The following is a 115,343-nucleotide window of genomic DNA, read 5'->3' as shown; positions in this document are numbered from 1 at the left end:
AGGAGCATGATGCCCAGCATAAATATAATCATCTCCGGCACCTCTGCCAGCCCCACCATGTACTTGCTCAGGAACACGGTCGCGAAACAGAGTACCCCTACCAGTCCAGGCAGCCCGACGCCCGGCGATTTCATCTCCATCCACATGGCCACAAGCCCCACGCCCAGTAGTACGGGGGCGATACTGTCCAGAAAGCGCACCATGTCCTCAGACCAGTTGACCTCAAGGCCTTCCGCCTGCTCCGGCTTTATGCCGTACTGCTCAAACAGATCGTCGCGGTTTTTTACTATAAATTTTGCGAAGCCGTAGTCCTTGGCCTCGATGGAATGCATGGTGAGCAGTTTGCCCTTCTCTATGATGAGTTTCTTGGATTTTATCTGCTTCGTTTCCTCTTCGGTCATCTCCTTTAGTTCTCTGGTGGTGACGAACCGGCCTTCGGGCGCATCTTCGGTGATTATACGGTAGACTTCCAGTTCGCTGGTTACCATGGCCTCGGCCAGCTTGACGGGGTAGCCGTTCTTCTCGGCGAACTTGCGGAATTTTGTCCGCAGGACGGTCTGAATCTTTTCGCCCACGGTCTTGTAACCGCCCTCGGCCGAGGGGATAATCGGTTCACAATCGCCCAGTTCGGCGTGGGGTCCCATCACTATTTCGTTGCAGGAGACGGCTATGAGGGCGCCGGCGGAGATGGCCTTCTTGGGTATATAGGCCACGGTCTTTGTCTCCTCCGGGATGTCCGCGATATGCTCGGATATCTCAAAGGCGGGTTCGAGCCGCCCGCCGTACGTGTCTATCTCGAATATTATGAGCGATGGGTTTTCTTCCAGGGCGATTTTTGTCCGCCTCTCGACGGAGCTGTAGAGACCCCCGTCAATCATGCCCTCAAGGGCGATTACGAAAACCTTTGCCTCCCGTGGAGCCTCCTCCTGCGCGGTTATGAAGTGCGAACACAGCAAGAGGGATGTTAGTAAGAACGATAGTAGACAGGCCGGATTTTTTCTCATAAGTGCTGTATATTCTTCGCCCTATATTTAAAGCCTTTCCTTTAAAAGTATTCTAATCTTGTTATTTTCTGAGGGCAAGATTTTTATTTATTTATAGGTTATATGATTGTATAACCCATAGCGTCAGGGTGTGTTCAGACGCACCCTGCGTACAAATCGTGTGCTGTAGGGGCAGGTCTTGCGCCTGCCCTGTAGCTGCCCCATTTATGGGGCTTTTTTGCCTTCGGCTCGATGAATCGAGCAGCTACAATATAAACCCGTGCGGACAGCCACAGGGGCTGTCCTCAAGGGAGGGTGGCATTCACCCCCACCTGGCCTCCCCCCTCAAGGGGGAGGGAATTTTTTACGGAAGGTAGACAACGAAGCCGTGCCAAAGGCAGATTCGCCTCTGGCGCATTTTACTTCGTTGACAGAGCAGTAAATCAACGACCGTAAAGGTTGTTGTGTGCCGTCTACCGGGAAAGACAGACTACGACATGGATTTGCCGGTGAGGCGGGTGTAGGCCTCTAAATATTTCTCGGTGGTCTTTTTCACTATCTCATCAGGAAGGGGCGGCGCGGGCGGGGTCTTGTCCCAGTCGGTGGATTCCAAAAAATCCCTGACGTACTGCTTGTCAAACGAGGGCTGGGGGCGGCCCGGGCTGTAGCCCTCAAGGGGCCAGAACCGGGACGAGTCGGGGGTGAACACCTCGTCTATCAGTATGAGTCTGTCGTTCAAAAATCCCCATTCGAACTTGGCGTCGGCGAGGATTATTCCCCGCTCAAGCGCGTACTCGCTGCCCGCAACGAATATTTCCATGCTCTTGTCAATGGCCTCACGTGTTACATCGATGCCCACTATGTCTTCCATCCGGGAGACGGGTATATTCTCGTCGTGGCCGGTCTCGGCCTTGGTGGCGGGGGTAAAGATGGGTTCTGACAGTTTTTCTGATTCTCTGAGTCCGGCGGGGAGTTCTATGTCCTGGATGCGTCCCGTCTCCCGGTATTCCTTGAGGCCGGAGCCGGCGAGATACCCCCTGACCACGCACTCAACGGGCAGGGGTTGTGTTTTTTCGACCAGCATGCTCCTGCCCTCGAGGACGTCGCTCACCGTTCGCCCCAGGACATCGCCGAAGAGTTCAAGTCCCCGGCCCATCTCTTTAATGTCGGAGGTGATGAAATGGGACGGTGTTATGTGCGCGAGTTTATTGAACCAGAACTCGGAGAGGGCCGTCAGCACCCGTCCTTTATAAGGGATGCCGGTGGGGATTACCACGTCGAAGACTGAGACCCTGTCGGTGGCAATGAAGAGCAGGTTGCCGTTGAGTTCGTACACGTCTCTGACCTTTCCCTTTTTGAAGAGGGTCAGGCCGGGAAGAGACGTCTCCAGGATGACGGTGTCATCTCTTTTCACTTGCGGTGTGTTTTGAGGCGAGTCCGTTCAAAGGAATATGCGGGGCAAGCTTATCGCAGACCCTTTGCACGCCCCTCAGGTTGGGCTTCAGTGAAAGTGCCAGATTCAGATGCATCACGGCGGAATAATAATCCCCCAGCTTCAGGTAACATTCGGCCATCTTCTTGTACATATGGGCGGACTCGCTCCTGTCGAGCTTCAGCTCCAGCGCCTTTTCGTAGTAGGCGATTGCCTCTTTCGAACCGGCGCGCCTGGCCAGACGCCGGCAGTATATCTTCTGGATACGGTCTTTGAGTTCGTCAATCAGATACGTCCTCTTCGTTCCCCGTTCCAGGCGCAGGTATGCGTCCTCATAGAACTCAAGGGCCTCGGCGTACCTCTTCTGTTTCTCACACTCTTCGCCAAGGAGAAATGTGCAGTCTACGAAGTCCTTGAAGGAGTAATAAGACAGGGGGTCGGAGTTATCCTCTTCCTTCTTCAGGTGCGCATAGTTCTCAAGCGCCTGTTTCCCCCTGCCGTCCAGGAGGTCAATAAGGATGGTCCTCGCCTGAAAATTGGCGGTGTTCTGCCATTTTTCCAGTACCCTGCCGTTGCCGTTGTCCTTCTGAAAACCATACATCTTGTCATAATGGCTTCGGCGGGACTCATCGCCAAGCATCTTGTAGGCCTGAATCACCTGCTTGACCTTTGCTTCCGCCCAGGGTTTGTTGCCGTTCTTGTCGGGATGGTATTCCTTGACCAGCTTCCTGAACGAGCGTTTTATTTCTTCGGTACAGGCCCCTTCGGCTACCTGTAGAACCTCGTAGTAATTTACCAATGGAAAACCTTTAAGCATGGTACCGGATTGCAGATAACAGGATGCCAGCTTTCAACGGGAGGTACCATTACCCATATTGACGGTGCAGGATCCAGCCGCATTCAAAGGCTTCCTGAGAACAGGTTTGTCCTTGAGGCGGCGGGCAGGAACCTGATTTACTGACTCCTCCGTGTCTTCTTAGTTTTTATCAGTTTTTTTAATTAAGTCAAGTTCTATATATGTGTCTGGAAATATGTGACTGGAACCCTGAGCCCTTAACTGTCTTGCCAAAAGGGCAGGAAGCAGGTACAATGCGCCTTCCAAAATTTTGCCTGTAGCCTGTAGAGTGTATTTGAGAAAGGACTAAAATTGTGCCTACACACCTTGAGAAATGGGTTGAAGATATCGCCGGACTTACCAAACCGGATAAAATTTACTGGTGCAACGGTTCGGAGGAAGAGGCTCACAGGCTCATTGAGATAGGGATAAAAGAAGAGAAGCTTGGGGGACGTCAGGTATTTTATGAACTGAACCCGGAGACGTATCCAAACTGTTATTTGCATCGCAGTCATCCCACCGACGTAGCACGTACCGAACACCTGACCTTTGTCTGTCACAAAGACAAAGAGGCCGCAGGCCCGAACAATAACTGGATGGCGCCCGAAGAGGCGAAGGCCCGCCTTACCGAATTATCCAGAGGCTGTATGCAGGGAAGGACTATGTATGTTATACCCTACACAATGGGGCACCCCGACTCACCTTACGCAAAGGCTTGCGTTCAGCTTACTGACAGTTGCTACGTAGCCGTAAATATGAGAATAATGGCCCGGGTGGGAAGCCTTGCAGTGGAGAAGATTGGAAACAATCAGGACTTTGCAAAGGGGCTCCATTCTGTGGGAGACCTCGACCCTGACAGGCGGTTTATTATGCATTTCCCCGAGGATAATCTAATCTGGAGCTTTGGCTCCGGTTACGGAGGAAACGCCCTGCTGGGGAAGAAGTGTTTTGCCTTGAGAATGGCCTCCTGCCTGGCCTTGAAAGAAGGATGGCTGGCCGAACATATGCTGATTATCGGCATCGAGGACCCCCAGGGTAATGTTACCTATGTTACCGCCGCAATGCCTTCAGCCTGCGGGAAGACCAACATGGCCATGCTGGAGTCCACACTCCCCGGCTACAAGATATGGACCGTGGGGGATGACATTTCCTGGTTAAATGTCGGTCATGACGGCAGGCTCTACGCCATCAACCCTGAGGCTGGCTTCTTCGGGGTGGTGCCGGGAACCTCCATGAAGAGCAACCCCAACATGATGAGGACACTAAAGGCGAATAAATTCTATCCCACCCTTTATACAAATACCGCCCTGAACGCGGATACAAACGAACCCTGGTGGGAAGGGATGGATGGTCCCGTGCCGGAGAATCTATTGGATTGGCAGGGTAAACCCTGGGATAGTTCAAAGGGGACAACTGCCGCACACCCCAATTGCAGGTTTACCGTATCTATATATAACTGCCCCACAGTCTCGCCGGAGCTGGATAACCCCATGGGCGTTCCCATCTCGGCGATAATCCTGGGAGGAAGAAGGTCGCAGCTTATACCCCTGGTGACAGAGAGCTTTAACTGGCAACACGGTGTATTTGCGGGCGCCAGAACGGGTTCTGAGACTACCGCCGCCGCCGCTCATCAAATAGGTGTGGTAAGAAGAGATCCCATGGCCATGCTTCCCTTTTGTGGTTATCACATGGGCGATTACTTCAGGCATTGGCTTGACATGGGGAAAAAGCTGGCCTCTCCCCCGAAGATATTTTCAGTTAACTGGTTCAGGGTGGACGAGGAAGGGGAGTTCATCTGGCCCGGATTCGGGGAGAACGTCCGCGTATTAAAGTGGATACTGGACAGGGTGAATAACCGTGTTGAAGCTGAAGAAACACCTTTGGGATATGTCCCGCATTTAAGGGATTTAGACCTGGAAGGATTAGATATTCCCAAAGGAAGACTTGAAAAATTATTCGAGATTCACCCGCAGGACTGGCAGCAGGAGCTGGAAGATATAGAAAAGTTCTTACTTCAGTTTGGCGACCGCCTGCCCCGGGAAATCTTGCAAGAGCTTAATGCTATGAAGGTAAAACTTGGGGCGACTTCTGTTAAAGCAGAACATAGCTCATAATACACCGGGGAGTCTCGAGATATGGGCCCGGGAGAGGACAAGAGGGTGTATTCAGGAGGAGTGAGGGGGCCGGGGTTCTATGAGAAGGCCCTTAGTCTTCTTGAGCTTATCAAATTTCCCCACACAATATTTTCCGTACCCTTTGCGGTGATGAGCGCGTTTCTTGCGGCCGGGGGCATGCCTGCGCTGAAGCCGCTCCTGCTTATACTTGGGGCCCTGGTGATGGCAAGGAGCTGCGCCATGGGCTTTAACAGGCTGGCGGACTTTCGCTACGACGCCACAAACCCAAGGACCAGGAAATGGACCGTCCTGCAGACGGAGCTGGGACGTTCGACGCTCTGGGTGTTTACGCTGGCCTGCGTGCTGGGGTTCGTGGTATTTGCGGCGTCGCTTAACAGGCTTACGCTGTATCTCTCTCCGGTCGCCCTGGCTGTAGTTCTGTTGTATTCATATACAAAGAGGCTTAGCAGTTTCTCTCACTTTATCCTGGGCCTTGCCCTGGCACTGGCCCCGCTTGGGGCCTGGGTCGCGATACGTGCCAGCTTTGACGTCGCCCCGTGCCTGTTGGCCGCGGCCGTGCTGCTCTGGACGGCGGGTTTCGATATAATCTACTCCTGCCAGGACGTCGAGCATGACATACGGATGGGGCTGCATTCCATACCCAAGACGCTGGGCATAAAAAACGCTCTGAGAGTTTCCCTGTTGCTTCACGTCATTATGGTGGCGTTGTTACTGTTGCTTACAAGATATACCACGCTGGGCAGCGTCTACCTGCTGGGTGTATGCGTTACTGCGGTACTGCTCTTCTACGAGCACTCCCTTGTGAAACCGGACGATCTCTCCAGAGTCGACGTGGCCTTCTTCACGGTAAATGGATTTATCAGCCTCGCACTGATGGTCTTCACCCTGATAGACATATTTGTTTCTTAAAAGGTGTACCTGCCAGCGCGATAATTCTGCGGTGGGGGGTGTGCCGGGCGTATTTTTGAGGATTGAAGAGACGCGAGGCCTACCAACGCTCTTACCTCTTCATAAAGCCGCCGAAGAGCCCGAAGAAGAGGGTTAACAGTATGCTGAGAAGTACACAGGTGCCGAACGGGAAGTACAGCTTGAAATTCTTCTTCTCCAATAAGATGTCTCCCGGGAGCCTGCCGACGAGAGGGATCTTGTCTCCTATGAAGAGCGAGAGTCCCATTAGCAGGAAGAAGAGTCCGGTAAATACGAACAGTTTGGCAAGGTTGTTGGGTCCCATTACGGCTTAATGATTCTGAGTTTTTGGGCAGGCCGTTCTGTTTGCATTCTTTGCGCTGTGTCCCGGTCAAGGGTGGGTGGGGCGGCAATCTTCTTTTCCACGGAAAAGCCTTCACCGAGGTAACACTCTATGGCCATGGGGTCACTGACGATATCGGCGGTAGAGCCCTTTGTTATCACCACGCCCTGGTTGAGGATGTAGGAGTAGTCCGTAATTGACAGGGCTTCCCTTACGTTGTGGTCGGTGATGAGGATACCGATATTTTTGTTCTTGAGGCCGAGCACCATTGCCTGTAATTCGGCTACGGCGATGGGGTCAATCCCCGAGAAAGGTTCGTCGAGCATGATAAGCGCCGGGTCTCCGGCCAGGCAACGGGCAATCTCCAGGCGCCTCTTCTCACCGCCGGATAAGGTGAAGGCCTTTTTCTTCGCGAGGTGCGGGAGACCAAAGTCTATCAGAAGCCGCTCGGCCCTGCTGCGTCTGTCTGCGCGAGAGAACTTCCTGGCCTCAAGAACGGCCAGGATGTTTTCCACAACCGTCAGTCTTTGAAATACAGACGTTTCCTGACACAGGTATCCAAGTCCCATCCGGGCACGCCGGTATATGGCGAGTTTTGTTATGTCTGTACCTTTAAAGAATACCCTGCCTCTGTCGGGGCGGGTTATGCCTATTATGCTGTTGAAGGCGGTGCTTTTGCCGGCGCCGTTGTGGCCCAGAAGACCCACAATCTGGCCGCTGCTGACTGTGATGTCAAGAGAGTTCAAGACCACCCTCTTACCGTATATCTTTGTAAGTCCCAGAGTATCTAGCAGTTTCACCTGATCGCCCCAATGCCGCTCAGCGGCCAGAAGATAAAGAACGCCTTGCCCACAATGTCGGTCTCATGGAAAAACTTCCATACCCTGCTGTCCTTGCTGTTCATGCTGTTATCACCTAGGACAAAATACTCGTTCCCACCAATTCTAAGTGGCGCGGAGATGGCCCAGCGGCCCGCTGTCAGGTTGGAGCTGTAATATATGTCCCTAAATATCTCAATTTCCTCAAACCTGCAGGCAACGTCTTTGCCGCCTATCTTTATCCCGCTCCGAGAAAGCTGTTTTCCGTAACCAGGGTCATCTGAATTGTCATCATAAGACAACACTTGTTTCCCGTCAAGCATAAGCCGCAGAGTGCCGTCTACATGGTAAAAGTCTACTTCGTGTCTATGCCCCGGAATCAGATATGCGTCGGTCTGTGCCAGTGTCTCCTGAGAACGTTTCAGGGTGCATTTCTCCCCCAACAAACCCTGGACGGGTATGCAGGCCTGAAAGACGTCCTGGTCTCTTTCTAAAACAAGACATATGTTGCCGGAGCCCTTTTGAACGGTCAGGGACATCTTCAGTCTCAGGTCCCCCACTACGTTTGCGCCGGTCAAATTGTTGTACGCGTAGGAGTCGAGAAGCCTTCTGGCAAAGGAGGCAAAGGAGGTCTTACCCCCCGCCTGTGAAAGGTCGAGGAACAGACTTTTCTTGTCATTTTCCCAATACTCAACGTCAAAGTTCCAGGATGGGGCGACTACTTCCTTTGGAGGGTACGTGCTGTCGTATACCGGCACCCAGAGGTCTTCCTGTGTCTTTTTGGGTTTTGTCGCGACCTTGCCGTTTATGAATATGTCGCCACCCTTTATTTGGATTTCTTCACCAGACAGTCCCACGAGACGTTTAATGTAGTTTTTCCGCTTGTATTTAAGCCTGGTCGAACCACATTTCTCGCACTTCATCCCCTCAGCCGATATCTTGTCAAACATAACATAACCGCAGTCCTTACACCTGACGTCCACAAGCGGGTACTTGAAGACTATTACATCCCATCTCTCGGGCTCATGGAAATTATAGGTAAGCTTGCTTACAAATATCCTGTTCCCGCCGCGGGATTTATTTTTGTACACACTGGTCTGAAAGAGGCAGTTGGGGCATGTTGCCTTTGAACTGTGGTGGTCTCTTGTGAAATTCCATCCGCAATTCGGGCATTCGACGTGTTTATGTACCCCTACGAGGGTCGGGGCCATTGACCCGGTCGGTATCTTAAAGGCCTCCATTATAAAATAGCGTATGCCCAGGGCGATGATGATTGAAATGGCGATCCACTGGACGTTCTCCCTTATTATATGGAAGCGGGATTTTTCTTGTTGCTCCTCGTCGGCCGCCCTGAACCAGTTCAGGACCCTTGAGACCATACCGGTTTTGTCCTTATTCATTGTTGGTTGCCATTACTGAGAGAAAAGCCTCCTGGGGTATCTCCACACTGCCAATATTTTTCATGCGTTTCTTGCCGGCCTTTTGTTTCTCCAGCAATTTTCTCTTTCTGGTGACGTCACCACCGTAGCATTTGGCGGTTACGTTCTTCCTCAGGGGCGTAATGGTCTCGCGTGCTATTACCCTCGAACCGACAGCCGCCTGAATCGCCACCTCAAACATGTGCCGGGGAATCTCCTTCCTCAGTTTCTTTACAAACTTTTTTCCCCTGCTGTGCGCCTCGCCCCTGTGTACGACGGAGGACAGGGCGTCGACTTTCCTGCCGCCTACAAGTATGTCCAGCTTCACGAGGTCTGCGGGTTTGTAGCCTGTGAAGGTGTAGTCGAGTGTCCCGTAACCTCTGGTGGCGGATTTCAATCTGTCGTGGAGATCAAATATCATCTCCACCAGGGGAAGCTCATAACTGAGCATCACGCGCTTCTGGCTGAGATATTCCGTCTTCTTATATTTCCCGTGTCGTTCTTTGGCCAGTTGCATAACCGCACCCATAAATTCTACGGGGAATATGATATTGATGTTTACAATCGGCTCGCGGAATTCCGCTATCTCTGTTGTGGGTGGCACTTTCTCCGGATTGTCTATAGTAAGCACATCGCCGTTTCTGGTAAGGATCTCGTAGGTTACACTGGGGGCGGTCTGTATGAGATTGACGTTACTTTCCCTCTCCAGCCTCTCCTGGACTATCTCCATATGGAGGAGCCCCAAAAACCCGCAGCGGAAACCGAAGCCCAGGGCAAGCGATTGCTCCGGTTCAAAGGTAAAGGAAGAGTCGTTAAGGGCCAGTTTCTCCAGCGCAGCCCTCAGGGGCACAAGGTCTGTATCCATCGTGGGGTACAGGCCGCAGTACACCATAGGAAGGGGCTTCTTGTAGCCGGGCAGGGGCTTGTGGGCCCTTTCCCTGGAATTCGTTATCGTGTCGCCAACCTCCACGTCCTGTATGGTCTTTATGTTCGCTACGAAATAGCCGACCTCCCCCGTCCCGAGTTTGTCGGTGGCGGTCATGCCGGGCTTAAATATACCGACCTCGGCGACCTCAAACGTCCGGTCCTTTTTCATCATGTAGACCTTGTCGCCGGGGGTCAGAGAGCCGTCAAAGATGCGGACGTAAACAATGACCCCGCGGTACCCGTCATATACTGAATCGAATATGAGCGCGCGCAGAGGCCCGGCGCTATCGCCCTTGGGCGGTGGTACCCGTTCGATAATGGCCTCTAAGATGTCCTCCACCCCTGACCCTGTCTTTGCGCTGACACGAATTACCTCTTCGGGCAAGATGTCCAGCGTGTGCTCCATCTCCTCAATTACCTCTTCCGGCCTTGCCTGCTGCAGGTCTGTCTTGTTTACGGCGGGTATTATCTTAAGGTTGTGGTCCCGCGCCAGAAAGGTGTTGGCAACCGTCTGGGCCTCAACGCCCTGGGAAGCGTCTACCAGCAGAAGCGCACCCTCGCAGGCGGCGAGACTCCGGCTTACCTCGTAACTGAAGTCCACGTGCCCCGGTGTGTCGATAAGATTTAACACGTACTCCCTGCCGTCTCTCATGTGCGTAAGCGTGACGGTGCTGGCCTTTATGGTTATGCCCCTCTCGCGCTCAAGGTCCATATTGTCAAGGACCTGTTCCCTTAGCTCCCTGGAGCTCAAGGTCTGGGTGTACTCAAGCAGCCTGTCGGCCAGGGTGCTCTTGCCGTGGTCTATGTGGGCGATTATGCAAAAATTCCGTATCTGTTTTGTGTCCATAATATTATGTTAAGAGCAGGGGTGGGGTTACCCCGCCCATGCAATTAAGCGCAACAAGAATTTGGGGTACTACACGACAATAAAACGCCATTATAATTGTCCCAAGATACTGACTTATAAAACATTATACGCTAACACAAACACGGGTTGAAGTCAAATTGAGTTGGCTGAAGCAGGGACACGTTGTCCGCCTTAGGTTGGAAATTCGCCATTTTTGGGGCGGGCGGATGCCCCTATAATGTTGCAGGGTGGGTGTGCATATCCTGTCAGGATGAAGAGGGCATTGTGTCCAGCAACCTCAACAATCTTTCCCCGAATTTCTTGAGTGCGCGGGTGCGGTGGCTCATCTGGTTCTTTATCTCCGGTCCCAGTTCGGCGAAGGTCTTGCCGCATTCAGGAACGTAGAAGACCGGGTCGTAGCCGAACCCGTGACTGCCCCTGGGCCCTTCGGCTATTATTCCGGCGCATTCCCCCTCTACTACGAAGATGAGACCCTCCGGCCTGGCGAGCGCAATAGTGCAGTGAAATCTTGCGGTGCGCCGGGCTGTTGGTACGCCCTCAAGGGCGTTAAGGAGTTTTATGTTGTTGTCCTCATACGTGGTGTTTTTGCCTCCATACCGGGCGGAAAATACGCCCGGTTCGCCGCCCAGGGCATCCACCTCAAGCCCTGAGTCATCGGCCATAGTACAGTAACCTGTTGCCTTTGCCCACTCCACGGCCTTTTTGACGGCATTCTCGCTGAAGGTATGGCCGTCTTCGATAATTTCAGGCAGTTGGGCGAGTTTCTCAGGGCTGATGAGTTCTACGGGCAGGTCACGGAGGATTTCACGAACCTCCTTGAGTTTATGCGGGTTGGTTGTGCCTATGAGTATCTGGCGCACGATATTAATAGCCGATTCTTCGTCAAGCCCTTTTGTCGAGACGTAACCAGGAGATGAGATTTCTACGGCTAGATTCTTCTAGGGAGTCGAAGTTGTTTCTATACCGCCCAATGCCTCTTTCTGCAGTCCGGTCAGTTCCGCGATACCCTTCCTGGCCACTGCAAGCATCTCGGTCAGCTGGCCGTCGCTGTACGTGTGCTCCTCCCCGGTACCCTGTATCTCAATGAATTTCCCGTTACCGGTCATGACGATGTTCATGTCCACCTGTGCGGCGACGTCTTCGCGGTAGTCCATATCCAGCAGCACCTCGTTGTTTACAAGTCCAGTGCTCACCGCAGCGACGGTGTCTTTCAGGGGTAGTTGGCGAATTAATTCCCTTTTTTTCATTTTATTAAGGGCGTCTACGAGGGCCACGTATGCGCCGGTTATGGCGGCGGTGCGGGTCCCCCCGTCGGCCTGAATGACGTCGCAGTCGATCCATATAGTCCTTTCGCCGAGTTTTGTCATATCGGCCACCGCCCTCATGCACCTGCCGATAAGGCGTTGTATCTCCTGTGTGCGCCCGTTAATACGGCCCCGGCTTACTTCCCTGGTGGTGCGGGTACTGGTGGAGCCCGGAAGGAGTGAGTACTCCGCCGTTATCCAGCCATGCCCGCTGCCCAGGCGGTGACGGGGAACCCCGTCCTCTACACTGGCGGTACAGATTACCCTTGTGTCTCCCATCTCTATCAGCACAGAACCTGCGGCATACTTCGTGTAGCCCCTGTGTATAACCACAGGTCTGAGTTCGTCCGGTTTTCTGCCGTTTGCTCTCATGTCATTTCCTGTCTGGAAGAAGTAGTAGTTTTAGTATCGCCTTCTGCACGTGCAGGCGATTTTCCGCCTGGTCGTACACGATGGAATTGGGGCCGTCCAATACCTCGCTCGTTATCTCTTCGCCGCGGTGGGCGGGAAGGCAGTGCATAACCAGCGCATCCCCCTTTGCCAGCGCCACCAGTGCGGCGTCAACACGGTAATTCCTAAAATCCCTTCGCCTCTTTTCCGCCTCCGCCTCCTGCCCCATGCTCACCCAGGAATCCGTATAGAGGACGTCGGCATCCCGGGCCACTTCCTTCGGGTCATTGCTGAGCGTCAGGGAGTTTCCCTCTGCCAGCGTTTTCAGCGTGTCGAGAAATCCCCTGTCCAGTTCGTACCCCTTTGGAGAGGCGACGCGGAAGGCAACGCCCAACCGTGCGCAAAGGAGCGCGAGGGAGCGGGCCACGTTGTTGCCGTCGCCGACAAATGAGACCTTCACGTCCTTAAGTGTCCCGCGCTTTTCCATAATCGTATACAGGTCCGTCAGCGCCTGGCAGGGATGGGCGTAGTCGGAGAGGGCGTTGATTACCGGTACGGTGGAGTCCTTCGCCATCTCCAGCACGGTCTTGTGGGCAAAGGTTCTGACGGCTATTGCGTCCACGTACCTTGAAAGGGTCGTGGCGACGTCCTTGACCGATTCGCGGTGACCCAGGTCTATATCCTGATGGCTCAGATAGGTAACCCCTCCTCCTAACTGCCTCATGGCTACGTCAAAAGACACCCGCGTCCTGAGCGAACTCTTCTCGAACACCAGCGCCAGGGTCCTCCCATCAAGGGGTTTCGTCCCGTCCCCCCTGGCCGGCGAAGACTTCATCTCCCCGGTCATGTTGAAGATCTTGTCTATGTCATCAAGAGATAAGTCTGCTACAGTAAGGAGATGTTCAGGTGGCATATCTGTCCGTACTCTTTCGTAAACATTTACTTACATTCTTCGAGCACGCCCTCCAGGATGTCTATCCCGGTGTCTACGTGCTTCTTCTTCACGTTAAGCGGTGGCATAAACCGGATAACGTTTTCGTGTGTGCAGTTAAGGAGGAGGCCACTCTCCATACACTTCTTTACTATAGTCGCGCCCTCGTTATGCAGCTCAATACCTATCATAAGGCCAATACCCCTCACCTCTTTTATAATGCCGGGGAACTTTTCTGCAAGGGAATTCAGTCTCTCCATGGAATAGCTTCCCATCTCCGAGGCGTTCTCCAACAGCCCTTCCATTTGGATGGTCTCAAAGACGGCTATGCCGGCGGCGCAGGCAAGCGGGTTGCCACCGAAGGTGGAGGCATGACTGCCGGGGACCATACTCTCGGCAAGGCCGGCCCTCGCCTCCATCGCGCCAATGGCCGTACCGTTTCCCAGAGACTTGGCCAGCGTCATAATGTCGGGTGTTATCCCATAGTGGTGATAGGCGAAGTATTTACCCGTCCGCCCCATGCCGCACTGGACCTCGTCCAGGATGAGGAGCAGCCTCAGCTCGTCGCAGAGGCGCCTGAGACCTTTTAGATAATCCTGTGATGCGATGTTTATCCCGCCTTCCCCCTGTATAGTCTCCAGCATTACCGCGCAGGTCTTGTCGTCAGCGGCCTCTTTCACCGCGTCGAGGTCGTTAAACGGTACGAAGGTAAAACCCTCAAGCATCGGCGAAAAGCCCTTATGATACTTTGGTTGCGCGGTTGCAGAGAGCGCCCCCATGGTACGCCCGTGGAAGGAGTCGTGCATGGTGATTATCTTATACTTTTCCAGGGGGCTGTAATGTATCCTGGCCAGCTTGATGGCGGCCTCGTTGGCCTCGGCGCCGCTGTTACAGAAGAAGCACAGACCGCCGAAGGAGTTGTTTGATATGAGTTTGGCCAGCCCGCCCTGGGCCTCTGTGTAAAATATATTCGGGGCATGGACCAGGAGCTTTGCCTGCCTGCTGACGGCATTTGACACCCTGGGATGACAGTGTCCCAGGTTGCTTACTGCCCAACCGGAAAACAGATCCAGATACCTCTTACCGTCACTATCCCAGAGGTGTACGCCCTTGCCCCGGGTCAGCACCACCGGGTTCCGGATGTAGTTCGGCATGACGTACCTTTTGAAGCTTTCTATTGTGCTGTTAGTGTCAACTTTCATTGGCCTTACCTTAAATCATGTCGCGGCTGAGTGCGGTATTATCGCACACCAAAAAAGCACAATCAAGTATAACCTCTTTCGAAGTGATTTTTCTCAAGGTGACATAGTGCGCTGCCGCAGCCCTTGTCATGGGCTCGATATATTATTATAATTGCTTTTGAGTTCGGAAGATGTTATTAAATTGTTGGAAAATTCTACGTACGTTTTGTACTAGTCGTTCCGAGGGGTTGAATCCGCCTGAGACGGAAAGCCACACCAAAGGTGTGATGTTAAAAGATACAAGATGAAACTAACCTGTGTTGTACTCTTGGCGCTTTTCCTTACCGGATGCACAGGCATGTCGGAGGAATGGGGTGTTGGTTTTGTGAAGGGGGTGAGGAGCCTTCCCGCACGCGATTTCACCGCTGGGGAAAAGAAAGAGGCGATGGCGGCAAAGGAACGTTTTGAAAAACCGTTCATCGAGGAGCTGCGGAGGCAGCTGGCCGAGAACGATCTATTGGGCCTGAAGGGCTGGCTGGTCTTCTTCGATTTCTTCTCCGACGGCACTATCAAGACGGCCAACGTCTGGGTCTACACCTACTGGGGAAGCGAACAGAGGTATAACGTCTACAGCGTCCCGATGGAATCGTTTACGGACGAGACCCAGCTGCCAACAATAGTGGAAGAGTCCACACAGGAAGTTACAAGCCTTCTCCTGGAGAAGGCTGCCTTCATGTACCAGCAATCGGTAGATTAGTAGATGCACCCCCTAGAAGGAACTATACATTACACTGCTGAAGGCGCCCTGCGGCATCATGGCCCTGAACCCGTTAACCGTCTCTGCCAGGTTGGCCATCATATTTTTTAGGTCTTCGTGAAGGTCTTCGCTCCTGACCAGCTTACCCAGGGTACCCTCGCCTCTGACCATCTTGCCTAGGATGATGTTGGCATTTCCTACAGCCTCGTTGAGGTCATTAAAGAGTTCCTCGTCTGCGATTAGCTTGCCCATGGTGCCCTCACCCTTGGCCATCTTGGCCATGATTACGTTTGCGTTAGTTACCGCCTCGTTGAGGTCGTCAAAGAACTTGTCGTCCACCAGGAGTTTGCCAATAGTTCCTTCTCCACGGGCCATCCTTTCCATAATCTCGTTGGCGTTTGTTACCGTGCCCTTGAGATCGTCGAATATCTCATCGTCGGCAAATAGTTTTCCTATTGTACCCTCCCCGCGCTCCAGTCTTGCCAGGATTGTCTGAGCGCTCTTGAGGGTATCGGTGAGGATGTCAAGACTGCCCATTGCCAGGTCGAGCTTCACCAGCATGTCACTGAATCCGGGGACGTTAGCACTCTCCATCACACTGCCGGGGGGGAGCGGGGGTCTATTGGGCGGTACCAGGCTTATGTCTATGTAACTCTTGCCGAACAGGAAATCGGGGACGATTACCGCGACAGAACCCTTTCTGATTGGAATATTTCTGCCAACGGCCATCGTTACCAGTATCTTACCGGCTTCAATGTCTACACGCTTGACCTCCCCGATGTCCATCCCGGAGAGGGTTACCCTTGAGCCCCTCTTCAGGCCCTTGGAACTCTGAAAATAGGCCTTGTAATCGTTGTGCTTTTTGAAAAAACGTCCTACCTGCTCTACCCTGAAGGTTATGAGCCCAAGTATGACCATACCGATGATGAAAAATATACCAACCTTTTTTGCCTGTGCCGGTGACGCCATAACGACACACCTCCCTGTATCAAGGGTTTTCCTTAGCCCCTTGCCTCTTAAACCTGCTTGTAAATTGTTCGACCACCGGGTTTGTGCTGTGCAAGAACTCCTCAGGTGAACCCTCTTCCACTATCTTACCATCATATATCATAACAATACGATCTGACAACTTAAAAGCGGAATCCATGTCATGGGTTACTATGACAGTCGTCTTCTTTAATTTGCTCTTCAAGTCGTCTATCAGTGTGTCTATGCGTTCGGCCATCACCGGGTCAAGGCCCGTGGTCGGTTCGTCGAACAGGAGTATTTCAGGGTCCATCGCCAGTGCCCTGGCTACCCCCACTCTCTTCTTCATTCCGCCGCTCAATTCCCCGGGGAGCTGTGAGTCCTTGCCCTCAAGCCCCACGAGGGCGAGCTTCTCCCTCACAATCCCAGCTATATGTTTCTTGCTGAACCTGCGCTGTTCGGTGAGGCCAAGACCAACGTTCTCAGCCACCGTAAGAGAGTTCAAGAGCGCCGAACCCTGAAAGACCATTGCAAATTTCCGCTGAATAGCCTCAAGATGCTTACCAGTCTTGCCCGTGAGCTCCTCGCCGTAGATATATATATTGCCCGAAGCGGGCCTGGCCAGACCGATTATATGTTTTAGGAGTACGCTTTTGCCCGCACCGCTGCCGCCTACTATGACAGTCGATGTTCCGTCGTAAATCTTGAGGTCGAGGCCCCTGAGGACATGATTACCTCTGAACCATTTGTGTAGCTGGCGCACCTCAATTGCCGTCTCTCCTTCGACCTCTTTTATCTCTGAATTTATTGCAGTAACCATAGCCTGGTAACAAAATAATTGGATATGTAAACGCTTACAAAGGAAAAAACCACTGAGTTGGTCGTGGCAAGACCCACCTCGCCGGGTCCGCCTACCGTGGCGAGCCCGCGCTGACAGCTTACTATCGCAATAATGACGCCAAAGACCGCCCCCTTTACCATCCCTTGAGCAATATCCCCAAAGGTCAGCCACTCCTCTAGGTTCTCAATGTATATGAAGAACGGTACGCCGAAATATGCCTTTGCCACGGCGGCCCCGCCTATCATTCCCACCAGGTCCACGTAGACGACCAGCAACGGCAACATGATGACGCAGGCGAGGAGCCTGGGCATAACCAGATAGCGCACGGGATTGATGCCAAGTGTCTTCATGGCATCAATCTCTTCAGAGACGCTCATTGTGGCTAGCTCGGCGGTAATGGCGGCGCCTATCCTCCCAATGACCAGTATAGCCGTCAGGACCGGACCCAGTTCTCGTGCCATAGATATAGCCACAACCGCGCCGATACTTTTTTCCTGGCCATACGTCTGTAGCGCGACGCCCATCTGCAGGGCGAGTACGAACCCGATAAATAACGCCGTCAGGCTCGCAATGGGCAGCGTGTCCGCACCTACCTTGCCCATCTGGGCGAGAACCTTGTCCAGGTTCTTAAACACCGCCCGGCACCACAGTATGGATGCGGCCAGCAACTGGCACATCTCGCCCACGGATTGCGCGAAATTCAGAAACCCGTTACCAATGACTATGAAGAACCTGCCGAATTTCGTCCGACCCGCGTTGCTCATAGCACTATTTGTGTGCCTATCCCCTTGTCCGTAAATATCTCTAGTAGAAGTGAGTGGGGTATCCTGCCGTCAATTATGTGGGCCTTCTTCACCCCATGTTCAATCGCCCTGAGGCACGCCCATGACTTGGGCAGCATGCCGCCCGCGATTACCCCGCTCGCGACAAGCGACATTACCTCAGCCTTCGACAGGCTGGATACCGTGGTATCATCACAAGAAGGGTCCGTCATAATACCGTGCGTGTCTGAGAGAAACACCAGCTTCTCGGCCTTCAAGGAACCGGCCATGAAGGACGCCACATTGTCAGCATTTACATTTAACAGGCCGTCCCGGCCCCGCGCAACCGGCGCTATTACAGGTATCTTACCAGCATTGCATGCCTTACGAAACGCCTTTTCTTCTATCGACAAGAGTTCCCCCACACGGCCCAGGTCTATCTTTTTACCACCCTCGTCCGTTGCCATATATTGTTCAGCCTTCAGCGGGGGACGCCCATTCCTCCACAGATTGACTCCCTCGTCCCCCAGACCCTTAAGCTCGTCCAGTATACCCTTATTAACGTCGTTTATCAGGATGTCTACCACTATATCAAGTGTCTCCTGGTCGGTAACGCGGTGTCCCTGAACAAACTTGGGTTTTTTGCCCCTCTTTGCCATTTCCTCGGTAATGTGGGGCCCGCCTCCGTGGACGAGTATGGGCCTCATGCCCACCGTCTTCATGAAGATGACGTCCTCAAGAAGCCCGCGCAGTTCACCCCCCGCGGCCAGGGCGCTGCCGCCCAGCTTTATTACAATCAGTTTGTCCCTGAAGGCCTTAATGTACGGCAGGGCCTCTATGAGTGTGTCCGCCTTGCGGATAGCCTCTTCCACCAGTCCCCTCACAATAAAATTGTCTACGAAATATAGCACCTCTGACCTTATGCGTCAATTGCTTTACAGCAGGATATTTACGTAAAAGGGCTTATTGACTGAGGCCCGTACCAGGACTATAATATCTCAAGAATTTTAGGTTTTACGGTTCGTGTCTAATGGGAGGGTATTTAAGAAATGAAGTTCTCAAAAAGGGGATGTCTTCTCGCAGTATCTGCAATCTGCGCGCTTTCTTTTATTTTGACCTGCCAGACCTCCGTGCAGGGTACCTACAGCCGGAACATATTCATGACGGGAAATGCCCCGACTATCCCCGTGCCGGACGAGACTTACAACCCGGAGATGGCGACGATAAAGGTGGAAGAGAAACTTGTGTACGAGGTGGCCGTACCGAAGGAAATGCTCGAAAAGGGCGAACTGACACCGGAGGACCTGGAATTGATACCGGTAGAGGACAAGTCCAAGATAGTCTTCCACCAGGTAGAATGCCATTACTACAGGCCCGTCGTCCAGAGACAGACCAAGACCACCGACTACATGGTCTGTAACCGCACGCGGAAGGGCACCGAGTACTGGCTTACCGACAAGACCCGGTTTGTCGAGTGGGAGGATTGGTCGGACTGGGTCACACTGTCGAAAAAGGGCGTGGCAAAGAAGGACTAGACTGCTTCGGCCCTGAAATCCCTGCGCAAATGTCATTACTGAGGGACTTGAACGATCGAAGTCACGCCAGAGGCGGATTCGCCTTCTCCGCAGGTCTAAAGACCTGCGGCACCCCCGAAAATCTAACATTATTATAGATTCTTCGCTCAAGAAACTCAGAATGACACCTACACAACGATGTAGCGGCAGAGCTTGCTCGGCAAAAATTTGTTATTAGGTCAAGTGAACCGTGTAATCGTTTCCTATCATTCGGGTACGTTTTTGGCGCCTTCATACCGTAGATATTTTTTCTGCCCCGGGGTAAGGCCCGTTACACCCTTAAAGTCCGCTTCTCCAACACCGACGAAGGCCAGGTTTGCGCCTTCCAGATTGGCGCCTTGCAGATTGGCATTATCCAGAGTGGCACTGGCAAGGTCAACTCCCTTAAGGTTGGCTCCTTCCAGGTTGGCGCCCAGAAGGTATGCACCTGTCAGGTCGGCATTAACCATTTTAGCGCCGGCAAGGTTGGCCCGCCTCAAGAGACTCATCTTCATGTCAGCCCCACTCAGGTCGGCACCCTGAAGGTTTGATTCAACAAGTTTGGCGCGTCTCAGGTTGGCGCCTTGCAGTTCCAACCCCGCCAGGTTAACACCATGCAGGTCGCACCCCTGGCATTTCTTTGTTTCTAACAAGGCCTCTTTGTTTCTGTCTGTCTCAATACCATAGGCCGTGCGAGACTCCATACCCGGAAACGCAGGGCTAAATCCAATCAAGACGGTAAAGACGATGGCAAACAATGGTTTTCTGATATAGTCCATTTTAAACACCTTTCTTCCCCTCTAATTGTATGGAGGATGGTTTACTTCAAACCTTTACCCGCTTCCACCTTCCCCGGCGGTAGAGTATGCAAACCGCTATGGCGCGTAGTATCCAGTCAAGCGCCGCCCCGAACCATATGCCCGGCAGTCCCCAGCCAAGGACTATCCCGAAGAGATACGCTGTGGGCACGTGGATGAATAGCGTCCCGATAATGGTGATCAACATCGGGCTCATCGTATCTCCCGCTCCCCTCAGCCCGCCGGCGTATACCATGTAGATGGCGAGCGCCGGCTGCTCTATCGCCGCAATCATAACACAGATTACGGTCAGCTGTAACACGCTCGGTTCAGGTGAAAATATGCGTGCCAGGGGTTCCGGAATGAGCAGGAACAAGACGCCGAACGAGCACATCACTATGAGGGCGTAGATGCAGCTCCGCCTCATGCTCAGCCGGGCGAGGTCTTCGTTTTTGGCCCCCAGACTGTGCCCGACCAGCGTGGCCGTAGAAACGGCCAGCGCGTAACCGGGCATAAACGAGAAGGCCTCTATCCTGATGGCTATCTGATGCGCCGCCAGGGACGTTGTGCCCAACGTAGCCACTATCTTTAAAAAGACCAGGTAGCCCACCTGGGTAAGAAAGGCATCAATGGCCGCGGGCGTCGATATCCTGACTATTCTCTTTATGATGTCCGGGTCTGGAGAAAGGACATTGCGCAGTTTTACCGTAATCAGCCCCCTGCCGCCGGAGATGATGACCGCGACCATAATGGCACCTGCTACATAAGAAATGGCGGTGCCCCAGGCGGCGCCTGCCACCTCCAACCTGGGGAATATCCATATGCCGAATATGAGCAGCCAGTTAAATAGGATGTTCAGACAGTTCATCACCAGCGTAATCAGCATGGGCGTTCGCGTGTCTCCCGCGCCCCTAAAGGCGGCATGACCGGCCAGCATTATGAGTCTGAAGGGGAGAAAACATATGACTATCTTGAAGTAGAGGGCGCCAAGCAAGGCCACATCCGGTTCTGCGCTCATCATGTAGAGAATGTTTACGGCGGAGAAATAGAGCAGGGGGAAGGCCAGGAGGCCTAAGACTAGTCCCAATAACAATGACTGGGTCGCCACTCGCTCTGCGGTAGGCTTGTCCTTGGCCCCGGAGTATCTGGCCACAAGGCTTACCGTGCCGGCAGAACTTGAGGCAAACACCATGGTCAGTACAAAACTCAGCGCCCCCGCCATCCCCACTGCGGCAATTGCCTCTGTCCCCAGCCTGCCGACCATGATGATATCCACAATGAATACCATCAGGTGCAGTATGTTCTCGGCAGCAGCGGGAATGGCCAGGCGGGCTATGTTTTTATTGAGGTTTTTTTCTGTGGGTTCCAGGATATGCATGAGAAGTTGCTATTATATGCTATCCCTTTGTGCTGTCAATATTAAGAGCGTAAGGCATAACCTGGTCCACCAGTCAATTTCTCGTTGACAACTGTTACTACAATAGATAGAATCCCTACACACGGGTTATTTTTCTCTTGAGGAGTTCTAGGGGAGTATCGGTGTGTACATAGGCATCGACCTGGTGGAAGTTGGAAGAATTAAAGACCTTTTTACCCGTTACGAATCCTTTATTGACCGCATATACACCCCCAGGGAGGTAGAGTACAGCCTCTCTAAGAGGAATAAGTTTGAACACCTGGCCGCCAGGTTTGCCGTAAAAGAGGCGGTGGTAAAGGCCCTGGGTACGGGGATGAAGTGGACAGATATTGAGTTGCTCAATGATTCCTCGGGACGTCCTTACCTTAAACTTTATGGGAGGGCGAAGGAACTCGCCGAGGAAAAGGGTGTCGGCTCATGGGACGTATCAATAACCCACACAAAAGACCACGCCATAGGGCAGGTATTATTGGTGACTGGCGCGTATTGATGGGAGTGTCACCCGGTGTGTAAGGTTCTTACCAGAGGGCACAATCCAGCGTAGAGTTTATACGTAAGAGAATACCGGGAAAAAGAAACATAATGATAAGCAAAAGAAAACTTGTGCTTATAAATCCCCATCCGATAGGAAACGTCGGTGAGGAGAACGTCTCTGTGTTGGCCCAGATGCCTGTAAACCTGGGCTACCTGGTATCTCTGACCCCGGATAGCTGGGAGGTTGACGTAATAGACGAAACCGAGGAGAGCGCCGTAGACGAAAACGGCAACCTGTGTTTCCCGGGAGCGGATCTGGTGGGGATAACGTCCGTCAGTTATCAGGCCCCGCGTGCCTATCAGATCGCCGCTGCCTGCCGGAAGAGGGAAATCCCGGTAATAATGGGCGGTGTGCATGCGACTATTTATCCCAATGAGGTGGCCGAGCACGTAGATTGTGTCGTACAGAGAGAGGCCGTTTCCATCTGGGACAAGCTGCTGTCGGATTTTGAACAGGGACGTCTTCAGAAATTTTACGAAGGCGGCCTTACACCGCTGGAAAATCTGAAGTTAGTTTACCCCGACAGGGAATTTCTGAAGAAGAAATATAAATACCGTTACTCCGGAATAACCACATCTGCCGGGTGCCCCTTCAGTTGTGAGTTTTGCTCCGTCCCTCAATCCCAGGGCCGCAAATACCGTGAGAGGCCCGTAGAGGACGTGCTTGACGAGATGGAGGCTATTCAGGGCCAGTTCCGGGGGCTGGTGCTCACCGACGAGAATTTTTACGGCCATAGTAAAAAATCAAACGACAGGGTCAGGAATCTCTTTAAAGAGATGGTGGAAAGGGGCATCTACCAGAACTGGTTCGGTTTTACGTCACTTAATATATTCAGGGACGACGAGACCCTGGATTACATGGTCAGGAGTGGTTGTGTGGGGGTGCTAATAGGGATAGAGTCACTGAATAAAGAAGCCCTGGAATCGATGAACAAACACGTCAACCTGAGGATAACCATAGATAAATATTATGAAGCCATTAAGAACATTCGCAAACACGGCATAGCCGTCTGGGGTACCGTGATATTTGGCAATGATGCCGACACTATAGACACCTTTGACGAGGTATCGGAATTTGTGCTGGGTTCCAACCTTGACATAATGACATGCGGCATACTTTGCCCGTTTATCAATACCCCCCTTTACAAACGTCTGGAGGGTGGTAACAGGCTTTTCCGTACGAACTTCCCCGAGGATTGGGTATATTACACGTCTCACCACCTTGTCCACATCCTTAACAATCTCTCCATTCAGGAGCTTACCGAGGGGTTACAGCGCCTGCAGCAGCGGCTATGGTCCACCGAGTCCATCAGGGCGAGATTCCAAAACTCGAGGCAGGCCTTGAACAATAACAACTCCGCCATGTTTGCCCTCAAGGTCAACTGGGACTGGCGGGAAGTCATCGCACATTTCATAGAAAACCTGCAAAAATTGGAGGCCTCCGGGAAGTACCAGGAGGCCCTGGGCCGGATAGGGAAGAAGGAAAGATTTAACGAATCCTCCAGCCTGATAACCACGAAGGTCTTTTAGAAGAGATATCCATATCATGCCCAGAGTAGTTGTGACAGGCCTCGGCTTGGTAACGGCCATTGGTTCGGACAGAAAAAAATCCTGGGAAGCAATGCTTAATGGCCGGGATGGTGTCTCGGAAATTACCACCTTTGACACCTCCAGATACAAGGTTCACCGTGCCTGTGAGTTAAAAAGTCTGAACTCCAACGGTACCCCACCATCCAAGAACGGATATACTGTTTACGATTGTCTTTACGTAGCTACCAGGGAGGCGCTTCAAGATAGCGGCATATTTGACTACAAGGGCCTGGAAATAGATAAAGTCGGTATGTCCATAGGAACGCTTGCCGGAGAACTCTCCGCCTTTGAGCATAAGCTAAGGGACAACCCCCGTGACAAGGCCTCCGGGTTTAGTCTGGACGTGGTCCTGCGTTATCCCCCGGCGACCTTATCGACTCAGCTGGCAGAAGATTTTCACGTAGAAGGTCCCAATATCATTCTGATTAACGCCTGCTCCTCCGGAAACCATGCCCTGTGCTGGGCCTTTGACATGCTGCAGGAAGGAAAGGTTAACGCAATGGTAGTCGGCGGAAGCGACATAGTACCGCAAACTGAATTTACGCACTTCCACAACCTGAAGGCCCTGGCGCCGGAGAAATGCCAGCCGTTTGATAAAAACAGACAGGGTCTGGTCGTGGGGGCCGGCGCGGGGATGCTGATACTTGAGACTCTGGAGCATGCAACAAAACGCGGCGCGAACACATATGCTGAAGTAAAGGGCTACGGTCTCAGCAGCGACGGTTTTCACATGACCGCTCCCCATCCTAAAGGGGAAGGCGCTATCAGGGCAATGGAGGCGGCACTGGGATGCGCCAAGCTTTCGTATGAGGACGTAGATTATATAAGCGCGCACGGCACAGGCACGCCGCTGAATGACAAAATGGAAACCCTTGCAGTCAAGACGGTCTTTAAAGAGAGAACCCCGCAGATTCCATGCAGCTCGGTAAAGTCAATGATCGGCCACACCATGGGAGCGGCAAGCGCCATTGAGTCTGCCGTGTGCTGCCTGGCCATAAAGTTTGGAGAACTCCCCCCGACGATAAACTACGAGACAAAGGACCCGGAATGCGACCTGGATTGCGTGCCTAATGAGGCAAGAAACAAAGAGGTTAGATTCGCCTTGAATAACTCGTTTGCCTTTGGCGGTAATAATGCCAGCGTTGTTTTTGGTAGGGTATGAAGAAAAGGACCGTAATAACTGGCATCGGTATAATCTCTCCGCTGGGGTTTGGGCATGAGGAATTCTGGAAGAATCTTGCCGGAGGCCATTCCGGTATCGCCCCGATCACGTCCCTTGACGTCTCCGGGTATCCTTGTAAACTGGCTGCGGAAGTAAAGGGCCTGAATCCCTCTGAATATCTCGGTGACAAGGGCCTTAAATATCTGACAAAGGGTACCAAATTTCTTGCGTCTGCAACGAAACTTGCCCTCGAAGACGCTAAACTCTTCCAGAACGGCAATCACTGTCCTGATGACACGGGCGTTGTAATAGGTTCAGCCCTCGGCAATTACCCACAGACAACGGATTATACGTATGAGATCCTTAAACGCGGGCCTGAAAAGCTCCTTCCCATGGACAGCTATGACGTGGCACTGAATTCCTCTACAAACTTTGCTTCAGTATTTTTTAAACTCACCGGTCCTTCAAGGACAATTACCTCAGGATTCACGTCCAGCGCCGACGCTATCGGCGACGCCTTTAGCTTGATACAGACAAACAGGGTGGATGTGCTCATTGCCGGCGGGGTGGAACAAATCTCGCTCGACAGTTACATCATCTTTCTTATGCAAAAACTTCTGGCTGGTTCGCAGGACTCTGAACCAGAGATAAGCGCCCCGTTTGATAAGCGCAGGAACGGCTTCATCCTCGGTGAGGGCAGTTACGTGTTTGTCATAGAGGACATGGAATATGCACGCAGGCGGGGAGCCCGCGTATATGCGGAGCTCACCGGTCACGGACTAGCTTACATGGGAGCCAGGAGGTTCAGCCTGGAAGAAAAGACAGAGAGAGTGAAAAATACCATGGAGCAGGCTCTTGAACAGGCCGGACAATCAAAGGATTCCTTGGGGCTTATCTGCGCAAACGGTAATTCTTCAAAGCAGACGGACCTCATAGAGGCCAGGGCCGTTAAAGCGCTGCTGGGAGACGGCTTGAGAGACGTACCGGTAAGTTCTATAAAGTCTCAGACCGGTGAGTGTTACGGCGCATCAGGGGCGATGCAAATGGCCTTTTGCCTGCTGGCCATGGAAAAATCGACCATCCCTCCGATGAGGAACTACAAGGTGCCGGACCCTGAGTGCGAGCTGAATTTCGTACTGGGGGACGAGCTTAAACAGGACATAAAGGTGGCAATAGTCAACTCTCTCGACCTGAATGGAAACTGCACCAGCCTCGTAGTGGAAAAAAGTGATATGTAATTTCATTTTCAATGGTTATAATATCGCGCGGCAGGGCCTTTTGCCCTGCTTCTTTATTTTTTGTGCTCCACACTTGAGACATGGTCAGCCTGTTTAACACAATAAATATAGGCCCGTTGCAGCTGGAAAACCGTCTCGTGATGACGGCAATGGACCTTGGCTTCACTACCGGCGGCTTTGTCAATGACCGTTTTGTTGATTTCTATACGGAGAGGGCCGACGGAGGTGTGGGGCTCATCGTTGTCGGCGGGTGCTATCCGGAACAGAACGGCAAGGCGTGGAAGAGCATCCTCGGGCTGGACGACGACCGCTACATCCCCTCACTCGCCAGATTCACCGGGGCTATGCACCGTCACGGCACAAAGGCCGCTGCCCAGATACTCCATGGCGGGCGTTATGCCTCAAGCCTGTTCTCAAAGATGCAGCCCGTATCGGCATCGAGCGTGCCCTCACGACTGGCCAGAGACACGTCCAGGGCCTTAAGCATCCCGGAGATAAAACAGGTAATACAAAACTACGCCCTGGCCGCAAAAAGGGCCAAAGACGCGGGCTTCGATGCCGTAGAGATTCACGGCGGCATGGGATACCTCATCAACCAGTTCCTCTCACCAATAAGCAATAAAAGAAACGACGAGTACGGCGGCAGCCCGGAGAAAAGGCTGCGCTTTGCCGTTGAAACCATAGAGGCCGTCAAAGAGACCGCTGGGGAGGATTTTCCCGTAATCTTTAGACTCTCCGGGGATGAGCTGATGGAGGGCGGTCTGAAGATTAAGGACAATATACAAATCGCCCAGAGACTTGCCGGACTCGGCGTGGACGCCTTCCACGTGTCGCCGGGGTGGCACGAAAGCAAGGTACCCGTAATGCTGATGGTAATCCCCAGAACCGCTTACGTGGTTCTGGCAACCTCCATCAAAGAAAACGTGGACATACCCGTAATAGCGGCTGTCAGGATAAATGACCTTACCGTTGCGGAAGAGCTGCTCAGGGACGGGCAGACAGACCTGGTATCCATCGGCAGACCGCTCATAGCGGACCCAGAGCTGCCCAATAAATATAAGGAAGGCAGGCTTGAGGACATAAGGACGTGTATAGCATGCAACCAGGGCTGCTTTGATGAACTCTTGAACATGAGGGCCGTCACCTGCCTGTACAATCCCAGGGCAGGGAGGGAAAAAGAATATACCATAACACCGGCGGCAAAGAAGAGGAAGATCCTTGTTGTAGGGGGCGGTCCCGGAGGAATGGAGGCGGCCCGGGTGGCCGCGCTGAGAGGCCATGACGTAACACTGTATGAGAAAGAAAAAATCCTTGGGGGTCAGTTGCACTATGCCTACAAGCCCCCTGGCCGCGAGGAGTTTGTAAACGTTATAAAATATCTGGAAAGACAGATAAAGAAGGAAAAGGTGAAGGTCGTCCTGGGCGTTGAGGCAAACCCGGATATAATCAAGAAGGAAAAACCGAACGTGCTGATACTGTCAACTGGTTCAACGCCGTCCATCCCGCCGATTCCGGGGATAAACGGGAATAACATCGTGCTGGCGAAGGACGTACTGGACGGGAGGGTGCCGGTTGGCCGTGAGGTTGTTATAATAGGCGGCGGGACGGTAGGCAGTGAGACGGCCCTCTACGTGGCCAAGCTGGGCAGTATGAAACCGGATGTGGCGATGTTCTTGCTAAAGAATGATATAATAGACCTGCCGACCGCATTGGAAAAATCCTCAAGGGGCCACAGGAACGTCACCATTCTCGAGATGAAGAGGAGAGTCGCCGGCGGTTTCGGGATATCCACACGCTGGGTGATGGAAAGGGAGATGGAGGGCGCAGGCATAAAGGCCGTCACGACCGTAAAGGTAAAGGAAGTCAAAGAGGAGCCAGAGAGCGGCGTGTTGTATGAAAAGGACGGCCGGGAGACTTTTATACCCGCGGAAACGGTGATAATTGCTACCGGGTACATATCCGACGACTCGCTCCATAAACACCTTAACGGTCTCGTGCCTGAGATATATACTATCGGCGACTGCGTGCAGGTAAGGACCGCGATGGAGGCGATCCATGAAGGCTTTAAGATAGGACTTACTGTATAATTTGCCAGGGCAAAATTTTTGCCCCAATGAATCCGCGGGAAGCGGATTGTCGCTTGTTTCATTATAAAACGTGGAGAAGGTAACATGTCATTAAAAGGGAAGACGGCTATTGTCACGGGTGGTACCAGGGGTATCGGGAGGGCGATAGCCCTTGAGCTTGCCGGAAACGGCGCGGACGTGGCCTTCAGCTACGCGAAGAACGTGGAGAAGGCGAAGGAGCTTGAGGGCGAGATAAGCAAGCTGGGCGTAAAGGCGTTTTCCGTGCAGAGCGACGTCGCGGACTTTGCCCGGTCAAAAGAGATGATTAGCAATGCCATAAAGGAACTCGGAAAGGTAGACATCCTGGTAAACAACGCCGGTATAACCAGGGACAAGATATTGATGATGATGTCGGAAGAGGACTGGAGGGCCGTGATAGATACCAACCTGAACGGCGTGTTCAACTGCACCAAGGCCGCCGTGTTGCCCATGATGAAGCAGCGGAGCGGCTCGATAATAAACATAAGCTCCGTCAGCGGGCTTGTCGGCATGGCGGGACAGACCAACTATTCCTCCTCAAAGGCCGGGATAGTTGGTTTTACCAAGGCCCTGGCCAAGGAGGTGGCAAGGCGCGGGGTGCGGGTAAACGCGGTGGCGCCGGGTTTCATTAAGACGGATATGGTTAAAGCGATAGAGCAGAAATACCTGGACGAGATGTTGAAGCTGGTGCCTCTGGGCCGCGTCGGCGAGACCGAAGAGGTGGCCCGCGTGGTGGCTTTCCTGGCCTCGGACGAGGCCAGTTATATCACGGGTCAAGTAATTACCGTAGACGGCGGCATGGCCATGTAACACTGTCGGGGCCGATGCCGGATAATGCGAAGGGACAGTCCTCGACGCAGGTTCTAAATACGCCATATTTGTGGCGGGCGGCGGGTTCTGTCTCTACAACGTCCATTAAATGCGAGGTGAACTCCCATGCTATTTCTAGTAAAGGTAGAGATAGAAAAGATTAACCAGATGCCGGTCAGGGATTTCTTTCAACTCTTGATAAAGGAATGGGAGTTCTACGAGAGGATGAAGAAGAGGGGGAAAGTCCTGGCAGGCGGCAAACTGGCCGGGCGCCGCGGCGCGGCGGCCATCTTTGACGCGGACGACCACGCGGAGATAGAGGCGATTGTGACAAAGCTGCCGCTGTTCCCCCTGTTTACAAAGATAGAGATAATACCGCTTGTAAACCAGGAACAGGCCCTGCAAGACGCCCGCAGGATGTATCAACTGGTAAAAGACCTCGATACGATGATATTCCCAACGGGAGAATAACCTTCACCGTCCGGCCGCGCTGGCAGACATGAAGGTAATACGTTTTTGAAAGGAGAGCACCGTGAAGACCCCAAGGATTCTTTTTATGGCCGCGGTTCTGTTCTGTGTCGCCGCGTTCCCCCAGACCCTGGCTGCCCAGCAGGGAGCCGGCGCGAAGCCAAATGCCGACCTCGGCAGCTTTGTTACCGAGATACTGAAAGTAGAGATACTGGGTGACGTTACACAGCTTGCCATGTGGATGCCGTTCGATTTCTACGTGGAGGCAAGTCTTACCGATACCCGTCAGCCAAGGGACGTCATAGAACAGGACATGGGGTTCCTTAAGCCGTACATCACCATGGTCATCCAGAGCAGCATCATGCAGCCCGACGGCTCCTCTATGTATGCGGGTGAAAGCGAAGTCCGGAAAAGAGCGGTGCTGCTGGCGCCGGACGGCTCTAAAATCCGGCCCGTAGACGACCCGCCCCCCATGGTTGCGGCGACCGTTGCGGCAATGAAGACTATACTGGCCTCGGAGGGCGACGCCGGCGGCGCCAACATGCACGTCCTGATATTCCCGAACAAGGATAAAAAGGGCGAGCCTGTAATTGACACACACAAGAAATCCAAGCTGACCCTGGTGCTTAATGCCGACGGCCCGTACGAGAAGGCGGTCTTCACGTGGCACACCCCGTTCGACGCGATGGTGAATGCCCCTCCATGTGCGAAGTGTGGGGAGGAGGTCTCCGCCACGTGGACATTCTGCGCCTGGTGCGGCGCTCCCCTGCCCAAATAGTTTGTAGGGGCAGGCCTTATGGCTGCCCTCCACGTTATAATTCACTGTAGGGTCGGGGTCACCCCGCCCCCTACCTAATCTATGGGTGCCGCAGGGCTTTAGCCCTGCGGCTTTCAACTGTAGTTGCCCCATTTATGGGGCCATATACAATCGATGTAGCGTTGGAGCTTGCTCCAACGTAGAACGTGGCAGCGAGCTACCACGCTACATAAAAAGATTTTTCAGGCGTAATGTAACGTAGTTGGTAAACAACGGCCTTCTCGCCCAACAACATGGCGAGTCTTCGATATGGTCGTTGATCAACGAGGTAAACCTCGTTGTCTACCACGCCACGAGTTGTCATTCTGAGCCGAAGCCCTGAGCGTAGCGAAGGGGCAGCGAAGAATCTCGTACGCATAATTGTTGAGGAATAGATAAAACAAAGGGGCGCGGCATTGCCGTGCCCCTACATTATTTGTTGGTCTGATAATATGCAGCGATACTACGCGGGGATGGAGATGGTCTTTTCCTGCGTGGTGTAGGTGTCTTTATAATAATCGCCGGATTCCTGGAGTTCGTGCAGGTTGTCCAAAACCTGCAAAAAGACTTGGTCCCAGTCCTGACCCACCCTGAGGGCGAACATGGAGTTGCGGGGGTTGCCGGTCTCCTGTATGGTTGTCCTGAACCTCTTGCGGACGTTGTCACCCGCGTATACGTGGTCGTAGACGTACTGCATGCCGTCCACGAAATCGTCCAGGGTCATGTCAACGAACCTGTGGACCATATGGGCGGTCTCGTAATATACCCAGTCCTCCGGCAGATTTCTCCGGAAGAGCCGTTTCTCTGAATCGAGCCTGTAGAAGAGCGGCGTCTTGGGGAACGGGCAGTCAAGGCCGTAGGTCAGTATGTCCACCTTGCTGTCGTGTACGAAATCCACCATCTTCTTGAACGAATCCTTGCCATCGCCGTCGGCGCCGAATACCACCGAGGCCCAGACGAGGAGACCCGCATCATGTATCTTCCTTATACATTCTTTATAATTAGTGGTCCCAAGTCTCAAATTCACCCGCTTACCCATTTTCTTCAACACCTCTTCGTTGGTGCTTTCTATGCCGACGAGAAAACCGAAGTTGCCGGACTTTGCCATCAGGTCGAGGGCCTCGGCGTCATGAGAGATGTTGAGGGCGGTAAAGCCGAGCCAGTCCTTCTTCAGGCCCCTGTCAATCATGCCCTGGAAGAGGTGTTTGGCGCGCCGCGCGGAGGCGTCGCTGTGGCCGTAGAAGTTGTCCTCAGCAAACATCAGCCCCTTATAGTCCGTAGCCGCCATCTCGTCGAGCACGTCTTCGTACGGTCTCTCCCGGAACTTCTGGCCCTGGAAGGTGGGCACGCTGCAGAAATCGCAGCGGTTGGGACAGCCTTTAGTAGTTATTATAGAAGAGAACTTGTAGCCGTACTTTTTCTTCAGAAGTTCTCTATCGGGATATATATTTTTGAGTACTGAGAGGTTGGGGAGTCCGCCGTCGTAGCGTCTCTGCAACTTTCCGTTCTCAAAGTCCTTTATCACCTGCGGCCAGACGTTCTCCGCCTCTCCGGTTACGACCGTGTCCACGTACTGCAGGGTCTCTTCCGCACACACGGAGGCGTGGATGCCGCCCATTATTGTGGTACAGCCGTGTTTCTTGGCGGCCCGGGCTATCTGGTATGCCCTGGGAGCCTGATAGGTGAGCGCGGTAAGCGCGACTATATCCGGCGGGTCAAAGGTTATGTCCTCTCCATTCTCATCCATTGCAAGCTCGAGGTTTTCGTCAACTACATCGAACTCCCAATCGTCGCCCGGCGTGAGGGCGGCGATGTAGGCCAGATTCAGGGGCATCTGGACTATCACGCTTATGCTCTCCTCACCGTGACGGCCTGGAGGATGAGGGTTTACCAGCATTATCTTCTTCATAACCTTTATCTCCCGTTTCTCAATATCATGTTTGCCACGCGCCAACCCGAGGACACAACGGCGCAGACGCCTGGTCCCGGGTTTGTCCAATGTCCGGCCAGATATAAACCCCCTACCGGTGTTTTATTGCCAAGCCTGTCCGGTCCGGACTGCTCAAGCGTGACGGCCCACCCGTACGCGGCCCCCTTTGAGTTGAGCGTGTACCGCCAGAGGGTCTTTGGTGTGGCCGCCTCCACTACCTCGATGTGCCTGTTAAGGTTTGGCACAAGATCTTCAAGGTAACTTATTGTACACCTGGTCAACCTATCTTTCAAGCCCTTCCAGTCCTCAATCTGGTCGTACTTTTCATCCAGCGTGGCTACTACGGTTATCTCCTGCCGGAGTTTTGTGGCCAGGGATTTGTCCACGTTTGTCGGGGCCGATATATACTTCCACTGGTCGTCAGGGCTGTGATAAAAGCCTCTTTTGAATCTACTCAGGTCAACCTCAGGGTCAAGGCCGAGATACAGGAGGAAATATGAAGGGCTTTCTCTCATCCCTCTCATTCTTTCAAGATAGACGGGGTCAACCTCTTCCTTTATCAGTTCAAAAAACGTCTGTCCCGCGTCAATATTTGAGACGATATGCTCCGCCCCAATCTCCCTGTCACCCCCGTCCAGCTTTACCCCGGCCACACGGTTGCCCTTGAGTAGTATCTCTTCCACCTTTGAAGACAGGAGCAGGTCTCCGCCTGAGTCTCTTATGCATCGTGCGAAGGCGTCTGCAAAGTTTTGAGTGCCGCCCTTGGGATAGAAGGCGCCGTCTCTGAGATAGTTTACCAGCATCTGGCACATGCCGACGCTTGAAAGCTCGCGCGCGGGCGTGCCAAGATACCCCCACTGCCCCGCCAGCGCGGTCTTCAGCTCCGTGTCATCGAAGAAGTCGTCCAGCATGGCCTGATAAGTACGCCCCCTGTACTTTTCGAGTGTCGGGCTCTTCTCAGATTCGTTTATTATCGCCCGGTAGAGTTTTATGAATTCACTGAAGAACCTGGACACGTTTTCCTTCTCGGCCGGGTATCTCTGTTGCAGGGAGGACTTGTAGGTCTCGATGTCCGCCGGTATGTCTATGGAGAACGAGGGGAAGGTGAGGGTGTCCATGGGGTCGAGCCTGTAGAATTCCATATCTATCCCTAATTCCTTCAGGCACCTGCCCACTATACTGTACTTACTGCAACCCCCGATGTGGTGAACGGCGGAATCAAAGATGAACCCGCCCCGTTTAAACGACGTGCAGTAGCCGCCGGGGATGTTGTGCTGTTCTACTACCAGTGTGTTCTTTCCGCTTTTGGCGAGGAAGGCGCCCGCGACGAGCCCCCCGATACCCGCACCGATTACGATAACGTCGTATTTACTCCGGAGTTCACTCTTTTTTATAGAAAGGCCGTTGTCCGCCATTTCTAGGAGTATTTGGACATTACCAGGGCAGAGCAGTTGCCCGTATAGGAGAACGATTCCACGAGCACGTTGTCTATCTGTGCCTGCCTCTTTTTGTTTGGCACGTAGTCCAGGTCGCAGCCGGGGTCTGACTCTTTGTAATTGATTGTAGGAGGGATAATTCCCGTGTTGATTGACATGACGGACGCCACGCATTGCATCGCCCCTGATGCATCCAGGCAATCTCCGGTCATGGACTTTATCGCGCTTACGGGTATATTCTTTGCGAGGTCGCCGAAGGATTCCTTTATAACGACGGTCTCCATCCGGTCACCGTTTACGCTTGAATTGGCGTTGGCGTATATCAGGCAAATATCTTCCGGCTTGAGTCCGGCGCTGGCGAGCGCCAGGGAATTGGCCCTCATACCGCCGCCCATGTCTCCGCTATTGTCCCAGCCGGGGTTAAAGCTGGTGCCATAGCCCTTAATCTCGGCGTATATCTTCGCATTTCTTGCCTGCGCATTCTCCAGACATTCAAGCAGCAGCATGGCCACACCCTCGCCCAAAACTATGCCGTTGCGTCTCTTATCGAAAGGAGCACAAATCTCATTGCCGCCGGTATTCTTGCTCCCCGACAGCACACCGGCCTTGCTGGAAGAGTGGAATATTTCCCGCGTAAGTCCGTGCGCACCGCCAGTCAGCACGGCCTTTACCCTGCCGAGCCTGAGGAAGTCGGATGCGCACATAATAGCGTCCACGCCGCTGGATTCACCCGTGGATATGGTGGAATTAAGCCCCTTGGCCTGACAGAATATTGAGGCACGGCTGGCGGGAGCGTTTAAGACCGTGTTGGGGAAGGCCATCGGGTTGACGTAATTAGGCCCCTCGTTAAGAGAGTCCATGTCAAAATTGCTTATGCTGTCGATACTTCCAAAGGTCGAACCGAGGACGATGCCCATGTCGTCCTCTTCATATACGCCTTTGACGGCGGCATCCTCGACGCAGAGACTTGAGGCTGCGGTTACCAGCAGCGACGTCCTGTCAAAGTGCCGGATACCCTTCTTGCCCAGGAACTTGCTGGGGTCGAAGTCCGGTATTTCGCCGGCATTCTTGGAACTGCACCCGTCCACTTCAAAAAGGGTTACGGGTCTTATGCCGGAGACACCGTTCTGCAGGTTTTCCCAGAAGCTGTCCTTGCCCACGCCGAGCGGGCTTATAATGCTTATACCTGTAACTACTACTCTTTCTTCCATCTGTCTGTTTGTCTCAAAGCGGTCAAAGACGAAAAAACGGTTGGATGAGAATTATTATAACTCAACCTTCCTGTTGGTGATTTAATTAAGAAACTTCTTGACCACCAGGCAACTGTTATTACCACCAAAGGCGTACGCGGTATTAAGGGCGATGTCTACGCGGCGCTCTCTTGAAACGTTGGGTACATAGTCCAGGTCGCATTCAGGGTCCTTCGTCTCGTAGTTTATGGTTGGCGGGACTTTATCCTCTTTGACTATCAGCGCACAAGCAATCGTCTCTATTGCACTTGCGGCGCCCATAGTGTGACCCATCATGGATTTTATAGAACTCACCATGAGGTTCCCGGCATGTTCACCGAAGACCTTTTTTATGGAAATGGTTTCAGCTTTATCGTTTGCGACAGTACCCGTGCCGTGGGCGCTTATGTACTGCACGTCCTCAGGGTTAATCCGTGCGTCTTGAAGGGCCTTTTTAACGCAAGAGATTACGCCGAGGCCCTCAGGATGGGGAATGGTGATGTGGTAGCCATCGCAACTCAGACCGTAGCCTATAATCTCCGCATAAATGTCGGCCCCCCTTGCCCGCGCACCGTCGAGCGACTCCAGCAGCAGCATACCCGCGCCCTCTCCAATCAACATCCCTTTGCGGTTCTTGTCGAAGGGACGACATACGTCCGGTGCCACCGCGGCCAGGCGGCTGAAACCCGTAAAAGCGACCTTTGAAAACGGGTCGGAACCGCCAGCAAACATAAAATCCACCCTCCCCATCTTTATGAGGTCACAGGCATAACCGATTGCATAATTGCCCGCCGCGCATGCGGTAGGTATTATGGTGTTGGGGCCTTTAAACCCGAATGCCCGGGCTATGTTGGCGGGTATATTATTGCACGGGTGCAGCAGAAAGAGCTGCCTGTCTATCTGGCTCTCTTCCTTTTCGTGTCTGAGGTGGTCTATTCTTTCGAGTATTTGTATCTCACCGCCGGTCGTCCCGACAGAGACACCTATCCTCTCGGGGTCTACCTCGTCCAGTTTCAGTCCTGAATCCTCAAGCGCCAGCTTGGTGGCTGCCACTGCAAGCTGAGACCCCCTCCCTGTTTTCCCGACCGAGCCGTTATCCGTATAGTCGTGATAGTCAAAGTCCTTCACCTCACAGCCCTTGTGGACCTTATGCTGGGACGTGTCAAAGCACGTAACATCGCTAACACCGGATTTGCCCGAAACTACCGCATCCCAAAACGCGCCATCCTTGGTTGAACCGATAGGAGTTATCGCACCTATACCGGTGATAACTATACGCGTGTTCATGCTACTCCCGACCTTTACCAAGTGAAGTTTTATCGGCCGTCGCGAAGGTCAAAGTGGTCTTGGCGACTGTGTTTTCCCCGACCCTTGCGATGCCACTCACAATGGCGGCATTAGAGATAACCTTTTCTATGTCTATCTCCAGGTATAGTTGATCCCCGGGGAAGACAGGCTTTACAAAGGTTACTTTTGCGGAGGCCAGCAGGAAGACCGCGTCCGGGCTGTCGTCCTGCTTGAAGCTTTTTTTGAAGAGTATTATGGATGCCTGGGCCAGGGCTTCCAAGGTAAGGACGCCGGGCATTATGGCGTATTCCGGAAAGTGTCCGACGAAGAAAGGTTCGTTCGCAGAAACATTTTTGAGGCAGACGATTCTCTTCCCCTCCTCTAATTCAACAACTTTATCTATGAATAGGAAGGGATACCTTTGCGGGACGAGCTTCTTTACCTCCTCGAAATCCATGGTCTTGTAGGCCCCTCTGGCCAAGCCTCTTGGGCCTAAGCTTCCTGCAGCCTTCCGCTCTCGGCCAGCACATCTTTGGTCATGTTAATGGTAGCGGTCAAAGATGTTATATCTACCAACTTTTCTTCTGGTATTTGAATCTTGAACTTCTTTTCAATAAGCGCTAATATCTCCAGGGCTAAAAGGGAGTCTATCTCTAGTTCCTTAAAGAAATTGGCGTCTCTCTTGTTCCAAATCTCGTCCCTCTCTAGCTCCGTTACTTCCGCAACAATGGACGTCACTTCCTTTTCAATCTCTTCTACGTTCAAAACTCCCCTCCTTATAGTGCTATGTAAGATGCCAAATCGGACAAAGCGACAGACAATGATAAAATAAGCCCCAGCCCCTTTAAGAAACTAACATATACCACAGCCTCAACGGCATTGTCAATAGCAATCTTAAAGGCGTCCTGAACGCTTAAATCGCAGAAGAATCTTCGTTTTATTGTCGTGTGAGCGCGGTTCTCCCGTAAATCTAAAGTTCTTGACAAAATCCTTACACCCTGTAAAATTGCGGTTTCTGCCCTGTTTATGGAGAAACCACCGTGCCGCCTGTAACCAAGAACTTGAACACCAGCAGGTCTGATGCGGCCTTCAGTGAGGCTTCAAAGCACATACCCGGCGGTGTCAACAGCCCCGTAAGGGCCTTTGGGCCTGTCGGGGGCCACCCGGTTTTCATACAATCCGGTTCAGGGTCCCATATAAAAGACATAGACGGCAATGAATACATAGACTATGTGTGCTCCTGGGGACCTCTAATCCTTGGCCATGCCGACCCGCAGGTAACAAAAGAGGTTAATGACGCCGTGAAAAGAGGCTCAAGCTTTGGGGCACCTACGGAGTTGGAGACCCGGCTGGCAGAACTCATAAAGGAATTAGTGCCGTCCATTGATAAAGTAAGGATGGTAAACTCCGGTACAGAGGCCACGATGAGTGCCGTCCGGCTTGCCAGGGGGTTTACCGGGCGCGATTTGGTCATAAAATTTGAAGGCTGTTACCACGGTCATGTCGACGGCCTGTTAATCAAAGCAGGGTCCGGGGCGACCACGTTAGGGGTGCCTACAAGTCCTGGCATACCCAAGGGTTATACTGATAGCACGGCCATTCTCCCTTTTAACGACAGCGAGACGGTTGGTGAATTCTGCAGGGAACGCGGCAAAGAGGTCGCATGTATAATCCTGGAACCGGTGGCTGGAAACATGGGCGTTGTACCTCCCAGGCCCGGTTATCTGGAGAAGTTGCGCGAGATTACAAACCGGCACGGTATCGTCTTGATATTTGATGAGGTTATGACGGGTTTTCGCGTATCGGCGGGCGGCGCGCAGGAGCTCTTTGGCGTAAAACCGGACCTTACTACGTTAGGGAAGATAATAGGTGGCGGCCTGCCGGTGGGTGCCTATGGCGGCAGGGCGGACATAATGGACCAGATAGCCCCGCTTGGCCCCGTTTACCAGGCCGGAACCCTGTCTGGAAATCCGGTGGCCATGAGCGCCGGTATAGCCACCCTGAAAAGACTAAAGGATAAAGGCGGGTATATATATAAGCAGCTTGAAGAGAAATCACAAAAGCTGGCGGACGGGCTTGAGAAATCAGCACGTGATGCAGGGGTCAAGACGTATCATACAAGGGTGGGTTCCATGCTGTGTGTCTTTTTTACGGACACTGCAGATGGCGTTTATGATTACAAGACGGCAACGAGTTCCGACACAAAGCGTTACGCCAGCTACTTTAACGGGATGCTGGAAAGGGGCGTATATCTGGCACCTTCCCAGTTTGAGGCCGCTTTTGTATCTGCCGCCCACAGCGATTCGGACATAGAGGCCACAATCGAGGCAGGCCGCCAGGCAATGAAGGGTTTATGACGGGGTTTGTGACATGGAATCTGAAGTAAACGAGGGCGAACTGGAAAAAGCTTCTCAGAGGCTTAGTGCGATATGTTTTAAGGCAGAGAGGATGCTGAACGTCACGATAGATGGGTTCGTACATCACAGCGAGGTAAAGCTAAAGCGCGCTGAAGAGCTTGGAGATGAGATAAACAAGGATGCAAAGGAACTAACAGATTTTCTGGTCGGAATTTCTGGTGAAGCCAAAGAGGGAAAAGAGCAACTAAAGGAACTTGTTGCAGCGGCAGGTCAGCTCCAACTGGTCGGAGAGGGCTTGAAGGGCATGCTGCCTCTCGTTAGAAATAAGATAAAGGAGGATATCCTCTTCACCAACAAGGCGGTCCTGGAACTAAAATATCTCTTTGAGAATACCCGTAAGGTCCTCACCAATGCAGGGGATGCACTTCTGACCGGGAATCCCGTCATTGTAAAGTGCGTGATGGAAGAAGGGCTGCGCCTTAATGAGCTTGGCGATGAGTACGCTATAGAACACGAAGACAGGATCATATCCGGGGTGTGCATACCCAAGGCATCTCCATTATACTTGAACATTATTGATTGTTTATCAAGGGTTAACCGACACACAGTAAGGGCTATCATCGCGTTTTCCTCCACGAAGGACTGAGACCGGGAGCCTCATATGTGAGGATCAAGCCGAAGAGAACTAATGAGGAGAAGAAGAAATTTCGCTTTTAAATCGCTAGTCATTGTGATAGGATTTTCCGCTTATGCCTGAAAACGGCAAAGACTCGGTTCGCCTCTTTAGCAGGACGGCCGGTCTAGGTTTCTTTATGGTAGGTTCAGTTGTAGGCGGTTACCTGGTAGGAAGCTTTTTAGATTCTTATCTAGGCACTTCTCCGTATCTGTTGATGGTATTTCTCCTGCTGGGGATTGTGGGCGGTTTTTTAGAGTTCTACAGGACAATAAAGAAATTGGTGTCTGAGAAGAAGAGATGAAAGAATTCCATCTGGACGAAGGTTTTCCCAGGAGAGTCTTTAACACATCTTTGGTGCTAGCGGTGGTAATGGTCTTGTGCTCTACCTCCCTGCAGTCCTTTCCCTTGACACTCAGTCTGGCCCTGGGGTCGGGTATGAGTGTTGTTCTAGGTGGCATTCTTTGGTGGACAATACTTCGCCTGTCTTCAAGAGACAGAGAGGGGGCCAAACGTTTCTTCCTATGGGTAAGCATCCTCAAATACATTTCTCTGGTAGGGGTTTTTTATCTTATCTTCAACTACTTACCGATCGTTCCTGAGGCCTTTCTGGCGGGAATTGGCCTGGTGCCGATGGTGATTGTTTTGAAGCTGGCAGGAATGGTTCTTGTAAGCTATCTAAAAGGGTCTGTCAGAGTAGACCATAAAGATTTAGGAGGAGGAGGATACAGGCGTGGCACACAAGGCTGAAGGGGGGGGGGTTGTAGAATTACCGACCTTCCTGGACCTTCTGGGTCTGGACATGGACCAGACACTCCTGGGCCTCACTCTCCACCAGTGGATGCCTGTGGTAATGTCCGGGGTGGCAATCACCTTTCTGGTGGTTTTCTGCTACCGGGTTACAAGTAATCTCAAGAAAATACCCGGGTCGCAACAAGCCCTGCTTGAGCTGACAGTGGAAGGCCTGGACGACTTTGTCAGGGACCAGATGGGTAAGGCCGGCGGGCCTTTTGTGGCCTTTATAGGGACGTTATTCATCTACATCTGGGTGATGAATCTTATGGGCCAGATTCCCCTGTTTCACTCCCCCACCGCCGACTATAACACTACCCTGGCATTAACCATGATAGTCTTTCTTCTTACCCATTATTACGGGCTTAAGCATAAAGGGCCGATAGGCTATTGTAAACATTTTCTGGGAGAGCCCAGGTGGCTGGCCCCCATGCTGCTTCCTATCCACCTGGTGCAGGAGTTTGTTGCCCGGCCGCTGACCCTTTCCCTTCGTCTTTTTGGGAATTTAACGGGAGAGCATACCATCCTGGCCATTGGCATAGGGTTTTCCCCTTTTATTTTTGGTTACATCCCTATCCCGTTGCAAATCCCGGCTTCACTTCTGGACCTTCTGTTGGCTACACTCCAGGCAGGTATCTTTGCGGTGCTGGCCTGTTTCTATATAGCGGGTGCTATGGGCGCCCTGGAAGAGCATTAAAAAAAAGGAGAGATTTGGGATGATATATTATGCAGGATTAGTGCTTGCTATTGCTTTAGTGGCTGTAGCGGCAGGTGGTTGCGGCGCGGGCATGGGTCTCACAGTGGCAGGAGCCCTGAATGCCATGGCCAGACAGCCGGAATTGATGAGCCGCTTCCAGTTAACGATGTTTATAGGTCTGGCCTTTATCGAGTCTCTTACCATATATTCCCTGGTAATCTCTTTCATCTTCTTAGGAAAACTACCTGCGCCCGATGTTCTCCTTGAGTTAGTCAAACAGGGTACGAGGTAGAAGGAGGACAACCTTGCTGGAATTCTTTCGGGCCTTACACGTTGATTTTAAATTAGTTATAGTACAGGCCGTCGGTTTCTTGATCGTCCTCTATCTCCTCAAGAGGTACCTCTTTAATAAGCTCCTTGCCTTTATAGAGGCCAGGAAGAAGGAGGTTCAGGATACCTACGACAAGTCGGAGCAACACAATAAAGAGGCCGCAAACCTGAAGGCGGAATATGAGCGGAAGGTAACCGAGGCCGAAGAAGAGGCCGAGAAGAAGCTCACGGCTGCCGTAAAAGAGGCCAAGGCCCTGAGTGCGGAAATAGTCGAGAGGAGCCACCGGGAGGCCGAGGCGATAAAACTAAAGGCTGACGAGACGCTTGCGCTGGAGAGAAAAAAGGCGACCGCGGAAATTCGTAACCAGGTGGTAAACCTTTCTATGCTTGCCACCCAAAAGCTTGTAAAGGAGAGTGTAGGCAAGGACAAGGCCGAACAATTGGTTGATGAGTTTATAGGAGAGGTGGAGGGCCTTAAGTGATAGACAAGACACTCGCCACCGGATATCTTCAGGCACTTTTTGAGCTTGCCAAATCAAAGGGCCAGCTCCAGGAGGCCGCAAATAACCTGGAAACCGTCTCCAGGCTTTTCAGGGAAAATGCCGACCTGAAGAAGATCTTACTCCACCCTTCTGTTACAAGGGACGAGAAGGCGAGGCTCGTCAAAAGTGTCTTTGCTCCATACATAAGCCCCCTGGTCAGAAACTTCTTGCTGTTAATCGTGTCGAAGAGGCGGGAGAGTATATTGAGTGACCTGCTCGAAGAGTACCAGGCGGTGGCCGATCTGGTAGGCGGCAGGAGCAGGGCCGTCATAAGAACCGCCATACCTCTAACAGAGGAGAAACATGCCCGGCTTAAGAAGGCCCTTGAGGACATGGCACAGAAGGAAGTTGAGATAGAGACACAGGTGGCCCCCGAAATACTTGGCGGAGTAGTCGTTAGAATCGGCAACAGGGTGATTGACGGGAGTGTAGCCTCCCGTCTTAAGAATTTGAGAAGGAGACTGGTAGAGGTGGGTATTAGCTGACTTGAGCGGCCCACACCCATTTCTTATACGAAATATTGGTATTCTCTAAGGATAGGAGTGTTTTTCCATGGCGTTAAAACCTGACGAAGTAGCCTCAATACTTAAGAAGGAGATAGAGGGATACGAAGAGAAGCTGCAGATGGAGACCGTAGGCACGGTGCTCCAGGTGGGTGATGGGGTAGCGAGGATTTATGGTCTCGACGACTGTATGGCAGGCGAACTGTTGGAATTCTCTGAGGGGTTATATGGCGTTGCGCTCAACCTGGAAGAGGATAACGTGGGGGCGATACTCCTGGGTTCGGACGAGAACGTAAAGGAAGGAGACGTGGTAAAGACGACGGGCAAGATAGTGCAGGTGCCCGTTGGTGAAGCGCTTCTGGGAAGGGCCGTGAACGCCCTGGGCCAGCCCATAGACGGTAAAGGCGCCATCGCCGCCGACAAATTCATGCCAGTCGAGGCCCGCGCGCCAAGCGTGGTAGAGAGAATGCCGGTAAAGGAACCACTGCAGACCGGTATAAAGCCCATCGACGCGATGATTCCCATCGGCAGGGGACAGAGGGAACTGATAATAGGCGACCGGCAGACCGGAAAGACCGCCATCCTGGTGGACACCATAATCAATCAGAAAGACACGGACGTCTACTGTATATATGTCGCCATCGGCCAGAAGATGTCCACTGTCCTTGACATAATGAAGACCCTCGAAGAATACGGCGCGATGGAATACACCACCATTGTGGTGGCCTCGGCCAGTGATCCCGCGCCGCTTCTGTATATCGCGCCCTACGCGGGATGCGCCATGGGAGAGTTTTTCAGGGACAAGGGCCAGCACGCCCTTATAATGTACGATGACCTGTACAAACACGCCCTTGCATACCGTGAGGTGTCGCTTCTTCTCAGGCGCCCGCCGGGCCGCGAGGCCTTCCCCGGCGATGTGTTCAATATCCATTCACGTCTGCTCGAGCGTGCCGCCAAGCTGAATGAGGAACTCGGCGGTGGCTCGCTGACAGCGCTGCCCGTGGTAGAGACTCAGGGTGGCGACTATTCCGCATACATCCCGACAAACGTAATCTCCATAACCGACGGACAGATATACCTCGAAAGCGACCTTTTCTATTCCGGCGTCCGCCCGGCCATCAGCGTAGGGCTTTCGGTGTCCCGGGTGGGAGGCAACGCGCAGACTCCCGCCATGAAAAAGGTGGCCGGTATGCTCAGGCTGACGATGGCCCAGTACCGGGAACTGGCGGCCTTCGCACAGTTCGGCTCCGATCTCGACAAGTCCACACAGGACCAGCTCGAAAAAGGAAAGCGCCTGGTGGAGATTCTTAAACAGCCGCAGTACGAGCCGGTGCCAGTAGAGAAACAGGTAATGATTATATTTGCCGGTGTAAACGGTTATCTGAGTGATATCGACGTGGAAAAGATAAAGGAATTTGAAGGCAAATTCCACAAGTTCATGTCTGAAAAATACCCTGCCGTGGAAGAAGAAATAAAAGAAAAGAAGAAGATTAGCGGTGACCTTGCCCACAGGCTCACGAAGGCCATCGAGGAAATTAAGACCGAATTTACGGGAGGTAAATAGACGGTGCAGGGAACGCGCGAAATAAAACAGCGTATACGCGGCGTTACCAACATCCAGCAGATAACCCGCGCCATGGAAATGGTGGCCGCAAGCCGTTTGAGAAAGGCCGAGGCCCGCGTCGTTGCCTCAAGACCGTACAATGACAAGATGGTGGCTCTTATAAACTACCTCGCCGCTACATCTGTCGGAAGGTCGCACCACCTGCTGAAACCCAGAGACGTCAAGACAATAAAGGTTCTTCTTGTAACGTCTGACAAGGGATTATGCGGGGCCTATAACACTAATATCATCCAGCATGCCGTGAGGTTTTCGAGGCAGAACCGGGATAAAGACGTGAGGCTTGTGCTTATCGGTAAAAAGGGCCAGAACTTCTTCCGTAGAAGACAGTATAATATAGAAAAGAACATCCCTGGCAACGTGGAAAAGATAAGTGAAGAGCAGATAAGTGAACTTGCCGGGCAGTTTATTGAAGAGTACGAAGCAGGCAAGTGCGACCAGATTCAGATATTTTTCACCAAATTCGTAACAATAATGCGCGGGCGGCCTACTTCGCTGCAATTGCTCCCAGTGGAGACAGTGGCTTCGGAAGAGACAATAAAGGTCGCATCGACTACCGACTACATCTTCGAACCGTTGCCCGAGGAAATTCTCTCAAAACTTTTCCCGAAATACGTGGAGTCCATTCTCCGCTGTGCGATATTTGAATCGCTGGCGTCGGAGTTTGGGGCCAGGAGAGTGGCGATGATTTCCGCCTCAGAGAACGCCGAAGAGATGATAGACGAGCTTTCACGCTCTTACAATAGGGCGCGTCAGGAGGCCATTACCAGGGAGCTTCTTGAGATAGTTTCGGGTTCAGAGGCCCTTGCACACAGATAAAATACAATTTGAAATGGGCGCGAGAGAATTGCGCCGAAACGACTTAGAGGCAGTAAACGGCACCAAAGCCTTCAATAGAGCCATTTGTTAGAACAGGAGGTTAGAAAAGTTGAGTAATAAAGGAACTATTGAACAGATTATCGGCCCCGTGGTTGATATAAGATTCACGCCGAAAAACCTTCCGGCTATACATGACGCCGTTAAGATTAAAAATGCGGAGAAAGGTATAGACCTGACCCTGGAGGTAGCGCAGCACGTGGGCAATGACACGGTAAGGTGTGTTTCACTGGCCACCACCGACGGGCTCGTAAGGGGAATGGAGGCGGACGATACGGGGGGCCCCATAAGTGTGCCGGTAGGCAAGGAAACACTTGGCAGGTTATTCAACCTCCTGGGGGAGCCCATAGATAACGCCGGCGAGGTAAAAGCCAAGAAGAAACTCCCTATACATCGTGAACCGCCCCCTTTTGACGACAGGGAGACGACAACCAACCTCTTCGAGACGGGGCTTAAAGTTGTAGACCTGCTGGCACCTTTCGCCAAAGGCGGAAAGGTCGGTATGTTTGGTGGCGCGGGGGTGGGCAAGACGGTGCTCATCATGGAACTCATCAGGAACATCGCCACGGAGCACGGCGGAGTCTCCACCTTTGCCGGCGTGGGCGAGAGGACCAGGGAAGGAAACGATCTCTGGCTTGAGATGAAGGAATCGGGTGTGATAGAGAAGACCTGCCTTGTATTCGGCCAGATGAACGAACCACCGGGCGCGCGTCTGAGGGTTGCGCTGACGGCTCTCACGATGGCCGAGTATTTCAGGGACGCGGAGGGACAGGACGTGCTTCTATTTATCGACAACATCTTTCGTTTCGTGCAGGCCGGTTCGGAGGTTTCGGCCCTGCTCGGCCGTATGCCCTCCGCGGTGGGTTATCAGCCAACCCTGGCCTCGGAGATGGGAGACCTGCAGGAGAGAATCACCTCGACCAAGAAGGGCTCCATAACCTCTATGCAGGCTATCTACGTGCCTGCGGACGATTTTACCGACCCGGCGCCCGTAGCCACGTTCCCCCACCTGGACTCAACGATATGGCTCTCGCGGCAGATTGCCGAACTTGGGATTTATCCCGCGGTAGACCCGCTGCGTTCTACTTCAAGGATACTTGACCCGAAGATCTTGGGCGAAGAGCATTACTTTGTGGCAAGAGAGGTACAGAGAATCCTGCAGAGGAATAAAGAGCTCCAGGACTTTATAGCCATCCTGGGTATGGAGGAGCTTACCGAGGAGGATAAGTTGCTGGTCAACAGGGCCCGGAGGGTGCAGAAATTCCTCTCGCAACCGTTCTTCGTCGCAGAGCAATTCACCGGGATGAAGGGCAAGTACGTGCCCTTACAAGACACCATCAGAAGTTTCAAAGAAGTAGTAGAAGGAAAGCACGACGACCTCCCCGAACAGGCCTTCTACATGGTGGGGACCATAGAGGACGTTGTGGAAAATGCTAAAGGTATGGCCGTGGAGGAGACGGCATGACGGGCGAGAACACTTTCAGGCTGGACGTGATTTCACCGACCGGAATACAGTATGAGGGCGACGTTGTGAGCGTGGTAGCCGAGGGGGTGGAAGGCTCTATGGGAATACTGCACGACCATGCCCCGTTGCTTACCTGGCTTAACCAGGGCAAGTTCAAGATAAAAGAGCCCGGAGATAAGACAGTCGAACTTGAACTTGAAGGCGGGTTTATGGAGGTCCGCAACAACAACGTAGTGGTGCTTACGGAAACTAAATCAAAAACCTGAAGACTAACCCACCAGTATGGCCCACGATTTAAACCACGATGTTTTGCCATTCTCCTGTTGGCAAAGATAAATCTTCTTGTGTAGCGTCCGATTCTCGCTGAAGGCTGAAAGTCTGCCAGAGGTGGACCACGCTACATTTTTTTCTCTCCGGCCTGCTTCCGGCGTGCTGCCAGTTTCTCCTCTGCCTCGGGGATTCTCATGTAGAGCGGCTCAAGCTTGTACGGGTCGATAGTCTTCCCTCCTTCATCAAAAATCCTTTTACCCAGGCGGGCGACTATGCGTGCCCTTGCCACGCCCATTTCATCGCTGCCAAAGGTTATCCCGTCCGCAGTGAAGAGTTCTTTATATTTAACCGTGCCGTCTCCAAACAGCAGGGCGGGGCGGGGTAATATATCCATCAGTTCCTGCGGTTCAATGACCCTCGGCCCGGATGACGGTTGCCATAAATCTCGTGTACGTCTATAGATGCACGCGTACACCCGCTCTCTCCTTGCGTCCAGCACCGGACAGGCCGTCACCGCTTCCGGCGGGGCATTTTCTGCGAGTACATCCAGTGTAGGAACGGCCACCAGCGGCTTTCCAAGCGTATGGGCCAAAACCTTCGCGCACGTGACCCCCACCCTCAGCCCCGTATACGAACCGGGACCGTGGCTTACCGCTATCAGGTCAATTTTTTCCGGCTCAAGCGACAGCTCCCTGAACACACTTTCAAGTGAGGGAACGAGCGCCTTCCCGTGGCGCATGCCCTTCTCAAAACTCCTCTCCGCAAGCACACCCGAATCTTCACAAAGGGCCACGCTGCCGACCAACCCCGACGTCTCTATACCAAGTACCTTCATGTCTGCCGGACCAATTCCTTTTTTACAATAATGTTACCTGCCGGAATCCCCACCGCATGCTGTAAACACCGTGACTACTTTACGCTGGTCATTTTCTTACCCTTTTTATATGATATTCCAAAGTTGTGGACAAGGCCATTTTAAGACATGCACTTGTAAGCGGGGGATTAGACAAGTGATACAGTGTAAGAACTATATAGACGGACAGTTCATAGAGCCTGCGGGCAAGAAATTAGAAAAGAAAAACCCTTCCAATCTCCAGGAGGTGGTAGGGGTACTGCCTCAATCAGGTGAAGATGAGGTAAAGAACGCCGTCGAGGCCGCCAGACGCGCCTTTCCTGCCTGGAGGTCTCTTTCCCGCATCCGCAGGGGTGAATACCTTGACAGCCTGGTCCAGATACTGAAGAGAGAGAAAGAGGCCATCTCTAAGATTATCACCAGGGAGATGGGTAAGGGCATAAACGAGGCAAGGGCGGACGTCGTCGAGGCGATACATATGGTGCAGTACGTATTCGGCACGGTGCGTATGCCCTTCGGGGACGTGGTGTCCTCTGAGATAGCTGAAAAAGACGCCTTTATGAGAAGAAAGCCCAAGGGTGTGATAGGTGTAATCACTCCCTGGAACTTTCCCCTTGCGATACCCTTCTGGCTTATCGCGCCGTCTCTGGCGGAGGGGAACACGGTTGTATTCAAGCCGTCCAAGGACTCACCGTGCACGGCACAGAAAATGGCGGAATGTATCGTAGAGGCAGGACTGCCGCCGGGTGTAATAAACATAATCTATGGTAGCGGCGAGGAGTGTGGTATGCCGCTGGTGCGTCATCCAGACGTTCGTGTGCTCCTCTTTACGGGTTCTTCGGAGGTTGGACAGCGGATACGTAAGGTCTGTGCCGAGTTGCCCGATAGGATGTGTGCCTGCGAGATGGGCGGTAAGAATGCCGTCATCGTCCTGGATGATGCCGACATGGGCATCGCCGTAAATGCTTCTTTGACAAGTGCCTACAAAACTTCCGGACAGCGCTGCACGGCCGCGGGCCGCATTATCGTACACCAGAAAAGACTAAAGGAATTTGAAAAGAAGTTCGTCAAGATGTCGAAAAAAATACGTATCGGCGACCCCATGGACCCCAATGTCTTCACCGGACCCTTGATAAACGAGGGCCAGCTGGAAAAGGTATTACGCTACAACCAGCTTGCCAGGGATGAGGGCGCGGCCGTACTTCTTAACGGCGGCAGGATGACCGGGATGGAGTATGATAAAGGCTGCTTCGTCTCTCCCTTCGTATACAGGTTGAGATATAATCACAAGAGCAAGGTCCTCAGAGAAGAGGTCTTTGGCCCGCACGTGGGCATCATACCCGTAAAAGACCTGGATGAGGCGATAGAGGTTCACAACGACGTGGATTACGGTCTTTCCTGCTCGGTCATCACGGAGGATTTCAGAAAGGCCAGGGAGGTGCGCGACAGGTGTGAATATGGGCTGGGTTATGTGAACCTTCCCACCATAGGGGCGGAGGTGCACCTGCCGTTCGGCGGGGTGAAAAAGAGCGGCACCGGGATGCCCTCGGCCAGCACGCTCATTGACGTGGTCACCCACCGCACCGCCTGGACGGTGAACTACGCAAAAGAAATCAAGATGCCCCAGGGAATGGATGTGGATGTAAAATGATACCTGAGGTTTCACATGTTCGGTAAAAGCATAGGGCTGATAGGCGCGGGCAAGATGGGGACGGCGCTGCTCAAGGGCATACTCAAGGCCGGTCTTGCAAAACCGAAAAATGTCTACATCTGCGACATTGATAAAGAACGGTGCGCGGGCGCAGGGAAGGAACTGGGCGTCCGGGTCGCGAAAGACAATACCGAGGTAGTACAAAACACGTCGCTTATCATCCTGGCAATAAAGCCTACCGACATGGTGGCGGTACTAAAACAGATAAGCGATAACGTACTGCCCGATAAACACCTTGTTGTGTCCATAGCGGCCGGGGTTACCACGTCCACGCTTGAGGCAGGTCTTAAGGCGGGCGCCAGGGTGATAAGGGTGATGCCCAACGTGGCCTGCATGGTGGGCGAGGCGGCCTCGTGCTACGTGCCCGGTAAGAATGCTACGGATGAAGACCTGAAGATTACCGGCGAGATACTGGGTTCGGCCGGAAGGGCGTTCCGGCTGGATGAGAAATATCTGGACGCCGTGACCGGTCTGAGCGGCAGCGGCCCCGCCTACGCCGCCATGATTATTGAGGCCCTTGCCGACGGCGGGGTGAAGATGGGGCTGCCCAGGGATACCGCCGTACAGCTTGCCGCACAGACCCTGCTTGGCACCTCGAAGATGCTACTGGACGGCGGTTATAACACCGCACAGATAAAAGAGATAGTCATGTCTCCCGGCGGGACTACAATTGAAGGGCTCTCAGCCCTGGAGAAGGGCGGGCTCAGGGCCAGTTTAATATCGGCCGTCGAGGCCGCCACCCTCAAGTCCAGGACCCTGGGTAGAAAGTCTTCTAAGAAGTAGGGGCGACCCGACGGGTCGCCCGAACGTGGTTTTTGATAGGCGCGTCACAAACAGGCCCTCGCACATGTGTCAAGCCACACCGCCCGCTTCTGAGGGCAGTATGTCAACCTTCAGCCCTTTGATCCAGGCAACCATGCGGTCTTTGTCTTCATGCGTCAACGTATACGTGTCATTCCTCCAGATCGCACCTTTTTTATCCCTCGCAACGACTCGAACCTCAGGGGCCTCCTCACCATCCTCAACGCTCATTGTTACTATAAATTTTTTGAAGAATTTCTTTGTATCACCGACAATCCTCTTGTCGTCCGCGCCTTTTTTCAAGTTTGTAAGTGAAGCGCCGCCACCGCTTGTCTTGATCTCTCCCCTGTCCGTCGTCTCGTCAACCATGATATGGACGTCGCTTTCATATCCATTCTCATCCTTGACCTTTATGTCCAGTTCCTTGACCGTCTCTTCACCGTTGCCCATGACTTACTCTCCAATTTGTCCTGTATGTATATATACGTGCAACCGTCCCTGCCAAGAAGCACATACACTCATACACATAATATATCCATGCATATACAAACTGCGCATTTAAAAGTCAACGTGGTTTTTTTAGGGTATATCCGCGTAAGATGTTTACTGCCCCCGTAATACATGGATGAACTAAGCAGCGGTTAATAGAAACGGTGGAGGGTGCCACCCCCAAGTCCAGGACCCTCGGCCAAAAATCCGCAAAGAAATAGCCTCATGGTGTGCCCAGATGTACCCCACCAAAACTGGTTCAGCGACCGTAAAGGTCGTTGCCTATTGAAGACATCGGCACCCGCAGGTGCGCGGGGTAAGGTTAGACGGGGATTATCTTGATGGAGCAGGCGGAGTTGACGGTCATGCAGGCGCGTTCGCAGATCCCGCATCCAGTGCATTTTTCTTTGTTTATGACGGGTTTCCCGTCCTTCATCGTAATGGCCTCGTCCGGGAAGGGGCACGCTATTACGCAGGACTGGCAGAACTGCACGTTGCCTGATATACAGGTCTCCCTGTTAACCACCGCCACGCCCATTCTCACGTCCTCGCGTCTCGCGGGCATAACCAGCGCACCCTCTTTACAGGCCTTTATGCAGGGTAAATCCTCACAGAGCATGCACGGTTGTTTTCTCGGCTCTATTATGGGCGAGCCGAGCGGTAGACCGGTCTCCATGTCGTCAGCGCCCCTTATGGCATAGTGGGGACAGACCTTTATGCACTCGTCGCAAATGGTGCACAGCGATAGGAACTCCTGTTCTGCCACGGCCCCCGGCGGTCTCAGATACCCTTTCTCCGGCAAACCAGCCGACATCTCCTTTACGACCTCGCCCAGGACGTCCGCCGTCTGCGCAAGGGTCTCTCTGAAGAATTCCCTCCGCCGGACGTCCATATCCTTTCCCGCAGGGGAACCGGTGCTGTATTTAATCAAATCTTTAAGGATGTCTAACATCTTTTAGTGTGCAGCTACTAACTGTTTCCAGGGCAGGCACGGGGGCCAGCCCCTACATGATCGCAGAGTAAACTCCGCCGCTACAACCACGATTATAAACTGAATGTGTATAAAACCAGAACAAAAAAGAGGTGGCTCCTGGTCAATTCACAATCGGAAACCACCTCATTAAGACCTCTTACTTACTTCCAAAACTCCTGACCTTCGGCAGGAATTCTGTCACGTCTATGTCAATTCCCAGCATGTCCCGGACAAATGGCTTTACCGGGGCGTAGTTCTGGTTATCGGTGCCGTCCGTCATCGATTTTATCAGGTCCTCGTCGGTCTTCGAGGCCTGCCATTCGGCACTGGTGAAATCCGGCGAACCGAATTGTATACCCTGCTCTGTGGGCTTACCGTCGACACCATGACAGAGTGCACAGAGCATTCCAAAAAGCTGGTTGGGGTCTACGTCCTGTGCCCAGCACTTCGAAGTGTTAAGTGTAAATGCAATACTAAAGACCAGAAACGCTCCGAGTATCATCTTCTTCATCTCTAGGTTTATCTCCTTGCGAACGGTTCAAGCATGTTTGCATCGGCTAAAAACAAAAAGGGAAACCATTTAATGTAATTACGGTCCCCCCCCTTACTCACTGCTCCACTACTAAAGATTGACCCGAAGAATGTAAACAAACTCAGCGGCTCTGTCAAATTGATTTTACTTGCCGTGCTGGCTCAATATGTCCTCTACTTTATTGTACTCCCTGCCGTCGTAGAGGAATGCCGGCGTAGTAGTGATTCCGGAGATCTGAAGGGCAAACTCCGCCCTTCCATCAACGGTGTCAATGCAGATTTCTTTATACTCCAGACCCGCGTCCTTCAACTTCTTCTTCGCGGCGTCACAGTTCGGACATGTTTCCTGTGTAAAGACCAATAATTCTCCGGTTTGACTCATAATTGTTTAGCCCCTGTTAGCGGTTGAAGCGGCCTTCTGTTCCAATTCCTCTATCTCCCTGGCATACGGGGATATGTCCTTAAGTTTTTTCATAATGGGAGGTATGCTCTCTAGAATGTAATCGACATCGTCTTCCGTGTTATAGTGGCTCAGGCTGAACCTTATGGAGCCATGCGCGGCGGTGAAAGGTACGCCCATAGCCATCAAAACGTGAGAGGGTTCCAGTGAACCTGACGAGCAGGCCGAACCGGAAGAGGCGCAGATACCCGCCTCGTCAAGCAGTAGCAGTATCGCCTCACCTTCCACGTACTCAAAGCTGATATTGGTCGTGTTTGGGAGCCGCAGCGTCTTGTGACCGTTTAATCTGGCATTAGGAATGTTTGTAAGGAGATGTTCCTCCAGTTTGTCCCTCAGAGACTTGACGCGTCCCTGTTCTTCTTTCATATACTTCTTCGCCAGCTCACAGGCCTTGCCGAGGCCCATTATATACGGTATGTTCTCGGTGCCCGCCCTTTTGCCGTTCTCATGGTGGCCTCCTACTATTAAGGGCTTGAATTTCACGCCGCGCCTGATGTAGAGCGCGCCCACGCCCTTGGGGGCGTGGAGCTTATGGCCGGAGATTGTGAGCATGTCTATGTTGCCCTTGCTCATGTCCATTGGTAACTTGCCGACCGTCTGGATTGCGTCGGTGTGGAATACCGCCCCTTTTTCCCTGGCTATCTGAGCGGCTTCTTCCACGGGGAAGACTACCCCGGTCTCGTTATTGGCATGCATGACGGATACAATGGCCGTGTCGCCCCTTATCGCCGCCCTCAGTTCCCCGAGGTCGAGGAGTCCCTCCTGATCCACGGCAATCTCAGTGAGCTCGTAGCCATGCCGGGCAAGCTGCCTGCACTGGTGAAGGACGGCAGGGTGCTCAACACGGGTGGTAACGATGTGCCGCTTCTTGGGATGAGACTCTAGCGCCCCGCGTATCGCAGCGTTGTCACTCTCCGTACCACAACTTGTAAACGTTATCTCAGAAGGGTCGGCCCCGATGAGGTCGGCCACCTTCTCGCGGGCCTGTTCTATCTTCTTGTGAAGCTGACCACCGAAGGTGTGCATACTGGAGGGGTTACCGTAAAGCTCCGTAAAATATGGCAGCATCTCCTCCACTACTTCATCTGCTACCCGGGTAGTGGCGTTGTTGTCTACATAAACGGTCCTGCTCATCAAGTAGCCTCTTCTACTACCAGGTCTTCGGTAACGAGTTCTCTCAGCTTCGCCTCGACCGTGTGCCTTACCTTTTCCTTCGACGTGGCGTTGTGGATGCAGTTACCCTGGAAGGAAACATACACCGTGTCTCCATCTATATCCTCAAGTTCCACGTCATCGCCGCCGGACGTCAGGACGGGCCTTATTTCCTTCTCTATGGTCTCCTGAACGAGCTGCATCTTCTTGATATTGCTCATCTTCTTTACGGGTTTAGGTTCAGGCGCCACCGCCACGGCGGGACCCCTGATATCGTTTATAATCTGCTGGATGTCCGGATGGCACGACTTACAACCGCCGCCGGCCTTCGTATAATTAGTTACCTGTTCGATCGAGCCAAGATTGTTTTCCCTGATTACCCGTTCAATAACCTTGTCGGTTACGTCAAAACACTTACATATGATAGTACCCTCTTCGGAAGGTGCCTTTTCGTAGCCGCGGTAGTTCGCGATGGCGGCCTCTAACGCCTCCTGACCCATTACCGAGCAGTGCATCTTCTCGTCCGGCAGGCCGTCCAGGTAGTCCGCGATATCCTGGTTGGTGAGCTTTTCGGCCTCCTCCACCGTTTTGCCCTTTACCATCTCTGTAAGGGCGCTTGCGGCCGCAATGGCGCTCCCGCAGCCAAAGGTCTTGAACTTGGCGTCCACGATACGGTCGTTGTCCAGCTTGAGGGTGAGCCGTATGGCATCACCGCAGGCCAGATTGCCCACGTCGCCCACTGCGTCAGCATCCTGTATCTCACCCACGTTTCGCGGGTGAAAGAAATGGTCCTTCACCTTTTCTGAATAGTCCCACATTGGAAAACCTCTGGAGGAAAAAATGCTGGCTTATAAAACACTCTATCATATCCCGGAACAACCGTTATGTCAAGGAATAAGGGCGTATTGCGCGTAAACGCAGCCTGTGCGCTAATTAGAATGATATAACTCCGAAAATTAAACAAACTTTTTGCAAACGGGAGCAAATGATAGTACACTCCCCGGATAAATAAATAAACACAAATGTAACAAAGAGAGGGGCTTGTGAAGAAAAAGATTACCCCGGCGGCAATTCTGGTGACGGTTTTTGCAGCTGCCGTATGTGTCCAGGGTGCACCGGATGAAAGCCGCTTCCGACAAGGACCAACCCACGTTAATGAGGGCCGTCCACACCAGGGAGAAAAGAGGCCCGGAAGAGCACTGACCCAACATGACCTGAAGCGGTTAGACAAGATGGAAAAGCAGTGGGCCGCCCGGCTGGATATGGCCGGAAAATCGATAGCTCGCGGAGACGACCTCTCCGCGAAGAACTATATAGACAAGGCCATGGAAACGGTGGAGGATATGAAACGGGCGCTTAAGGTCAGGGGTTTCGAGCTGACAAAGGTCCCGCGACTCGCCGCCATGGAAAAGTTGACGCTGACGTATGCGAATTTAAACAAGATCTCTTCCTTGAGCAGAAATTCCACAAATACTATAATGATGAACAGAGACCGATTAGCACGGCTTACGGTCCAATCGTACGACTATCTGAAAGAGGCCGAGGCCGTATTTCGGGCTGAACGCGCCCCCGGCCTCGCCGATGCCTACATAAAACTCAGAATGGAATTAGGCGCCGCAATCAAGAAAATAGAAAAACAAACAGGCACCCGTATACTGTAATACGGTAGAAAATGGGTTTCACAAGAAATTTTCTTGCTATCGCGTTATTGCAAACCTATAATGCCCCCATCATATACTCTTACATAGCACACACTTAGAAAAAGATTCCTCTCCTCATGGTAACAGAAGGCGGTAAAGTGTCCCGCGAACCCGGTGTCTCCGGTAAGGCAATCGCCGGCGATGCGCTGGAACTCATCTTTAACACACCGATGGTCCGGTTGTGCAAGGTGGTGGAGACGGGTTCCGCGGAGGTGGTTGCGAAACTGGAAGGCGTCAACCCAACCGGGAGCGTGAAGGACAGGGTATGCCTGGGGATAGTCCAGGCCGCTGAAAGAGAGGGTAAATTAAAGAAGGGTTCAACCATAATAGAACCCACCGGCGGCAACACTGGCATATCGCTGGCCATGATAGCAGCCGTGCGCGGCTACAAGCTGATACTTGTGATGCCGGAGAACGTGCCCGGTGAGCAGAAGGCCCTGCTGAGCTTTTACGGTGCGGCACTGGAGCTAACCCCTTCATCGGAAGGGATGCCCGGCGCCATTAAGCGGGCGCAGGATATGTTGCGAACAAATTCCACAAGATTCTTTATGCCCAACCAGTTCGAAAATCCGGTAAACCCCGAAATACACAGGAAGACGACCGCCCCTGAGATACTTGAGGCCACAGGGGGTGACATCGACACGTTTGTGGCCGGCGTCGGCACGGGAGGGACTATTAGCGGCGTGGGTGAGGTGCTCAAGGCAAAGATCCCTTCCGTACAGGTGGTGGCGGTGGAGCCAAAGAGCTCTGCCGTTATATCCGGCGGCAGGCCCGGCACGCATGGCATCCACGGCCTGGGCGCGGGGTTTCTGCCGGGACTTCTCAATAAGGACATTATTGACCGGGTGGTAGCGGTCAGCGATGAAGACGCACAGGACATGACCGCCCGTCTTGCCAGGGAGGAGGGTCTTGTAGTGGGTATATCCTCCGGCGCCGCCGCCTTTGCATCCGTCGTTATCGCCCGTGAACTGGGTGGCGGGAGTGGTAAGAGGGTCGTAACCATCTTCCCTGACAGGGGCGAGAAGTATGCGAGCAGGTAGAAGATTTTCGTTCCCGCAAAAACCGGATTTTACTAGAATACACTTAGTGATATGGAAGCTCTAATATTCTCGGCATTAAGCATTGGTTTTATACACTCGCTGGCGCCCGACCACTGGCTGCCTTTTGCTTCGATAGCCAGGGCGCAGGGCTGGTCGCGCCGGAAGCTCCTTATAGTGAGCCTGCTTGCGGGCGTGGCGCACGTCGGGTCGAGTATAGTCCTTGGCGCGCTGGGGATATTTCTGGGCCTCGGCCTGTTCCACCTTGAAGGGGCCGAATCCTTCAGGGGCAACATCGCCGGCTTTCTGCTGATTGGTTTTGGGGCGGCCTATGCCCTCTGGGGACTGAAACACCTGAGGCACAACCACCTCCATATGGACAACGCAAAGACGGTAACCGTCTGGGCGCTGATAGCCATATTTATCTTCGGCCCGTGTGAACCCCTTATACCCCTCATGTTCCTTGCCGTTCAGCACGGCTGGTACGGCGTGTGGCTGACCACGGCGGCCTTTTCCCTGGTCACCGTGTTTATGATAGCCTTCCAGAGTATGCTGGCGTTTCGCGGTCTGGAACTGTTGCCGGGCAGGCACATGGAGAAGTGGTCGCACGTCATGGCCGGGGGGATAATAGCCCTGACCGGCGTCGCAGTCATGTTTATGGGTATGTGAGGCGGTTTTAACAGGTACACGAAGAGACCCTTATTTCTCTGAATCCCGAAGCTTCGAGGCAGGTATTAAACAAAATGAAAAAGATATCAAGGTTCTGGGCGTTTATATTTATAGTCACTAACATCTTTTTCTTCTTACTGGGTTTTTTCTTTGGCTCCAAGTTCAGCCACGCCGCGGAATACTTCCAGGGGTTCCGGTCTGCCCTATTGGTTATAACGTTGATTACGGTAGCAGTGGCCGGATATAAGCTGTACAAGAGATATGTTAAACAGGAGACTACTGACGAAGAGTCAAACTAGGATAAAAAAGAAATCTCGCCGTATCATCTTCTGAAAGGTGTCAGCCATATTGCTGATGCTGCTGGCAATGGAAGGCGGTATGACGGGAACCGCACTGTATCTCACCTACAAACTTAAAGGCGATGCCAACGCAATAAACTACGCGGGGCACGAGCGCTGGCGCACTTATGACCAGGCCTTTCTTATCAATCAGTATTTTGCAGAGGGCGCGGATAAGAAGGCCTCCCGTAAGCTCGTAGAACAAAGGATGAAGGAATTTGAGGAGATCCTCTATGGGCTGAGGGATGGGGACAAGGCCCTCGGACTAAAGGGGGTGAAACCTCCCAAACATAAACCCTCTCTTGCTGAGCCACTAACCCCCGAAGCAGCCGCAGATGTGTCGTAAAACCCGCCCTACCTGACCTCCGGCGAGGCTGCATTATCAGGTGAAGAAGCCATAAGCATGGCCAGGGAGCTGAGGCCCGATTTACTTGTGACGGATATTGTCATGCCGGGAAAGATAGACGGCGTAGAGGCCGCTAAAATAATCAAGGCGGAGCTGAATATCCCGGTTATATTTGTAACTGCCCACAGGGACAAAGCGTTGCGGAGGGCAAAGGAAGCGGAACCCATCGGTTATCTTTTGAAGCCGTTTAGTTTAGAGGAAGTAAGAGTTAAACTGAAGGATTTGATAAGCGGCACGGGAGGAACGGAAATTTAATAGAAAATCAACCCGGATTCGCTTTGCTTTCCCGGAATATTGAAGGTATCCATCCCGTACCTTTGAGACCTGTGGCACCCCGGCACGGATTGTCGTCCTGTACCCCCCCCCCAAATGTTAGTTGCCCGATTTATCAGGCTGTTTATAGATGCCCCATAAATGGGGCAGCTGCAAGCAGATTGTAAGGGCGATTTTTTCAGAGGTCTGAGTTCATCCTGGCGGGCCAAACAAACCGGTCGGGGTATCAGTCCGTCTCCAACTCATCCAGCAGTGCCCGGACCTTCTTCATGTCCTGCCAGCACTTGCCCTTCTCGCCCGGGTTTCTGAGCAGGTACGCCGGGTGAAACGTGGGCATCAGCTTTATGCCGTCATAATCATGGAACTGCCCCCTCAGCGTGGTTACGCCCTTTTTGGTGTCGAGCAGGTACTGGATGGCGGCATTACCCAGGGCGCAGATGACTTTTGGTCTTATCAACGCTATCTGGTGTTTGAGGTAGCTCGTTGAACAGATAGAAACCTCGTCCTGTCTCGGGGTGCGGTTGTCAGGCGGGCGGCACTTGACCATGTTGGCGATATAGACGTCCTCACGGGTGAGTTTTATGGCCTCTATTATCTTTGTCAGGAGCTGTCCGGCCCTGCCTACGAAGGGGAGACCCTGCCGGTCCTCTTCGTAGCCGGGACCCTCGCCGATGAACATGAGGGCCGCAAATACGTTGCCCGTACCGAAGACGACGTTCGTGCGGGATTCGCTCAGGCGGCACTTGATGCAGGTGGCGGCATCCTCTTCCAGTATGGCCAGGTTCCGCACCCGGTCGTCCTCTTTCTTCCCGGGAGTTACCTCCACGGCGCGGCCCTTAACCACAAAATCCGTCCCGAAACTTTTTTCAAGTTCCAGCTTCCCCCTTAATGAACTGACAATCCTGCCCAGTTCGTCCCTGTTGTTACCGGCCATGGCGTAGCATGTATTGAAGTTTTAACGGCGCAGGTTGCAGGCATTACAACCTGTGAAGACTAGGCAAGCGCTTCTTCCTCAAGTTTCTCTGGGGACTCTAAGGCCCTTATGGCGGCCTCTACCACCCGGTCCTGGACCTCCTGGATGGGCCCGTCTAGTTCACACCCCGCGGCCCTCTGGTGGCCGCCGCCTCCAAAACCATTAGCCATCTTGTTGACGTCGATGCCGTCACGAGACCGGAGACTGACCTTGACCTTGTTTCCCTCTCCCAGTTCCCTTAGCAGCACACCGACTACTACACCCTCTATGGAAGAAGGCAGGTCGGCAAAGTCCTGGGTGTCTATGGGAGGCATATGGGCCTCGCGCATCATCGCTCTCGTAAGCCACATGCAGGCGATCTTTTTGTCGCAATGGAAGCTGAGTGTCTTGACCGCCATGGACTGGAGCTGCATATAACCGTAGGTGTTCATCTTGTACAGGCGTTGTCCTATGTCTGTCGGATCCGCCCCGTGGTCTATCAGGTAGGCCCCTACCCTGAAGGTGTCCGAGGTGGTGTTGCGATGCATGAAGCGGCCTGTATCCGTTATTATTGCCACGTATAATGCCCTGGCTATCTCAGGGGTTACCTCCACGTCCATGCCGCGAAATAAATCGTAGACGATTTCCCCGGTAGAGCACTTCTCTGTATGCACAATACTTACGTCGCCAAAGTTCTCTGTGCACAGATGGTGGTCAATACAAATGATTGGTATCCCGGAGGAGACGACCTCACGTACGCCCCCGACTCTCTCTGCCGAAGACGTATCCAGCACAATGGCCAGATCAAAGCCGTATGACTTTCCCGGGGCGGAAAGGGATGTCCTGGTATCGTCATTCCAGCACCTTGCGTCAACGTCCTTGACAAGGAATTTGTATACCCTTGGTATACTGGAATCGTTCAGGATGCAGGGTTCCTTTCCCATGGCCTTCAGCGCATGGTAGAACGCCAGCTCAGACCCCAGGGCGTCACCGTCAAGGCGTATGTGCGCCGTTATCAAGGGCCTTTTGGACCTGTCTATAAGCTCTTTTAGCTTTTTTATGCCTTCCATGAGAACCTTTATTCCTGAGAATTGGGCTAGTCTCTCTTAAACATCTTTATCCGATTTTTCAGTATATAACCATCCATGTGCCTTGTCAAATCTCCTCTTGCATTTGGCCGGAGATATCGTTAATATGCGAAAAGGGCCACACCTGATGAAGCAACCCAGGTGATTTATTTATGATTCTATACGGGTTGCTCTTTTTGTTTCTACTGAACATTCAACAGATTTGACGCGGGCAAAATAAATGTTTAAGGTGCGAGAAAAAGAACAACTCAGCGAAGTTATCTACAGATTGGTTATTGAAGCGCCGCGGATCGCCAGGAAGAGGAAGGCGGGGCAGTTTGTCATGGTCAAGGTGGATGAGACCGGGGAAAGGGTCCCCCTGACCATTAATGATTCAGACTCCGAGGCGGGCACAATCACCATCGTATTCCAGACCGTGGGCTACACCACCAAACTGTTGGCGACGTTGAAGGCGGGAGACTACGTGCAGGACGTCGCCGGCCCGCTGGGCCAGCCCACCCATATCGAAAAGTTTGGAACGGTGGTATCTATAGGCGGCGGCCTGGGAACCGCCCTGGGCATGTCCATCACGAAGGCCCTCTACGAGGCGGGCAATCACGTTATAGCGATGATAAGCGCCCGGAATAAAGGCCTGCTGATGTTTGAAGACGAGATGAAGGCGATAAGTCACGAACTGGTAATCTGTACCGACGACGGCTCATGCGGTTTTCACGGTTTTCCGACACAGGCGCTGAAGAAACTCATAGACGACGGTAAGAAAATTGACCTGGTAGTGGCGGTCGGTCCGGTTCCCCTGATGGCCGCCGTAAGCGAAGTCACCAGGCCGTACGGGATAAAGACCGTGGTAAGCCTCAACCCGATAATGGTAGACGCGACCGGTATGTGCGGCGCCTGCAGGGTGACCGTAGGGGGAGTAACCAGGTTCGGTTGCGTGGAGGGGCCGGAGTTTGACGGCCATGAGGTCGATTTTAAGGAGCTTATGACAAGACTGAAGATATACGCGGACGAGGAAAAAGAGATGAACGACAGGTTTAACAGCACACATGGGGCTCAGGTGGCCCAGGAGGCGAAGAAATGATAGACGACACCACCCCTTCATGTGACGAAGAACAGAATCTTAAAAACATGCACAAACAACCCCGCACAAGCATGCCGGAGCGAGAGGCTCAGGTAAGGGCGAAGGACTGGGACGAGGTACCAACGGGCTATACGGCCGAGATGGCGAAGAGAGAGGCCCTTAGGTGTCTTCAGTGCAAGAAGCCCCTGTGTGTGCCGGGCTGTCCGGTAGGCATCGACATCCCCGCGTTCATAAAGCTTATCGCCGAGGGTGATTTCGTCGGCGCGGCCAGAAAGTTAAAGGAGACGAACAGCCTCCCTGCGGTCTGCGGGCGCGTCTGTCCACAGGAAGACCAGTGCGAAAAGGTCTGCATCGTAGCCAAGAAGTGGACGTCCGTCGGGATCGGCAACCTGGAACGCTTCGCGGCGGACGCCGAAAGGGAGCAGGGAGAGGTGGAGATACCGGAGAAACAACCACCCACCGGGTATAAGGTGGCCATCGTGGGCTCCGGCCCTGCGGGGCTTTCAGCCGCCGGGGAACTGGTCAAGATGGGCCACGAGGCAGTGGTGTTTGAGGCCCTCCATAAAGCCGGCGGGGTGCTCCTCTACGGTATCCCCGAATTCAGGCTGCCCAAGGCGATTGTGGGCGCTGAGGTGGATTATCTGAAAAAGCTGGGCATCAAGATAGAGCTGGACATCGTCATCGGGAAGTTGGAGACGGTAGACGAACTCCTGAACGATGGTTTTGATGCCGTGTTCGTGGCGGTGGGTGCGGGGCTGCCCATGTTTATGGGTATCCCCGGCGAGAACCTCTGCGGCGTGTACTCGGCTAACGAGTACCTGACCAGGGCCAATCTCATGAAGGCATATGACCCGAATTACGCCACGCCGCTGTTGAAGAGAAAGCGTATCGCAGTGGTAGGCGGGGGCAACGTGGCAATGGACTCCGCGCGAACGTCCCTGAGGATGCCGGGCACCGAGGAGGTATACATCGTGTACCGCCGCTCCAGAGACGAGATGCCGGCCCGTATAGAAGAAATTAAACACGGAGAGGAAGAGGGCATCAAGTTCATGCTTTTAACCAATCCGGTCAAGATACTGGGAGACGATAAAGGCTGGGTGAAGGCCATAGAATGTCTAAAGATGGAGCTTGGAGAGCCGGATGACTCGGGACGCAGGAGACCCGTGCCGATAAAGGGCTCAGAGTTTGTACTGGACGTTGACTGTGTGATAATGGCGCTTGGAACGCGCCCGAACCCGCTTGTTCCCATGACCACCACCGGCATGGAGGTAACGGCAAAAGGCACCATCGTGGTGAATGATGAAACCGGCGAGACCACCAAGAAAGGGGTCTTCGCGGGGGGAGACATAGTTACCGGCGCCGCCACCGTAATCCTCGCGATGGGCGCGGGCAAGGACGCGGCAAAGGCCATTGACCAGTATGTAAGGGCCAAAAAGCAGGGATAAGTACCCAGGCAGGCAGGTAGGTAAGAAATATGCGTCTCATAATAAACGGCGAGACCGAGACACATCCGGACGGCATGACGGTGCAGGAACTATTGGACTCACTGGGCATCGGTGAGCGCCCTGTAGCCGTGGAGCTGAATCGCAAGGTCCTTCCCAGCGGCAAGCTAAAGGAACAACCCTTAAAAGAAGACGACTCCCTTGAGATAGTAACGTTTGTGGGTGGAGGCTAGCAGGTAGTTTTTATATCATGGGAAAGACCCCCGCTAAAGAGGCGCAGGAAGACACGCTTCGCCTGGGAAAATACGAGTTCACCTCAAGGCTCTTTGTGGGCACGGGCAAGTATCCCTCGATGGAGGTGATGCGCGAGGCCCTGGAGGTAAGCGGCGCAGAGGTGGTCACCGTCGCGATAAGACGGCTCAAGCTTAAAGACCGTCCCAAAGAGTCACTCCTCGATTACATAGATACCAACCGGTACACGATCCTGCCCAACACGGCTGGCTGCTACAACGCAGACGAGGCCGTCCGCACGGCCCATCTGGCCAGGGAGACGGGTATCTCCGAGATGGTAAAGCTGGAAGTGCTGGCGGATGAAAGGACTCTTTTGCCTGACCCGGTCGGCACCCTGGAGGCCGCGAGGCGACTGGTCAAAGACGGTTTTACCGTGCTGGTATACACCACAGACGACCCGGTCATCGCAAAAAAACTCGAGGACGTGGGGGTCACAAGTGTGATGCCCGCCGGCGCCCCCATCGGCTCCGGCCAGGGCATATTGAATAAAAACAATATCCGCATCATCCTCGAGAACGCAAAGGTGCCCATCATAGTAGACGCTGGTGTGGGCACCGCCTCCGACGTCGCTATAGCCATGGAACTCGGATGCGAGGGTGTGCTTCTCAATACGGGCATAGCCCATGCAAAGGACCCTGTGAAGATGGCCAGGGCCATGAGGCACGCCTGCGAATCGGGCCGGCTCGCATACCTTGCCGGAAGAATCCCCAAAAAACTCTACGCAAAGGCGTCCAGCCCGGAAAAGGATTTTTAGGCATAAATTTGAATAAGTACTTCTTTACCAAGTTAAAATGTGTATCATAAGAAAGCTTTTTTTCTTAGAGTAAGCTATTAACTCATTAGCAAAGTAGATTATCGATGGAAGTAAACAAGTTATCAAATCCTGATGTCGTTATCGCAATTGTTGCCATACTGGCTTTGATACAACCCTGGATTTTTTCTCTTTGGAATCGCCGGAAAGTCGGAAAGTTAAATATATATCCTACCGGCAAGCTTTCTATGTAAAATAGATCAGCCTTACCGCTATGTTCTCGTATTTTATGATAAAGATACACAAAATATGATGCGTCCGTACCTCGAAAGAATAATTCGAAAAACTGATTCTATTTGGATAAACGCTTACGATTTAGTGTATAAAGACACTGCCACAATTGAGACTGCTTTTAAAGAACTTCGAAATACCGATGAATATAAGCAAGCTTACACGTATGTCAACGATCAAATGTTTTACTGGAAGCCGGGTGAATACCGAGTAACCCTAAGTGTTATCAGTGACAAGCCTAGGGAAAAGTTTGATAGTACTGTTGGCTTCGAAGTTTCCGATGAAGACGTTGAGCTTCTTCGACGGAACATAATAAATATGCTAGAAAACCGGCTCCGGCAAGAAGTTGGCTATCAGCCATTTTCTTATAACTTTGCATATCCGCGTTAACAACAAATGTTAGCAAAGAGAATCATACCCTGCCTCGACGTAAAGGGCGGCAGGGTCGTAAAGGGAACGAAATTCCTTAACCTCCGGGACGCCGGCGACCCCGTCGAAGTAGCGGAATTTTACGACCGGGAAGGCGCCGATGAAATAACCTTCCTCGACATAACCGCCTCACACGAGGAAAGAGACATCATCATAGACGTCGTGTCCGCGACCGCCTCTGAGGTCTTCATACCCCTGACGGTAGGTGGTGGCGTGCGCAACCTGGAAGACATCCGCAGGCTGCTCAGGGCGGGGGCGGACAAGGTTGCGATAAATACCGCGGCAGTAAAAGACCCGGAACTTATTAATCAATCGTCCCGGCGTTACGGCAGCCAGTGTATTGTGGTGGCCATAGACGCGAAGCGGGCGGGGAATGAGCGCGGCTGGGAGGTCTACGTAAACGGCGGCCGCACGCCCACAGGCGTAGGTGCGTTAGAGTGGGCCAGGGAGGTCGAGAAAAGGGGGGCGGGTGAAATCTTACTGACCAGCATGGACTGCGACGGCACAAAGGAGGGTTACGACTACGAACTCACCAGCAGCATCTCAGAGGCCGCGTCCATACCCATAATTGCCTCCGGGGGCGCAGGCAGACTGGAACACTTTTATGACGTCTTTACCATTGGTAAGGCAGACGCGGCCCTGGCCGCCTCCGTGTTCCACTACAAGGAATACTCCATTCACGATGTCAAGCGCTACCTTAAGTCAAAGGGTGTCACCATGAGGCTGTAGCGCACACTTCACCCGGATTTTGCCTTCCAGACTTTTTTTGCCGGTTTGGATTTTTTTTGGCAAAATTTACAAAAAAAGCCAAAACTTGCTTGACAACACGCGTTGTTTTGTTATAATCCGGCAAGTTTAGTTACTTAGTGAACTAAAGTTTTGGAAGGAGGTGAAGAAAGTGGCCAAAAAGAAGGCCAAAAAGAAGGCTAAAAAGAAGGTAGTAAAGAAAAAGGCTAAAAAGAAGGCCAAAAGAAAAAAGGCCAAGGGGCGTTGTAGGTAGAACGAGCTTTTTAGCGAAGGGGATTTTTTCAAAAAATCCCCTTCGCGCCATCTTTAGTGAAGAAACCAACCGGATGTGCGTGTAACCTCCCGTATTCACACACCTTACCTAAAAAACCGACGTTGTTAACCAATCTTTTTCAATCTATTTCTTTGACTCCTGGTGATATTGTGATAGAATTTAAAAGTTTAAAGACTCTATAGCTAAATGAAAGGGTCTGTATGGCCGGATATACCTCCAGCGAAAAGATTAATGAAGTACAGAGACTTACAAACATCGTGGAGGTGATTAATCGGCACGTAAACCTCAAGCGTGCCGGAAAGAATTTTACAGGCCTGTGTCCCTTTCATGCAGAGAAGACGCCAAGTTTTTCAGTTAGTCCTGAGAAACAAATATATAAATGTTTCGGTTGTGGCGAGGGTGGCACAGTTTTCACGTTTGTAATGAAGAAGGAAGGTCTTTCCTTTCCTGAGGCCCTGAGAGTATTAGCTAAAAGGGCCAGGGTTGACATACCGGAACCTGGCGGAAAAGAGGGCAAGTCCGAGGGCAGGGTTCCACTCTATGAAGTTAATCATCTTGCGGTGGAGTTCTTTCATAAATGTCTTCTGGGCGAAGAGGGAAAGCCTGCAAGGGACTATCTTCAAAACCGCGGAATAAAAGAAAGCTCCATTAAAAAGTTCCGGATAGGTTTGGCTCCCGATAGTTGGGATACACTTGTCCGACTGGCCCAGGCCAAAGACATACCTCTCTCCAGGTTACAATCCTCCGGCCTTATCATAGCCAAGTCCGGCGGTGGCGGTGTTTATGACAGGTTCCGAAACCGCTTGATGTTTCCCATTACCGACTATCTTGGCCGCGTGGTAGGGTTTGGCGGCAGGACCTTATCCGGTTCGGAACCGAAGTACGTCAACTCCCCGGAGACGAGATTGTTCAGTAAGGGCAGGTGCCTTTACGGATTATACGCGGCGAAACCCTCCATCCTTGAAAATAGAAAGGCCCTGATAATGGAGGGCTACACCGATGTAATAGTAGCCCATCAGGAAGGCATTTCTAACGCGGTGGGGGTCCTGGGCACGGCACTCACCGTAGAGCATATAAGGACGCTCCGGCAGTGGACTCCGGAGGTTGTCCTGGTTCTGGATGGCGATACTGCCGGGAGGAAATCTTCTGACAGGAGCCTGGACATACTGGCAGAAGAGGAGATTGAGGCCAGGGTAGTCCAACTGCCCGAAGGTGATGACCCCTGTGAATTTATACTGAGAGATGGGGCAGACCGGTTTAAAGAACTACTTGGTAATGCGCTTGATTTCTTCAGCTTTAAGGTGCAGATGGTAGAGGCGAAACACGACGTCTCAACGGCTTCCGGTAAACTTGCCGCGATAAGGGAGCTTCTCCACATGGTATTGAAGATCCCGAACGAGTTAAAACGGCAACTCGTTGTAAAGGACATAGCGAAGAAGATGGCGGTTGAAGAAGATATATTGAGACGTGAGTTCAGGAATTTAACACCCTATGGTATACGGAAGACCGCGGACGATGAGGCCGTTGTAACGACAGGTCCCGGTGTAGACTACCGGGCGGAGAAGGAACTTTTGGGTCTTTTGCTTTCCCACAATGAGCTGATAGAGGAGTTTGAGGCAGAAGTAGGACCAAAGGCCCTGAAGACCGAGAGCATCAGAGAGATAGCAAGCAAAGCCTTAGAGATTTACCGCAAGAACGGTCATGTAAGGGAAGTGGACCTGATTCCGTTCTTCCACGGCGATGAACCCGCAAGGGCCATTGCCGACGTTACCTTTGATGTTGAAAGAGGCGACTACCGTAACCGGTTTGATGATTGTGTCTATTACGTAAAGAGACGAGAAAGCAAAAAGAAAATCGGTGACACAAAAGAGAGAATAAAGACGTTGGATAGTGACGAGAAGATGGAAGAGGCGAAGCTTCTGAGAGAATTTCATGAAAAGACGAAGCTTGCACATCTTTCTCGAAAGAGGACACAATGACACGGCGTGATTTAATGGAAAAGCTGGGACAAAAAATAAAAACACTAGCTCAACGGGGAAAAGAAAAGGGCTATCTGACCTACGAGGAGCTTAACGATATTCTCCCCGACAACGACGTCGTCTCACCGGAAAAGATAGACGACATCCTGATAATGTTGGATGAGATAGGGATAGACCTCATCGATGAATCCGAGGTCGATGCCCGTGACGCGGCGGAGCTTGAGATTGCTGAAGGAGGACTGCCCGAGGGAGGGTATGAGGTCGTTATTCCGGAGAAGATAGACGACCCTGTAAGGATGTATCTGACCCAAATGGGCGAGATACCCCTGCTCACCAGAGACGAAGAAATAGAGCTTGCCAAGGAGATCGAGATAACCAAGAAACGCATATTCAGAAAGGTCTTCTCCTCCGATTATAACATCGAGGTCTACGTGGATGCCCTGGAGAATCTGTGTAACGGAGGTGGCCGTGCCGAAGGAATCATGAAGTTAGATTTCACCGTAGATACCGGCAGGGAAAGGATTTTCCAGAGGCTGCCGAAAGAAATAAGGGCGCTTAGGAAGACAATTGAGTTAAACACGAATGACTATAGTAAGGCGCGCTTAAAGAAAACCACAGAGACGGAAAGAGTAAACTTGCTGCGGAAGATACGGTCAAGACGTCGCAACGCCCTGGAGCGAATCGCAGGTCTTAACATAATAACAAAAAAGATACGGCCGTTAATATACCGTTTGCAGGCCATACGTAGAGAGATGAGCGCGCTCAAGGAGCAGATAAACAGGACACGGAACCGTCATACCACCAACGGCCGCCTGAGGGAGCTTAACCAATCGCTTTCCCTGTTGGAGAGGAAGGTGCTGGAGACGCCCGACAGCCTCAGCAGGAAGGTTACACGCATTGACAAGATATTCCTGGAGCATGAGACGGCCAAGAGGAAACTCTCCAGCGCAAACCTTCGTCTGGTGGTCAGCATAGCTAAGAAATACAGGAACAGGGGACTGAACTTCCTGGACCTGATTCAGGAGGGCAACACCGGGCTTATGAGGGCGGTGGATAAATATGAATACAAGCGGGGTTATAAGTTCAGCACGTATGCCACATGGTGGATACGCCAGGCCATTACACGCTCCATCGCAGACCAGGCGCGAACCATCAGGATACCCGTTCATATGATAGAGACCATGAGCAAGATCAGAAACGTGTCAAAACGGCTGTTGCAGGAAAAGGGGCGTGAACCGACCATAGAAGAGGTTGCGAATGCGGTGAGTGTCTCCGTGCCTGAGGCAAGGCGGATAATGAAGATCTCCCGCTCACAAATCTCCCTGGACCGGCCGGTGGGTGAGAGCGAGGACAGCTCGTTCGGCGATTTCATCGAGGACGAAAAGGCCGAATCCCCCGTCTCCGCGGCCACACAGGAGATGCTCAAGGAGAAGATAGAGACCGTCCTCCACACTCTCAGCTACAGGGAAAGAGAGATTATAAAACTACGCTACGGCATAGGAGACGGTTACACGTATACCCTGGAAGAAGTGGGAAAGAAGTTCAACGTTACCAGGGAAAGGGTAAGACAGATTGAGGCAAAGGCTGTCAGAAAACTACAACATCCCGTAAGGAGCAGGAAACTAGAAGGGTTCCTCGATGGCATTGGAAGTAACCAATAAAGAATCCGGACTGGACAGGCTGGAACTGCTTAAAAGGCTCCAGTCCATCGACAATAAAATCCAGGAATCAAGCAAGCGAAAAGGAATAATACAAAACCGCATTAACGAATCAAAGGCTAAGATCAAAGGGGCGAAGGCCCTCCTGGAAGAAAAGCATACCGAGTCAATGAACTTCCAGAAAGAAATAGACAAAAAGTCCCTGGACCTCAAGTGCGTAGAGGAAGAAATACAGAAGTCCAGAGAAAAGCTCCTTAAGATAAACAACAATAAGGAATACAGCGCTGTCCTCTCTGAAATAGGAGGAAGGGAAGCGGACAAGAGCCTTCTGGAGGATAAGATACTCTCCATGATGGCCGATATGGAAAACGTGACCGCCGGAGAAAAAGACCAGAAAAGAGAGAAGGAGACACTGGAAAAGGAACACGATGAACTGAAGGTGGCGGTGGAAAGCGAAATTGCCGTTTTAGACAAGAACATCGAAGAAACAAAGGCGTCGTGGCAGGAAATCGCGCAACAGATAGATAAAGAATCACTTGAGCTGTATAAGCGGTTGGTAGAAAAAGACGGTGAAGCGGTGGTAGAGGTATCAGGGCAGGCGTGCGGAGGCTGCTTTATGCAGTTGACTCCCCAGACCTACAACCTGGTCCACAGGAAACAGGAGCTGATACCGTGCCTGAACTGTGGTAAGATACTCTGCCTCCCTGAAGGCTAGCGGCCCGGGAGCAGGCGAGGTGGCCGCCCGCACGCCACGAGCAGGCGGGAGGAAAGTCCGAGCTCCACAGGGCAGGGTGGTGGGTAACGCCCACCGGGAGCAATCCCAGGGAAAGTGCCACAGAAAACATACCGCCCGTCACTTCGGTGAGGGGTAAGGGTGAAAAGGCGGGGTAAGAGCCCACCGCGGTCCTGGTGACAGGACCGGCATGGTAAACCCCACCCGGAGAAAGGCTGAATAGAGGGGGATGAAGCGGCCCGCTTCGCTATGACCCCCGGGTAAGCCGTTTGAGGCGTGCTGAAAGGCGCGTCCCAGATTAATGGTCACCCACGACAAAACTCGGCTTATTGCCCGCTCCCAGGCTGCTTTCTTATCGCTTTAAGACTCAGCAGGCAAGGCATAACAGCCCCTTTCTGTTTCCAGTCCAAGGGCAGTTATGCCACCCGGCACGCCCGGAGTTTCACCGGGTTTTCTGCCTGACTGATACAAAATCCTGTTCGGCTATAACCAGTGAGCCTTTAAAATATAACTGCTAAAAACAAGCCTAGCAACAATCCCATTAAGAACTCGGCCATCGTTACTCCCCCCTTCTACAGGTTTAGACTATTGGGTGATAAGTTTCTAGATGCCCCGAGGTGAGCTTCTCTGTTGCCGGGATTTACCGCTATCTGCAACCATAGTCAAGCATAATGAGCCTGGTGTAGAATGGGTATTTCCGGCAATCCGCCGGATGGCTACTCGGCCGGCATACGATGTAATGAGTCCAGCTGCTTAAATGCCTTGGGGTGTTCAGCATATTCCAAAAAGAATTTCTGGAGGTCCGCGGTGTTTGCTGTGAGGATAATCCTTCTTGTCCCCCCGGATTCCTTCTCTACATACACGGCATCTTCGAGGCATTGAGCAGGTTATGCAGGTATTTATAATAGCGCACGGCACAGTTTATACATAAATTTGTGCTGAAAACAAGCCCGAAAACACGTTGCGCCTTTACCGGCGGATTTCCAGGAGAAATCCCTCCACGATAAGGACTACGCCAAGACAGTAAATGCCTGCCTCGAGGGCTACAGGTACGGGGGTGAGACCACCGGAGAGGACAAGTACGGAGACAGTTAGCCACAATAACACCGCACACATAAGGCACAAAACGGGCATCATGTCTGTGTTCTTCATTATTCGGTTGTCCTTAGCGCAAGGGTGTACTATTATTCTTCTTCCGGTAGTTCCACCTTGACCGCACGGCCCTTTGGAAAGATTATCCATGACTCACCGGTCTGTTTGTTGGTCAAAATGACCCTGCCGAAGTACCCAGACGTGCCGGGATCAACAGGCACTACGGTGTAAACCCCACCATTGGTGCCAGATACATCGGGGACCTTAAGTCTCTCCGGCAGCTTGGACATCCCGTAAAAAGACAGAAGGAACTGGATTACCACGACCGCCAGAATCGCCATGAGCAACCCGGCGATAAGCCCGGTCAACCTTGAGCTTCTTATGTCATTTCCCATACATATTCCTCTCTAATCTTGTATCCCCTCTTTATCCCCGTGTCGAATAAGATACCATTCCTCACCGACTTAGAAAACAAAAAAAGACTCTATCCGCGAAAAAGGAAATGGTAGCGTGTTTTCCGCGCGACTAAAGAGGCTTGTCCGCATCCGCGGAAGCTTATATAATAGCCGTCTTCGCGGTGGGAAGTATGCGTTAAATAGAGGCTATGAGCGTCATATGAGTTTCAAGAGGTCAGGATTAGATCCGACACAGCAACAGGTTGTTACGAAGAATATCCTGTTAATTACCAGACAAATCTATGACAAGGTAAAAGGGGAACGTCCCGACGAGGACGAACATTTTTACCTGGCCACAACATGGTACCAGAAACATTTTAAAGATAAACGCCCGTACCGGCAGGGCGATCCGCTTCTGGAGGGAGAGCTTGACAGGCTGTCATGGACGGAGACCATGCAGTTCGCCATTCTCGACCCGCCGGACTCAATCAGGGTATTGAGCCTTTACATGGTGTACAAGGAATGTCCGAGAGAATACCTGAAATATGTACAGGAGTACAACAAACTGATGGAACCTGTCACGACGGCACTGGAAAACGACACATTTATGGAGGTCTACAGGGGAAAAAACCCAAGAATAGTTATGAGGTCTGAGCCGGAAGAGTAGATTATAGCCGCAACGTTCGAAACGGCCCGCCTCACATTGAGCTGTCTTCCTGTCATATTATCTTACGAGACGTTGACTGACTAAGTACTTGCCTGTGATAGTGAATGAATATATAATGCTTTAGTGCCTGTTCCACAGGAGTGCTCTAAACGGCAGGATATACGTTTATCGTATTATCGGCTCATCTTATAAAGGCCAAATACCTTGCAGGTATCGATAGAAGACCTGAGGCAAAAGATAGAGGCCCTTAAGGTCGAGGTAGGAAAGGTTATAGTCGGGCAGGAAGGGCTTATTGAGGGCATACTTGTGGCCCTTCTCTCAGAGGGGCACATCCTGCTTGAGGGCTACCCGGGCCTTGGCAAGACCATCACTGTTAAGACCCTGGCACAGGCGATAGACTCCAAATTCCACCGCATACAATTCACCCCGGACCTTATCCCTGCGGACATTATAGGCTTCGAGATGATAGAGCCTGCCACCATGAAGGCCACCATCCATAAGGGCCCTGTCTTTACCAACCTCCTGCTGGCAGACGAAATAAACCGTGCCCCGGCCAAGGTCCAGAGTGCGCTGCTGGAGGCCATGCAGGAACGGCAGGTCACCATAGGCCGCACCTCCTATGCCCTGGAAAAACTCTTCTTCGTACTGGCCACCCAGAATCCCATTGAGGTGACGGGCACGTACCTCCTCCCGGAGGCTGAAGTGGACAGGTTTATGCTGAAGTTGAGGATAGAATACCCCTCCTACACCGAGGAGAGAACCATCACGGAAAGACAGGTTACGGATAAAGAACCTGGCGTAAAGGCGGTATTCAACCCGCATGATATAATTCAGCTCAGACACCATATAACCGAGTGGTTCCCGCTTAAAGATGAATCCCCGATTGTAAGATATTCTACGAGGGTTGTAAGGGCGACAAGGCCTGAAGAGAGCACAAACGGTTTCATAAAGGGTGTGGTGCTTTATGGCGCTTCACCCAGGGCCTCTATCTCTCTGGCCAAGGCCGCGAGGACATACGCGTTTATCAAGGGCGACGACACAGTGCTACCGGAGCACGTACAGGACATGGCCTACCCCGTACTCAGACACAGGGTAATTCTGACCCACCAGGCAGAGTCCAGCGACATAGACCCTGATGAAGTCATAAGAGACATGCTTGAGACGGTGCCAAGACTTGAATAAAGATGACCCAAAGGACGAGAACTAGAAAAATCCAACTATATTTCCGCAGGCTCGCCTCAAGCCTGTTCGAGGGTCCTTTCACCGGTTCGGTTACTGGCCCGAGGGGCCTTGAACTCGACGAGATAAGGGAATATCAGCCCGGTGACAGCCTCCGCGCCATCGACTGGAAGACAACGGCAAGGACTAGGAGCCTTCACATAAGAGTCAGCCTCCCTGACCGGAGGACTTCGGTGCTGTTTCTCATTGACAAAAGTGCTTCCAGGAAATTCGGCGCAAGAGAGGTAATAAAGGAAGACGTCCTGTTCTCTGTCCTTTCCATACTGACAGAGGTGGTGGGAGAGAGCGGCAACCCTGTCGGGCTTCTCACCTTTACCGACCGTGTGGAGAGATATTTCCCTCCGAACTTAAACCAGAGACAGCTCCTCAGGCTGATGAGCGCGCTGAAGGCGGAAGAACCACACGGCACACTCACAGACCTGGATGCCGCCTTTGTCTATGTCAACAGTCTTAGCCTGGCTCCCAGTGTGGTATTCATTCTGTCTGACTTTATCGCAGAAGAGAATTATCATGCCTCTTTATCCACCCTTTCAAAGAAGCACGAGGTAATCCCCATTGTGATTAAGGACGAGCGTGAGGACGTGCTTCCCGGGGCAAGGGCCTTTCTGGCGGTGCGCGACATGGAAAGCCGGGAGTTTGGCTTCCTGGACCTCTCGCAACCTCTTACGGGAGAACGGTTTGCCAAACTGTTTATACGCCTCGGTCTGGACTACTTAGTCGTAAAGACAGGAGAAGACGAGGGAGTATGGGTGAACATGCTCGCAAACTTCTTCGAGAAAAGGGCGAGGACAAGAAGGGCGGTGAAGGGATGAAGAGGTTCATTGTCATAGTCATAACCTTCTTTATTGTATTGTGTTTATACCCGTTTTGTGTAAGTGCCCAGTATGCCCCGGAAACGACTCCCGAACCACCCTCTCCCACCGCCATGCTTGAAAAGACCGAAACAAAGCCCATAGAGATTTGGATCTTCCCGGGTACACACAGACTGGTGACCGGCAAGGCCCTGATACTCACGGTGCAGGTAATCTGGAGGTTGGGGATAAACGTCCACTTTGAGGACCTGATGGATGTTGACCTCTCGCCGTTTAAGGTAGACAACGTAACCGTCGGGGAGAGACAGATATTTGACAACGAACGAGACTTTAGGGTCATTCAGTATATCCTGTCCCTCCCGGAAGACGCAAAAGAGGGCAAGTATACGGTACCCTCCTTCGGCGTCTCGTTTGTAGACGAAGTGGCACAGATGGAGGGGCTGGCCACCTCAACTCCCATAACCGTAAAGAAGGTCCCTCTGACAATAATAGGCAAGGTCGATAAAGACGTCATCCAGATTGGGGACATAATACGTTACCACCTTACAATCCTTTATGAAAAGGATACGGAGATACTGTTAAAAAATCTACAGGAGGTCAGTTTTGAGCCATTTGTCCTCTTACACTCGTCTTTCCAGCATGAAGAGACACCACAGATAAAGAAGCTGAAGCTTGACTACTATCTATCCATCTACGAGATGGGGGGAGAGAAGAGGAAGTACGAGATACCCCCGGTCTCCGTATTCTATTATAAGCCGGATGGACTGGGCGGCGAGAAGCAAAAGGTCGTAGAAATGGAGGAAGTACAAACACAGCCTGTCCCCGTTATCATCAATAAACTCCTTAAGGTGGTGGATGTCCCGCTGGAGGGCCAAAAAGGACCGATAACCTACAGTAGGAGCGAGCTTTACTTCAGGGGCTACTTCTTGATATTCCTTGGCGTCTCCCTCTTTCTCCTCGTGCTTGTTCCGGCGGGGCTGCGCAGCATCAGGGAGAACTTCTTTCCTCCCAAAGAGGAGCCGTCTGAAACACCCGAACTGGTAGTGCAGGGGTTAAGGGCGCTCCTGTCTTCGTTCCGCTTCAGCGGAGAGAAATACCAGGACCGAAAGCATCTGGAGGGCGTGGATACGGCGCTGAGGGTCTATCTCGGGTCACTATCAAACATGCCAAGGGAAAAGGCGTTGGCGATAACCACTTCCGAAATGCTCACCAGGATACCCGCAGAGATAGCCCTGCCCTCGGAGGAGATACTCAGGGGACTGGACACGCAGATTTTTGGCGGAAGCCTGGAAAGAAAAAAGGTTGAGGAGCTAATCGGCAGGATTGAGGAGCTGCTCCAGCCTGGCGGCGAAGACAAATGAGCCTGGAAGCACCCGTATTTTTACTCTTAATACCGCTCATGTATCTACTCTTCCGGCTGTTCAGATGGCGTGGATACGTGGGATATTCAAGCCTTGGGAGGCTGCCGAAGCTCTCTCCGCTCAAGGCCTTAGCGATAAGGCTTCCACGCGCGTTGTGGTTCCTGGCCGTCACTGCGACAATTATAGCGCTCTGCCATCCGCTCTCAGACCTGCAGGAGATAGAGGTGAACACACAGGGCAGGGAGATGATAATGGCAATAGATACCTCGTTCAGCATGACGGGCAACGCCATGGAGGAGATTAAAGGGATAGTCACGGATTTTGTAGGAGAGAGGCCAAACGACCTTATCGGCATAACTATATTCGGCACAGACGCGGCGCTCGTCGTCCTGCCTACTCAGGAATACTCACTGCTTGAGAATTCCATAAAGAGAATCCATGCCTCTCAGGTGGGTTTTCAGACGGCTATCGGCGAGGGGCTTTTCACCGCCATAATCGCGCTCATTGAGGGTGACATGGGCACCAAGTTTGAGATTAAGAAGTTGAGACACAGCATTAACAGAGAGAAACTGGGAGACTACGCCCTGGAGGTTGCCAAGGAGCTGGGGACAAAGAAAAACAGGATAATCATACTCTTTACCGACGGCATATATAACGTGGGTATAAACCCCGCAAGGCCGCTCAGACTGGCCTCAAGACTTGGCATAAAGGTTTATGCCGTCGGGGTAGAACCCTCCGCAGAAACGGGCGTGGAACCGGAACTGGCGGCCCGAAGAAAATCAGACCTTAAGAAAGGTGTAATGACCACCGGAGGGACGTATTTCATGAAGAGCGGGGAAGTAATAACAGGGCCGCACTTCAACAAAGAAGATTATGTAGAGGTAGCCAAATTTTACAAGGAGATAGATTCCATTGAGAGAGACAAAATATTCCTGGAAAAGGTTACCAGCAAGAAGGATCTTTACTTCTATCCAGCACTGTTTGGACTCGTCTGCGTTCTTGGAATGGTCACCGTAGAAAATATTTGGATAACGATACCCTGAGGTGTAGATAAAATGAACAGGACAATTATCATAAAGGGGTTTATAGCTTTTCTGTCACTCTGCCTGATAACCTATGGGATGGGCGTCCGCGACCGTTGTCTACTGACGGCCAAGGCCAGAGAAGACATCACAATGAGCAGGTACAAGAGCGCCTTGGAGGACCTCGAACGGATAAGGAACTCGACACTCAACGGCGCCCTGCGTTTATTGGGCGGGGAGGATCTTGTACTCGAATACAACACCGGGGTCGTGCTGACGTTATTGGAGAAAAAAGATGAGGCTGCCGCCAGGTTCAAGAAGGCCTCCAGGACGAATAGTCCGGTTCTCAGGGCGAGGTCTCTCTACAATGAGGCCAACCTGCTTGCCGACAAACTTGATTTCGTCAACGCCGCCCAGGGCTACGTAAACGTCCTCCGGATAAACCACACGGACTTTCAGGCAAAGAAGAACCTCGAAAGGATGCGTCTGGGCGAATTGCAGTTCTCCATGATGTTCAGCCCGGACAAAGAGGAGAGGGAAGAGAGGGTTCAGGCCCTTAAACTGCTCCCCTGGGGCAACAAGTATCAATACAGCGGCAGCCCAAGACTGAGGTGGTAAATGCTGGTTTTTGACAACGATGCTTATCTATGGCCGGTAGGCGTAATCTGCTTTGCCGTCTTCTTTCTCTATCTGTATTCTTGCTGGAAAAAGAAGAGGTGGCTGAGAGAATTTGGCAGCATAGGGCTGGTCGCGGGGGAGAGCCGCGTCCCCCGGGTGTTTAGAGACGTCCTGAGGGGCCTGTCCATCGGCCTTGCGGGCGCCGCGCTGGCCCTGGTACTCTTAGGCCCTAAGTGGCTCACTACCGAGGAACAGTACGAGCAGGAGGGAATGGAGATTGTCTTTGCCCTGGACGTCTCCATAAGTATGCTGGCAGATGACGTCAAACCAAACCGGCTTCAAAGGGCGAAGACAGAGATAAGAAACCTGGTGAAAACGCTCCATAACGACAATGTCGGCCTTGTGGCGTTTGCAGGTAAGGCCTTCTCCCTTATGCCCTATCTAACCCGGGACTACGAGCACATCTTCCTCAGGTTGCTGAACCTCATAAACGAGAATTACTCAAGGGTTGTGCCTTATGGCACAAATATCGGCAACGCCCTCCTCATATCCATGGACTCCTTCAGCGACAAACCCGTCGAGAAGGTGCTGATATTGCTGACCGACGGTGAGGAGCAGATAGGTGTGAGAAGCCAGGTAGCCGAGGCGATAAGATTACTACTTGAAAAGAAGAACATTTCGCTATATATGATAGGCATAGGGGATCCCAATAGGGCGACACGCATCCCCAAAAAAGACAGGTACGGCGTTACCGTAGGTTATGAGAAAGACCAGCATGACAAGATTATTAAGACGCGCCCCAACCCGTCTTTTCTAAGCGAGATCGCTCAGCTTTCAGGCGGCAGCTACGTGCATGACGCGACGGGGGAAGAATTGGAAGACATCTTCCGCTCTGCCATAGAAAAACACAGGAAAATAGTGGGGATAAGGGAGAAAAGCATACTTGTTGACGTCTCCCAGCACTTCCTTGCTGCGGCAGTCCTGTTGCTCATCCTGGGCCTTTGTGTTTGAACAGCATTACTATACATCACAAATGGTGCATAATAATGTCAGTGAAAATGTATAAGTTCCACCTCTCAACACCCCCTGTCAGGGAAAGGCAAGGTCAATGCATAGATTCATAAAAATTCTTACCTGTTATCTCCTGTTATCCGTCCTTTCAGCCGCCCCGGCGCAATCGATCCAGCTGGAACTCAGCGAAAAGGACATAAAAGACGCCCTGGAGTACGGCAACTCGAGAAGAGAGCTCTCACATCCAGAGGTACTAGAGGTTTGGAGGGTGAATCTGGGCTACGGGGTGGGTTCTGCCACGGTTATAACCCCGTTTGGGAACCTGGCGATTCTTTCAAAGGAGATGTCCCGGAGATCTCGCGAACCCAGTGAAGGTGAGATAAAAAAGACGCTCTCCGAGAACAGGGGCAAGCTGGTCTTCGGGTGTTCTATTTACGGAGACGACGCAGAGTTTGCAGATGAGTATAAAGCAGTCCTTATGTACAAGGACAAGAAGTTGGAACCCAGCGAGAAGGAAGTCCCTGCCAGTGCGGAATACACGCGCTCTTTTCCAGACTCTCCACGTTACTGGGCCCTGTGTTTTTACAAGTTTGACATACCCGATTTAGACCCCAAGGCAAAGGTCACCTTGATTTTAAAAAACGGTGACGGCAAGAAGCTGTCGTTCCCCTTTAACCTCGCAAAACTAAGATGAGACAATTCGACAGGCTAAAGAAAGATGTTGAGGCCCACGCCGTACGCTTCTTCCTGAAGCAGTTATGCCGCTTTGGACATCTATTTGTCAAAGATAATACCAATAACGGTATGGAGTCGTTGGCATTTCTGACAGAAGAGGGTTACAAGTACTTCTACCAGACCTATAAGAATGAAGACCGGGTGGTATGGACAAGCCTCTTCGTCCCCTCAGAAATACTCTTCGGTATGGGGTTGCTCCCGTTCAGCCTTGAGGTGGGTGCTGCGCTTTCCGCATGTGGAGGCCACAGTTCAAGGGGATTGATGGAGGCAGACTCCGAAGGTGTCCCCATAGACGTATGTTCATTCCACAAGTCGGCCCTCGGCTTTGCCTACAAAGGCTATATGCCCAGACCCATTGCGCACGCGGCAACAAGCTCCATATGTGACTCTAACCTCAAGATGATAAAGATATGTGAGCCCATTACAGGAAAGAAAACCCTTGTCCTGGACGTGCCTTATGAACTCAGCAGTGAATCGGTGCGATATCTGGCAGGACAATTAAGGAACCTGGTAAAAGGGCTTGAAGAGGCATCCGGCCGCAAGATGGACCCTGAAAGGCTCCGTAAGACCATAGAAACGGCCAATACGACCCGTCAACGTATGCTGGAGGTGAATGAGGCAAGAGTCAGCCCCTTTGCACACCTGCCGGGTACAAGGGCATTGGGCTTCATGCTGCCCTCTCACATGCTCTCAGGCTCCCGGATGACGGAGGAATTCTATACAAGGCTTTCTCTGGAACTAAGGGAGAAGGTAAAGGCCGAAGAGGAACGCGGCTCAAAACCTGATAGAAAGATAAGGCTCCTGTGGCTGGAACTTAAACCTTACTTTAAGGCTGAAATACCCGCGAAGATAGACGTCAGCAGTGATACTAAGATCGCCTTTGAAGAGATAAACTACGTGTACTGGGATGCGCTGGACCCCGACAGGCCATATGAGAGCCTTGCCAGGAAACTCATCTCAAACCCCAATAACGGTCCTCTTGAACGCAGGATAAAGGTTATCAAAAAGCTGGTGAGTAAATACGACATAGACGGCGCGGTGGTATTCTCTCAGTGGGGATGCAGAAGGAATAATGCCGCGGTGCCCACAATAAAGAAACAACTCTACCGGGAGGGGGTCCCGGTGTTGAACATTGACGGGGACTGTGTAGACAACCACAACGTAATGGCGGGCCAGATTAGCACCAGGTTTGAAGGTTTTCTGGAGATGCTGAGGGTGGGAAGACATGAGCAAGCGGAAGTCCTCAAGGCCTAGGACCAGGGCCCCGGGTTACAAGGAGAAAGCCCCAAAAATTACGAAGACCAAGAAGACAAAAGCCGGTATGTTTTAGCCATAAAACCGCCACGTTCTACTCTTCCATGGATAACTTTTGTATAAGCTTCCTGAACCTTGGCTTTGCATCCTCACTGAATCCAATTTCTTTGTGCCGTACCCGGCCGTCCTTGCCCAGGATGAAGGTGACGGGTATGAATTGAAGGTCGTAGGCCTCTATTACGTTGTCCCCACACACAAATACGGGGTATCTTATCTGCTTTATGTCCACAAAAGACGCAATTACGTCCGGCTCTGCCCCCTCGACGTTAACACCTATAATCTCAAGTACACCGTTCTCACCGGCGCCGTAGAGTGTGTCCAGAAAGACCACTTCCTCTCTGGAAATGGAAGACAGGGTGCTCCAGAAACAAAGGACCACTACCTTTCCTTTGTTTTCTTTGATTACGTTCCTAAGCTCTGCGGCATTGAGCCTCCCCACGGTTGTTGTCTTATCGCCTGCAGGAAGGTAGGCCGGCGACCACGACATAAGGGCCAGCAGCAGGGTTATTGATACAAATGTCCTTCGCATGCTCATTCCACAGAGTGCATTACGTCTCTCCACAAGACGTCTCTATAAGTAAGGCTGAGCCTGGCTTTGCTGAGATGAGACAACAGGCACTACGCCGGCTCCTAACTACTTTCCTTCAACAGCTCGATAATTCTCTTTTCGATCTCTTTCTTTCTGTCACTGTAGAACCCCACATCCTGCCAGCGTATCCCTCCCTTTCTGTCAATGTAAACATGATACGGTACGGACTTCACTCCAAAGGCGTCCATAATACTCTTATCCGCCATAAAGGTGGGATATCTGATGCCCGTTATTAACACAAACTCCCGGGCGTCTTCGTAGTCTTCGTCTACGGATAGACCGATTACAAGCAGCCCCCGCCTTTTATATTTGCGGTACATCTTGCTCATAAAGGGCGCTTCTCTTAGACAGTTTGGGCAATTATGCATCCAGAACTCAAGGATTATCACCTTCCCCTTGTTGGCGTGAAGTCTGGCCTCGAGTTCGGAGAGGTCTATCCCGGGCAGCAACGGAATAAACCTGCCGTAAACGGGTCCTGTTCGAGAGGAAAACAACACGCATACCGTAACGGCCAGGATTAAAAGGGTCCTGTACAAGATGCTCCCCCTTCTTTACGTCCGGATACCCGCCACAAGATACTCTATTCCCTCAGAAGCCCCGCTACTTCCTTTTCAATCTCCTTTTTCTTCTGCTCGTTGTACCCCAACTCCCTCGCGCGTTCCTTACCGTCTCTTCCAAAGAATATATTGAAAGGAACAGCCCTCACGGAGTACGTCTCCAGTACGTCCTTGCCCGCGATAAAATTAGGGTAGTTCATACCCGTCTTTTCCATGAAGAGCTTAACCATATTTGGTGGGGCACCCATGGACATGCCTATAATCTCCAGCCCGTCTTCTTTGTACTTATCATAAAGCTCCATTAGGAAGGGAACCTCCCTCCCGCAGACGGATCAGAACGGGGACCAGAAGTTCATTAACACCACCTTACCGTCGTTTTCGGCAAGGTGCTGCTTAAGGCCCTGGAGGTCAAGCGTGCCTAATGCCCCCTCTTCTTCAGCACTGACGGACAGGGGCAGGCAGGAAAGAAAAAGAATAATAAGCGAAACTGCGGCAAACACGGTGAGAAATTTACGCATGTCTTGTCTCCCTTCATCTACGGGGCCCCCTCTGGATCGCCACTCAACCGGGGGCCCACTGGACGTAAATATACCCGTTGAAGCCCAAACACTAACAGATAAAGTTGACTGCCTGTGTTTTCTCTTCTATTCTTCTCGGCAGACTTCTACTTATTTCTCCTCGATAACGCTAATTTCTTCCAGATCAATTATGTGTGCGTTTTCAAACACCCTGCCGGTAACTTCCACTTCTTTCATGGCATACTTATCGGTGTTTATCACTTCTTCACTCTTACTGTTTTCGAGGAAAGAGTATAGCTCTCCGCTGTTTGTCGCAAGAGCGTGCTTGTGACCGTAGACCTTGCATGCGGCATTGGCCCCTTCCGTCTTTTTCAGCGTGCACCCAAGGCAGACAACCGTCCCTTGAATGGTAGTGGTCTCTTCGTCAGCAACGCTCACCCCGAGGTCAGCAGCCGATAACGCAAGCCCTACAATTAAACAGAACATAATCAACAGCTTAGCAAACATGATTTAATCCTCCTTACGGGATAACCAAAAAAACTAACACCCTTCTTGTTTAGTTATTTCCAGTACGGGAGGATTTATTTCATATTTTTTGTTATGCCGCTGCGGTAGCCTTCGCAGCGCTAAATGATATCTTACCGTTTTTACTGGTCTGCACGTCAATCACAGAGCCTTCCGGAAACTTACCCTCAAGCAGATCCACCGCAAGGGGGTTTTCAATGAGATGCTGCACGGTTCGTTTAAGCGGCCTTGCCCCGTAGACCGGGTCGAAACCCTCCTCCAACAACCTGTCCTTAACACTGTCCTGTATAGCAATCTTCAGGTTGTGTTCGGCAAGCCTCTTTTGAAGGGCCTTGAGCTGTATGTCTATGATTTTGCGTAACTCTTCTTTCGACAGAGTGTTAAATATAATTGTATCGTCTATCCTGTTCAGGAACTCCGGTCTGAAAACCTCTTTCAACGCCTCACTTATGCGTTCCCTTAGCTCTTTTTCTTTAGCCTTCCCGCTGAACTCGTGTATCCACTGTGTACCTATGTTGGACGTCATGACGATGATTGTGTTTTTGAAGTCTACGGTCCGCCCGTGTCCGTCGGTGAGCCTGCCGTCATCCAGTACTTGCAGCAACACGTTGAACACGTCCCTGTGGGCCTTCTCTATCTCATCGAACAACACTACTGAATAAGGCCGGCGCCTGACGGCCTCCGTCAGTCTGCCTCCCTCCTCGTACCCTACGTATCCCGGGGGCGCACCAATCAGCCTGGCCACGGCGTGTTGTTCCATAAACTCAGACATGTCAATCCTCACCATGGCGTTCTCGTCGTCAAAGAGGAACTCTGCCAGCGCACGGCACAACTCGGTCTTCCCCACACCTGTAGGACCGAGGAAGATAAAAGACCCCACGGGCCTGTTGGGGTCCTGGAGTCCCGCCCTGGCACGCCTTACCGCATCAGAAACGGCCCTCACGGCCACCTCCTGACCCACAACCCTTTCCTCAAGCTTGTCTTCCATCTTCAGCAATTTTTGTTTCTCGCCCTCCAGGAGCTTGGAGACGGGTATCTTCGTCCACTTTGACACCACCTCAGCCACGTCATCGGCGTCGACCTCCTCCTTCAACAGGCATTTATCCTTCTGTATTTCGGCCAGTTTTTCGTGCGTCTTTTTTATCTCCTCTTCGTACTCCCTGATGCGACCGTAGCGTATCTCGGCCACCTTTTCCAGGTCTCCCTGCCGCTGGGCGGTCTTCTCCTCCACACGCGCCTCGTCTATCTTCGCCTTCAGGTCCTGTATCTCTTTTATCGCCCCCTTCTCATTCTCCCAATGCGCCTTAAGGCCGCTGAGCTCTTCCTTCAGGTCCGCAATCTGTTTCTCTACCTGCGACTTCTTCTCTTTGGATGCATGGTCTTTTTCCTTCTTCAGGGCCTCACGTTCTATCTCCAACTGCATAATCTTACGCTCGATCTCATCAAGCTCTGTCGGCATACTGTCCAGCTCGATTCTCAGTTTGGACGCCGCCTCGTCGATGAGGTCTATGGCCTTATCGGGAAGGAAACGGTCGCTTATATAGCGGTGAGACAGGGTGCTGGCGGCCACCAGCGCCGAGTCCTTTATCCGGATGCCGTGATGCACCTCGTAGCGTTCTTTAAGGCCGCGGAGGATGGCTATCGTGTCTTCCACGGTCGGCTCGCCCACAAGAACGGGTTGAAAGCGGCGCTCAAGGGCGGCGTCCTTTTCTATATGTTTGCGGTACTCATCTAACGTAGTGGCGCCGACACAACGCAGCTCGCCCCTGGCAAGCGCGGGCTTTAAAAGGTTTGACGCGTCCATGGCTCCCTCCGCAGCCCCCGCGCCCACAACCGTGTGCAGCTCGTCTATGAAGAGTATAACACTGCCTTCCGCCTCGCTTATTTCCTTTAGCACGGCCTTGAGACGGTCCTCGAATTCTCCACGGTACTTCGTGCCGGCAATGAGGGCGCCCATATCAAGGGCCATCACACGCTTATTCTTGAGCCCGTCCGGCACGTCACCGCTGACTATACGCTGCGCAAGGCCCTCGACGATGGCGGTCTTGCCCACGCCCGGCTCTCCTATGAGTACGGGGTTATTCTTAGTCCGTCTCGAAAGCACCTGTATGATACGCCTTATCTCATCGTCCCTGCCTATCACAGGGTCAAGTTTGCCGGACCTGGCCAGTTGCACGAGGTCCCGGCTGTAGCGCTCAAGTGCCTCATATTTCTCTTCCGGGTTGGGGTCTGTAACCCTGTGGGAGCCGCGAAAGGCCTTCAATGCCTGCAGTAACTCGTCTTTCTTCACACCGGCATCGGAGAGGACTCGGCCGGCAGAACTCTCCTTCTCGCCAGACATGGCCATAAGGATGTGTTCCGTGCTGAGGTATTCGTCCTTAAGCCTCCGGGCCTCTTCCCACGAGGCGTTTAATATCTCATTGAGTTCCTGACTTATGTAGACCTGGCCGATGGTGGTGGGTCCGCTCACCTGTGGAAGTCTCTCGATTACCTCCTGGCACTTAGAATATAAGAGGTCTTTATTTATGCCCAGTTTTTCGAGGACCGGCCCTACTATGCCCTGTTCCTGCCCGATCAGGGTGGAGAGGAGGTGCACGGATTCTATCTGCTGCTGTCCCTTTGACTGGGCGAGCTGCTGTGCGTCCTGAATGGCCCCCTGGGCCTTTATCGTGAGCTTGTCAAGTCTCATGTGACTTCACCCGTTCTCAAACAAAAAAGGTCGGGAATGACCCCGACCTTTCTAGAAGTGTAAAGTTGACGAATGTGGCTAGTCCTTTACATCGTAGTCGGCGTCAATGACCTCTTCACCACCCGGTTTTTCTTTTTTCTTGCCGCCACCTGCTGCACCTGCGCCCGGACCCGCGCCCGCGTCTGCACCAGGTTCCGGCCCGGCCTCCTGTTTTGCGGTAGCTTCGTACATGGCCTGTGCCAACTTGTGGGAGGCCTGTGTAAGCTCATCGAGGGCCTTTTTAATCTCCCCGGCGTCGTTACTATCCTTTAAAGATTTTAATCTGTCTAATGCCCTGGTAACGGCGTCTCTATCGGCCTGATCTATCTTGTCCCCATGTTCCGCCATTGTCTTTTCGGTGGCATATGTCATCTGGTCGGCCTGGTTCTTTACTTCCGCAAGCTCTCTGACATTCTTGTCCTCTTCGCTGTGTTTTTCAGCATCCTTCCTCATCTTTTCAACCTCTTCCTCTGAGAGGCCGGAAGACGACTTTATGATGATAGACTGTTCCTTGCCCGTGCCCGTATCCTTTGCATTTACGTTCAGTATACCGTTAGCGTCTATGTCAAAAGAGACCTCTATCTGGGGCATGCCCCGGGGCGCCGGCGGGAGGCCGGCCAGCTGGAAACGGCCCAGTGTACGGTTATCCTTCGCCATGGGCCGTTCTCCCTGCTGGACGTGGATGTCTACGGCCGTCTGGTTATCGGCAGCGGTGGAAAACACCTCTTTCTTGCCGGTCGGTATGGTGGTATTTCTCTGTATAAGAGTGGTCATTACGCCTCCCAGGGTCTCAATGCCCAGTGAGAGCGGGGTCACGTCCAGCAAAAGCACGTCTTTGACCTCGCCAGAGAGTACAGCGCCCTGAATGGCCGCCCCAACGGCCACCACCTCGTCAGGGTTTACACCCTTGCACGGTGCTTTATGGAATATCTCTTTGACCAGCTCTTGTACCCTGGGCATCCTGGTCTGACCGCCCACCAGAACGACCTCGTCCACATCGTCTGGAGAGAACTTTGCGTCGGCCAGGGCGCTCTCACAGGGCCCCTTACACCTCTGTATCAGGTGTTCGACCATTTGCTCGAATTTCGCGCGTGTAATGCTTGTGGTAAGGTGTTTTGGTCCCGTCTGGTCTGCCGTGATGAAGGGAAGGTTTATATCCGTACTCTTTGAGGTGGAGAGCTCACACTTTGCCTTTTCTGCCGTTTCCTTCAGACGCTGGTGTGCCATAGCGTCTTTTCTAAGGTCTATGCCGTTTTCCTTCTCGAACTCATCTGCCAGATAGTTTATAAGGACATCGTCCAGGTCGTCTCCTCCCAGGTGGGTGTCGCCGTTGGTGGAAAGGACCTGGAATACCCCGTCACCCACCTCCAGTATGGAGATGTCAAACGTGCCTCCCCCAAGGTCAAATATTGCCAGCTTGCCTGTTTTCTTCTTCTCGAGGCCGTAGGCGAGGCAGGAGGCCGTAGGTTCATTGATTATTCGTACCACGTCGAGGCCGGCTATCTGACCGGCGTCTTTGGTGGCCTGGCGCTGGCTGTCGTTGAAATACGCCGGTACGGTGATGACGGCTTTTTTGACCGGATGGCCAAGATATTCCTCCGCAGTTTTCTTCAAGTCCTGCAGTACCATGGCGGAGATTTCCGGCGGCGTGTAGTCTTTACCCCTTGCCTCTACCTTTACAAGCTCTTCCGGCGCACCTACTATCTTGAACGGAACAATCTTCTCTTCCGCGGATACCTCGCTGTGTCTCCGGCCCATGAAACGCTTTATAGAGAAGATGGTATTATTCGGGTTTATAATTGCCTGTCGCTTGGCCAGCAGGCCCACCAGGCGCTCCCCCTTATCGGTAAACCCGACACAGGAAGGGGTGAGTCTGCTGCCTTGGGAATTTATGATTACCGTAGGCTGGTCACCCTCCATTACGGCAACAACGGAGTTAGTGGTGCCCAGGTCTATACCGATTATCCTTTCCCTTTCGGCCATCTAAACGCTCTCCTTTCACAGCTCATGAGACGCGCCCTGTTTAAAGGCGCCATAATTAATAACTCAATAGATACGGATTTTCGTTTAACTTCATATTATAACATGCCTTTGCGCTTTTTCAAGCTCCTGAACGGTTGTATGAGGGCGGAAAGACGGCTAGACATGTATCACGTCTTTCATATCGTATAGCCCCGGCGGCTTATTCACGACGTATTTTGCCGCCTTGATCGCCCCCATGGCAAAGGTGTCACGGCTGTGCGCGCTGTGGACGAGTTCGATGGTCTCTCCCAGGTTTCCAAAGACGACCTTATGATCCCCCACGGTATCTCCCGCCCTTATGGCGTGTATACCTATCTCGCCCCTAGAGCGTTCCCCGACCTGGCCTTCGCGGCCATAGACGGCCACATCATCCAGTTTCTTTCCTGTCGATTTGCAGATTTCGTCGGCAATCTTAATGGCCGTGCCACTTGGAGAGTCTTTTTTGAACCGATGGTGTACCTCCACAATCTCAATGTCATAATCATCCCCCAGCGTCTTGGCCACCCGGGCTGCGAGCTGGAAGATGAGGTTTACCCCGAGGCTCATATTCGGGCTGATAAGACATGGCACCTGGCGGGCAGTTTCCTTGATTTTGGCGGTCTGTTCGGGGGTGTGTCCCGTGGTACATATTACCAGGGCCGTGCCCGCAGAGGCAAAATTGACCGCTTTTTCCACACTACAGGCTGGTTCAGAAAAATCGATGAGGACGTCTGCCTTGCCGTTAAACCCACGCGACACCTTTACGCCGCTTTCCCCCTGTCCCTGGGCGGTCCCAACATCTTGGCCAAGGAGCTGATGCCCCTCATGTTCCAGCGCCGCTACAAGCTGAAGTTCCCCGTCATTCAATACGTTTGCCACAACACTTGAGCCCATTCGGCCACAGGCCCCGTTAACCGCGACCTTAATCATATGTCATACCTTTCGCTCCATCTGCCATTTCTTGTATCTCTTACTGGCCGTTTGCAGGAACTCCAGCTCTCTCTTTGTAAGGTTCTCCATTCCCACACGGTTTACCTTCTCCAGGAGCATATCTACCCTTCTGCGTATCTCCACATTCTCCCTCACTTCTCTTTCCCTTTGCTTGGCCTGCCAGACCTCTATCATCCCCCAGAGTTTCGGCTCGTACCTGACAAACAAGAATCCGTAAAGCAATCCACCCAGATGCGCGTAGTAGGCAATGTTTCCCCCACTGGGCAGCAGACAGTTCAGGGCCGTTATGCCGGCGAATATCATGACCAGGTGTTTGGCCTTTATGGGGAAGATGAACAGGATTATGGTGGCCTCAGGAAAGTACATGGCAAAGGCCACTTCTATGGCAAAGACGGCACCTGAGGCACCCAGCAGGGCGCTGTTGTAACTCACACACGCGCTTAACAACGCGCAAAATATACCGGCGGTGAAGTACAAGGTGAGAAACTTCTTTGTGCCCATGGTCCTCTCTACGTCGGCGCCGAACATCCACAGGGCGAACATGTTGATGATAAGGTGCCATGGGTCGTAGATACTGTGCAGGAAGGTGTAGCTGAAAAGCTGCCAGAGCCAGAAGTTGCCTAATGTATCCGGCGGGTGAAACCAGAAGAGCTTGGTGAAAGGGTCTGGATAGCCGAGACCCGCCCCCTCAACGGGCCTGCCGCCACTCCACTGCGTGCTTATGGAGAAAAACAGGAGCTGGAGGATGAAGACCCCGACGTTGACGGAAATGAGTATTTTTATGACCTTTGTCCACTTGCTGCCAAAGGACATACCAAATTCGGGTGTGTACCACTGACTCATGTGCCAGCCTTCTTTACATGCGCTCGATAGTTTCGGTTAAAGTGTCAATGGCTAACGTATGCCAAAAACCGCTTATCTAAATATACTCATTTCGTCATAAAAGTCAAGACGCAGACGTTATTGAGATTCGGTAGTAGCGGGGTTATAATATCCACCTAGGTTTCTAACGTGTTTGGAGATACTGCCGTGAACAGGGAAGAGGCATGGGAGCTGTTTATGAGCCATGTCGGGCAGGAGAACCTGCGCAAGCACTGCCTGGCAACCGAGGCAATAATGCGCAGCCTGGCCAGGAGATTCGGCAGGGACGAGGAGAGTTGGGGTGTGGCCGGCCTGCTCCATGACCTGGATTTTGAATTGACAAAAGACAAACCCACAAGCCACACGCTCCGAACTGCCGATATACTCAGGGACAGGGGTGTCCCGGAAGACATGATAGAGGCCATCAAAGCCCACAACGCCGGGGCGCTGGGCATCGAACGCGACACGGAGATGGGCCTCGCACTCTCTGCCGCGGAGTGTGTCACCGGGCTTATCGTGGCTGCCGCACTGGTGCTGCCAGACAAAAGGCTCGCAAGCGTAAAGCCTAAGAGTATCATGAAGAGGATGAAGGAAAAATCCTTCGCAAGGAACGTGGACAGGCGGGGCATCAAAGAGTGCGAGAGACTCGGTATGGACCTGGAGGACTTTGTCGGGTTAAGCCTTAAAGCAATGCAGGAAATAAGCGGTGAGCTGGGGCTTTAGACCCTTCTACTAAAATGCCCGATAATCATTCCTGAGGTTGATACCGTACCCTCTCTACTATTGACCACAGACCCTGCCTGCCTTCTTTGGCCTCATCTTCAAGGCCCTTAAAAAACTCCGCATATCTCACGTTTGGCGGGTGTTTGGATGCCGAGGCGTAACCCTCCCTTACGAGTTCAGCGTTTACAAAAATATCCCCGACGTAAACGTATGCAAGAAACCTGCCGTATTTATCTTCCGGCTGAACGTCGAATATGAGCCTGACAGTCTTGTTCAGGACAAGGTTCTCATTATACGCCTTTGCCTTTTCCCCCAGCACGCAGGTGATTGCGTCCGCTTTCTTGATCGGTGGCGAGTTTACGCCAATATACCGCACACGCTTATCGTTGGAGAGGTCTATCGTGTCACCGTCTATTACCCGTATGCAACGTGCTGTCTCCTGATAGGGTGCGGCGGCGGGGGAGGCAATAAACAATAGTGTTATTAATAACACTCCACCTGTTATTCTTGTAATCAACATCTCCTTGTTTGCGGCCATCTTCCTCAACATTGTTATTGGGCCTCTGTTAGGTATAGAGTATTAGCGGAAATAGCCCTCTACAAATTGATGTATTTGGGGAATTTTACCCGTTGTATACAAAAATAGCAAATAGTATCTGTGTGGTTTGTGTACGTGTGGTATGTTCAGGGGCAGGATGTTTGAGGGCTTATAATTATGATTGTGGTATCAAGTGGTAAGGCTATGTCTTTTTGATTTTGAGAAGTTTCAAGACTCTCTGGTAGTCTTCCATAGTGTTGATATTCAGGAAGGCGTCATGACCGCCTTTTATGCCGGCAGTCTCTTCCTCTGTTACGACCTTCACCTTTACATCGGGAAAGAAACTTATCACCCTCCCGCTGCCGTTACTCTCAAGTTTTTTCTTAATTGCGGGGATGCAGTCTCTGGAGTAGATGGCATGCAGGGGTTCCAGTCCACCCTCCGTCTCCGGTATTGTGACGTCATATCCCTCACACCTCTCCTTCATGTATTGGATGAGCGCAGGGCTTACACAGGGCATGTCACAGGCTATCGCAAAGAGGTAAGGGTTTTTGATATTCGAGAGCGCCGTATAAATCCCGCCCAGTGGACCTTTATCGGATATGATGTCCGGGATGGCAGGTATACCCAGTGCCTCAAACTCTTCCGGGGCATTTGTAGAGAGGATTATTTCCTCAAAGATGGGTTTCAATCTCTGGAGTTGAAACTCTACCGCGGTAAGGTCGCCTATCTTCAAGAGGGCCTTGTCCCGGCCCATCCTTTCGCTCTTGCCGCCAGCCATAATTGCCGCGCTAATGTTAACCAACCGCCCCGTCCTCCGTATAAGTTCACTTTGCCCGCTTACGGCAGGGGATGGAGCCCCTGCCCTGTATCCCTTGAATTATTTTTATACTTTTATTTATGGGCAAAGGCAAATTATTTAAATTACGGCTGCCAGTAACCTTGACTTGCGATACTACAGTAGCTATCCTTATGGCCGGGATTCATTACCGACTTTGAGAGCGTACTATACCGGGATCGTAGTCTTGTCAAGATGACCCGCCGATCCCTCCAAGACCTTTATGAAGAAGAGAAGAAGAACATTAAAGAAGTTAGTGCTCGGCATTGACGTTGGCGGGACCAATATAAAGGCCGTCGCCGTGGACGGCCGGGGGCAGGTTCTTGCGGTAATGAAGCGGTCCACACTCGCCCGCAAGGGCCGGGATGCGCTGATAGAGCGCCTGATACTGACATTGAAGGACACGGCGAAGAAGGCGGGTGCCGGCATGGTGGACGTTACGGGGGTGGGTGTAGGGTTTGCCGGCCCGCTGGACCCGATAAAAGGCGTAGTATTTGACCCGCCGAATCTTCCCGGATGGTCGAACGTGCCGCTGAGGGACATACTTGAGCAGAGGTTGAACTTGCCGGTGTCTCTTGACAACGATGCCAATCTGGTTGCCCTGGGTGAACACTGGAAGGGCGCGGGCAGGGGAGCAAGGTGCCTGATATGTATTACCCTCGGGACCGGTGTGGGCGGCGGGATAATCCTGAATGGCAGGGTATGGCATGGCGTAGGCGGGGTTGCCGGGGAGATCGGGCACATGACACTGGTGCGCAACGGCCGCAGATGTGCATGCGGCAACAGGGGCTGCCTTGAGGCCTATGCCTCCTCCCAGGGACTCATCTTGAGTATGCAAGGGCTTATTGGGAAGGAAGAGGGTCTTAAAAATGACGGCAGGGTTACACCGGAGAGTATAGGAAGACGGGCGCGGTCTGGAGACGAGCTGGCCAGGAGGGCCATAGAGGATACTGGCAGAATACTCGGCGTAGCCGTTGCCAGTCTTGCAAACGTATTAAACCCCGACGTAGTCGTCGTTGGCGGCGGGGTGAGTAAACTTGGAGAGTGTCTTTTTGGCCCGGTTCGTGAAGAGGTGAGGAAAAGGGCCTTTTCCAAGGTAGTGGAAGGGCTGAAAATAGTTAAGGCTGAGCTGGGAGACAATGCCGGCCCGCTTGGTGCGGCAAGGTCTCTCATGCTCAGCCTTAGAACGTAAGAGTGTCTGTTATTCCGGCTTTAAAAGTACATAGTGAGTGGCCTTGCCCCTCTTGACAAGCAGCAGGATGCCTTTGTCCTGCGGCGAATCCTGTACTATCTCCCAGAACTCCTTTGTGTTGCTGGTCTTTTGTCTGTTTGCTTCCCTTATCAAGTCGCCCGGCCGCAAACCAGCCTCGGCAGCCAGACCGCCAGGCATCACATTCGTGACCAGCACACCCTCCGTCTCGTCCTCATAACCGAAGCGCGGTGCCAGTTGCGGCGTCAGGTCATCAAGCGACATGCCGTAGTCCCTCGGTGGCTCTGCTTTCTGTTCGCCGGGCATACCGGGCCGTGCGAAGAGGTCGGCGGGTTGTTCTCCGATGTCTACGGTAAGCTGTACGGGCTTGTTGTCGCGGAGCACCTCCAGCGACGCCTGCGTGCCTACGGGTGTCTGTGCAACCAGGTTCCTCAAGTCGTTTGTGTCTTCTATCTCCTTACCCTGATATCCAACTACCACGTCACCGCGTTGCATACCGGCCTTCTCTGCCGGGCTGTCGGGAGTAACGTCGCTTATCAGCACGCCTTCGGGCTCGGACAGGCCAAACGATTCGGCCAGATCTTCGCTAATATCCTGGATTGCCACACCGAGCCATCCCCTGACAACCCTCTTGTGCTCAATAAGGCTGTTCATAACGGTCTTTGCCATATTTATGGGAATGGCAAAGCCAATGCCCTGGTATCCGCCGCTTCTGGTGAATATCGCGCTATTGATACCGATTACCTCTGCCTGCAGGTTTACAAGGGGACCGCCGCTGTTTCCCGGGTTGATTGCGGCGTCCGTCTGGATGAAATCCTCGTAGTCTGCAATGCCGACGTTGGCACGTCCCACGGCGCTGATAATCCCGGAGGTTACCGTCTGGGTCAGCCCAAAAGGGTTACCGACCGCAAGTACCCAGTCACCTACGTGGACGTCGTCTGAGTTTCCTAATTTTGCTACCGGGAGCCCGTCACCGTCTATCTTTATTACCGCGATATCCGTTGGTGGATCGGAACCGACGACCTCTGCCTTTATTTCCTTCTTCGTACCCGGCATAATTACGTAGATTTCATCCGCGCCTTCCACTACGTGGTTGTTTGTGAGTATATATCCCTTGGAGTCTACGATTACCCCGGAACCGAAACCCTCCTGCTTAGGTGGGCGTCCGCCGAAAAAGCGCTCGAAGAAATCGTCCCCAAAACCATGGGGTTGGGCTCCACCGCCGGGTGGATGAAACTGCCTGAACTGCTCCTGCTTTATCACCTTTACCGACTTGACGTGGACAACGGACGGCTTGACGTAGTTTGCTATCTCTCCGAACAAGTCCTGGAACTTTACGGCAGCTTCCTGCAGCCTCTCAATCTCGGCCCTGGAACGCTCTGCCTGGACGGACTCTACGCTGAAGAAAGACGTCCATGACAGCGACAGCATAACAAGTCCCGCGGCAAGCGGTAGAATAGTAAGCCTCTTCAAACTTTTGCGCATCATTCCCTCCTCGATAAGCTATGGAACAAACTTTAGCCTCATGTCGAATATTAACAGATATCACTAAAGATGTATAGAGTGAATACAAGTTTTAGAAAGTGGTTCTTTTGGCCTCCAGTATCTCTTTGACCTTCATGAGCCTTGAGATATTGAAACGCTCCATCTCGTCCAGCCTTGCCTTGATGGACCTGATGGACCCTCTCAGCTCCGGTATGAGTATATACTCCAGGGCGTTTACCCTGCGCCTGGTTTCTTCCACCTCCCTGGCCAGTAACCAGACGGAATGCTCCAGCTCGGTGAGCCTTAGTATCCTGGGCAAATAGTCCCTGAGCCGTGATACGGCCGTGTCGAGGTTGCCGGCGGTGTCAAGCAGGCTGTAGCGCGGCGCGGGAGGTAAGACTGCATTATAACTGGGTAACGTGACGTTCAGTACACGGCTGTGTCCGAGCTCTAGCTCAAGCGCGCTTACGGAGTGTTCCAGGGCCGTTGTGACCGCGCCTTTGGGAGAGGTTAACCTGGCCAAAACAAAGGGCTTAAGCAGTTCCGGCAGCTCCCTGTCAACGGCCCCGCGTACATCCTTGTAATCCCGTGATAAGCTCAGAAATTCCTTAACAAGACCCTCCAGTTTGTCCTTTATCATCCTGTGGCCTCTCAGGGCCAGGGCATATCTGCGCCTGAGTCGCAAGAGTTCCATCCTGTTGGGGTTGACCTTTAGCCTCACCTCTTTCTCTCCCTGTAGTACTTGTCCAGATATTCATGCCGTATCCTCTTCAACTCCTTTTTCGGCAGCAGTCCGAATAATTTCCAGCCTATGTCCAAGGTATCGTTGATGGACCTGTTTTCCCCCTCAAGCTGCCGGATGAACTCATTTTCAAAGTGGTCTGAGAAGTCTACGAAGGACAGGTCTAACGGGCTCAGGGCGCCCTCGCCAAGGATAACGGCCAACTCCTTTACCGCCTTGCCCCTGGCGTATGACGCATAGAGCTGGTTTGAGATATCGGCATGGTCTTCTCTGGTTTTACCCTCGCCGATGCCCTTGTCCTTCAGCCGCGACAGCGACGGCAAGACGTCGATGGGCGGATAGATGCCCTGCAGGTGGAGCGACCGGGAGAGGATTATCTGTCCCTCGGTTATATACCCCGTCAGGTCGGGAACGGGGTGGGTCTTGTCGTCTTCCGGCATGGTCAGGATAGGTATCTGGGTAATGGAGCCCTTCTTACCCTTGATTCGGCCGGCCCGCTCGTAAATAGTAGCGAGGTCTGTATAAAGGTAGCCCGGGTATCCTCTCCTGCCGGGAATCTCTTTACGCGCGGCCGATACCTCTCTAAGCGCTTCGCAGTAATTGGTCATGTCGGTGAGAATTACGAGGACATGCATGTCCAGCTCATAGGCCAGATACTCGGCCGTAGTCAGTGCCATCCTGGGCACGGCGAGGCGTTCTATCGGCGGGTCCTCTGCCAGGTTTACGAATACGACGGCCCTTTCTATGGCCCTGGTTGCCTGAAAGTCGGAGATAAAGTAGTTTGCCTCCTCGAAGGTTATTCCCATGGCCGCAAACACCACCGCGAAGCCCCCGGGAGAGCCGGGTACTTGTGCCTGGCGGGCTATCTGAGCGGCAAGTTTCGCATGGGGAAGCCCTGAACCTGAGAATATGGGGAGTTTCTGTCCCCTTACCAGGGTATTCAGGCCGTCTATTGAAGATATGCCGGTCTGTATGAATTCGCTGGGATAGTCTCGTGCGCAGGGGTTAATCGGGTTGCCGTTTATATTCAGTCTCTTATCCGGGATAATGTTTGGACCGCCGTCTATGGTCTTGCCCGCGCCGTTAAAGATCCGGCCGAGGATATCCGGGGAGACCCCTATCTCAAGTCCCTTGCCAAGGAACTTTACACGAACGTTGTCCCTCCCTAATCCCAGGGTACCCTCGAATACCTGTATCAGGACACAGGAGTCCGCTATCTCGAGCACCCTTCCCCGCCTTATCCGGCCATCGTCGAGCTTTACCTCGGCGAGTTCCCCGTACGTGACACCGTCTACGTGCTCTATCAGCATTAGAGGTCCGAAGATGTCCTTTACCGTAAGATATTCCTTAAATACCAATATCGCTCCCCTATATAAGCTCGTTTATCTGGCTTTCGATGTCCCTCTCCATCTGCACGAAGAACTCCGTGTCTCCTTCGGTCGCCAGCCGCAGGTCGGAGACGTTGTCTTTAACCGGTATTTCCATGATGCCTGAGAGTTCAACGCCCTTATCTACCGCCTCCTGCGCCTTGGTGTAGAATTTCAGTATAATGTTCAGCATGTAAAACTGTTTCTCAAGCGAGGTGTAGGTGTCCAGTTCGTGGTAGGCGTTTTGATGGAGAAAATCCTCTCTTATCATCTTGGCTATTTCCATAATGAGTTTGTCCTCAGGAGAAAGGGCCTCTACACCGACCAGTCTGACCAGTTCCTCAAGCTCTGATTCCCTGTGCAGCAGGCGCAGGGCCGTTGCCCTGTTCTTATTCCACCCCGGCCCTATCTTTTCGGTAACATATTTGTCTACCACCTGGTGGTACAGGGAGTAGCTTGTGAGCCAGTTCACGGCGGGAAAATGCCGCTGGGAGGCAAGCCTGTCGTCCAGGCCCCAAAAGACCTTTACCGTCCTCAGGGTGGCCTGGGTGACAGGCTCGGAAAGGTCGCCCCCGGGTGGAGAAACCGCACCGATAATGCTCAGGCTTCCCCTTCTTCCCTCTTTGCCCCGGGCATCCCTTCCAAGACACTCCACGCTTCCAGACCTCTCGTAGAAGCTGGCAAGTCTGCTGCCCAGATACGTCGGAAAACCCTCTTCACCGGGCATCTCTTCCAGCCTGCAGGAGACCTCTCTCATGGCCTCAGCCCAGCGAGAGGTAGAGTCGGCCATAAGGGCTACGTGGTAGCCCATGTCCCTGTAGTATTCTGCTATAGTTGTGCCGGTAAAGATGGAGGCCTCTCTGGCGGCGACCGGCATGTTGGAGGTGTTTGCCACCAGCACGGTACGTTCCATCAGGGATTCGTGGCTCCTGGGGTCTTTCAGCTCGGGAAACGTAAGGAGTACGTCTGCCATCTCGTTGCCGCGTTCGCCACAACCGACATAGACTATAATGTCGGCGTCCGACCATTTTGCCAGCTGATGCTGCACAACCGTCTTCCCGCTGCCAAACGGTCCGGGCACACACGACGTGCCGCCCTTTGCCACCGGGAAAAAGGTGTCGATTACCCTCTGTCCCGTAACCAGGGGCTCGCCGGGCGGTAGTTTTCTGGCTACCGGCCTTAGCTGTCTCACAGGCCACTTCTGGATCATCTTTACGCCCACAGTATCCTCAGAAGTTTTTACCTCTGCCACCACCTCGTCCAGGGTGTAGACGTCCTCTCCGAGGGCAACAAGTTTGCCCTCGACACCGGGTGGAACCATTACCCTGTGCTCCACAAGCACCGTCTCACGGACGGTGCCCAGGATATCTCCCGGGCCTACATTCTCCCCCACCGTCCGGGCGGGGACGAAGTGCCATTTTTTTGTCCTGTCCAGCGGTGCGTATTCCACACCCCTGGCTATGTACGAACCCGAGTGGGCGGATATTATGTCAAGCGGCCTCTGGATACCGTCAAAGATGGAGCCGATAAGGCCCGGACCAAGCTCGACACTGAGCGGTTCACCCATAGGATAAACCGGTTGACCCGGACCTATCCCCTCCGTCTCTTCATATACCTGGATGGAGTATTCTTCTGAGCGTATCTCAATTACCTCCCCCAGCAGCCTCTGCTCGCCCACACGCACCATATCATTTATGTTTGTGCCGGTCAGCTCCCTGGCTATCACCAGAGGTCCTGAGACCTTGGTTATCACCCCTTCCTTCAATCCGGGCCTCCCTCTAGTATGTCAATACCGATGGCCCTCTTAACCATTTTGCCGGTCTCCCGGATGCTTGTGCCCGCACTGCCGAGATGTGAGGGAAGGACTGCTATGGGGATACGCACTTTTTCTCTGAAGGCTGAGACGACCTCCGGCCGTGCCGATATAATATCCTCACACACCAGTATCAAAGACACCTCGGGGTCCTGGGCCAACTTCTCCATGACCCTTTCAAACTCCCTTTCCGAGCCGGCATACTCAAGGCCCATCCCCAGCATCTTAAAGGGCAGTATTTTTTCGCGCTCCCCGATAACAACCGCTTTGTGCATTTAGAAACACGTCCTCCGAAGCATGTTCCCGGTGACCCCCGGGCTCAGCTTATTCAATGCGCCGCCTATCAACAACCTGAGATTGAACAGTTCGGCTGTAAGTGCCGAAAGGTATCTAAAGACCTTTCCCGGTCCAAAGGCCGCGTAACGCGCCGGCTCCAGCTTCTCCATGAGATAGTCGCCTGTGTATTTCTCATACCTGGATAACAGGTCTCTTCTGCTCCCGGTAATGATTTTCTCCACAATTTTCTCAGGTACGATCTCAAGAAGCATTTCCCTCCAGTGTCGTGGAGCACCCTGCACCGGTATCTTGAATAATTCATCCTCCTTGAGGAACCACAACGCCGCAGCCTCACTCCCCGTCGGTACCCTCTGAAGCATCAATATTCCCTTTAGTCTCCTGTAATCTCTTACGTAACCGCATATCAACTCAGATTCCAGTCCAGCCATAAGTGCCGGCAGGTAATGCAGCTGGTGTCCGTCGAGGATGCTGTCAACAAGTCCGGGGTCGCCGGTCTCATCTGCCTTCCCTTGTGTGCGGGACTCTTTAAGCGCCGACAGGGCCTCTTCGTATACATCCGGCAGAGAAGGTCTTTTGCCTCCCTGCCAGAGCTCTCTCCACACATTCTCACTTATAGTACCGGGGAAGCGTCCTGCGGGAGGCAGCCCGTAAAGCTCCTCCTTGAGAAAGTTTTTGAGGTTCATGAATTCGTAGGGGAGGAGGAAGAAGTCACAGACCACCGGGGAGGGAGAAAACCTTCTTATTTCCCGGACCTGTGACTGGTAGCGGTCATTTACTATGTCTTCATAATCCAACAAATCGTCGGTCGTGTGAAAATAGTCCCTCAATGAGGAATCCCTTATACGGTAGAGTATGTCTTCACGTTTTTCCAGAGGTGACAGTTCCTGGAAAAAGGCTTCCCTGAGGAGTGTGGTTTCAAGGACGCTCACCTTTCCCGACACAAAACACCACTGTTGAGGATCTCTTTCTTTCATTTTACGACACATCTATCCAAAGGGTAGGAGCGGCCCGCCGGGTCGCCCCTACGGATACCCCTCATTTAAAAGGCTGAGCGTTGAGACATACCCTTACAAGACTACAACACGTAGTTACCCCATTTATGCGACAAAGGTCCATAAACGCCCTGGTCTGAAGGCAGGGGTTTTCCGTGGTCTCTTCGGAGTGTTCGCGTTATCTGCCAAACAGTTTCTCTGCCATCTCTGAGATCGGATCTTCACGCAGTTGGCTCAACACACACTCCAGGCTGCGGTCAATCTCAAAGGTTTTTGTCTTTAAGATAAACCCACCCTTTATGTCTGCCGCTGACGTTGCCAGAAAGAGGACGTCCTCACTGCGCGAGTCGTTCGCCTTTCTTACCAGTTCCGGGCCGATGCCTCTGAGGTCTTTGCTGGAGAGCGTGAGTTCCGCCTTTTCGTCTATACTTAATCTGTCCAGCCACTCCTCCAGCAGCGCCAGATACTCCTGTCTGTCAAGGGACATTACGCTGTCCGCCGCTTCCTGGAAAAGACGGTCGATTATGTTGTTCTTTGATTCCAGAATCTGTTTCTTGTAGCGGGCATTGAGGAGGGACCGGTTTTTTTCTTTTTCTTCCTCTAATTCCTTGCGCAGCGTTTCAAGTCTTTTCTCGAGCCTTTCCTTCTGCAACTGCTTTTCCCGGTCGAGTTTCAGTTTGATGCCGTGCCCTGCAACCTCAACCAACCTTTCCGCCTCTTTGCGTGCGTCTTCCAGCAACCGTGCGTTTATTCTTTCCAGTGTCATGGGCTTTAGTGAGGGATAGTCTCCAGGACAGCAAACGTAAGGCCTTCTGTTTTAGTGAGCCACATTATCATGAGAATCGCCGCAAGGAGGGCGACCACGGCATACGTCTCTACAAGAGCGGGCATGAGGATTGCCCGGCCAGCTTCTTCAGGCCTCTTGGCCGTCAGGTTTATAGCCGCTGCGGCGGCCTCTCCCTGCCATATCGCGCTCCTCCACAGGACTACCCCCATAGCAAGGCCCGTAGAGAAAAGCCCTACTCCCACTATTGGGGTGACGTTTATTGTGCCCTCAATGAGTCCTATCCTCATGGCAATGGTGATGGCACAGATAAAGCCGTAAAAACCCTGGGTGCCCGGCATGGCCATCAGCACAAGGAGTCGCCCAAAGAGCTCCGGTTTTTCGGAAATAACGCCTGCGGCCTGGGTAACGGCAGTGCGTATGCCCCCTGCCGACCCCACGCCCCCAAACATTACTGCCAGCATCGCTCCCGTACATGCCCAGCCAAGACCAGTCTCCAGGAACTGAGTCTTTAGGAATTCTTCCATAGGTTTAAACCCCTTTTTATTCTATTACCTGAACCTTCTGCGAGTGGAAGCCAAACGGTCTGAAATGAATGCCCCCTGCCTCGTAAAATCTGCCAAAAAACTCAAGCATTATGAGCCTTGCCGGATGCACAAAAGCACCTATTATACATATGGCAAAGTTCAGCACATGGCCGATAATCAGGGCCAGTATGAAAAATATTGTCCCTGCCGAACCCAGCATGGCGGCTATGATGTTAAATGACATGGCGATAATACTGGTGGTAAGCCCCAGTGCCAGCAGCCTTGAATAGGAGATAATGTCACTTATGAACATAGTCGAACCGTACGTGCCCGTTATACCGTAAAGACTGACGAGTCCCGTAATCGCCTTGGCGGCCACGCCCTTCTCCCTTCTGCCCTGGGAAAGTACCAGCCCAAAGGCGCCCAGGACGGCCATGCCCTTTCCCGCGGTCACCGTATTGGGCGGCATTGCAATAAATACGTGTCCAATCAGTATAACCAGCCCCGACAGAAATATAAGCCACAGACCTCCGTCCAGCAGGGCGTCCAGCGGCCTCCCCATCCTGTACTCGCGATACATCCGGAGACTCAGGGCGTAGAACTGGTTGATTATCCCAAGCCCCAGCACGAGAACCAGTGCGACGAGGATGCTGTCGAGCGGATCAAAGACGCTTAGTTTCTCTTTCATGTAAAGTAATGGATTGCCCTCGCCCAGATACTCGGGCTTATAAAGGTCACCCGCCCATCCCCCCGTTAAGGCGCCACAGACCGTCGTGCTGGCCCCGGCGTAGAAAAAGAGGCAGAAGAAGTTCCACAGGCCCTGATTCAGCCGGTACCGCCTCATCAGACAAAAGGAAAGACCCATCAACACGACCCCGTATATGACGTCACTGAAACAGATGCCGAAGAATAGAAGAAAATTGAGGACGATATAAGGCGTGGGGTCAAAGGCGAAATAATTGGGCAGTCCAAACATGTTCGTTAACAATTGTACGGGCCGGAACAGCGCGTTTAACGTCAGAGAGACGGGCACGTCTTCATCCGGTGACGGCTCCTTGTAGATGGTCGCATATTGGGGGAACTCGGCCTTAAGCATGTCTTCCATTATGTGGACGTCTTTTGTGCGTATATATCCCGTCACCAGCAGGAGTTTTTTCGACCTGGCGAACTTTGTCTCGGTATTTTGTCTTTCCCTCAGGCTTTCCCGGTATCCGAGAAGCGCTACGGCCCTGCGGTGGTGCAGGTGCGCCTGTTTGAGCATTTTGGCCCGCAGTACTTCTTGCCTCTCCAGTAATCCACGTTCCTTCTGCTCTAATTCAGAGGTCCTTTCTTCGGCCCTGCCTGGAAGTTCCGGGACGGCTAACTCCTCAAATCCATGCGCGGATGCTAACGCTGCGGCCTCTCTCTCGTCTTCTGGCAGACAGGCCAGCAGGACCCTCTTTCGTTTTCCACCGGGAGGTGTAACGTCCTGCCACGCACATAGTTCTCTCGCCTGCGGGTTAAGGGTGAAGCTGCGCCAGTCTTCCCCGGAAAAGATGCCGAGCCCGAGGCGCGCTCTATGGACGGCCTTCACCTCCCGCACCGTCCAGGGCAACCCGTGCAGTTCCCTGATGAGACCTGCTTCCCGGCGAACATCCTTTAGTTGTGACTCAATCGAGGTCTGCTCGTCGTGGAAGGCCTTGCACTCATCATAAATCTGGTCTGTTTTAAAAGAGGAGAGGATGTCCAGGAGTTCGTCCTTTTTGACCTGTACCGGCACGGGAAAGATGCCCTCCAGGAATGACTTTTCTCCGGTCAGGAACGGTGCCAGGGTGGAGACTATGAACTCAAGTTTCCTGATTTCATCCCCGCCGTCGTGTCCGATTAGACCGTACTTTTTCAGGACAATTCGTGCGGTGGGTATGCTTGAAAAGGCGTCTAAGACGTGTAAGACATTTAGCTGGTAAAGTCTGGATACAAGGGGCCTGCTATTATAGGCCGGGACCAGTAAGGTGACCCTTTTAACCCTGTCGATGGCCATGTTTTAAAACTCACGTGTCCTGTTTATCAGAAACGATACTACCTCATCGGATCGTTCTCTCTCTCTTTGCAGGACAAATGCCTGTTCGTCCTCGAAGGCCTCTTTGAGCTTGGACTCTTCCCGCTGCATCTCTTCTTTAAACCGGCGTCTCAGTTCCTCTGCCCCGGCCTCAAACTCTCTTTCGTAATTCAGCCTGATTGGCGCCAGCTTGTCTTCCAAACCGGCTTCAAGAGACCTCGCCTTCTTTCTGGCGTCTTCGACCACTCGATCGGCCTCCTGCTCAATCTTGGAAATCTCTTTTACAATGTCCAGTTCAGCGTCTTTCATCACAACTTATTACTTGTTCAGTGACCTTCCAAGCGCTCCCTCTATTGAAGCCACTTTTTCCCCGATGTGGACGGTCCTGCCCTTTCGCTCATCAATGGTTATTATGGTAGACACCCTTTCAGAGTTCTCCATCACCCTGTCATGACATTTTTTTATAAGGCCCATAACCGTGTCCCAGTCACCCTCAATAACGGTCCGCATGTCGTTAACCTTATAGCTGACGCCGCTCTGTTCCACTACGTCCATCACCTCTGCCAGCTGGCCGCTCAGGCTGCTGGAGCCGGTCCCAATAGGTACGACCCTGAAATCTGCCAACATTTTGTTGACCCTCCTCTGACAACTAACGATACAAGTACTGCACGGTGGGCGGATTATACATCATTCCAGATTGAATGTAAACGGATAGATTGGAAGGAGTGAGACGACACGGCAGACGTTCTTACACTTATGTCAAAAAGGCCGGCGGGTTGTCTTGTAATGCGCAGGGACGGGGTTTTCAGTATCGCATCCGTCCGGTTGGGAAGCTATTTGGCATGCTCTATGGAGCGTGTCTCGCGGATAACGGTTACTATCACCTCGCCGGGGAATTCCAGTTCCCCCTCGATCCCGCGTGCGATGTCGTAGCAGATCTTTTGGGCCATGTTATCGTCGACACCCTCGGGGTCGACAATGACCCTTATCTCCCGGCCGGCCTGGATTGCATAGGCGCTTCTTACGCCGTTAAATCTGGCCGCGATACCCTCGAGTTTCTCCAGCCGCTTAATATACTTTTCCAGCGATTCACGCCGTGCCCCCGGCCTGCTTGCGGATATGGCATCTGCCGCGCTTACAAGCGGGGCAAAGGCGGTTTCAGCGGGAACCTCCTCGTGGTGGGCGGCAATGGCATTGACCACCGCAGGCTTTTCTTCATACCTCTTTGCCAGTTCCGCGCCGACGGCCGCGTGGCCGCCTTCCACGTCGCTGCCGGTTGACTTTCCGATGTCATGAAGGAGTCCGCACCTCCGGGCTGTTTTGGTGTCAAGTTTCAGCTCGCCGGCAATAAGAGCGCATAGGTCCGCCACCTCCGTGGCGTGACTGAGCTGGTTTTGACCGTAGCTTGTCCTGTACCTGAGCCTGCCGAGGTGTTGAATGAGTTCCGGGTGTATGTCGTGAAAACCCATGTCAAAGCACACGCGCTTCCCCGTCTCCTTTATTGTTTCTTCCATTTCCTTTTTAGTTTGCCCGGCGACCTCTTCAACCCGCGCGGGATGTATACGACCGTCGAGAATAAGTTTTTCCATCGTAAGCCGGGCGACCTCGCGCCTTATGCCGTCAAAGCCTGAGAGCACGATAATCCCCGGCGTGTCATCCACTATTACGTCTATGCCCGTGGCCTTCTCAAACGCCCGTATGTTCCTGCCCTCCCTGCCGATAATGCGGCCCTTCATCTCCTCATTAGGAAGCTCAACGGTGCTTATGATGTTCTCAGCCGTGTGGTTTGCCGCACACCTCTGAATGGTCTCACATATAATCTTGGCAGCCTGCTCGTTGGCGGTTTCGTTTACCTTATTTACGGATGCCGCGATCCTCTTTGAACATTCTTCCTCCAGGTCTTTATCGAGGCGGTCCAGCAGGGTCTTTTCCGCTTCTTCTCTCGTGTACCCCGAAACCTTGAGCAATGCCCTTTCTTCTTCTTCTATAAGCCTTTTCAGACGGGCCTCTTTGGTCTCGGCGTCTTTGAGTTTTGTGCTCAGATTTGTTTGAAGGCCGTCTACGTAATGCTCCTTTTTTGAGAGGATCTCCAGCTTTCTTTCCAGATTGTCTTCCCGTTTGGACAGTCTCTTCTCAAGCTGGCGGAGGTCGTGTCTTGTCTCCTGGGTCTCTCTTTCGATCTCCTCCTTTCGTTTGAGGAGCTCGTCCTTTAAGACCAGGTCAGCTTCTTTTCTTATCCTTGACGCATCGGCATGTGCCTCATCGAGTGCTTGTTTGGACTCCCTTTCCTGTACGCGTCTTTTCTTGGAGGTGAGGAAGAAACACAGGAAGTATCCAATGGGGACAAAAACGGCACAGGAAACCAACACTACGATTAATAACTTTATATCGACTGTAGGGATAGAACTTCACCCCCCTTCGAATAATACCCAAAGGGCATTTATAGTGCAGTGGATTAAAACCCCGGGGATTCGAAGACGGGCTTACATGGCGGAAGAAACAGCGGTGTGTCCTGCCGGTAGAACGGCCTTTTTCGGAGGCGCCCCTTCACACCATTGTCCGTTAATAGAGGGTAAGAAAAGCTCTTTTAATAAGGCCTTGCGTTTGCCCTAACGTACTATGCGGGGCAATCTTACAAGAGATAAAAAGCCCCTAAAACCCTCCAAATAGGACACAATATCTAAATACTGGTAAGGCCTGTTAGCCGCCAGAATAAGCTCTTTTCCAAAAACCCCGAAGGTACTCAACATATGTCTCTATTGGAAGAATTTTATACAAGTCATGGTAAAAGTCAAGAACTATTTGGCGGTGCCAACAGTCCCTTTCTTCACCGTGAGAGCTTTGATGCGGCCGGGGGTGCTAGCGGGGACGTGAGAATGACTGTATACGGAGCGCAGGGTCTAAGTTCTGGATACGCAAGAACGCAGTCTAAATGTCGTTACTTAGAAGGGTTAGAGATATTATAGAGACAGCGAAAATCTGAGGGCTACTTATCTGCCGTTACAAGGACCTCCTTTTTCACCTTGTAAACAAGTGCCTCGGTCTTACACGCCTCGACGCACGCCATGTCATCATATCCCTTGCAGTCGTCACAATTTACAGCTACTTTCATCTCGGTTTTCTTGAAAATGGCTCCAAAGGGGCATGCAGTTACACATTCCCAGCAGCCCGTGCACTTTTCCTGGTCTATGACCACGTTACCGTCTTCATACTTTGTAATCGCCCCGTACTCGCAGGCGTCCCGGCACTTAGGTTTTGCGCAGTTCTGGCATACCGTCATATGGGGCTTATCCTTGCGTATGCTGACCGTGAGGCGGGGAATGGATTTAGGTTCCTCGGAAATGGCGGTAAAGACGTCTTTAGAGACGGAATGTCTCACCGAACAGGCGAACATACACTGTTTGCAAGTGACGCATTTATCTTTGGCAAATTTCTTCTTAAGCATTGAGACTTCTCCTGCAAAGTATAGCGAGACCTACCGCGTCTCTTCTTCTGAGACCGTGAGGGCAGTTATTCTCTTTAGTCCTGCGCCTCTGGCAACGTCCATCACCGCAATAACCACCCCGTAGGCGACGTCCCTGTCCGCCCTCAGGACCAGTACGATGTCTCCCAGCGCTTCGGTTTTGCTGCGCAGGATGGCGTCCAGCTCGGTTATGCCGACAGGCTGCTTTCCAAAGAAGAGCCGGCCCTCTTTGTTGATGGTAATGGTCAGCCCCTCAAACTTGGTCGTCTCGGCATGACTTGCGCTGGGCAGTTCAAGTTTTATGTTGGGCTGTTCAATGAACACGGACGTGACCACAAAAAACATTAAAAGTAAAAAAAGGACGTCTATCAAGGATGCTATGTTAATACTGTAATTAACGGCACGTCTGGTCCGAAAATCCATTTGTTATTAACCTCTGAACACCGCATTTCGGTACAGGCGATAGTCTGTTGTCAGTAATATTGTGCCTGACCGGGGTTGGGCCGCCTGCCCGCCAGCAGCACTGTTACAGACGTCTCTAAATTTTAAGCAAATTTGGCAACAAAATAAAGTGACAAATTCGGGGGCGTTTATATCTTTAAGTATTATCCTTCGTGAGAGGGGTAGTGACCCTGCAGCTTTGCCCCCTCGGGCCGTTCCTTTTCTTGGCGGGCCTTGGAGGCATAGAGCTTGTTAAGGAGGATTGTAGAGAATCTTTCCATTTCGTTCACAAAGTTGCCAACCCTGCGGTCATAAAAGCTGAAGGCAATCATGGACGGGATAGCGATGGAGAGGCCCATTATGGTCGTACGCAGGGCCTGAGCGATGCCGTGGGAAAAAGCGCTTGGGTCTCCCAGCCCTGCCTTGCCGATGGCCGCAAAGATCGAGTCAAGCCCTATGACGGTTCCAAGAAGACCGAGAAGAGGGGATACGGCCGCTACGATCTCAAGCAGAACAAGATTGCGTTCCAGTGTCTTTGACTCCTCCCTCCCGGCGATCTGTATCTCGTGGAGCTTCTCTTCCCAGGACAGGTGGAGGTTTGTAAGTACGTGTTTGACGATATTGGCAAAAGGGCCGCGCATGTGCTGGCATCTGGAAAAGGCCCTGGGGACGTCGCTTATGTCTTTAACGTCGTGGATGAGCCTGACAAGTTCCGGCCTGATGATACGGTTCTTCCCCAGACACAGGGCTCTCTCTATAACAACCGCCAGGGCAATCACGGAGCAGATGAGCAGCGGTATCATTACAGGGCCGCCGCCGATAAGCCAACTCAACTTAGTCGCTACCTCCCTCTTCTTGAATGCAAACTGACTTTACTGTGTTGTGCGGTCATGTCGAACGGGTTTACAGTCTCTCCTGGCGCGGTGTCGCCGCAGCGTTAAAAGAAATAAAAGTTAAACCGCACGTCGATAAATTCCTCCTCAACGTAGGAGGGGAACTTGTTGAGGTGCGTTTCGGTAATAGCGTCTCTTATATAGGACGCAAGCAGGTTATTCCCCGCGGTGTCTATAACCTTTACTTCTCCCGTAGTCCCGTTAGGGAGCACCTTGAACTGTATTATAATGGGATGATTTGGTTTTGTCTCCAGTTTTATCTCCGCTCTCGTGCCATATTTGAGTATCCAATACCAGGATACCCTGTCGCGGATGTGGCGGTAGTAGGGTGCATATTGGTCCTTCATCACGGAAAACGCCTCAAGTCCGTCCTTGGTGACGTTGCCGTCTTCGTGGTCGTATAATGGTTCTATCGTTCCACCGGAGAGTGTCTTGGCGTTGAAGCTGATGGCCACCTTTGGTCTTACCCCCTTCCTGGAGGAACGTCTTTTTTTCTTGCTCTGTTTTTTTGGGGGCTTCTTAACTTCTTGCTTTTGCTTCCGTGGCTCCTCCGGCGGTATGTATGCCAGCTCCTTGGGTTTTTCCTCTACCGGAAGCAGGCCGTCCTCTTCCTTCTCAAATTCCTCGTCAAGCAGGCCCAGTTTTTTCTTTAGATAGGCGCCTTTTTCTTCTGAGACCTCCGTGTCCTCAGGCTCTTCCGCCCGGGTTTCCGTGGCCGGCTCATCTCTTGAGGCGACCTCTGTAGTTACCTCTTCCGGTGAGGAGGTTTCATCTGGTTCCGTGTCCTCAGGGGAAGCCTCTTCTAGCTCTGCTTCAGCCAGTAATTCCTCGTCTTCTGTCGTACTCTCCGTGTCCTCCGTCTCTTCAACAACCTCTGTCAGTTCGCCGGTATCTGTCCCCTCAACCTCGGTCTCTGTCTCTTCTGCCTCGGCAGTTGTTTCCTCCTCCTCGGTCAGCACTTCTTCATCAAATATGCCGGCCAGCATCTCTGCGATTCCCCCCGTGTTGAGGGGACCTTCTCCAGGAGGGCCGCCGATTGCCGGTATCTCAGTGTCACCCTCCAGCTTGGGTTCTTCTGTCTCAGGACCTTCGTCAGGGGCGGTGTCTTTGGCAAGCGTGCTCTTCTCGCCTATCTTCTCGGTCTCGACCTCTACCTCCTCGTCAACGGCGCTGTCTGCCGTATCCATGAACTGCTGCCGCTTCTTCTCTTCAACCTCCTCCTCTTCTTCTTCCTCTTTTGCTGCTTCTTGTTCTTCTTTCCAAAGCTCTTCCTTCTTTGCGAGCTCTTCGACCTCGTCACCGGCCTCGACAAACTCAAAGACAATCGGCGTAGAGATGGCTGCCGGCTCGGGTACACCGCCAAACAGCTCCGTTCTCAACAGGTGACCCGCAGGGAAGAAGAATATGAAGAGGAAATGAATCAATGCGGAGGCAAGGATGAGAAGCCCGAGGAATTCCCAACTACCAAGTCGTAGAACTTTTTTGTCCATTCTGTAACCGCAATCAAAATAACATGTTGTGGTCTGCGCACGCCACAAATAAATTATATCTCACAAGGCCTTACAAGGATGAGTCGCCTTTGTAGAGTTAAATGGCAACACTTGGACCTTGCGACAAAATACAAGAAAACCAGCCTTGTTCTTGCAGTGGGCTCCCCCTTTAAAAGACTCAGTATTGTATTTGTGTAAAGAAAAATTCTAGAATATATCACCGGCTTTGTCAATGCAATTGTGAATCTTACGCGGGTAGTACGTTAACAGTTAACACTTGTAATAGCTAGGGGATAGAGAGGGTTTTCTGTTGACATGTTCTCTATAATGTAGCTATAGTACTGCCGGTCTTTCAATGACACCGAAACACACTACAAATCCGCTTATGGGCAAGCTGTTACTGGAGATAGGCACTGAGGAGATTCCCGCCGGCTATATAGCGCCAGCTCTCAGGCAAATGGAAGTACTTTTTAAAGAAGGGCTTAAGAAGAACCGCCTGGGCTTTGGGAGGGTGGAGACCTTTGGGACACCGTGCCATCTGGGTCTCTACGCGGAGGGTATACCGGAGAAACAGCCGGCGCAGACAGAGGAGCTGCCGGGACCGTCGAGTAAGATTGGCCTTGATTCTGACGGCCGTCCCACAAAGGCCGGGCTTGGCTTTGCCAGGGCGCAGGGCGTGGACTTTAGCGAACTGCAGGTCAAAGACACCCCTAAGGGGTCGTATCTGTTTGCCGTTAAGACCCATGAGGGAGTACCGTCTATAAAACTTCTGCCGGAGATTCTTTCCGATGTCATCCGTTCAATATCATTCCCGAAGAAGATGAGGTGGAGGGGACCGGGACTTTCCTTTGCAAGGCCGATTTCCCGGGTAATGGCCCTCTTTGATGCCGAGGTTATAGAATTCGAGTTGAACGGTATAAAAAGCGGGCGGGTCACACGCGGCCACCCGTTCCTCTCCGGTAAAATGATTACCATCAATAAGGCGGACCTTGGGACCTATAAAGACCTTCTGAGAAAGGAGAAGGTGATAGTAGACCCGGAGGAACGAAAGACCGTACTCCGGGATGCAATAAACGCAATAATGCGGAAATATGGTTCTGAACTGTCGGGAGAAGAAAAACTCTTGGAGGAGGTTAATTACCTGGTGGAGTACCCGTTTCCGGTAGAGTGCACGTTCCCGGAGGAGTTTTTGCGTGTGCCGCAGGAGGTGGTGGAGACGGTGATGATAAGTCATCAGCGGTATTTTCCCGTAGAAGACGGCAACGGCAGGCTTCTATCCAAGTTTGTGGCCGTGTGCAACCGGGATGAGCATGGGGCCCGCAGGTCTGTTGAGGGCAATGAGAGGGTGTTGAGGGCGCGGCTTGCGGACGCAAAGTTCTTCTGGGAAGAGGATAGAAAACGTTCGCTAAAGGACTGGCTCGACGGGCTGAAGGACGTGGTCTTCCATGAGAAGCTGGGAAGCTACCGGGAAAGGACGGAGCGCATCGACAGGCTTTCTGCGTATCTGGCCCGAAAAGAGCTCAACCTGGCGGACGCGGAAAAGGAGGCTCTGCACCAGGCGGCCCTCCTGTGTAAGGCAGACCTGCTGACACAGATGGTGGGAGAATTTCCGGAACTGCAGGGAGTAATGGGTTATCACTATGCGAGAGAAGAGGGGCTGCCGGAAGACGTGGCGCTGGCAATTAAGGAACACTATATGCCGCGACATGCGAGGGATAAAGTGCCGGAGTCACGGCTTGGTATGACGCTCAGCCTGGCCGACAAGTTCGATGCGCTGTGTGGCTGCTTCTCGGTAGGGCTGGTGCCCACGGGCTCTCAAGACCCCTACGGGCTTAGGCGGCAGGCCCAGGGGATAATCCGCATTCTTGAGTCACACAGGCTGTCCCTGTCGCTGCAGGACACGATTGTGGCGGCCCTGGAAAATTTTCCGGGAAAAGGCACTGCCATGAAGGAGATAAACGCGTTCTTCAGAGACAGGCTCTACCAGACGTTCCGCGAAAGGGGTTACAGGTACGACATCGTTAACGCTGTTTTAAGCGCCGGCTTTGACGATGTAAGCGATTTCAAAAACCGGGTTGAAGTTATCTCCGGGATTTCTAAGACCGACAAATGGCAGGAATTAGTTGTCGTGGCAGAAAGGACATTCAACATAGGAAAGAACGCACCCTCCGCCGGAGAGGTTGACGAAGGTCTATTAAAGGAGGATGAAGAACGCTATCTCTGGGACGTTTACGTAAAGAATAAAGACAAGATAACGGCACTCATAGACGAAAAGAAATATGAAGAGGCATCCGCGTTGTTCTGTGAAACATTTGCCGGGCCCGTACACACGTTCTTTGACAAGGTGTTCGTGAACGTGGAAGACGAGAAGCTCAGGAACAACCGTCTCGTTCTTGTTAAAAAGATAAACGAACTCTACGGGCCCAGGGTTGCCGAGCTTTCAAAGATAGTGCACCCGGAGAAAGACGGTTCAGAGGATTTGGTAGAGATTGTGTGAAAAGACGTCAAATAGGACGTTGGATTTTCTGCCCGGTATGAAAGGTGTTTGATGATGATTCTTTACGTCGAGCAAGCTCGACCACTACAGAAGATGTGTGTTACTTTATTATGGCGTAATAAAAAATATTGTAGTGGCAGAGCTTGCTCTGCGTTAAACGAATAACATGGAAGAACTGATACAATCATTTTTAGACTATCTGAGTCTGGAGTGCGGCCTCTCTGAAAATACCGTCCTTGCCTACAGGAACGACCTCAATAAATTCAGGGGATTCCTGGACAAGTGGGATATCGAGAAGATGGAGGATTTGAGGCCTGAGCACCTCAACCTCTACATGGTGGCCGAGAGGGAACGGGGCATAGGCGTAAACAGCGTCTCCCGGAACCTTTCTGCCATAAAACAGTTCTACAAATTCCTGGTAATAGACGGACGCCTGAAGAAGGATGTGCTCGCGGAGGTGGATTCGCCGAAGCTCTGGAAGCGTCTGCCGGACGTCCTGCACTGGCAGGAGGTAGAGAGACTGCTGGACAGCCCTTCGCTGGAGAGGGCACAGGGCCTGAGGGACAGGGCCGTACTTGAGGTGTTGTACGCCACGGGGGCGAGGGCCTCAGAGGCGACCTCTCTCAAGCTGGGGGATGTGAACATAGAGGACGGGTATGTCAGGTGTCACGGTAAGGGCAACAAGGAGCGCATAGTGCCCCTGGGCAAAAAGGCCTGTGAGATGTTGGAGCGTTATCTAAACGAATCAAGGCCTAAACTGGACAGGGGACTACCAGGCGAGTCCGTCTTTTTGACGAGGTCGGGGAGACCGCTGAGGAGAGAGGACGTCTGGCGTATCGTCAAAAACTATGCGAAGAAAGCGGGTATAAAGGAAATCTCACCCCATGGTCTGAGACACTCTTTTGCCACACATCTATTAGAGCGCGGCGCGGACCTCAGGAGCGTGCAGGAGATGCTGGGCCACTCCAATATCGCCACAACCCAGACGTACACCCACATAGAACGCCAGCACCTGAAACATATCCACAAAAAATTCCATCCCAGGGGGTAGCCCGAGGTGATATCGCCGCGTCAGTTTATAAGTAGTAGTAGGTCTATTTACCGCCCGTTGAATATCCCTCTGTTCCGTGTAATCGTAATCGTAACCGTAATCCTCCTGACCGCGCCCTTCGGGGTCCCGGCCGTTGCCGGGGAAAGTGGCGCAAAGAACGTCGTCCTTTTAATAGGCGACGGTATGGGGTGGTCGCATCTGGTCATGGCGAGGAGTTTCGTTCACGGCCCCGCGGGCGAGCTTTATATGGACAAATTTGAACACTCGGGTTATGTCTCGACCTTTTCCCTGCAGAGCCTGATAACCGATTCCGCGGCTGCGGCCACGGCCCTGGCCACGGGCCATAAGACAAGACGGGGCGTTATAGGACAGTCGGTTCATGCGAAGGAATATAAGACCGTCCTTGAGATTGCCGGGGACACGGGCAGGTCAACCGGACTGGTTACCACCGCGGAGGTTACCCACGCCACCCCCGCCGCATTCGCCGCACATGAGTCCTCACGCGAGAACGCGCGTGAGATTGCGGAGGACTACCTGCACCGCTCACGGCCCGACGTAATCATGGGAGGCGGCCTGCGGGTATGGACCACCCTTCCCCTTAAAGAGGCAAGGGACATGGGCTATGAGGTGGTCTATACGAAAGAGGAGCTGGAACGGGTAGATATTGCGAAGACGGAGAAGCTGCTCGGGCTGTTTGCTCCGGAACATATGTCCTTCGCGATGGACAGGAGGCTGGACGAACCGTCTTTAATAGAGATGTCTCTAAAGGCGCTGGAGGTATTGTCCAAAGACCCGGACGGGTTCTTTGTTATGATAGAGGGCGGGCGTATAGACCACGCGAGCCATAAGAACGACAGCGACGCCGTTCTTTACGAGACCGTCGCGTTTGACGAGACGGTGGGTGCGGTGGTGGAATGGCTTGAGGCAAACGGCCTGTCGGATGAGACGCTGGTGATAGTCACCGCGGACCATGAAACGGGCGGGCTGGCGATAGTCGGTCCCAAAAACTTTCTGCCGGGGCGGGGCGATAAGCCGAAGCTGAAGTGGATACACCGGCGTCATACGGCCGAGGACGTGCCCATATGGGCGCAGGGCCCCGGCGCCAGGGCCGTTAGCGGGCGCATGGATAACACGGACGTGTTCAAGTTGATGAGAGAGGCCCTTGACCCCTCTCATACCGCCGAAAGACCTTGACTGGTATCATGCTTTCTGTTAGGTTTTTTACCTCAAGCGTGCAGTCTAATCAGTGGGGAATAGTGTAACGGTAGCACGACAGACTCTGAATCTGTTTGTCCAGGTTCGAATCCTGGTTCCCCAGCTTGTTTCCACTTTTTGACCCCTTCAGCCGTTGGTTTCTCAGGGGTTATGAGGGAGCAAGGAGAGTCTAAAAAAGAGGACCTTTTTAGGCAATAACCTTAATCAGTAGCCAGCTCGCCCTTTGCCCCTTCCTGCGGCTAGCAAGGGGTGTATAAAGTGCTCCTGCCAGCGGAGTGGAAGATTAGTGTAAGTCGAGCGCAATCCAGACAAAAAGCCACCGGGCCACCGGCCCCACCGGACGGTGCGTGCCCTTTCCTCTGTAAGGGAGGTTTTCCAGAGGAGTTCCCCAGGTTTGACCTTCCCTGTGAGGTAGCCCATCTTCTCAGCCGGTGCATGGGCAGATAAGGTAACGTTGCATGCAGGGTGTCCTAGCCGGTAGATAGCCATGTAACTGAGCCTCATTGACCGAAAAATGGATTTCCTGGTCGCCAAAGGTGAACTCCCTATGACGGCATCAACCTCTACAGAGACCTCATAAAGCCCCTTGTGCTCGCTACACTCTGTTACGTTTATACTCTTTAAGAGCTTATTATCTAAAATTTTGGAGACTGATTCCCTTATCCTCTCTTCTTGTTTGGCAGGCAGGCCCGTATCTTTATCCGTCGAACCCACAACCTCTGTGCCCAGGACACATGCTACATAGGCACAGATGAGGAGGGTACACACAAAAAATTTAAAGCTAACGGGCAGTTTTAACACTCTATCCTCTTCACCCCCCTTGGACGCCAGACAGGGGATATAACACCTGGACTGATGCTGGGCTTAAGTAACCTTCCCCTTTTTATTCACGCGCTTCCCACAAGATTTTTGGACTGTGGGGAAAGCTGCCATCGTCCCGCTTAAAGAGTGAAGCACTCCAACACTTATTTCCGGGGTTTTATGTGTTTGAGAGAATTTATCCATATGAACTCTTTAAATTTCTATAGCTATAAGGCGGCGTTAGAAAAGGTGTTATCTGTCCTGCTACGTATGTTGCCCCTGGGCAGAGGGCACTTTTGACTTCTTTGCCATAGTTCGAATACACAATACCAGACTGTACAGGGCAAACGTGCCCCGTGCGGTTTCCAGCGTGGCGAACATCCAGTACCTTAGCTGAAACGCATACCAGGCTAGTATAACCCCGCCGATAAAGTTCATTATCTGATAGTGCAGTACGTTTTGTCCTCTCCCCCAAAAGTTACCCATTATGAAGGCGGTAAGAAGTAAGGTAAGGCCAAAGATTCCCACGGACATCTCAAAAATAGTTCCCATCCTTAATCAGACCCCTTTCGTAAGGGCAAGACATTGTAGTCTTATACATTGGCCCGCCCCCACTCTTAGTACAGCGATTAAGAGCGAGTTATACAACTTGGCATGTTATACTCCCTGTGCCACCTCTGGACAAGCACTTTTGCCTCAAATAAGGTGTCAAATCTCTCTAGTTTGAGTGTATTTACTTGACAGTTACTTGACAGTCGTGACGGCAGAGAGGGGTGGGGGTGGTCGGCCGGGGAGATTAAATTCCCGTTCCTCTCGTGCTACTTATCAAATGCTCTGGCTATGCGAGTTGAATGTCAGCGAAATACGGCCACTTTAACTCGTCCAGTGCCTTTATTACTTCTTCTCTCTTCTCTCTGTCTGCTTCCCTCAACCCTTTCCAAATTCTAAAAGCTCCATCAATTAGGAATCCTCCAAACTCTTCAAGGACACCTTTAGCCACTATTTCTCCTTCCTCCGCGGTTGGCGTTTCAGGTAACCTGTTTACGTAGTTTATGAAAATTTTGCTTTTCTTGGCGGCCTTTTCAAGGGACTTCACATGTTCCTCTAATGGGCTAGTAGTACCTGCGCGCACTTCAAACTTAAATTTGTATATCCAACCATTAACTGCAACCATTGCATCATTATAGAGTTTCTCGCCTTTTTTGTAGACTGTGCCGTCTGGCTTCCAATTCATTCGTAGTTTTATGACCGCTAGCTCAGCCGCTGCTCTTTCGTCAGCTATTTCCCCTATTCCTGTTACAATTTCCGGGGGGAGTTGTCCACCATTCCCATTATGAAAACAGCCTGAAATAGACAAAGTGAAGCATAGCAGACATAACAATGTGAACATAAACCCTAAATAGCTTTTCATTGTAAGCCTCCCTTCAAAGGCATCTTTTGGGATGCGTATAGCAGTTTGATTTAGAGTTAAATCCAGTTATCTATGGAATGCATGTCTCTCAGGCAGGCTCATCTAGTGGGAGAATCTACTACTAGCTGGAAGGATTGTCAAGTTTAACATCTTGGAAGGGTTTAAGCGGAATGTTCGCACTCAAAATAATGCTTCAAGCACGTCTGGATAATACACCTTTTCATTACCGGAATAGTTGCGAAACCTCTGTCCCGGAACGGCATCCAGAATCTATTTCGTTGTGTTTATAGTGTGGTAGGACTTATGCCGCTACGGAGCGTAGCGGAATGGCGGGCAGGTGCAGTTCATTAT

General features: G+C 52.4%; 115 protein-coding genes, 1 tRNA gene, 1 other RNA gene and 3 pseudogenes (1 of these 120 running past the window's edge). 57 read left to right on the top strand and 63 right to left on the bottom strand.

Annotated features, from left to right (window positions below):
- From NOU37_01960 to NOU37_01950, 3 genes are all read right to left on the bottom strand, one after another.
- Positions 1-1,004, bottom strand: the 5' portion of a protein-coding gene (locus NOU37_01960; protein MCQ4573999.1) for a hypothetical protein. The gene continues 469 nt to the left of window position 1, outside the view; 1,004 of the gene's 1,473 nt are visible here — the first part of the coding sequence; its start codon is at positions 1,002-1,004; the stop codon falls past the left edge of the window.
- A 469-nt stretch (positions 1,005-1,473) separates the two neighbouring features.
- A complete protein-coding gene (locus NOU37_01955; protein MCQ4573998.1) occupies positions 1,474-2,397 on the bottom strand; it encodes a phosphoribosylaminoimidazolesuccinocarboxamide synthase in 924 nt (307 codons plus the stop codon).
- Entirely contained in the window at positions 2,384-3,214 is an 831-nt protein-coding gene (locus NOU37_01950; protein ID MCQ4573997.1) for a DnaJ domain-containing protein, read from the bottom strand. Before NOU37_01950 ends, NOU37_01955 begins: the two co-directional genes overlap by 14 nt.
- A gap of 350 nt (positions 3,215-3,564) precedes the next feature.
- Here NOU37_01950 and NOU37_01945 point away from each other — a divergent pair, with 350 nt between their 5' ends.
- The gene (locus NOU37_01945; GenBank protein ID MCQ4573996.1) at positions 3,565-5,364 is read left to right on the top strand and encodes a phosphoenolpyruvate carboxykinase (GTP); all 1,800 of its coding nucleotides are present in this window, start codon (positions 3,565-3,567) and stop codon (positions 5,362-5,364) included.
- Positions 5,365-5,385: 21 nt separating this feature from the next.
- Positions 5,386-6,294 (top strand): putative 4-hydroxybenzoate polyprenyltransferase, encoded by a 909-nt coding sequence (gene ubiA, locus NOU37_01940; GenBank protein MCQ4573995.1) that lies wholly within the window; start codon positions 5,386-5,388, stop codon positions 6,292-6,294.
- Between the two features lie 91 nt (positions 6,295-6,385).
- Here ubiA and NOU37_01935 read toward each other — a convergent pair whose 3' ends face one another.
- The 8 genes from NOU37_01935 to NOU37_01900 all read right to left on the bottom strand — a co-directional run bounded on the left by NOU37_01935 (position 6,386) and on the right by NOU37_01900 (position 14,492).
- Positions 6,386-6,616 (bottom strand): DUF2905 domain-containing protein, encoded by a 231-nt coding sequence (locus NOU37_01935; GenBank protein MCQ4573994.1) that lies wholly within the window; start codon positions 6,614-6,616, stop codon positions 6,386-6,388.
- The gene (lptB, locus tag NOU37_01930; GenBank protein ID MCQ4573993.1) at positions 6,616-7,434 is read right to left on the bottom strand and encodes an LPS export ABC transporter ATP-binding protein; all 819 of its coding nucleotides are present in this window, start codon (positions 7,432-7,434) and stop codon (positions 6,616-6,618) included. Before lptB ends, NOU37_01935 begins: the two co-directional genes overlap by 1 nt.
- Positions 7,431-8,852 carry a S26 family signal peptidase gene (locus NOU37_01925; protein MCQ4573992.1) on the bottom strand — a complete coding sequence of 474 codons (1,422 nt, stop codon included), beginning with the start codon at positions 8,850-8,852 and terminating at the stop codon, positions 7,431-7,433. Before NOU37_01925 ends, lptB begins: the two co-directional genes overlap by 4 nt.
- Positions 8,845-10,644 carry a translation elongation factor 4 gene (gene lepA, locus NOU37_01920; GenBank protein MCQ4573991.1) on the bottom strand — a complete coding sequence of 600 codons (1,800 nt, stop codon included), beginning with the start codon at positions 10,642-10,644 and terminating at the stop codon, positions 8,845-8,847. The genes NOU37_01925 and lepA overlap by 8 nt, the downstream gene beginning before the upstream one ends.
- 266 nt (positions 10,645-10,910) lie before the next feature.
- Positions 10,911-11,525: an XTP/dITP diphosphatase gene (locus NOU37_01915; GenBank protein MCQ4573990.1), complete on the bottom strand. Its 615-nt coding sequence runs from the start codon at positions 11,523-11,525 to the stop codon at positions 10,911-10,913.
- 78 nt (positions 11,526-11,603) lie between these two features.
- Positions 11,604-12,341, bottom strand: coding sequence for a ribonuclease PH (rph, locus tag NOU37_01910; GenBank protein ID MCQ4573989.1), 738 nt, complete (start codon positions 12,339-12,341; stop codon positions 11,604-11,606).
- Position 12,342: 1 nt separating this feature from the next.
- A complete protein-coding gene (argF, locus tag NOU37_01905) occupies positions 12,343-13,272 on the bottom strand; it encodes an ornithine carbamoyltransferase (protein ID MCQ4573988.1) in 930 nt (309 codons plus the stop codon).
- A 26-nt stretch (positions 13,273-13,298) separates the two neighbouring features.
- Positions 13,299-14,492, bottom strand: coding sequence for an aspartate aminotransferase family protein (locus tag NOU37_01900; GenBank protein MCQ4573987.1), 1,194 nt, complete (start codon positions 14,490-14,492; stop codon positions 13,299-13,301).
- A gap of 283 nt (positions 14,493-14,775) precedes the next feature.
- Here NOU37_01900 and NOU37_01895 point away from each other — a divergent pair, with 283 nt between their 5' ends.
- Entirely contained in the window at positions 14,776-15,228 is a 453-nt protein-coding gene (locus NOU37_01895) for a hypothetical protein (protein ID MCQ4573986.1), read from the top strand.
- A gap of 12 nt (positions 15,229-15,240) precedes the next feature.
- Here the strand turns inward: NOU37_01895 and NOU37_01890 are convergent, their stop codons facing one another.
- From NOU37_01890 to argB, 4 genes are read right to left on the bottom strand one after another with little or no spacing between them, the layout of a single operon-like run.
- On the bottom strand, positions 15,241-16,197 hold the full coding sequence (locus NOU37_01890) for an MlaD family protein (GenBank protein MCQ4573985.1): 957 nt from the start codon (positions 16,195-16,197) through the stop codon (positions 15,241-15,243).
- 19 nt (positions 16,198-16,216) lie between these two features.
- The gene (locus NOU37_01885; protein MCQ4573984.1) at positions 16,217-17,014 is read right to left on the bottom strand and encodes an ABC transporter ATP-binding protein; all 798 of its coding nucleotides are present in this window, start codon (positions 17,012-17,014) and stop codon (positions 16,217-16,219) included.
- Positions 16,999-17,799 (bottom strand): ABC transporter permease, encoded by an 801-nt coding sequence (locus NOU37_01880; protein MCQ4573983.1) that lies wholly within the window; start codon positions 17,797-17,799, stop codon positions 16,999-17,001. Before NOU37_01880 ends, NOU37_01885 begins: the two co-directional genes overlap by 16 nt.
- Entirely contained in the window at positions 17,796-18,707 is a 912-nt protein-coding gene (gene argB / locus NOU37_01875) for an acetylglutamate kinase (protein ID MCQ4573982.1), read from the bottom strand. Before argB ends, NOU37_01880 begins: the two co-directional genes overlap by 4 nt.
- A gap of 138 nt (positions 18,708-18,845) precedes the next feature.
- Between argB and NOU37_01870 the strand changes: the two genes are divergently transcribed.
- Entirely contained in the window at positions 18,846-19,331 is a 486-nt protein-coding gene (locus NOU37_01870) for a hypothetical protein (protein ID MCQ4573981.1), read from the top strand.
- Between the two features lie 245 nt (positions 19,332-19,576).
- On the opposite strand, the gene NOU37_01865 is transcribed toward NOU37_01870, so the two are convergent.
- Both NOU37_01865 and NOU37_01860 read right to left on the bottom strand, forming a co-directional pair.
- On the bottom strand, positions 19,577-20,128 hold the full coding sequence (locus NOU37_01865; GenBank protein ID MCQ4573980.1) for a pentapeptide repeat-containing protein: 552 nt from the start codon (positions 20,126-20,128) through the stop codon (positions 19,577-19,579).
- 46 nt (positions 20,129-20,174) lie between these two features.
- Complete coding sequence (locus NOU37_01860; protein ID MCQ4573979.1) at positions 20,175-21,524, bottom strand: MATE family efflux transporter; 1,350 nt, start codon at positions 21,522-21,524, stop codon at positions 20,175-20,177.
- Positions 21,525-21,687: 163 nt separating this feature from the next.
- On the opposite strand from NOU37_01860, the gene acpS reads away from it, so the two are divergent.
- From acpS to NOU37_01820, 8 genes are all read left to right on the top strand, one after another.
- Positions 21,688-22,053 (top strand): holo-ACP synthase, encoded by a 366-nt coding sequence (gene acpS, locus NOU37_01855; GenBank protein MCQ4573978.1) that lies wholly within the window; start codon positions 21,688-21,690, stop codon positions 22,051-22,053.
- 92 nt (positions 22,054-22,145) lie between these two features.
- Entirely contained in the window at positions 22,146-23,627 is a 1,482-nt protein-coding gene (locus NOU37_01850; protein ID MCQ4573977.1) for a radical SAM protein, read from the top strand.
- A 16-nt stretch (positions 23,628-23,643) separates the two neighbouring features.
- Positions 23,644-24,849, top strand: coding sequence for a beta-ketoacyl-[acyl-carrier-protein] synthase family protein (locus tag NOU37_01845; protein ID MCQ4573976.1), 1,206 nt, complete (start codon positions 23,644-23,646; stop codon positions 24,847-24,849).
- Positions 24,846-26,087 (top strand): beta-ketoacyl-[acyl-carrier-protein] synthase family protein, encoded by a 1,242-nt coding sequence (locus tag NOU37_01840; GenBank protein MCQ4573975.1) that lies wholly within the window; start codon positions 24,846-24,848, stop codon positions 26,085-26,087. Before NOU37_01845 ends, NOU37_01840 begins: the two co-directional genes overlap by 4 nt.
- An 80-nt stretch (positions 26,088-26,167) precedes the next feature.
- Entirely contained in the window at positions 26,168-28,174 is a 2,007-nt protein-coding gene (locus NOU37_01835) for an FAD-dependent oxidoreductase (protein ID MCQ4573974.1), read from the top strand.
- Positions 28,175-28,258: 84 nt separating this feature from the next.
- Positions 28,259-29,002, top strand: a complete 744-nt coding sequence (fabG, locus tag NOU37_01830) for a 3-oxoacyl-[acyl-carrier-protein] reductase (protein MCQ4573973.1) — start codon at positions 28,259-28,261, stop codon at positions 29,000-29,002.
- Between the two features lie 126 nt (positions 29,003-29,128).
- A complete protein-coding gene (locus NOU37_01825) occupies positions 29,129-29,473 on the top strand; it encodes a muconolactone Delta-isomerase family protein (GenBank protein MCQ4573972.1) in 345 nt (114 codons plus the stop codon).
- Between the two features lie 61 nt (positions 29,474-29,534).
- The gene (locus NOU37_01820) at positions 29,535-30,248 is read left to right on the top strand and encodes a zinc ribbon domain-containing protein (protein MCQ4573971.1); all 714 of its coding nucleotides are present in this window, start codon (positions 29,535-29,537) and stop codon (positions 30,246-30,248) included.
- 481 nt (positions 30,249-30,729) lie between these two features.
- Here NOU37_01820 and NOU37_01815 read toward each other — a convergent pair whose 3' ends face one another.
- The 6 genes from NOU37_01815 to NOU37_01790 form a co-directional block, all read right to left on the bottom strand.
- Positions 30,730-32,175, bottom strand: coding sequence for a B12-binding domain-containing radical SAM protein (locus NOU37_01815; GenBank protein MCQ4573970.1), 1,446 nt, complete (start codon positions 32,173-32,175; stop codon positions 30,730-30,732).
- Positions 32,176-32,180: 5 nt separating this feature from the next.
- On the bottom strand, positions 32,181-33,611 hold the full coding sequence (locus NOU37_01810; GenBank protein MCQ4573969.1) for an NAD(P)/FAD-dependent oxidoreductase: 1,431 nt from the start codon (positions 33,609-33,611) through the stop codon (positions 32,181-32,183).
- A 2-nt stretch (positions 33,612-33,613) separates the two neighbouring features.
- The gene (locus tag NOU37_01805) at positions 33,614-34,843 is read right to left on the bottom strand and encodes a beta-ketoacyl-[acyl-carrier-protein] synthase family protein (protein MCQ4573968.1); all 1,230 of its coding nucleotides are present in this window, start codon (positions 34,841-34,843) and stop codon (positions 33,614-33,616) included.
- Between the two features lie 81 nt (positions 34,844-34,924).
- Complete coding sequence (locus tag NOU37_01800; protein ID MCQ4573967.1) at positions 34,925-36,148, bottom strand: beta-ketoacyl-[acyl-carrier-protein] synthase family protein; 1,224 nt, start codon at positions 36,146-36,148, stop codon at positions 34,925-34,927.
- Position 36,149: 1 nt separating this feature from the next.
- The gene (gene fabZ / locus NOU37_01795) at positions 36,150-36,629 is read right to left on the bottom strand and encodes a 3-hydroxyacyl-ACP dehydratase FabZ (GenBank protein ID MCQ4573966.1); all 480 of its coding nucleotides are present in this window, start codon (positions 36,627-36,629) and stop codon (positions 36,150-36,152) included.
- Positions 36,630-36,640: 11 nt separating this feature from the next.
- The gene (locus tag NOU37_01790; GenBank protein MCQ4573965.1) at positions 36,641-36,913 is read right to left on the bottom strand and encodes a phosphopantetheine-binding protein; all 273 of its coding nucleotides are present in this window, start codon (positions 36,911-36,913) and stop codon (positions 36,641-36,643) included.
- A 275-nt stretch (positions 36,914-37,188) separates the two neighbouring features.
- Between NOU37_01790 and hemL the strand changes: the two genes are divergently transcribed.
- From hemL to atpC, 12 genes are all read left to right on the top strand, one after another.
- Positions 37,189-38,505 (top strand): glutamate-1-semialdehyde 2,1-aminomutase, encoded by a 1,317-nt coding sequence (gene hemL, locus NOU37_01785; protein ID MCQ4573964.1) that lies wholly within the window; start codon positions 37,189-37,191, stop codon positions 38,503-38,505.
- Between the two features lie 13 nt (positions 38,506-38,518).
- Positions 38,519-39,151 (top strand): hypothetical protein, encoded by a 633-nt coding sequence (locus NOU37_01780; GenBank protein MCQ4573963.1) that lies wholly within the window; start codon positions 38,519-38,521, stop codon positions 39,149-39,151.
- 103 nt (positions 39,152-39,254) lie between these two features.
- Positions 39,255-39,482, top strand: a complete 228-nt coding sequence (locus tag NOU37_01775; protein ID MCQ4573962.1) for an AtpZ/AtpI family protein — start codon at positions 39,255-39,257, stop codon at positions 39,480-39,482.
- Complete coding sequence (locus NOU37_01770; GenBank protein MCQ4573961.1) at positions 39,479-39,928, top strand: ATP synthase subunit I; 450 nt, start codon at positions 39,479-39,481, stop codon at positions 39,926-39,928. The genes NOU37_01775 and NOU37_01770 overlap by 4 nt, the downstream gene beginning before the upstream one ends.
- Positions 39,912-40,667 carry a F0F1 ATP synthase subunit A gene (atpB, locus tag NOU37_01765; protein ID MCQ4573960.1) on the top strand — a complete coding sequence of 252 codons (756 nt, stop codon included), beginning with the start codon at positions 39,912-39,914 and terminating at the stop codon, positions 40,665-40,667. Before NOU37_01770 ends, atpB begins: the two co-directional genes overlap by 17 nt.
- 19 nt (positions 40,668-40,686) lie before the next feature.
- Positions 40,687-40,959, top strand: coding sequence for an ATP synthase F0 subunit C (gene atpE, locus NOU37_01760; GenBank protein MCQ4573959.1), 273 nt, complete (start codon positions 40,687-40,689; stop codon positions 40,957-40,959).
- 13 nt (positions 40,960-40,972) lie between these two features.
- Positions 40,973-41,479: a F0F1 ATP synthase subunit B gene (atpF, locus tag NOU37_01755; protein MCQ4573958.1), complete on the top strand. Its 507-nt coding sequence runs from the start codon at positions 40,973-40,975 to the stop codon at positions 41,477-41,479.
- The gene (atpH, locus tag NOU37_01750) at positions 41,476-42,024 is read left to right on the top strand and encodes an ATP synthase F1 subunit delta (protein MCQ4573957.1); all 549 of its coding nucleotides are present in this window, start codon (positions 41,476-41,478) and stop codon (positions 42,022-42,024) included. The genes atpF and atpH overlap by 4 nt, the downstream gene beginning before the upstream one ends.
- Before the next feature lie 67 nt (positions 42,025-42,091).
- The gene (atpA, locus tag NOU37_01745; GenBank protein MCQ4573956.1) at positions 42,092-43,606 is read left to right on the top strand and encodes a F0F1 ATP synthase subunit alpha; all 1,515 of its coding nucleotides are present in this window, start codon (positions 42,092-42,094) and stop codon (positions 43,604-43,606) included.
- A gap of 3 nt (positions 43,607-43,609) precedes the next feature.
- Positions 43,610-44,482 carry an ATP synthase F1 subunit gamma gene (atpG, locus tag NOU37_01740; protein ID MCQ4573955.1) on the top strand — a complete coding sequence of 291 codons (873 nt, stop codon included), beginning with the start codon at positions 43,610-43,612 and terminating at the stop codon, positions 44,480-44,482.
- Between the two features lie 109 nt (positions 44,483-44,591).
- Positions 44,592-46,004: a F0F1 ATP synthase subunit beta gene (atpD, locus tag NOU37_01735; protein ID MCQ4573954.1), complete on the top strand. Its 1,413-nt coding sequence runs from the start codon at positions 44,592-44,594 to the stop codon at positions 46,002-46,004.
- Positions 46,001-46,270 (top strand): ATP synthase F1 subunit epsilon, encoded by a 270-nt coding sequence (gene atpC, locus NOU37_01730; GenBank protein ID MCQ4573953.1) that lies wholly within the window; start codon positions 46,001-46,003, stop codon positions 46,268-46,270. The genes atpD and atpC overlap by 4 nt, the downstream gene beginning before the upstream one ends.
- A gap of 131 nt (positions 46,271-46,401) precedes the next feature.
- Here atpC and tsaB read toward each other — a convergent pair whose 3' ends face one another.
- Entirely contained in the window at positions 46,402-47,109 is a 708-nt protein-coding gene (gene tsaB, locus NOU37_01725) for a tRNA (adenosine(37)-N6)-threonylcarbamoyltransferase complex dimerization subunit type 1 TsaB (protein MCQ4573952.1), read from the bottom strand.
- Positions 47,110-47,284: 175 nt separating this feature from the next.
- On the opposite strand from tsaB, the gene NOU37_01720 reads away from it, so the two are divergent.
- Both NOU37_01720 and proC read left to right on the top strand, forming a co-directional pair.
- Complete coding sequence (locus NOU37_01720) at positions 47,285-48,778, top strand: aldehyde dehydrogenase family protein (GenBank protein MCQ4573951.1); 1,494 nt, start codon at positions 47,285-47,287, stop codon at positions 48,776-48,778.
- Between the two features lie 15 nt (positions 48,779-48,793).
- Positions 48,794-49,621: a pyrroline-5-carboxylate reductase gene (proC, locus tag NOU37_01715; GenBank protein MCQ4573950.1), complete on the top strand. Its 828-nt coding sequence runs from the start codon at positions 48,794-48,796 to the stop codon at positions 49,619-49,621.
- A 69-nt stretch (positions 49,622-49,690) separates the two neighbouring features.
- Here the strand turns inward: proC and NOU37_01710 are convergent, their stop codons facing one another.
- The 6 genes from NOU37_01710 to nifU form a co-directional block, all read right to left on the bottom strand.
- Positions 49,691-50,089 carry a hypothetical protein gene (locus NOU37_01710; protein MCQ4573949.1) on the bottom strand — a complete coding sequence of 133 codons (399 nt, stop codon included), beginning with the start codon at positions 50,087-50,089 and terminating at the stop codon, positions 49,691-49,693.
- Positions 50,090-50,450: 361 nt separating this feature from the next.
- Positions 50,451-51,080, bottom strand: coding sequence for a 4Fe-4S dicluster domain-containing protein (locus tag NOU37_01705; protein ID MCQ4573948.1), 630 nt, complete (start codon positions 51,078-51,080; stop codon positions 50,451-50,453).
- Between the two features lie 178 nt (positions 51,081-51,258).
- The gene (locus tag NOU37_01700; protein MCQ4573947.1) at positions 51,259-51,612 is read right to left on the bottom strand and encodes a cytochrome c; all 354 of its coding nucleotides are present in this window, start codon (positions 51,610-51,612) and stop codon (positions 51,259-51,261) included.
- A 165-nt stretch (positions 51,613-51,777) separates the two neighbouring features.
- A complete protein-coding gene (locus tag NOU37_01695) occupies positions 51,778-52,014 on the bottom strand; it encodes a glutaredoxin (GenBank protein ID MCQ4573946.1) in 237 nt (78 codons plus the stop codon).
- Between the two features lie 6 nt (positions 52,015-52,020).
- Entirely contained in the window at positions 52,021-53,226 is a 1,206-nt protein-coding gene (nifS, locus tag NOU37_01690) for a cysteine desulfurase NifS (GenBank protein ID MCQ4573945.1), read from the bottom strand.
- The gene (gene nifU / locus NOU37_01685; protein MCQ4573944.1) at positions 53,226-54,062 is read right to left on the bottom strand and encodes a Fe-S cluster assembly protein NifU; all 837 of its coding nucleotides are present in this window, start codon (positions 54,060-54,062) and stop codon (positions 53,226-53,228) included. Before nifU ends, nifS begins: the two co-directional genes overlap by 1 nt.
- Positions 54,063-54,287: 225 nt before the next feature.
- Here nifU and NOU37_01680 point away from each other — a divergent pair, with 225 nt between their 5' ends.
- From NOU37_01680 to NOU37_01655, 6 genes are all read left to right on the top strand, one after another.
- Entirely contained in the window at positions 54,288-54,905 is a 618-nt protein-coding gene (locus tag NOU37_01680) for a hypothetical protein (protein ID MCQ4573943.1), read from the top strand.
- Positions 54,906-55,021: 116 nt separating this feature from the next.
- The gene (gene cysK, locus NOU37_01675) at positions 55,022-55,984 is read left to right on the top strand and encodes a cysteine synthase A (GenBank protein ID MCQ4573942.1); all 963 of its coding nucleotides are present in this window, start codon (positions 55,022-55,024) and stop codon (positions 55,982-55,984) included.
- A 51-nt stretch (positions 55,985-56,035) separates the two neighbouring features.
- Complete coding sequence (locus NOU37_01670) at positions 56,036-56,650, top strand: hypothetical protein (protein ID MCQ4573941.1); 615 nt, start codon at positions 56,036-56,038, stop codon at positions 56,648-56,650.
- A 74-nt stretch (positions 56,651-56,724) separates the two neighbouring features.
- The gene (locus NOU37_01665) at positions 56,725-56,949 is read left to right on the top strand and encodes a hypothetical protein (protein MCQ4573940.1); all 225 of its coding nucleotides are present in this window, start codon (positions 56,725-56,727) and stop codon (positions 56,947-56,949) included.
- Positions 56,950-57,004: 55 nt separating this feature from the next.
- The gene (locus NOU37_01660) at positions 57,005-57,334 is read left to right on the top strand and encodes a type IV pili methyl-accepting chemotaxis transducer N-terminal domain-containing protein (protein MCQ4573939.1); all 330 of its coding nucleotides are present in this window, start codon (positions 57,005-57,007) and stop codon (positions 57,332-57,334) included.
- Positions 57,335-57,346: 12 nt separating this feature from the next.
- On the top strand, positions 57,347-57,649 hold the full coding sequence (locus NOU37_01655; GenBank protein MCQ4573938.1) for a response regulator: 303 nt from the start codon (positions 57,347-57,349) through the stop codon (positions 57,647-57,649).
- A 244-nt stretch (positions 57,650-57,893) separates the two neighbouring features.
- Here the strand turns inward: NOU37_01655 and NOU37_01650 are convergent, their stop codons facing one another.
- Both NOU37_01650 and NOU37_01645 read right to left on the bottom strand, forming a co-directional pair.
- Positions 57,894-58,601, bottom strand: coding sequence for a uracil-DNA glycosylase (locus NOU37_01650; protein MCQ4573937.1), 708 nt, complete (start codon positions 58,599-58,601; stop codon positions 57,894-57,896).
- 59 nt (positions 58,602-58,660) lie between these two features.
- Positions 58,661-59,689 carry a bifunctional oligoribonuclease/PAP phosphatase NrnA gene (locus NOU37_01645; protein MCQ4573936.1) on the bottom strand — a complete coding sequence of 343 codons (1,029 nt, stop codon included), beginning with the start codon at positions 59,687-59,689 and terminating at the stop codon, positions 58,661-58,663.
- A gap of 238 nt (positions 59,690-59,927) precedes the next feature.
- Between NOU37_01645 and NOU37_01640 the strand changes: the two genes are divergently transcribed.
- The 10 genes and pseudogenes from NOU37_01640 to rnpB all read left to right on the top strand — a co-directional run bounded on the left by NOU37_01640 (position 59,928) and on the right by rnpB (position 69,724).
- On the top strand, positions 59,928-60,785 hold the full coding sequence (locus tag NOU37_01640) for a sulfide/dihydroorotate dehydrogenase-like FAD/NAD-binding protein (GenBank protein MCQ4573935.1): 858 nt from the start codon (positions 59,928-59,930) through the stop codon (positions 60,783-60,785).
- Positions 60,782-62,230 carry an NADPH-dependent glutamate synthase gene (gene gltA / locus NOU37_01635; protein ID MCQ4573934.1) on the top strand — a complete coding sequence of 483 codons (1,449 nt, stop codon included), beginning with the start codon at positions 60,782-60,784 and terminating at the stop codon, positions 62,228-62,230. Before NOU37_01640 ends, gltA begins: the two co-directional genes overlap by 4 nt.
- 29 nt (positions 62,231-62,259) lie before the next feature.
- The gene (thiS, locus tag NOU37_01630; protein ID MCQ4573933.1) at positions 62,260-62,460 is read left to right on the top strand and encodes a sulfur carrier protein ThiS; all 201 of its coding nucleotides are present in this window, start codon (positions 62,260-62,262) and stop codon (positions 62,458-62,460) included.
- A gap of 17 nt (positions 62,461-62,477) precedes the next feature.
- Positions 62,478-63,272, top strand: a complete 795-nt coding sequence (locus tag NOU37_01625; protein MCQ4573932.1) for a thiazole synthase — start codon at positions 62,478-62,480, stop codon at positions 63,270-63,272.
- 684 nt (positions 63,273-63,956) lie between these two features.
- Positions 63,957-64,718, top strand: a complete 762-nt coding sequence (gene hisF / locus NOU37_01620; protein MCQ4573931.1) for an imidazole glycerol phosphate synthase subunit HisF — start codon at positions 63,957-63,959, stop codon at positions 64,716-64,718.
- A 492-nt stretch (positions 64,719-65,210) separates the two neighbouring features.
- On the top strand, positions 65,211-66,989 hold the full coding sequence (dnaG, locus tag NOU37_01615; protein ID MCQ4573930.1) for a DNA primase: 1,779 nt from the start codon (positions 65,211-65,213) through the stop codon (positions 66,987-66,989).
- 14 nt (positions 66,990-67,003) lie between these two features.
- A pseudogene (locus NOU37_01610) lies at positions 67,004-67,348 on the top strand (RNA polymerase subunit sigma-70).
- Between the two features lie 567 nt (positions 67,349-67,915).
- Positions 67,916-68,650 (top strand): annotated as a pseudogene (rpoD, locus tag NOU37_01605) (RNA polymerase sigma factor RpoD).
- Positions 68,628-69,362, top strand: a complete 735-nt coding sequence (locus tag NOU37_01600; GenBank protein MCQ4573929.1) for a C4-type zinc ribbon domain-containing protein — start codon at positions 68,628-68,630, stop codon at positions 69,360-69,362. Before rpoD ends, NOU37_01600 begins: the two are co-directional and overlap by 23 nt.
- A gap of 7 nt (positions 69,363-69,369) precedes the next feature.
- Positions 69,370-69,724, top strand: an RNA gene (rnpB, locus tag NOU37_01595) — RNase P RNA component class A.
- A 625-nt stretch (positions 69,725-70,349) separates the two neighbouring features.
- Here rnpB and NOU37_01590 read toward each other — a convergent pair.
- The gene (locus NOU37_01590; protein ID MCQ4573928.1) at positions 70,350-70,532 is read right to left on the bottom strand and encodes a hypothetical protein; all 183 of its coding nucleotides are present in this window, start codon (positions 70,530-70,532) and stop codon (positions 70,350-70,352) included.
- A 32-nt stretch (positions 70,533-70,564) separates the two neighbouring features.
- A complete protein-coding gene (locus NOU37_01585) occupies positions 70,565-70,867 on the bottom strand; it encodes a hypothetical protein (protein ID MCQ4573927.1) in 303 nt (100 codons plus the stop codon).
- Between the two features lie 220 nt (positions 70,868-71,087).
- Between NOU37_01585 and NOU37_01580 the strand changes: the two genes are divergently transcribed.
- The 9 genes from NOU37_01580 to NOU37_01540 all read left to right on the top strand — a co-directional run bounded on the left by NOU37_01580 (position 71,088) and on the right by NOU37_01540 (position 79,586).
- The gene (locus tag NOU37_01580; GenBank protein MCQ4573926.1) at positions 71,088-71,534 is read left to right on the top strand and encodes a hypothetical protein; all 447 of its coding nucleotides are present in this window, start codon (positions 71,088-71,090) and stop codon (positions 71,532-71,534) included.
- 204 nt (positions 71,535-71,738) lie between these two features.
- The gene (locus NOU37_01575; protein ID MCQ4573925.1) at positions 71,739-72,716 is read left to right on the top strand and encodes an AAA family ATPase; all 978 of its coding nucleotides are present in this window, start codon (positions 71,739-71,741) and stop codon (positions 72,714-72,716) included.
- A gap of 2 nt (positions 72,717-72,718) precedes the next feature.
- Positions 72,719-73,585, top strand: a complete 867-nt coding sequence (locus NOU37_01570) for a DUF58 domain-containing protein (protein ID MCQ4573924.1) — start codon at positions 72,719-72,721, stop codon at positions 73,583-73,585.
- Positions 73,519-74,946 carry a hypothetical protein gene (locus NOU37_01565; GenBank protein MCQ4573923.1) on the top strand — a complete coding sequence of 476 codons (1,428 nt, stop codon included), beginning with the start codon at positions 73,519-73,521 and terminating at the stop codon, positions 74,944-74,946. Before NOU37_01570 ends, NOU37_01565 begins: the two co-directional genes overlap by 67 nt.
- On the top strand, positions 74,943-75,989 hold the full coding sequence (locus tag NOU37_01560) for a VWA domain-containing protein (protein ID MCQ4573922.1): 1,047 nt from the start codon (positions 74,943-74,945) through the stop codon (positions 75,987-75,989). The genes NOU37_01565 and NOU37_01560 overlap by 4 nt, the downstream gene beginning before the upstream one ends.
- A 12-nt stretch (positions 75,990-76,001) precedes the next feature.
- Positions 76,002-76,586 carry a hypothetical protein gene (locus tag NOU37_01555; protein MCQ4573921.1) on the top strand — a complete coding sequence of 195 codons (585 nt, stop codon included), beginning with the start codon at positions 76,002-76,004 and terminating at the stop codon, positions 76,584-76,586.
- On the top strand, positions 76,587-77,597 hold the full coding sequence (locus tag NOU37_01550) for a VWA domain-containing protein (protein ID MCQ4573920.1): 1,011 nt from the start codon (positions 76,587-76,589) through the stop codon (positions 77,595-77,597).
- A 97-nt stretch (positions 77,598-77,694) separates the two neighbouring features.
- On the top strand, positions 77,695-78,291 hold the full coding sequence (locus tag NOU37_01545; protein ID MCQ4573919.1) for a hypothetical protein: 597 nt from the start codon (positions 77,695-77,697) through the stop codon (positions 78,289-78,291).
- Entirely contained in the window at positions 78,288-79,586 is a 1,299-nt protein-coding gene (locus NOU37_01540; GenBank protein ID MCQ4573918.1) for a 2-hydroxyacyl-CoA dehydratase family protein, read from the top strand. The genes NOU37_01545 and NOU37_01540 overlap by 4 nt, the downstream gene beginning before the upstream one ends.
- A gap of 94 nt (positions 79,587-79,680) precedes the next feature.
- Here the strand turns inward: NOU37_01540 and NOU37_01535 are convergent, their stop codons facing one another.
- From NOU37_01535 to NOU37_01495, 9 genes and pseudogenes are all read right to left on the bottom strand, one after another.
- Complete coding sequence (locus tag NOU37_01535) at positions 79,681-80,175, bottom strand: TlpA family protein disulfide reductase (protein MCQ4573917.1); 495 nt, start codon at positions 80,173-80,175, stop codon at positions 79,681-79,683.
- 101 nt (positions 80,176-80,276) lie between these two features.
- Positions 80,277-80,771, bottom strand: coding sequence for a TlpA family protein disulfide reductase (locus tag NOU37_01530; protein ID MCQ4573916.1), 495 nt, complete (start codon positions 80,769-80,771; stop codon positions 80,277-80,279).
- A 44-nt stretch (positions 80,772-80,815) separates the two neighbouring features.
- Positions 80,816-81,109, bottom strand: a pseudogene (locus NOU37_01525) (TlpA family protein disulfide reductase).
- A 15-nt stretch (positions 81,110-81,124) separates the two neighbouring features.
- A complete protein-coding gene (locus NOU37_01520; protein ID MCQ4573915.1) occupies positions 81,125-81,310 on the bottom strand; it encodes a hypothetical protein in 186 nt (61 codons plus the stop codon).
- 150 nt (positions 81,311-81,460) lie between these two features.
- On the bottom strand, positions 81,461-81,817 hold the full coding sequence (locus NOU37_01515) for a hypothetical protein (protein ID MCQ4573914.1): 357 nt from the start codon (positions 81,815-81,817) through the stop codon (positions 81,461-81,463).
- Positions 81,818-81,908: 91 nt separating this feature from the next.
- Positions 81,909-84,524: an ATP-dependent chaperone ClpB gene (gene clpB, locus NOU37_01510; protein ID MCQ4573913.1), complete on the bottom strand. Its 2,616-nt coding sequence runs from the start codon at positions 84,522-84,524 to the stop codon at positions 81,909-81,911.
- Between the two features lie 78 nt (positions 84,525-84,602).
- On the bottom strand, positions 84,603-86,546 hold the full coding sequence (gene dnaK, locus NOU37_01505; GenBank protein ID MCQ4573912.1) for a molecular chaperone DnaK: 1,944 nt from the start codon (positions 86,544-86,546) through the stop codon (positions 84,603-84,605).
- Between the two features lie 156 nt (positions 86,547-86,702).
- Positions 86,703-87,494, bottom strand: a complete 792-nt coding sequence (gene dapB, locus NOU37_01500) for a 4-hydroxy-tetrahydrodipicolinate reductase (protein ID MCQ4573911.1) — start codon at positions 87,492-87,494, stop codon at positions 86,703-86,705.
- A 3-nt stretch (positions 87,495-87,497) separates the two neighbouring features.
- The gene (locus NOU37_01495; GenBank protein MCQ4573910.1) at positions 87,498-88,358 is read right to left on the bottom strand and encodes a rhomboid family intramembrane serine protease; all 861 of its coding nucleotides are present in this window, start codon (positions 88,356-88,358) and stop codon (positions 87,498-87,500) included.
- A 186-nt stretch (positions 88,359-88,544) separates the two neighbouring features.
- Here NOU37_01495 and NOU37_01490 point away from each other — a divergent pair, with 186 nt between their 5' ends.
- Positions 88,545-89,099, top strand: coding sequence for an HDIG domain-containing protein (locus NOU37_01490; protein MCQ4573909.1), 555 nt, complete (start codon positions 88,545-88,547; stop codon positions 89,097-89,099).
- Between the two features lie 25 nt (positions 89,100-89,124).
- Here NOU37_01490 and NOU37_01485 read toward each other — a convergent pair whose 3' ends face one another.
- Together NOU37_01485 and NOU37_01480 are read right to left on the bottom strand one after the other, a co-directional pair.
- Positions 89,125-89,649, bottom strand: coding sequence for a thermonuclease family protein (locus NOU37_01485; GenBank protein ID MCQ4573908.1), 525 nt, complete (start codon positions 89,647-89,649; stop codon positions 89,125-89,127).
- A gap of 190 nt (positions 89,650-89,839) precedes the next feature.
- On the bottom strand, positions 89,840-90,442 hold the full coding sequence (locus tag NOU37_01480; GenBank protein ID MCQ4573907.1) for a molybdenum cofactor guanylyltransferase: 603 nt from the start codon (positions 90,440-90,442) through the stop codon (positions 89,840-89,842).
- A 256-nt stretch (positions 90,443-90,698) separates the two neighbouring features.
- Here NOU37_01480 and NOU37_01475 point away from each other — a divergent pair, with 256 nt between their 5' ends.
- Positions 90,699-91,667, top strand: a complete 969-nt coding sequence (locus tag NOU37_01475; protein MCQ4573906.1) for an ROK family protein — start codon at positions 90,699-90,701, stop codon at positions 91,665-91,667.
- 9 nt (positions 91,668-91,676) lie between these two features.
- Here NOU37_01475 and NOU37_01470 read toward each other — a convergent pair whose 3' ends face one another.
- The 16 genes from NOU37_01470 to NOU37_01395 form a co-directional block, all read right to left on the bottom strand.
- Entirely contained in the window at positions 91,677-93,173 is a 1,497-nt protein-coding gene (locus NOU37_01470) for a DegQ family serine endoprotease (protein ID MCQ4573905.1), read from the bottom strand.
- An 88-nt stretch (positions 93,174-93,261) separates the two neighbouring features.
- Positions 93,262-93,891: a V-type ATP synthase subunit D gene (locus NOU37_01465; protein ID MCQ4573904.1), complete on the bottom strand. Its 630-nt coding sequence runs from the start codon at positions 93,889-93,891 to the stop codon at positions 93,262-93,264.
- On the bottom strand, positions 93,888-95,270 hold the full coding sequence (locus tag NOU37_01460; protein MCQ4573903.1) for a V-type ATP synthase subunit B: 1,383 nt from the start codon (positions 95,268-95,270) through the stop codon (positions 93,888-93,890). The genes NOU37_01465 and NOU37_01460 overlap by 4 nt, the downstream gene beginning before the upstream one ends.
- A 10-nt stretch (positions 95,271-95,280) precedes the next feature.
- The gene (locus tag NOU37_01455) at positions 95,281-97,044 is read right to left on the bottom strand and encodes a V-type ATP synthase subunit A (protein ID MCQ4573902.1); all 1,764 of its coding nucleotides are present in this window, start codon (positions 97,042-97,044) and stop codon (positions 95,281-95,283) included.
- Positions 97,041-97,367 (bottom strand): hypothetical protein, encoded by a 327-nt coding sequence (locus NOU37_01450; GenBank protein MCQ4573901.1) that lies wholly within the window; start codon positions 97,365-97,367, stop codon positions 97,041-97,043. Before NOU37_01450 ends, NOU37_01455 begins: the two co-directional genes overlap by 4 nt.
- Positions 97,368-98,363, bottom strand: a complete 996-nt coding sequence (locus NOU37_01445) for a V-type ATPase subunit (GenBank protein MCQ4573900.1) — start codon at positions 98,361-98,363, stop codon at positions 97,368-97,370. It abuts the gene before it with no gap.
- 196 nt (positions 98,364-98,559) lie between these two features.
- Positions 98,560-99,147 (bottom strand): V-type ATP synthase subunit E family protein, encoded by a 588-nt coding sequence (locus NOU37_01440; GenBank protein ID MCQ4573899.1) that lies wholly within the window; start codon positions 99,145-99,147, stop codon positions 98,560-98,562.
- A 5-nt stretch (positions 99,148-99,152) separates the two neighbouring features.
- On the bottom strand, positions 99,153-99,692 hold the full coding sequence (locus tag NOU37_01435; protein ID MCQ4573898.1) for a V-type ATP synthase subunit K: 540 nt from the start codon (positions 99,690-99,692) through the stop codon (positions 99,153-99,155).
- A gap of 16 nt (positions 99,693-99,708) precedes the next feature.
- A complete protein-coding gene (locus NOU37_01430; protein ID MCQ4573897.1) occupies positions 99,709-101,712 on the bottom strand; it encodes a hypothetical protein in 2,004 nt (667 codons plus the stop codon).
- Between the two features lie 3 nt (positions 101,713-101,715).
- Entirely contained in the window at positions 101,716-102,042 is a 327-nt protein-coding gene (locus tag NOU37_01425) for a hypothetical protein (GenBank protein MCQ4573896.1), read from the bottom strand.
- 6 nt (positions 102,043-102,048) lie between these two features.
- Positions 102,049-102,357 carry an MTH1187 family thiamine-binding protein gene (locus NOU37_01420; GenBank protein ID MCQ4573895.1) on the bottom strand — a complete coding sequence of 103 codons (309 nt, stop codon included), beginning with the start codon at positions 102,355-102,357 and terminating at the stop codon, positions 102,049-102,051.
- Positions 102,358-102,563: 206 nt separating this feature from the next.
- The gene (gene rny / locus NOU37_01415; GenBank protein MCQ4573894.1) at positions 102,564-104,099 is read right to left on the bottom strand and encodes a ribonuclease Y; all 1,536 of its coding nucleotides are present in this window, start codon (positions 104,097-104,099) and stop codon (positions 102,564-102,566) included.
- Positions 104,100-104,716: 617 nt separating this feature from the next.
- Complete coding sequence (locus tag NOU37_01410; protein MCQ4573893.1) at positions 104,717-105,175, bottom strand: 4Fe-4S binding protein; 459 nt, start codon at positions 105,173-105,175, stop codon at positions 104,717-104,719.
- A 30-nt stretch (positions 105,176-105,205) separates the two neighbouring features.
- A complete protein-coding gene (locus NOU37_01405) occupies positions 105,206-105,616 on the bottom strand; it encodes a biopolymer transporter ExbD (protein ID MCQ4573892.1) in 411 nt (136 codons plus the stop codon).
- A gap of 182 nt (positions 105,617-105,798) precedes the next feature.
- Positions 105,799-106,467 (bottom strand): MotA/TolQ/ExbB proton channel family protein, encoded by a 669-nt coding sequence (locus NOU37_01400; GenBank protein ID MCQ4573891.1) that lies wholly within the window; start codon positions 106,465-106,467, stop codon positions 105,799-105,801.
- Positions 106,468-106,571: 104 nt separating this feature from the next.
- The gene (locus NOU37_01395) at positions 106,572-108,017 is read right to left on the bottom strand and encodes a hypothetical protein (protein ID MCQ4573890.1); all 1,446 of its coding nucleotides are present in this window, start codon (positions 108,015-108,017) and stop codon (positions 106,572-106,574) included.
- 355 nt (positions 108,018-108,372) lie between these two features.
- On the opposite strand from NOU37_01395, the gene glyS reads away from it, so the two are divergent.
- From glyS to NOU37_01375, 4 genes are all read left to right on the top strand, one after another.
- Positions 108,373-110,514 (top strand): glycine--tRNA ligase subunit beta, encoded by a 2,142-nt coding sequence (gene glyS / locus NOU37_01390; GenBank protein MCQ4573889.1) that lies wholly within the window; start codon positions 108,373-108,375, stop codon positions 110,512-110,514.
- A gap of 166 nt (positions 110,515-110,680) precedes the next feature.
- Positions 110,681-111,565, top strand: a complete 885-nt coding sequence (gene xerD / locus NOU37_01385; GenBank protein MCQ4573888.1) for a site-specific tyrosine recombinase XerD — start codon at positions 110,681-110,683, stop codon at positions 111,563-111,565.
- A gap of 6 nt (positions 111,566-111,571) precedes the next feature.
- Entirely contained in the window at positions 111,572-112,759 is a 1,188-nt protein-coding gene (locus tag NOU37_01380; protein MCQ4573887.1) for an alkaline phosphatase, read from the top strand.
- Positions 112,760-112,812: 53 nt separating this feature from the next.
- A tRNA-Gln gene (locus NOU37_01375) sits at positions 112,813-112,883 on the top strand.
- 962 nt (positions 112,884-113,845) lie between these two features.
- On the opposite strand, the gene NOU37_01370 is transcribed toward NOU37_01375, so the two are convergent.
- Complete coding sequence (locus NOU37_01370) at positions 113,846-114,133, bottom strand: hypothetical protein (GenBank protein MCQ4573886.1); 288 nt, start codon at positions 114,131-114,133, stop codon at positions 113,846-113,848.
- 286 nt (positions 114,134-114,419) lie between these two features.
- A complete protein-coding gene (locus NOU37_01365; protein ID MCQ4573885.1) occupies positions 114,420-114,992 on the bottom strand; it encodes a hypothetical protein in 573 nt (190 codons plus the stop codon).
- Positions 114,993-115,343: the final 351 nt, after the last annotated feature.

This window comes from Candidatus Bathyanammoxibius amoris, assembly GCA_024451685.1.
Classification (GTDB): Bacteria; Planctomycetota; Brocadiia; order Brocadiales; family Bathyanammoxibiaceae; genus Bathyanammoxibius; species Bathyanammoxibius amoris.
Note: the sequence above shows the minus strand (reverse complement) of the source record. Positions and strands in the feature narration are given on the sequence as shown.

What these genes read in the sequence shown, in the direction of transcription:
- ubiA (MCQ4573995.1), top strand. Translation starts at nt 5,386, where the DNA reads ATGGGCCCGGGAGAGGACAAGAGGGTGTATTCAGGAGGAGTGAGGGGG.
- NOU37_01935 (MCQ4573994.1), bottom strand. Translation starts at nt 6,616, where the DNA reads ATGGGACCCAACAACCTTGCCAAACTGTTCGTATTTACCGGACTCTTC.
- NOU37_01925 (MCQ4573992.1), bottom strand. Translation starts at nt 8,852, where the DNA reads ATGAATAAGGACAAAACCGGTATGGTCTCAAGGGTCCTGAACTGGTTC.
- lepA (MCQ4573991.1), bottom strand. Translation starts at nt 10,644, where the DNA reads ATGGACACAAAACAGATACGGAATTTTTGCATAATCGCCCACATAGAC.
- rph (MCQ4573989.1), bottom strand. Translation starts at nt 12,341, where the DNA reads ATGAGAGCAAACGGCAGAAAACCGGACGAACTCAGACCTGTGGTTATA.
- argF (MCQ4573988.1), bottom strand. Translation starts at nt 13,272, where the DNA reads ATGCCACCTGAACATCTCCTTACTGTAGCAGACTTATCTCTTGATGAC.
- NOU37_01900 (MCQ4573987.1), bottom strand. Translation starts at nt 14,492, where the DNA reads ATGAAAGTTGACACTAACAGCACAATAGAAAGCTTCAAAAGGTACGTC.
- NOU37_01895 (MCQ4573986.1), top strand. Translation starts at nt 14,776, where the DNA reads ATGAAACTAACCTGTGTTGTACTCTTGGCGCTTTTCCTTACCGGATGC.
- NOU37_01890 (MCQ4573985.1), bottom strand. Translation starts at nt 16,197, where the DNA reads ATGGCGTCACCGGCACAGGCAAAAAAGGTTGGTATATTTTTCATCATC.
- NOU37_01885 (MCQ4573984.1), bottom strand. Translation starts at nt 17,014, where the DNA reads ATGGTTACTGCAATAAATTCAGAGATAAAAGAGGTCGAAGGAGAGACG.
- NOU37_01880 (MCQ4573983.1), bottom strand. Translation starts at nt 17,799, where the DNA reads ATGAGCAACGCGGGTCGGACGAAATTCGGCAGGTTCTTCATAGTCATT.
- NOU37_01870 (MCQ4573981.1), top strand. Translation starts at nt 18,846, where the DNA reads ATGAAGTTCTCAAAAAGGGGATGTCTTCTCGCAGTATCTGCAATCTGC.
- NOU37_01865 (MCQ4573980.1), bottom strand. Translation starts at nt 20,128, where the DNA reads ATGGACTATATCAGAAAACCATTGTTTGCCATCGTCTTTACCGTCTTG.
- NOU37_01860 (MCQ4573979.1), bottom strand. Translation starts at nt 21,524, where the DNA reads ATGCATATCCTGGAACCCACAGAAAAAAACCTCAATAAAAACATAGCC.
- NOU37_01850 (MCQ4573977.1), top strand. Translation starts at nt 22,146, where the DNA reads ATGATAAGCAAAAGAAAACTTGTGCTTATAAATCCCCATCCGATAGGA.
- NOU37_01845 (MCQ4573976.1), top strand. Translation starts at nt 23,644, where the DNA reads ATGCCCAGAGTAGTTGTGACAGGCCTCGGCTTGGTAACGGCCATTGGT.
- NOU37_01840 (MCQ4573975.1), top strand. Translation starts at nt 24,846, where the DNA reads ATGAAGAAAAGGACCGTAATAACTGGCATCGGTATAATCTCTCCGCTG.
- NOU37_01835 (MCQ4573974.1), top strand. Translation starts at nt 26,168, where the DNA reads ATGGTCAGCCTGTTTAACACAATAAATATAGGCCCGTTGCAGCTGGAA.
- fabG (MCQ4573973.1), top strand. Translation starts at nt 28,259, where the DNA reads ATGTCATTAAAAGGGAAGACGGCTATTGTCACGGGTGGTACCAGGGGT.
- NOU37_01825 (MCQ4573972.1), top strand. Translation starts at nt 29,129, where the DNA reads ATGCTATTTCTAGTAAAGGTAGAGATAGAAAAGATTAACCAGATGCCG.
- NOU37_01815 (MCQ4573970.1), bottom strand. Translation starts at nt 32,175, where the DNA reads ATGAAGAAGATAATGCTGGTAAACCCTCATCCTCCAGGCCGTCACGGT.
- NOU37_01810 (MCQ4573969.1), bottom strand. Translation starts at nt 33,611, where the DNA reads ATGGCGGACAACGGCCTTTCTATAAAAAAGAGTGAACTCCGGAGTAAA.
- NOU37_01805 (MCQ4573968.1), bottom strand. Translation starts at nt 34,843, where the DNA reads ATGGAAGAAAGAGTAGTAGTTACAGGTATAAGCATTATAAGCCCGCTC.
- NOU37_01800 (MCQ4573967.1), bottom strand. Translation starts at nt 36,148, where the DNA reads ATGAACACGCGTATAGTTATCACCGGTATAGGTGCGATAACTCCTATC.
- NOU37_01780 (MCQ4573963.1), top strand. Translation starts at nt 38,519, where the DNA reads ATGGAATCTGAAGTAAACGAGGGCGAACTGGAAAAAGCTTCTCAGAGG.
- NOU37_01775 (MCQ4573962.1), top strand. Translation starts at nt 39,255, where the DNA reads ATGCCTGAAAACGGCAAAGACTCGGTTCGCCTCTTTAGCAGGACGGCC.
- NOU37_01770 (MCQ4573961.1), top strand. Translation starts at nt 39,479, where the DNA reads ATGAAAGAATTCCATCTGGACGAAGGTTTTCCCAGGAGAGTCTTTAAC.
- atpE (MCQ4573959.1), top strand. Translation starts at nt 40,687, where the DNA reads ATGATATATTATGCAGGATTAGTGCTTGCTATTGCTTTAGTGGCTGTA.
- atpA (MCQ4573956.1), top strand. Translation starts at nt 42,092, where the DNA reads ATGGCGTTAAAACCTGACGAAGTAGCCTCAATACTTAAGAAGGAGATA.
- atpC (MCQ4573953.1), top strand. Translation starts at nt 46,001, where the DNA reads ATGACGGGCGAGAACACTTTCAGGCTGGACGTGATTTCACCGACCGGA.
- tsaB (MCQ4573952.1), bottom strand. Translation starts at nt 47,109, where the DNA reads ATGAAGGTACTTGGTATAGAGACGTCGGGGTTGGTCGGCAGCGTGGCC.
- proC (MCQ4573950.1), top strand. Translation starts at nt 48,794, where the DNA reads ATGTTCGGTAAAAGCATAGGGCTGATAGGCGCGGGCAAGATGGGGACG.
- NOU37_01710 (MCQ4573949.1), bottom strand. Translation starts at nt 50,089, where the DNA reads ATGGGCAACGGTGAAGAGACGGTCAAGGAACTGGACATAAAGGTCAAG.
- NOU37_01705 (MCQ4573948.1), bottom strand. Translation starts at nt 51,080, where the DNA reads ATGTTAGACATCCTTAAAGATTTGATTAAATACAGCACCGGTTCCCCT.
- NOU37_01700 (MCQ4573947.1), bottom strand. Translation starts at nt 51,612, where the DNA reads ATGAAGAAGATGATACTCGGAGCGTTTCTGGTCTTTAGTATTGCATTT.
- NOU37_01695 (MCQ4573946.1), bottom strand. Translation starts at nt 52,014, where the DNA reads ATGAGTCAAACCGGAGAATTATTGGTCTTTACACAGGAAACATGTCCG.
- nifS (MCQ4573945.1), bottom strand. Translation starts at nt 53,226, where the DNA reads ATGAGCAGGACCGTTTATGTAGACAACAACGCCACTACCCGGGTAGCA.
- nifU (MCQ4573944.1), bottom strand. Translation starts at nt 54,062, where the DNA reads ATGTGGGACTATTCAGAAAAGGTGAAGGACCATTTCTTTCACCCGCGA.
- cysK (MCQ4573942.1), top strand. Translation starts at nt 55,022, where the DNA reads ATGGTAACAGAAGGCGGTAAAGTGTCCCGCGAACCCGGTGTCTCCGGT.
- NOU37_01670 (MCQ4573941.1), top strand. Translation starts at nt 56,036, where the DNA reads ATGGAAGCTCTAATATTCTCGGCATTAAGCATTGGTTTTATACACTCG.
- NOU37_01665 (MCQ4573940.1), top strand. Translation starts at nt 56,725, where the DNA reads ATGAAAAAGATATCAAGGTTCTGGGCGTTTATATTTATAGTCACTAAC.
- NOU37_01660 (MCQ4573939.1), top strand. Translation starts at nt 57,005, where the DNA reads ATGCTGCTGGCAATGGAAGGCGGTATGACGGGAACCGCACTGTATCTC.
- NOU37_01650 (MCQ4573937.1), bottom strand. Translation starts at nt 58,601, where the DNA reads ATGGCCGGTAACAACAGGGACGAACTGGGCAGGATTGTCAGTTCATTA.
- NOU37_01645 (MCQ4573936.1), bottom strand. Translation starts at nt 59,689, where the DNA reads ATGGAAGGCATAAAAAAGCTAAAAGAGCTTATAGACAGGTCCAAAAGG.
- NOU37_01640 (MCQ4573935.1), top strand. Translation starts at nt 59,928, where the DNA reads ATGTTTAAGGTGCGAGAAAAAGAACAACTCAGCGAAGTTATCTACAGA.
- gltA (MCQ4573934.1), top strand. Translation starts at nt 60,782, where the DNA reads ATGATAGACGACACCACCCCTTCATGTGACGAAGAACAGAATCTTAAA.
- thiS (MCQ4573933.1), top strand. Translation starts at nt 62,260, where the DNA reads ATGCGTCTCATAATAAACGGCGAGACCGAGACACATCCGGACGGCATG.
- NOU37_01625 (MCQ4573932.1), top strand. Translation starts at nt 62,478, where the DNA reads ATGGGAAAGACCCCCGCTAAAGAGGCGCAGGAAGACACGCTTCGCCTG.
- hisF (MCQ4573931.1), top strand. Translation starts at nt 63,957, where the DNA reads ATGTTAGCAAAGAGAATCATACCCTGCCTCGACGTAAAGGGCGGCAGG.
- dnaG (MCQ4573930.1), top strand. Translation starts at nt 65,211, where the DNA reads ATGGCCGGATATACCTCCAGCGAAAAGATTAATGAAGTACAGAGACTT.
- NOU37_01600 (MCQ4573929.1), top strand. Translation starts at nt 68,628, where the DNA reads ATGGCATTGGAAGTAACCAATAAAGAATCCGGACTGGACAGGCTGGAA.
- NOU37_01590 (MCQ4573928.1), bottom strand. Translation starts at nt 70,532, where the DNA reads ATGAAGAACACAGACATGATGCCCGTTTTGTGCCTTATGTGTGCGGTG.
- NOU37_01585 (MCQ4573927.1), bottom strand. Translation starts at nt 70,867, where the DNA reads ATGGGAAATGACATAAGAAGCTCAAGGTTGACCGGGCTTATCGCCGGG.
- NOU37_01580 (MCQ4573926.1), top strand. Translation starts at nt 71,088, where the DNA reads ATGAGTTTCAAGAGGTCAGGATTAGATCCGACACAGCAACAGGTTGTT.
- NOU37_01570 (MCQ4573924.1), top strand. Translation starts at nt 72,719, where the DNA reads ATGACCCAAAGGACGAGAACTAGAAAAATCCAACTATATTTCCGCAGG.
- NOU37_01565 (MCQ4573923.1), top strand. Translation starts at nt 73,519, where the DNA reads ATGGGTGAACATGCTCGCAAACTTCTTCGAGAAAAGGGCGAGGACAAG.
- NOU37_01560 (MCQ4573922.1), top strand. Translation starts at nt 74,943, where the DNA reads ATGAGCCTGGAAGCACCCGTATTTTTACTCTTAATACCGCTCATGTAT.
- NOU37_01555 (MCQ4573921.1), top strand. Translation starts at nt 76,002, where the DNA reads ATGAACAGGACAATTATCATAAAGGGGTTTATAGCTTTTCTGTCACTC.
- NOU37_01550 (MCQ4573920.1), top strand. Translation starts at nt 76,587, where the DNA reads ATGCTGGTTTTTGACAACGATGCTTATCTATGGCCGGTAGGCGTAATC.
- NOU37_01545 (MCQ4573919.1), top strand. Translation starts at nt 77,695, where the DNA reads ATGCATAGATTCATAAAAATTCTTACCTGTTATCTCCTGTTATCCGTC.
- NOU37_01540 (MCQ4573918.1), top strand. Translation starts at nt 78,288, where the DNA reads ATGAGACAATTCGACAGGCTAAAGAAAGATGTTGAGGCCCACGCCGTA.
- NOU37_01535 (MCQ4573917.1), bottom strand. Translation starts at nt 80,175, where the DNA reads ATGCGAAGGACATTTGTATCAATAACCCTGCTGCTGGCCCTTATGTCG.
- NOU37_01520 (MCQ4573915.1), bottom strand. Translation starts at nt 81,310, where the DNA reads ATGCGTAAATTTCTCACCGTGTTTGCCGCAGTTTCGCTTATTATTCTT.
- NOU37_01515 (MCQ4573914.1), bottom strand. Translation starts at nt 81,817, where the DNA reads ATGTTTGCTAAGCTGTTGATTATGTTCTGTTTAATTGTAGGGCTTGCG.
- clpB (MCQ4573913.1), bottom strand. Translation starts at nt 84,524, where the DNA reads ATGAGACTTGACAAGCTCACGATAAAGGCCCAGGGGGCCATTCAGGAC.
- dnaK (MCQ4573912.1), bottom strand. Translation starts at nt 86,546, where the DNA reads ATGGCCGAAAGGGAAAGGATAATCGGTATAGACCTGGGCACCACTAAC.
- dapB (MCQ4573911.1), bottom strand. Translation starts at nt 87,494, where the DNA reads ATGATTAAGGTCGCGGTTAACGGGGCCTGTGGCCGAATGGGCTCAAGT.
- NOU37_01495 (MCQ4573910.1), bottom strand. Translation starts at nt 88,358, where the DNA reads ATGAGTCAGTGGTACACACCCGAATTTGGTATGTCCTTTGGCAGCAAG.
- NOU37_01485 (MCQ4573908.1), bottom strand. Translation starts at nt 89,649, where the DNA reads ATGTTGAGGAAGATGGCCGCAAACAAGGAGATGTTGATTACAAGAATA.
- NOU37_01475 (MCQ4573906.1), top strand. Translation starts at nt 90,699, where the DNA reads ATGAAGAAGAGAAGAAGAACATTAAAGAAGTTAGTGCTCGGCATTGAC.
- NOU37_01470 (MCQ4573905.1), bottom strand. Translation starts at nt 93,173, where the DNA reads ATGATGCGCAAAAGTTTGAAGAGGCTTACTATTCTACCGCTTGCCGCG.
- NOU37_01450 (MCQ4573901.1), bottom strand. Translation starts at nt 97,367, where the DNA reads ATGCACAAAGCGGTTGTTATCGGGGAGCGCGAAAAAATACTGCCCTTT.
- NOU37_01445 (MCQ4573900.1), bottom strand. Translation starts at nt 98,363, where the DNA reads ATGAAAGAAAGAGATCCTCAACAGTGGTGTTTTGTGTCGGGAAAGGTG.
- NOU37_01440 (MCQ4573899.1), bottom strand. Translation starts at nt 99,147, where the DNA reads ATGACACTGGAAAGAATAAACGCACGGTTGCTGGAAGACGCACGCAAA.
- NOU37_01435 (MCQ4573898.1), bottom strand. Translation starts at nt 99,692, where the DNA reads ATGGAAGAATTCCTAAAGACTCAGTTCCTGGAGACTGGTCTTGGCTGG.
- NOU37_01430 (MCQ4573897.1), bottom strand. Translation starts at nt 101,712, where the DNA reads ATGGCCATCGACAGGGTTAAAAGGGTCACCTTACTGGTCCCGGCCTAT.
- NOU37_01420 (MCQ4573895.1), bottom strand. Translation starts at nt 102,357, where the DNA reads ATGTTGGCAGATTTCAGGGTCGTACCTATTGGGACCGGCTCCAGCAGC.
- NOU37_01410 (MCQ4573893.1), bottom strand. Translation starts at nt 105,175, where the DNA reads ATGCTTAAGAAGAAATTTGCCAAAGATAAATGCGTCACTTGCAAACAG.
- NOU37_01405 (MCQ4573892.1), bottom strand. Translation starts at nt 105,616, where the DNA reads ATGGATTTTCGGACCAGACGTGCCGTTAATTACAGTATTAACATAGCA.
- NOU37_01395 (MCQ4573890.1), bottom strand. Translation starts at nt 108,017, where the DNA reads ATGGACAAAAAAGTTCTACGACTTGGTAGTTGGGAATTCCTCGGGCTT.
- glyS (MCQ4573889.1), top strand. Translation starts at nt 108,373, where the DNA reads ATGACACCGAAACACACTACAAATCCGCTTATGGGCAAGCTGTTACTG.
- xerD (MCQ4573888.1), top strand. Translation starts at nt 110,681, where the DNA reads ATGGAAGAACTGATACAATCATTTTTAGACTATCTGAGTCTGGAGTGC.
- NOU37_01370 (MCQ4573886.1), bottom strand. Translation starts at nt 114,133, where the DNA reads ATGGGAACTATTTTTGAGATGTCCGTGGGAATCTTTGGCCTTACCTTA.
- NOU37_01365 (MCQ4573885.1), bottom strand. Translation starts at nt 114,992, where the DNA reads ATGAAAAGCTATTTAGGGTTTATGTTCACATTGTTATGTCTGCTATGC.